At 67.4% G+C, this 114,652-nt stretch carries 106 protein-coding genes, 1 tRNA gene and 2 pseudogenes (2 of these 109 cut by a window edge); 68 read left to right on the top strand and 41 right to left on the bottom strand.

The features are described from left to right. Nucleotides 1–1,457 (bottom strand): annotated as a pseudogene (locus tag ACXDF8_RS05335) (DEDD exonuclease domain-containing protein); its annotated part reaches 340 nt to the left of the window's first position; the annotation flags it as partial. 129 nt (nt 1,458–1,586) lie between these two features. On the opposite strand from ACXDF8_RS05335, the gene ACXDF8_RS05340 reads away from it, so the two are divergent. From ACXDF8_RS05340 to ACXDF8_RS05355, 4 genes are all read left to right on the top strand, one after another. Further along, complete coding sequence (locus ACXDF8_RS05340) at nt 1,587–1,808, top strand: hypothetical protein (protein ID WP_457222209.1); 222 nt, start codon at nt 1,587–1,589, stop codon at nt 1,806–1,808. Nucleotides 1,809–1,977: 169 nt separating this feature from the next. After that, a complete protein-coding gene (gene ripC, locus ACXDF8_RS05345; protein WP_457222210.1) occupies nt 1,978–3,126 on the top strand; it encodes a peptidoglycan hydrolase RipC in 1,149 nt (382 codons plus the stop codon). Between the two features lie 64 nt (nt 3,127–3,190). Continuing rightward, on the top strand, nt 3,191–3,985 hold the full coding sequence (locus ACXDF8_RS05350; RefSeq protein WP_457222369.1) for a hypothetical protein: 795 nt from the start codon (nt 3,191–3,193) through the stop codon (nt 3,983–3,985). Nucleotides 3,986–3,996: 11 nt separating this feature from the next. Then, nucleotides 3,997–5,127, top strand: a complete 1,131-nt coding sequence (locus ACXDF8_RS05355) for a glycosyltransferase family 4 protein (RefSeq protein WP_457222211.1) — start codon at nt 3,997–3,999, stop codon at nt 5,125–5,127. Here the strand turns inward: ACXDF8_RS05355 and ACXDF8_RS05360 are convergent. Further along, the gene (locus tag ACXDF8_RS05360; RefSeq protein ID WP_457222212.1) at nt 5,112–6,914 is read right to left on the bottom strand and encodes an AMP-dependent synthetase/ligase; all 1,803 of its coding nucleotides are present in this window, start codon (nt 6,912–6,914) and stop codon (nt 5,112–5,114) included. The two genes, ACXDF8_RS05355 and ACXDF8_RS05360, sit on opposite strands and share 16 nt — an antisense overlap. A gap of 125 nt (nt 6,915–7,039) precedes the next feature. Here ACXDF8_RS05360 and ACXDF8_RS05365 point away from each other — a divergent pair, with 125 nt between their 5' ends. The 5 genes from ACXDF8_RS05365 (at nt 7,040) to ACXDF8_RS05385 (ending at nt 10,442) form a co-directional block, all read left to right on the top strand. Continuing rightward, complete coding sequence (locus ACXDF8_RS05365; protein WP_457222213.1) at nt 7,040–7,429, top strand: polyketide cyclase / dehydrase and lipid transport; 390 nt, start codon at nt 7,040–7,042, stop codon at nt 7,427–7,429. Between the two features lie 91 nt (nt 7,430–7,520). Beyond that, the gene (locus tag ACXDF8_RS05370) at nt 7,521–7,955 is read left to right on the top strand and encodes an SRPBCC family protein (RefSeq protein ID WP_457222214.1); all 435 of its coding nucleotides are present in this window, start codon (nt 7,521–7,523) and stop codon (nt 7,953–7,955) included. Continuing rightward, nucleotides 7,956–9,245: an ArsA family ATPase gene (locus tag ACXDF8_RS05375; protein ID WP_457222215.1), complete on the top strand. Its 1,290-nt coding sequence runs from the start codon at nt 7,956–7,958 to the stop codon at nt 9,243–9,245. Then, nucleotides 9,242–9,619 (top strand): hypothetical protein, encoded by a 378-nt coding sequence (locus tag ACXDF8_RS05380; RefSeq protein WP_457222216.1) that lies wholly within the window; start codon nt 9,242–9,244, stop codon nt 9,617–9,619. The genes ACXDF8_RS05375 and ACXDF8_RS05380 overlap by 4 nt, the downstream gene beginning before the upstream one ends. 79 nt (nt 9,620–9,698) lie before the next feature. Further along, complete coding sequence (locus ACXDF8_RS05385; protein ID WP_457222217.1) at nt 9,699–10,442, top strand: lysophospholipid acyltransferase family protein; 744 nt, start codon at nt 9,699–9,701, stop codon at nt 10,440–10,442. Here ACXDF8_RS05385 and ACXDF8_RS05390 read toward each other — a convergent pair. Continuing rightward, on the bottom strand, nt 10,384–11,727 hold the full coding sequence (locus tag ACXDF8_RS05390) for a glycosyltransferase 87 family protein (RefSeq protein ID WP_457222218.1): 1,344 nt from the start codon (nt 11,725–11,727) through the stop codon (nt 10,384–10,386). The two genes, ACXDF8_RS05385 and ACXDF8_RS05390, sit on opposite strands and share 59 nt — an antisense overlap. 146 nt (nt 11,728–11,873) lie before the next feature. Between ACXDF8_RS05390 and ACXDF8_RS05395 the strand changes: the two genes are divergently transcribed. From ACXDF8_RS05395 to ACXDF8_RS05405, 3 genes are read left to right on the top strand one after another with little or no spacing between them, the layout of a single operon-like run. Beyond that, on the top strand, nt 11,874–12,710 hold the full coding sequence (locus ACXDF8_RS05395) for a hypothetical protein (RefSeq protein WP_457222370.1): 837 nt from the start codon (nt 11,874–11,876) through the stop codon (nt 12,708–12,710). Nucleotides 12,711–12,720: 10 nt separating this feature from the next. After that, complete coding sequence (locus ACXDF8_RS05400; RefSeq protein ID WP_457222219.1) at nt 12,721–13,242, top strand: polyadenylate-specific 3'-exoribonuclease AS; 522 nt, start codon at nt 12,721–12,723, stop codon at nt 13,240–13,242. A gap of 52 nt (nt 13,243–13,294) precedes the next feature. Further along, entirely contained in the window at nt 13,295–14,692 is a 1,398-nt protein-coding gene (locus ACXDF8_RS05405) for a class II 3-deoxy-7-phosphoheptulonate synthase (RefSeq protein ID WP_457222220.1), read from the top strand. 7 nt (nt 14,693–14,699) lie between these two features. On the opposite strand, the gene ACXDF8_RS05410 is transcribed toward ACXDF8_RS05405, so the two are convergent. The 4 genes from ACXDF8_RS05410 to ACXDF8_RS05425 all read right to left on the bottom strand — a co-directional run bounded on the left by ACXDF8_RS05410 (nt 14,700) and on the right by ACXDF8_RS05425 (nt 20,861). Next, nucleotides 14,700–16,019, bottom strand: a complete 1,320-nt coding sequence (locus ACXDF8_RS05410) for an ABC transporter ATP-binding protein (RefSeq protein ID WP_457222221.1) — start codon at nt 16,017–16,019, stop codon at nt 14,700–14,702. Nucleotides 16,020–16,043: 24 nt separating this feature from the next. Next, nucleotides 16,044–17,783, bottom strand: a complete 1,740-nt coding sequence (locus ACXDF8_RS05415) for an ABC transporter permease (protein WP_457222222.1) — start codon at nt 17,781–17,783, stop codon at nt 16,044–16,046. Nucleotides 17,784–18,130: 347 nt separating this feature from the next. Further along, nucleotides 18,131–19,582: an LLM class flavin-dependent oxidoreductase gene (locus ACXDF8_RS05420; RefSeq protein WP_457222223.1), complete on the bottom strand. Its 1,452-nt coding sequence runs from the start codon at nt 19,580–19,582 to the stop codon at nt 18,131–18,133. Between the two features lie 67 nt (nt 19,583–19,649). Continuing rightward, nucleotides 19,650–20,861: a protein kinase domain-containing protein gene (locus tag ACXDF8_RS05425; RefSeq protein ID WP_457222224.1), complete on the bottom strand. Its 1,212-nt coding sequence runs from the start codon at nt 20,859–20,861 to the stop codon at nt 19,650–19,652. A 37-nt stretch (nt 20,862–20,898) separates the two neighbouring features. On the opposite strand from ACXDF8_RS05425, the gene ACXDF8_RS05430 reads away from it, so the two are divergent. Beyond that, complete coding sequence (locus ACXDF8_RS05430) at nt 20,899–21,303, top strand: Rv2175c family DNA-binding protein (protein WP_457222225.1); 405 nt, start codon at nt 20,899–20,901, stop codon at nt 21,301–21,303. Here ACXDF8_RS05430 and ACXDF8_RS05435 read toward each other — a convergent pair. From ACXDF8_RS05435 to ACXDF8_RS05450, 4 genes are all read right to left on the bottom strand, one after another. Continuing rightward, on the bottom strand, nt 21,300–22,799 hold the full coding sequence (locus ACXDF8_RS05435) for an alpha-(1->6)-mannopyranosyltransferase A (RefSeq protein WP_457222226.1): 1,500 nt from the start codon (nt 22,797–22,799) through the stop codon (nt 21,300–21,302). The two genes, ACXDF8_RS05430 and ACXDF8_RS05435, sit on opposite strands and share 4 nt — an antisense overlap. Nucleotides 22,800–22,803: 4 nt before the next feature. After that, on the bottom strand, nt 22,804–23,862 hold the full coding sequence (idsA2, locus tag ACXDF8_RS05440) for a bifunctional (2E,6E)-farnesyl/geranyl diphosphate synthase (RefSeq protein WP_457222371.1): 1,059 nt from the start codon (nt 23,860–23,862) through the stop codon (nt 22,804–22,806). A 128-nt stretch (nt 23,863–23,990) separates the two neighbouring features. Continuing rightward, nucleotides 23,991–24,677 (bottom strand): LppM family (lipo)protein, encoded by a 687-nt coding sequence (locus tag ACXDF8_RS05445; protein WP_457222227.1) that lies wholly within the window; start codon nt 24,675–24,677, stop codon nt 23,991–23,993. Between the two features lie 25 nt (nt 24,678–24,702). Continuing rightward, complete coding sequence (locus tag ACXDF8_RS05450; protein ID WP_457222372.1) at nt 24,703–25,302, bottom strand: GNAT family N-acetyltransferase; 600 nt, start codon at nt 25,300–25,302, stop codon at nt 24,703–24,705. Nucleotides 25,303–25,586: 284 nt separating this feature from the next. On the opposite strand from ACXDF8_RS05450, the gene ACXDF8_RS05455 reads away from it, so the two are divergent. From ACXDF8_RS05455 to ACXDF8_RS05555, 21 genes are all read left to right on the top strand, one after another. Continuing rightward, nucleotides 25,587–25,991 carry an SCO2097 family morphological protein gene (locus ACXDF8_RS05455; RefSeq protein WP_457222228.1) on the top strand — a complete coding sequence of 135 codons (405 nt, stop codon included), beginning with the start codon at nt 25,587–25,589 and terminating at the stop codon, nt 25,989–25,991. Nucleotides 25,992–26,256: 265 nt separating this feature from the next. Further along, complete coding sequence (gene mraZ / locus ACXDF8_RS05460; protein ID WP_078018931.1) at nt 26,257–26,688, top strand: division/cell wall cluster transcriptional repressor MraZ; 432 nt, start codon at nt 26,257–26,259, stop codon at nt 26,686–26,688. Further along, nucleotides 26,663–27,817: a 16S rRNA (cytosine(1402)-N(4))-methyltransferase RsmH gene (gene rsmH, locus ACXDF8_RS05465; protein WP_457222229.1), complete on the top strand. Its 1,155-nt coding sequence runs from the start codon at nt 26,663–26,665 to the stop codon at nt 27,815–27,817. The genes mraZ and rsmH overlap by 26 nt, the downstream gene beginning before the upstream one ends. Beyond that, complete coding sequence (locus tag ACXDF8_RS05470) at nt 27,817–28,884, top strand: cell division protein FtsL (RefSeq protein WP_457222230.1); 1,068 nt, start codon at nt 27,817–27,819, stop codon at nt 28,882–28,884. The genes rsmH and ACXDF8_RS05470 overlap by 1 nt, the downstream gene beginning before the upstream one ends. Beyond that, nucleotides 28,881–30,860 (top strand): peptidoglycan D,D-transpeptidase FtsI family protein, encoded by a 1,980-nt coding sequence (locus tag ACXDF8_RS05475; RefSeq protein ID WP_457222231.1) that lies wholly within the window; start codon nt 28,881–28,883, stop codon nt 30,858–30,860. Before ACXDF8_RS05470 ends, ACXDF8_RS05475 begins: the two co-directional genes overlap by 4 nt. Before the next feature lie 37 nt (nt 30,861–30,897). Further along, on the top strand, nt 30,898–32,442 hold the full coding sequence (locus ACXDF8_RS05480; RefSeq protein ID WP_457222232.1) for a UDP-N-acetylmuramoyl-L-alanyl-D-glutamate--2,6-diaminopimelate ligase: 1,545 nt from the start codon (nt 30,898–30,900) through the stop codon (nt 32,440–32,442). Further along, on the top strand, nt 32,439–33,941 hold the full coding sequence (locus tag ACXDF8_RS05485; RefSeq protein ID WP_457222233.1) for a UDP-N-acetylmuramoyl-tripeptide--D-alanyl-D-alanine ligase: 1,503 nt from the start codon (nt 32,439–32,441) through the stop codon (nt 33,939–33,941). Before ACXDF8_RS05480 ends, ACXDF8_RS05485 begins: the two co-directional genes overlap by 4 nt. Then, entirely contained in the window at nt 33,938–35,017 is a 1,080-nt protein-coding gene (mraY, locus tag ACXDF8_RS05490) for a phospho-N-acetylmuramoyl-pentapeptide-transferase (protein WP_457222234.1), read from the top strand. Before ACXDF8_RS05485 ends, mraY begins: the two co-directional genes overlap by 4 nt. Then, complete coding sequence (gene murD / locus ACXDF8_RS05495) at nt 35,001–36,464, top strand: UDP-N-acetylmuramoyl-L-alanine--D-glutamate ligase (protein ID WP_457222235.1); 1,464 nt, start codon at nt 35,001–35,003, stop codon at nt 36,462–36,464. Before mraY ends, murD begins: the two co-directional genes overlap by 17 nt. Nucleotides 36,465–36,582: 118 nt before the next feature. Beyond that, nucleotides 36,583–38,136, top strand: coding sequence for a putative lipid II flippase FtsW (gene ftsW / locus ACXDF8_RS05500; RefSeq protein ID WP_457222373.1), 1,554 nt, complete (start codon nt 36,583–36,585; stop codon nt 38,134–38,136). Between the two features lie 11 nt (nt 38,137–38,147). Continuing rightward, on the top strand, nt 38,148–39,320 hold the full coding sequence (gene murG, locus ACXDF8_RS05505) for an undecaprenyldiphospho-muramoylpentapeptide beta-N-acetylglucosaminyltransferase (RefSeq protein ID WP_457222374.1): 1,173 nt from the start codon (nt 38,148–38,150) through the stop codon (nt 39,318–39,320). A 50-nt stretch (nt 39,321–39,370) separates the two neighbouring features. Next, nucleotides 39,371–40,777 (top strand): UDP-N-acetylmuramate--L-alanine ligase, encoded by a 1,407-nt coding sequence (gene murC / locus ACXDF8_RS05510; protein WP_457222375.1) that lies wholly within the window; start codon nt 39,371–39,373, stop codon nt 40,775–40,777. Continuing rightward, nucleotides 40,774–41,700 carry a cell division protein FtsQ/DivIB gene (locus ACXDF8_RS05515; protein ID WP_457222236.1) on the top strand — a complete coding sequence of 309 codons (927 nt, stop codon included), beginning with the start codon at nt 40,774–40,776 and terminating at the stop codon, nt 41,698–41,700. Before murC ends, ACXDF8_RS05515 begins: the two co-directional genes overlap by 4 nt. Nucleotides 41,701–41,892: 192 nt before the next feature. After that, the gene (gene ftsZ / locus ACXDF8_RS05520; RefSeq protein ID WP_457222237.1) at nt 41,893–43,050 is read left to right on the top strand and encodes a cell division protein FtsZ; all 1,158 of its coding nucleotides are present in this window, start codon (nt 41,893–41,895) and stop codon (nt 43,048–43,050) included. Nucleotides 43,051–43,081: 31 nt separating this feature from the next. After that, entirely contained in the window at nt 43,082–43,789 is a 708-nt protein-coding gene (pgeF, locus tag ACXDF8_RS05525; protein ID WP_457222238.1) for a peptidoglycan editing factor PgeF, read from the top strand. Continuing rightward, on the top strand, nt 43,786–44,538 hold the full coding sequence (locus ACXDF8_RS05530) for a YggS family pyridoxal phosphate-dependent enzyme (RefSeq protein WP_457222239.1): 753 nt from the start codon (nt 43,786–43,788) through the stop codon (nt 44,536–44,538). The genes pgeF and ACXDF8_RS05530 overlap by 4 nt, the downstream gene beginning before the upstream one ends. 65 nt (nt 44,539–44,603) lie before the next feature. Next, on the top strand, nt 44,604–45,290 hold the full coding sequence (locus tag ACXDF8_RS05535; RefSeq protein ID WP_457222240.1) for a cell division protein SepF: 687 nt from the start codon (nt 44,604–44,606) through the stop codon (nt 45,288–45,290). 87 nt (nt 45,291–45,377) lie between these two features. Further along, a complete protein-coding gene (locus ACXDF8_RS05540; protein ID WP_457222241.1) occupies nt 45,378–45,677 on the top strand; it encodes a YggT family protein in 300 nt (99 codons plus the stop codon). A 233-nt stretch (nt 45,678–45,910) separates the two neighbouring features. Further along, nucleotides 45,911–46,723 (top strand): DivIVA-like cell division protein Wag31, encoded by an 813-nt coding sequence (gene wag31, locus ACXDF8_RS05545; protein WP_457222242.1) that lies wholly within the window; start codon nt 45,911–45,913, stop codon nt 46,721–46,723. A gap of 54 nt (nt 46,724–46,777) precedes the next feature. After that, nucleotides 46,778–47,152 carry a hypothetical protein gene (locus tag ACXDF8_RS05550; protein ID WP_457222243.1) on the top strand — a complete coding sequence of 125 codons (375 nt, stop codon included), beginning with the start codon at nt 46,778–46,780 and terminating at the stop codon, nt 47,150–47,152. A gap of 36 nt (nt 47,153–47,188) precedes the next feature. Beyond that, nucleotides 47,189–48,559 carry a TIGR01777 family oxidoreductase gene (locus ACXDF8_RS05555; protein ID WP_457222244.1) on the top strand — a complete coding sequence of 457 codons (1,371 nt, stop codon included), beginning with the start codon at nt 47,189–47,191 and terminating at the stop codon, nt 48,557–48,559. Here the strand turns inward: ACXDF8_RS05555 and ACXDF8_RS05560 are convergent. Then, nucleotides 48,556–49,353 carry an ABC transporter ATP-binding protein gene (locus ACXDF8_RS05560; RefSeq protein ID WP_457222245.1) on the bottom strand — a complete coding sequence of 266 codons (798 nt, stop codon included), beginning with the start codon at nt 49,351–49,353 and terminating at the stop codon, nt 48,556–48,558. The two genes, ACXDF8_RS05555 and ACXDF8_RS05560, sit on opposite strands and share 4 nt — an antisense overlap. Next, on the bottom strand, nt 49,350–50,030 hold the full coding sequence (locus tag ACXDF8_RS05565) for a FadR/GntR family transcriptional regulator (RefSeq protein ID WP_457222246.1): 681 nt from the start codon (nt 50,028–50,030) through the stop codon (nt 49,350–49,352). Before ACXDF8_RS05565 ends, ACXDF8_RS05560 begins: the two co-directional genes overlap by 4 nt. A gap of 248 nt (nt 50,031–50,278) precedes the next feature. Here ACXDF8_RS05565 and ACXDF8_RS05570 point away from each other — a divergent pair. Next, a pseudogene (locus ACXDF8_RS05570) lies at nt 50,279–51,926 on the top strand (2-isopropylmalate synthase). On the opposite strand, the gene ACXDF8_RS05575 reads toward ACXDF8_RS05570, so the two are convergent. Next, nucleotides 51,874–52,329, bottom strand: a complete 456-nt coding sequence (locus ACXDF8_RS05575) for a peroxiredoxin (protein ID WP_457222247.1) — start codon at nt 52,327–52,329, stop codon at nt 51,874–51,876. The pseudogene ACXDF8_RS05570 and the gene ACXDF8_RS05575 overlap by 53 nt on opposite strands. A 67-nt stretch (nt 52,330–52,396) precedes the next feature. Between ACXDF8_RS05575 and ACXDF8_RS05580 the strand changes: the two genes are divergently transcribed. The 14 genes from ACXDF8_RS05580 to ACXDF8_RS05645 all read left to right on the top strand — a co-directional run bounded on the left by ACXDF8_RS05580 (nt 52,397) and on the right by ACXDF8_RS05645 (nt 70,945). Then, the gene (locus ACXDF8_RS05580; RefSeq protein ID WP_457222248.1) at nt 52,397–53,917 is read left to right on the top strand and encodes an anthranilate synthase component I; all 1,521 of its coding nucleotides are present in this window, start codon (nt 52,397–52,399) and stop codon (nt 53,915–53,917) included. Further along, nucleotides 53,914–54,513, top strand: a complete 600-nt coding sequence (locus ACXDF8_RS05585) for a TIGR02234 family membrane protein (RefSeq protein WP_457222249.1) — start codon at nt 53,914–53,916, stop codon at nt 54,511–54,513. Before ACXDF8_RS05580 ends, ACXDF8_RS05585 begins: the two co-directional genes overlap by 4 nt. 78 nt (nt 54,514–54,591) lie before the next feature. Further along, nucleotides 54,592–55,410 carry an indole-3-glycerol phosphate synthase TrpC gene (gene trpC / locus ACXDF8_RS05590; protein WP_457222250.1) on the top strand — a complete coding sequence of 273 codons (819 nt, stop codon included), beginning with the start codon at nt 54,592–54,594 and terminating at the stop codon, nt 55,408–55,410. A gap of 3 nt (nt 55,411–55,413) precedes the next feature. Continuing rightward, nucleotides 55,414–56,685, top strand: coding sequence for a tryptophan synthase subunit beta (gene trpB / locus ACXDF8_RS05595; protein WP_457222251.1), 1,272 nt, complete (start codon nt 55,414–55,416; stop codon nt 56,683–56,685). After that, nucleotides 56,682–57,485, top strand: a complete 804-nt coding sequence (trpA, locus tag ACXDF8_RS05600; protein WP_457222252.1) for a tryptophan synthase subunit alpha — start codon at nt 56,682–56,684, stop codon at nt 57,483–57,485. Before trpB ends, trpA begins: the two co-directional genes overlap by 4 nt. Further along, on the top strand, nt 57,482–58,621 hold the full coding sequence (lgt, locus tag ACXDF8_RS05605) for a prolipoprotein diacylglyceryl transferase (protein WP_457222253.1): 1,140 nt from the start codon (nt 57,482–57,484) through the stop codon (nt 58,619–58,621). Before trpA ends, lgt begins: the two co-directional genes overlap by 4 nt. 59 nt (nt 58,622–58,680) lie before the next feature. Continuing rightward, nucleotides 58,681–60,135 carry an HNH endonuclease signature motif containing protein gene (locus tag ACXDF8_RS05610; RefSeq protein WP_457222254.1) on the top strand — a complete coding sequence of 485 codons (1,455 nt, stop codon included), beginning with the start codon at nt 58,681–58,683 and terminating at the stop codon, nt 60,133–60,135. Nucleotides 60,136–60,164: 29 nt separating this feature from the next. After that, a complete protein-coding gene (locus ACXDF8_RS05615) occupies nt 60,165–60,500 on the top strand; it encodes an NINE protein (RefSeq protein ID WP_457222255.1) in 336 nt (111 codons plus the stop codon). Further along, nucleotides 60,490–60,876, top strand: coding sequence for a DUF2752 domain-containing protein (locus ACXDF8_RS05620; RefSeq protein ID WP_457222256.1), 387 nt, complete (start codon nt 60,490–60,492; stop codon nt 60,874–60,876). The genes ACXDF8_RS05615 and ACXDF8_RS05620 overlap by 11 nt, the downstream gene beginning before the upstream one ends. Before the next feature lie 163 nt (nt 60,877–61,039). Further along, the gene (gene gltB / locus ACXDF8_RS05625; protein ID WP_457222257.1) at nt 61,040–65,602 is read left to right on the top strand and encodes a glutamate synthase large subunit; all 4,563 of its coding nucleotides are present in this window, start codon (nt 61,040–61,042) and stop codon (nt 65,600–65,602) included. After that, the gene (locus ACXDF8_RS05630) at nt 65,595–67,094 is read left to right on the top strand and encodes a glutamate synthase subunit beta (protein WP_457222258.1); all 1,500 of its coding nucleotides are present in this window, start codon (nt 65,595–65,597) and stop codon (nt 67,092–67,094) included. Before gltB ends, ACXDF8_RS05630 begins: the two co-directional genes overlap by 8 nt. A gap of 68 nt (nt 67,095–67,162) precedes the next feature. Continuing rightward, the gene (gene pyk / locus ACXDF8_RS05635) at nt 67,163–68,581 is read left to right on the top strand and encodes a pyruvate kinase (RefSeq protein WP_457222259.1); all 1,419 of its coding nucleotides are present in this window, start codon (nt 67,163–67,165) and stop codon (nt 68,579–68,581) included. 17 nt (nt 68,582–68,598) lie between these two features. After that, the gene (locus ACXDF8_RS05640) at nt 68,599–69,465 is read left to right on the top strand and encodes an acyl-CoA thioesterase II (protein ID WP_457222260.1); all 867 of its coding nucleotides are present in this window, start codon (nt 68,599–68,601) and stop codon (nt 69,463–69,465) included. A gap of 49 nt (nt 69,466–69,514) precedes the next feature. Next, nucleotides 69,515–70,945 (top strand): MprF family protein, encoded by a 1,431-nt coding sequence (locus tag ACXDF8_RS05645; RefSeq protein WP_457222261.1) that lies wholly within the window; start codon nt 69,515–69,517, stop codon nt 70,943–70,945. Here the strand turns inward: ACXDF8_RS05645 and ACXDF8_RS05650 are convergent. From ACXDF8_RS05650 to ACXDF8_RS05680, 7 genes are all read right to left on the bottom strand, one after another. After that, complete coding sequence (locus ACXDF8_RS05650; protein WP_457222262.1) at nt 70,917–71,450, bottom strand: DUF4190 domain-containing protein; 534 nt, start codon at nt 71,448–71,450, stop codon at nt 70,917–70,919. The two genes, ACXDF8_RS05645 and ACXDF8_RS05650, sit on opposite strands and share 29 nt — an antisense overlap. Nucleotides 71,451–71,460: 10 nt before the next feature. Further along, a complete protein-coding gene (gene cydC, locus ACXDF8_RS05655; RefSeq protein WP_457222263.1) occupies nt 71,461–73,110 on the bottom strand; it encodes a thiol reductant ABC exporter subunit CydC in 1,650 nt (549 codons plus the stop codon). After that, the gene (cydD, locus tag ACXDF8_RS05660; protein ID WP_457222376.1) at nt 73,097–74,701 is read right to left on the bottom strand and encodes a thiol reductant ABC exporter subunit CydD; all 1,605 of its coding nucleotides are present in this window, start codon (nt 74,699–74,701) and stop codon (nt 73,097–73,099) included. The genes cydC and cydD overlap by 14 nt, the downstream gene beginning before the upstream one ends. 62 nt (nt 74,702–74,763) lie before the next feature. Next, nucleotides 74,764–75,816: a cytochrome d ubiquinol oxidase subunit II gene (cydB, locus tag ACXDF8_RS05665; protein WP_457222264.1), complete on the bottom strand. Its 1,053-nt coding sequence runs from the start codon at nt 75,814–75,816 to the stop codon at nt 74,764–74,766. 13 nt (nt 75,817–75,829) lie between these two features. Then, complete coding sequence (locus ACXDF8_RS05670; protein WP_457222265.1) at nt 75,830–77,278, bottom strand: cytochrome ubiquinol oxidase subunit I; 1,449 nt, start codon at nt 77,276–77,278, stop codon at nt 75,830–75,832. A 116-nt stretch (nt 77,279–77,394) separates the two neighbouring features. Next, nucleotides 77,395–77,970, bottom strand: coding sequence for an HdeD family acid-resistance protein (locus ACXDF8_RS05675; protein WP_457222266.1), 576 nt, complete (start codon nt 77,968–77,970; stop codon nt 77,395–77,397). Between the two features lie 104 nt (nt 77,971–78,074). Beyond that, on the bottom strand, nt 78,075–78,398 hold the full coding sequence (locus tag ACXDF8_RS05680; protein WP_457222267.1) for a hypothetical protein: 324 nt from the start codon (nt 78,396–78,398) through the stop codon (nt 78,075–78,077). A 157-nt stretch (nt 78,399–78,555) separates the two neighbouring features. Here ACXDF8_RS05680 and ACXDF8_RS05685 point away from each other — a divergent pair, with 157 nt between their 5' ends. Genes ACXDF8_RS05685 through ACXDF8_RS05710 form a run of 6 tightly spaced genes read left to right on the top strand, consistent with a single transcriptional unit; the run spans nt 78,556 to nt 84,767 of the window. Continuing rightward, on the top strand, nt 78,556–79,482 hold the full coding sequence (locus ACXDF8_RS05685) for an ABC transporter substrate-binding protein (RefSeq protein WP_457222268.1): 927 nt from the start codon (nt 78,556–78,558) through the stop codon (nt 79,480–79,482). Between the two features lie 5 nt (nt 79,483–79,487). After that, entirely contained in the window at nt 79,488–80,420 is a 933-nt protein-coding gene (locus tag ACXDF8_RS05690) for an amino acid ABC transporter permease (protein WP_457222269.1), read from the top strand. Between the two features lie 11 nt (nt 80,421–80,431). Then, nucleotides 80,432–81,184 carry an amino acid ABC transporter ATP-binding protein gene (locus ACXDF8_RS05695; RefSeq protein ID WP_457222377.1) on the top strand — a complete coding sequence of 251 codons (753 nt, stop codon included), beginning with the start codon at nt 80,432–80,434 and terminating at the stop codon, nt 81,182–81,184. Nucleotides 81,185–81,190: 6 nt separating this feature from the next. Next, nucleotides 81,191–82,321, top strand: a complete 1,131-nt coding sequence (gene macS, locus ACXDF8_RS05700) for a MacS family sensor histidine kinase (RefSeq protein WP_457222270.1) — start codon at nt 81,191–81,193, stop codon at nt 82,319–82,321. Between the two features lie 13 nt (nt 82,322–82,334). Next, on the top strand, nt 82,335–82,961 hold the full coding sequence (locus tag ACXDF8_RS05705) for a response regulator (protein ID WP_457222378.1): 627 nt from the start codon (nt 82,335–82,337) through the stop codon (nt 82,959–82,961). 51 nt (nt 82,962–83,012) lie between these two features. Then, nucleotides 83,013–84,767, top strand: a complete 1,755-nt coding sequence (locus ACXDF8_RS05710; protein ID WP_457222271.1) for a DUF2339 domain-containing protein — start codon at nt 83,013–83,015, stop codon at nt 84,765–84,767. On the opposite strand, the gene ACXDF8_RS05715 is transcribed toward ACXDF8_RS05710, so the two are convergent. The 3 genes from ACXDF8_RS05715 to ACXDF8_RS05725 all read right to left on the bottom strand — a co-directional run bounded on the left by ACXDF8_RS05715 (nt 84,749) and on the right by ACXDF8_RS05725 (nt 88,497). Next, on the bottom strand, nt 84,749–86,014 hold the full coding sequence (locus tag ACXDF8_RS05715; protein ID WP_457222272.1) for an adenylate/guanylate cyclase domain-containing protein: 1,266 nt from the start codon (nt 86,012–86,014) through the stop codon (nt 84,749–84,751). The genes ACXDF8_RS05710 and ACXDF8_RS05715 overlap by 19 nt on opposite strands. Before the next feature lie 81 nt (nt 86,015–86,095). Next, nucleotides 86,096–87,049, bottom strand: a complete 954-nt coding sequence (gene speB / locus ACXDF8_RS05720; protein WP_457222273.1) for an agmatinase — start codon at nt 87,047–87,049, stop codon at nt 86,096–86,098. Next, on the bottom strand, nt 87,046–88,497 hold the full coding sequence (locus ACXDF8_RS05725; protein WP_457222274.1) for a purine-cytosine permease family protein: 1,452 nt from the start codon (nt 88,495–88,497) through the stop codon (nt 87,046–87,048). Before ACXDF8_RS05725 ends, speB begins: the two co-directional genes overlap by 4 nt. Nucleotides 88,498–88,532: 35 nt before the next feature. On the opposite strand from ACXDF8_RS05725, the gene ACXDF8_RS05730 reads away from it, so the two are divergent. The 6 genes from ACXDF8_RS05730 (at nt 88,533) to ACXDF8_RS05755 (ending at nt 93,105) form a co-directional block, all read left to right on the top strand. After that, on the top strand, nt 88,533–90,110 hold the full coding sequence (locus tag ACXDF8_RS05730) for a PucR family transcriptional regulator (protein ID WP_457222275.1): 1,578 nt from the start codon (nt 88,533–88,535) through the stop codon (nt 90,108–90,110). Between the two features lie 50 nt (nt 90,111–90,160). After that, entirely contained in the window at nt 90,161–90,958 is a 798-nt protein-coding gene (locus ACXDF8_RS05735; RefSeq protein ID WP_457222276.1) for a nitrilase-related carbon-nitrogen hydrolase, read from the top strand. A 7-nt stretch (nt 90,959–90,965) separates the two neighbouring features. Beyond that, the gene (locus tag ACXDF8_RS05740) at nt 90,966–91,217 is read left to right on the top strand and encodes a hypothetical protein (RefSeq protein WP_457222277.1); all 252 of its coding nucleotides are present in this window, start codon (nt 90,966–90,968) and stop codon (nt 91,215–91,217) included. Nucleotides 91,218–91,475: 258 nt separating this feature from the next. After that, nucleotides 91,476–91,745 (top strand): hypothetical protein, encoded by a 270-nt coding sequence (locus ACXDF8_RS05745; RefSeq protein WP_457222278.1) that lies wholly within the window; start codon nt 91,476–91,478, stop codon nt 91,743–91,745. A gap of 36 nt (nt 91,746–91,781) precedes the next feature. Then, entirely contained in the window at nt 91,782–92,348 is a 567-nt protein-coding gene (locus ACXDF8_RS05750; RefSeq protein WP_457222279.1) for a TetR/AcrR family transcriptional regulator, read from the top strand. A 97-nt stretch (nt 92,349–92,445) separates the two neighbouring features. Next, nucleotides 92,446–93,105 (top strand): biliverdin-producing heme oxygenase, encoded by a 660-nt coding sequence (locus ACXDF8_RS05755; protein ID WP_457222280.1) that lies wholly within the window; start codon nt 92,446–92,448, stop codon nt 93,103–93,105. A 6-nt stretch (nt 93,106–93,111) separates the two neighbouring features. On the opposite strand, the gene ACXDF8_RS05760 is transcribed toward ACXDF8_RS05755, so the two are convergent. From ACXDF8_RS05760 to ACXDF8_RS05820, 13 genes are all read right to left on the bottom strand, one after another. Then, on the bottom strand, nt 93,112–93,477 hold the full coding sequence (locus tag ACXDF8_RS05760; protein ID WP_457222281.1) for a heme-binding protein: 366 nt from the start codon (nt 93,475–93,477) through the stop codon (nt 93,112–93,114). Next, complete coding sequence (locus tag ACXDF8_RS05765; protein WP_457222282.1) at nt 93,474–94,214, bottom strand: phosphatase PAP2 family protein; 741 nt, start codon at nt 94,212–94,214, stop codon at nt 93,474–93,476. Before ACXDF8_RS05765 ends, ACXDF8_RS05760 begins: the two co-directional genes overlap by 4 nt. 264 nt (nt 94,215–94,478) lie before the next feature. Further along, the gene (locus tag ACXDF8_RS05770) at nt 94,479–94,826 is read right to left on the bottom strand and encodes a hypothetical protein (RefSeq protein ID WP_457222283.1); all 348 of its coding nucleotides are present in this window, start codon (nt 94,824–94,826) and stop codon (nt 94,479–94,481) included. Then, the gene (locus ACXDF8_RS05775; protein WP_457222284.1) at nt 94,823–95,137 is read right to left on the bottom strand and encodes a hypothetical protein; all 315 of its coding nucleotides are present in this window, start codon (nt 95,135–95,137) and stop codon (nt 94,823–94,825) included. Before ACXDF8_RS05775 ends, ACXDF8_RS05770 begins: the two co-directional genes overlap by 4 nt. 2 nt (nt 95,138–95,139) lie before the next feature. Then, nucleotides 95,140–96,015: a phage major capsid protein gene (locus ACXDF8_RS05780; protein WP_457222285.1), complete on the bottom strand. Its 876-nt coding sequence runs from the start codon at nt 96,013–96,015 to the stop codon at nt 95,140–95,142. Between the two features lie 113 nt (nt 96,016–96,128). Beyond that, on the bottom strand, nt 96,129–96,335 hold the full coding sequence (locus ACXDF8_RS05785) for a hypothetical protein (RefSeq protein ID WP_457222286.1): 207 nt from the start codon (nt 96,333–96,335) through the stop codon (nt 96,129–96,131). 78 nt (nt 96,336–96,413) lie between these two features. Next, the gene (locus ACXDF8_RS05790) at nt 96,414–96,875 is read right to left on the bottom strand and encodes a hypothetical protein (protein WP_457222287.1); all 462 of its coding nucleotides are present in this window, start codon (nt 96,873–96,875) and stop codon (nt 96,414–96,416) included. 207 nt (nt 96,876–97,082) lie between these two features. Further along, nucleotides 97,083–97,421 carry a hypothetical protein gene (locus ACXDF8_RS05795; protein WP_457222288.1) on the bottom strand — a complete coding sequence of 113 codons (339 nt, stop codon included), beginning with the start codon at nt 97,419–97,421 and terminating at the stop codon, nt 97,083–97,085. After that, on the bottom strand, nt 97,418–98,782 hold the full coding sequence (locus ACXDF8_RS05800; protein WP_457222289.1) for a phage portal protein: 1,365 nt from the start codon (nt 98,780–98,782) through the stop codon (nt 97,418–97,420). Before ACXDF8_RS05800 ends, ACXDF8_RS05795 begins: the two co-directional genes overlap by 4 nt. A gap of 34 nt (nt 98,783–98,816) precedes the next feature. Beyond that, complete coding sequence (locus tag ACXDF8_RS05805) at nt 98,817–100,271, bottom strand: terminase large subunit domain-containing protein (RefSeq protein WP_457222290.1); 1,455 nt, start codon at nt 100,269–100,271, stop codon at nt 98,817–98,819. A gap of 442 nt (nt 100,272–100,713) precedes the next feature. Beyond that, nucleotides 100,714–101,304: a hypothetical protein gene (locus ACXDF8_RS05810; RefSeq protein ID WP_457222291.1), complete on the bottom strand. Its 591-nt coding sequence runs from the start codon at nt 101,302–101,304 to the stop codon at nt 100,714–100,716. Between the two features lie 209 nt (nt 101,305–101,513). Continuing rightward, nucleotides 101,514–103,727, bottom strand: coding sequence for an AAA family ATPase (locus ACXDF8_RS05815; protein ID WP_457222292.1), 2,214 nt, complete (start codon nt 103,725–103,727; stop codon nt 101,514–101,516). A 3-nt stretch (nt 103,728–103,730) separates the two neighbouring features. Beyond that, complete coding sequence (locus tag ACXDF8_RS05820) at nt 103,731–104,006, bottom strand: helix-turn-helix domain-containing protein (protein WP_457222293.1); 276 nt, start codon at nt 104,004–104,006, stop codon at nt 103,731–103,733. 290 nt (nt 104,007–104,296) lie between these two features. On the opposite strand from ACXDF8_RS05820, the gene ACXDF8_RS05825 reads away from it, so the two are divergent. Further along, on the top strand, nt 104,297–105,493 hold the full coding sequence (locus ACXDF8_RS05825) for a site-specific integrase (protein WP_457222294.1): 1,197 nt from the start codon (nt 104,297–104,299) through the stop codon (nt 105,491–105,493). A gap of 13 nt (nt 105,494–105,506) precedes the next feature. Here the strand turns inward: ACXDF8_RS05825 and ACXDF8_RS05830 are convergent. Beyond that, a tRNA-Leu gene (locus tag ACXDF8_RS05830) sits at nt 105,507–105,583 on the bottom strand. A 115-nt stretch (nt 105,584–105,698) separates the two neighbouring features. On the opposite strand from ACXDF8_RS05830, the gene ACXDF8_RS05835 reads away from it, so the two are divergent. The 6 genes from ACXDF8_RS05835 to ACXDF8_RS05860 all read left to right on the top strand — a co-directional run bounded on the left by ACXDF8_RS05835 (nt 105,699) and on the right by ACXDF8_RS05860 (nt 111,611). Next, a complete protein-coding gene (locus ACXDF8_RS05835) occupies nt 105,699–106,328 on the top strand; it encodes a two-component system response regulator PdtaR (RefSeq protein WP_457222295.1) in 630 nt (209 codons plus the stop codon). 262 nt (nt 106,329–106,590) lie between these two features. Beyond that, nucleotides 106,591–107,742, top strand: coding sequence for a branched-chain amino acid ABC transporter substrate-binding protein (locus ACXDF8_RS05840; protein WP_457222379.1), 1,152 nt, complete (start codon nt 106,591–106,593; stop codon nt 107,740–107,742). Between the two features lie 81 nt (nt 107,743–107,823). Continuing rightward, nucleotides 107,824–108,861 carry a branched-chain amino acid ABC transporter permease gene (locus ACXDF8_RS05845; protein ID WP_457222296.1) on the top strand — a complete coding sequence of 346 codons (1,038 nt, stop codon included), beginning with the start codon at nt 107,824–107,826 and terminating at the stop codon, nt 108,859–108,861. Then, a complete protein-coding gene (locus ACXDF8_RS05850) occupies nt 108,858–110,057 on the top strand; it encodes a branched-chain amino acid ABC transporter permease (protein ID WP_457222297.1) in 1,200 nt (399 codons plus the stop codon). Before ACXDF8_RS05845 ends, ACXDF8_RS05850 begins: the two co-directional genes overlap by 4 nt. Next, nucleotides 110,054–110,884, top strand: a complete 831-nt coding sequence (locus ACXDF8_RS05855) for an ABC transporter ATP-binding protein (RefSeq protein WP_457222298.1) — start codon at nt 110,054–110,056, stop codon at nt 110,882–110,884. The genes ACXDF8_RS05850 and ACXDF8_RS05855 overlap by 4 nt, the downstream gene beginning before the upstream one ends. After that, a complete protein-coding gene (locus ACXDF8_RS05860) occupies nt 110,871–111,611 on the top strand; it encodes an ABC transporter ATP-binding protein (protein ID WP_457222299.1) in 741 nt (246 codons plus the stop codon). The genes ACXDF8_RS05855 and ACXDF8_RS05860 overlap by 14 nt, the downstream gene beginning before the upstream one ends. Here ACXDF8_RS05860 and ACXDF8_RS05865 read toward each other — a convergent pair. The 3 genes from ACXDF8_RS05865 to ACXDF8_RS05875 all read right to left on the bottom strand — a co-directional run. Next, nucleotides 111,564–113,090, bottom strand: coding sequence for an MFS transporter (locus ACXDF8_RS05865; RefSeq protein ID WP_457222300.1), 1,527 nt, complete (start codon nt 113,088–113,090; stop codon nt 111,564–111,566). The two genes, ACXDF8_RS05860 and ACXDF8_RS05865, sit on opposite strands and share 48 nt — an antisense overlap. A gap of 217 nt (nt 113,091–113,307) precedes the next feature. Then, the gene (locus ACXDF8_RS05870; RefSeq protein ID WP_457222301.1) at nt 113,308–113,538 is read right to left on the bottom strand and encodes a DUF167 domain-containing protein; all 231 of its coding nucleotides are present in this window, start codon (nt 113,536–113,538) and stop codon (nt 113,308–113,310) included. 9 nt (nt 113,539–113,547) lie between these two features. Then, nucleotides 113,548–114,652 carry the 3' portion of a lipid-transfer protein gene (locus ACXDF8_RS05875; RefSeq protein ID WP_457222302.1) on the bottom strand. It continues 98 nt past the right edge of the window, so only the last 1,105 of its 1,203 coding nucleotides appear in the window; the start codon falls outside the window, past its right edge — the gene reads right to left on this strand; it ends in the stop codon at nt 113,548–113,550.

Below are 114,652 nucleotides of genomic sequence, written 5' to 3' on the forward strand. Positions count from 1 at the left end.
GCCAGCTGACCGTGGCGTACCACCGCCAGTTGCCAGCCACCCGCGCCGTCGGGTGCGGCTGCCACGAGTTCCTCGACCGTGGCCAGGGCGTGCAACCGCTGCCCTCGCCAGACGACGTCGACGGCACCGGCGATATGGTCCCGCAGCCGCGCGGCGCTCTCGTAGCGGCCTCGCTCGGCGAGGTCGCCGACCTGTCCGATGGCGGCGGCGAACGCGGAGTTGTCGAGTCCGTCGATGAGCGCAGCGGCGTGTCGCGGTGCGGGCGAGTAGTCCTCGGCGCTCACTCCGCGCGGCGCGGGGCAGGGGCCGACCTCTCGCTCGGGGCAGGTGGGGCCGTGGGTGGCGGTGCGACCGATGCGGGCCGTGCAGGTCCGCACGCCGGTGAACCTGGCGATCAGAGCGGCGGTGTCGACGGCGTCGGCCCGCGACCGGAACGGCCCGATCGTTCGGTCCTGGCGCGGCTCGCGGACCACCGACAGCCGCGGAAAGGCCTCGTCGGTCAGCACCACCCACCACCAGCGATGCGGAAATCGCGAACGGCGGTTGTAGGGCGGGGCGTGCGCCGCGAGCAGCCGCAGCTCGCGCACTCCTGCCTCCAGCGCGTGGGCGCATTCGACGTGGTCGACGCTGTGCGCCAGGCCCACCATCTCTTTGATCCGCCCGCGCGGGTCGGCCCCGGTGAAGTATTGGCCGACGCGGCGGCGCAGATCGCCCGAGGTCCCGATGTAGAGCACCTCGCCGCCGACACCGCGGAACAGGTACACCCCGGGGCGATGCGGCAATTTCTGGGCCAGCACCCGCTTACCGCGCTGGGCGTTGGACACGTTCGGCAGGTAACCGCGCAGGTCGCTGTACGTGTGCACGCCCTGGTTGCCGACCCGCTCGATCAGCGCGTGCAACACGTCGACGGTGGCCCGGGCGTCGTCCAGGGCGCGGTGGGTGGGTTGGGTGGCCGATCCCACCAGCTTGGCCAGGCTCGCCAGCCGCACGCTCGGCGCCTCCTCGCGGCTGAGTACCCGGCGCGCCAGGCGCACCGTGCACAGCACCGGTGGTCGCGGCCACCCGATGCCGCACTGCTCGGCAGCGGATTTCAGGAAGCCGATGTCGAAGCCGGCGTTGTGCGCCACCAACACCGAGCCCCGGGCGAACTCCAGAAACATCGGCAACACCGCGTCGATGGTGGGCGCATTGCGCACCATGGCGGTGGTGATCCCGGTCAACTGAACGATCTGCGGTGGTATCGAGCGCTGCGGATCCACCAGCGTCGCGAACTCTCCGAGCACCTCGCCGCCGCGAACCTTGACCGCGCCGATCTCGGTGATCGCGTCACAGGCGCCGCCGGCCGACGCAGTGGCACGCCCGCCGGTGGTTTCGAGGTCGACGACCACAAAGGTGGTGTCCCGCAGGGACACGTCGGCAGCCGGGTCGACATCGGCGAAGCTCAGCTGCGCATCCATCGGTGAGCTCGCCACAGCCACAGACGGTAAGCAGCGGCACTGACAGGAGGCGGGCGCCACTCCGGGGCGGCCAACTTGTCGGGGGTCGGCGTTAGCGTGCGGCCAAGCCCGAGGAGAGGAGACCCCACAATGGGGACAGAGCCGTGTGAGCCGGTGGTCATCGACTGCGATGACTGTGCGGTGCGTGGGCCGGGATGTCGCGACTGCGTGGTGAGCGTATTGCTGGGCGTGCCGGAGACTTTGCTGGACGACGAACGAGCCGCGCTTGAGGTGCTGGCCGAGGCCGGGCTGGCACCCCGACTCAGGCTGGTTCCGATCCACCGGGACCGAGGTCCGGGCCTGGCGAGCTAGCCTCCTGGTAGGTTGGACGGGAGGTTGTGACTGGTGAGGCCCGAGTGGCTGAGAGTCTGTTAAATCTGGGTCTCGCGTTGGACAACGCCGATGCCATTTCGTAACCTGTTCGAGACCTAAGGCAGCTCGACGCGCTTGGCGTCGACGGCACTTATAAGGATGCTGAATCTTGAGGTTCAACCGCGAGTTCCTGACTAAACGCGTTCTTCGACGCCCTCTAGTCGGTGGGGTTGCGGGCCTCATGCTTCTCTTCGCCGTTATCTCGGGGGCTGTGCACGCCGACCCCGCCGAGGACGGGCTGGCAAAGCTCAACGAGCTTTCCCGGCAGGCCGAGCAGCTCACCGAGTCGATGCATTCAGCCCAGCTCGACCTAGACAAGAAGCTGCAGGTGCAAGCCGCCGCGGAACGCAAGCACACCGACGACCTGGCTGCCGTCGACGCCGCGAAGTCCCAGCTGGCAACCTACCAAGGTGCCGTCGACAAATTTGCTGCCGCGGTATACATGGGCGGCCGCACAGATGGTCTGAACGCCATCCTCACCGCGGAGTCCCCGCAGGGCCTGATCGACAAGATGGCGATCCAGCGGGTGATGGCCACCGAGATGGCCGTCCAGATGCAGAACTATCGCCGGCTCAACGACGAGGCGAAGCAGGCCGAGGCGGCCTCGGCCAAATCGGCCGACGATGCCAAGACCGCCGCCGAGCAGGCCGCGGCGGTGCGCGCCGACCTGCAGCGCAAGCAGTCGCAGCTGCAGGTCCAGATCTCCGTCGTCAAGTCGCGTTACCAAATGCTCACCCCGGATCAGCGGACCGCGCTGGCCGCTCCTGGCCCGGTCCCGCCGCCGGAGATCCTGGCCGCGCCCGCGCCCGCCGCGCTGCCACCGATCGAGGACGCCCCGCCGCCACCGCCGGATGCGCCGCCGGCTGCCGAAGTGGTCCCGATGGCCGCTGTTCCCACCCCGGGCCCAGGCGGTGAGCAGGCCGCCGTCGCCGTACAGGCCGCGCTGACCCGGATCGGTGATCCCTACGTGTGGGGCGGTTCTGGCCCGAACGCCTTCGACTGCTCCGGCCTGGTGATGTGGGCCTTCCAGCAGGCCGGCATCTTCCTGCCGCACTCCAGCCAGGCGCTGGCCGCCGGCGGCCAACCGGTCTCGCTGGATCAGATGCAGCCCGGCGACGTCGTCAACTACTACTCGGACGCCTCGCACTCCGCGATCTACATCGGCGACGGGATGATGGTGCACGCGTCGACCTTCGGCCAGCCGGTGCGGATCGCCCCGGTGAACAACGCCCCGATCTACAACGTCCGCCGATACTGACCGGCCCGGCCGGCGCGGTGGCCTTGCCACAGCCCTGCTTGTCGCGTTCGTCGCCGAGTTGATCATCGCGTCGAGCCTGCTGGCCAACGCCGCTCCCGCACCACCCGTGCCGGCGGCCGCACCGACGGTTCGGTCCGATTCGGCCCCACCGGTGGTCGGCGACGGCCGGACCGTGCGGTTGATCAGCCTGGGCGGAACCCGCACCGACGACCTGCTCACCCGGATCATGTCCGAGATGGGCGGCGCGGTCGAGGCCGTCGAACGGTTCTGGGGCACCGACTGGGACCACGAGATCGTCGTGATCGCCACCGACTCCGAGCCGCAGTTCGTCGCCCAGGCTGGACTGGATCCCAACGGCCGCTGGTCGGACATCGCAGCCGTGTCGGTGGCTGACGGCATCGATTTCGCTCGGCATCATGCCGACGGTCAGCGCATTGTGGTGGCGCCGGGTGCCTCCCGCATCAGCGACGCCTCGTTGCGGATTGTGGTGACCCACGAGCTGTTTCATCTCGCCGCACGAGCCGACACCGCACTGGATGCCCCCCGCTGGCTCGTCGAGGGGACAGCGGATTTCGTTGCCCGGCCGCCCACGCCGTTGCCCGCCGCGGCCGCCGCGCAAACAACATTGCCCAGCAGCGCCGAGCTCGATGAGTTCGGGCCGCAGCGGGCGATGGGTTACGACCGGGCGTGGTGGTTCGCGCGGTTCGTCGCCGACGATTACGGGGTCGACGGCCTGCGCCGACTGTACGTCGCGGCGTGTGGGCCCGGCCACGGCGACTTCGCCACCGCGGTGCAGCGGGCACTGAACACCGACCTCGCCGACCTACGCGCCCGCTGGGCGCGCTGGCTGACCCGATAACGTATCGGTCGATGACACGAATCTTGCTGGTCACCAACGATTTTCCACCGCGACGCGGCGGTATCCAGTCCTACCTGGAACAGTTCGTCGACCGGCTGGTGGCCACCGGCGAGCATCAGCTCATTGTCTACGCACCCCGCTGGAAGGGGGCCGAGGACTACGACCGGGCCGCCGGCTACCGGATCGTGCGCCATCCCGGCACCCTGATGCTGCCCGAACCCGGGGTCGACCGCCGGATGCGGGCGCTGATCGGCGAACACGACATCGAGACCGTCTGGTTCGGCGCTGCGGCGCCGCTGGCGCTGCTGGCCACGAGGGCCCGCGCCGCCGGCGCGCGCCGGGTGGTGGCGTGTACACACGGCCACGAGGTCGGCTGGTCCATGCTTCCAGTGGCCCGATCGGCGTTGCGGCGCATCGGCGACACCACCGACGTCGTCACCTTCGTCAGCCGCTACACCCGCGGCAGGTTCGCCTCGGCATTCGGCCCCAATGCCCGGCTCGAACCACTGCCGCCCGGGGTGGATACCGACCGCTTCCGCCCAGACCCCGCGGCCAGGACCGAACTGCGCCGGCGTTACGGCCTCGACGAGCGCCCGACCGTCGTGTGCGTGTCCCGGCTGGTTCCCCGCAAGGGCCAGGACATGTTGATCGAGGCGTTGCCCGACATCCGGCGACGGGTCGACGATGCGGTACTGGCGATCGTCGGAGGCGGACCCTACGCAGAGGACCTGCGCAAGCTCGCCCACCGCGCCGGCGTCGCAGAGCACGTGGTGTTCACCGGGGCGGTCCCCAGCGCGGAGTTGCCCGCCCACTACGCGATGGGCGACGTCTTCGCGATGCCGTGCCGCACCCGGGGTTCCGGCCTCGACGTGGAGGGACTGGGAATCGTGTTCCTGGAGGCTTCGGCGACCGGGCTGCCCGTCGTCGCCGGCCGCTCCGGTGGCGCACCGGAGTCCGTCCGCGACGGCGAGACGGGCCGAGTCGTCGACGGGCGAGTACGCGAGGAGATCGTCGACGCCGTCAGCGAGATCCTCTGCGATCCCGCGTTGGCCGCGCGGATGGGCGAGACAGGGCGGCGGTGGATCGACAGCGACTGGAACTGGGCGACCCACAGTGCCCGGCTCGCTCAGCTCTTGGCGTAGATGGCCTCGATCTCGTCGGCGAACTTCTGTGCCACCACGTTGCGTTTGACCTTCAGCGTGGGGGTGAGTTCACCGGTCAGCACGGTGAAGTCGCACGGCAGGATACGGAACTTGCGGATCGATTCCGCATGCGACACATGGGCGTTGGCGTCCTTGATTGCCACCTCGATCTCGGCGAGCAGGTCCGGGTCCTCGCGCAATTCCTGCACGGATGCTCCGGCCGCCTTGCCGTGATGCTGCTTCCACACCTCGAACGATTCCGGGTCGATCGCGATCAGCGCCCCGATGAAGGGCTGGTTGTCGCCGACCGCCATCGCCTGACTGATCAGCGGGTGTGCGCGAAGGGCATCCTCGAGGACCGCGGGGGCGACGTTCTTGCCGCCCGCGGTCACGATGATCTCCTTCTTGCGGCCGGTGATCGACAGGAAGCCCTCGGCGTCGATACTGGCCAGGTCTCCGGTGTGGAACCAGCCGTCGACGATCGCCTCGGCCGTTGCCTTCTCGTTGCGCCAGTAGCCGTTGAACACCACGCCGCCCTTGACCAACAGCTCTCCGTCCTTGGCGACGGTCATCGCGTTGCCCGGAATGAGCTTGCCTACGGTGCCGACCTTGAGCCCGTCGATGCGGTTCAGCGTAATCGCCGCGCTGGTCTCGGTCAGTCCGTAGCCCTCGTAGATGGATAACCCCACACCGCGGTAGAAATGCCCGAGCCGCTTGCCCAGCGGTGCGCCGCCGGAGATCGCGGCTCGGCAGTCACCGCCCAGCGCGGCGCGCAGCTTGCCGTAGACGAGCCGGTCGAACACCGCGTGGGCCGCCTTCAGTAGCAGGTTCGGGCTGCCAGTGGCCAGGGCCTCGCTGTAGGCGATCGCAGTCTTGGCCGCCAGGTCGAAGATCCGGCCGCGGCCGCTGTCGCGGGCGTTCAATTCCGCTGTGTTGTAGACCTTTTCGAATACTCGGGGCACCGAGACTAGGATCGTCGGTTTGAACACTCCGAGCATCGGCACCAGGTTCTTGATATCGCTGGTGTAGCCGATGGTCACCTTGTTGGCGAACGCCGACATCGACAGCGCGCGGGCCAGCACGTGCGCCAGCGGCAGGAACACCAGCAGCCGCTCGCCCTTACGCAGCAGGGTGGGGAAACACGTTGCCGCACCGCGTGTTTCGTAAAGCAGGTTGGAATGGGTCAACGCGACACCCTTGGGCCGGCCCGTGGTGCCGGAGGTGTAGATCAGTGTCGCCGCGTCGGCCGAGCGCACCGCGGCCAGCCGACGGGTCAGCTCGGCCGGATCGGCGGTGGCCGCCGCTTCGGCCAGTTCGTCGAGGGCGGTCGGGCCGGCGGATTCGATGCGAAGTGTCGTGCGCAGGCCCGGCAGTTCGTCGTGGAGTTCGGAGACCATCTGGGCGTGCGCCTCGGTCTCGGTGAATACCAGCACCGCGCCGGAGTCCTCGAGCACCCAGCGGACCTGCTCGGCGGAGGACGTCTCGTAGATCGGCACGGTCACCGCGCCGACCGACAGGATGGCGTAGTCCAGGATCACCCACTCGTAGCGCGTCGCCGACAGGATGGCCACCCGGTCACCGGCCTGCACACCTTGGGCGATCAGCCCCAGTGCAGCAGAGCGGATCTGTGCTGCCGCCTGGGCACACGTGATGTCGGCCCAGGCGCCGTCGACGAACCGCTGGAAGATCACATGGTCGGGGTCGGCACGCTCGTGGTCGTACACCGAACTGACGATGCTGTCGTGCTCGCCGATGGCGAACGACGCCGGAACGCTGTACTCACGCACTTGAACCCCTTGGAAACGGCGGCTTGGTGACGTCCAGCCTAGTCAACGGTGTCACGGCGGTGTGATTGCCTGCACCGGCCGGGCACCTGCCTCGCGCCGGGGCGCGATATGTGAAGCTTGTGCTTATGAACAGCATCCAGGTCGCCGACGAGACGTTCGTCGCCGCCGATCCCGCGGCGGTGGGCCGTGCGGTCGCCGACCGGGCGAGCTGGCGACGATGGTGGCCGGATCTGCGCCTGGAGGTCGTCGAGGACCGGGCCGACAAGGGTGTGCGGTGGACGGTCACCGGAGCGCTGACCGGCACCATGGAGATCTGGCTGGAACCGGTGCTCGACGGTGTGGTGCTGCACTATTTCCTGCACGCCGAGCCCAGCGGCGCGGCCGCCTGGGAGCTGGCCAAGATGAATCTGGCCAAGCTCACCCACAGCCGCCGGGTGGCGGGCAAGCGGATGGCGTTCGAGGTCAAGTCCACGCTCGAGGCCGCGCGGCCGGTGGGGCTGGCACCTGGCCGCTGATATCCGGTCACGCTCTGGGTCGGAAGGGTACCGTTTGTGGCCGAGGAGTCTCTGTCGGGTACGGAGCTTGAAGCGACGGGAATTGGCAACAGTGGCTGACAAGACGGCGCAGACCATCTATATCGACGCGGATCCGGTCACCGTGATGGACGTCATCGCCGACATCGGTTCCTACCCGCAGTGGGTGTCGGAGTACAAGGAGACCGAAGTCATCGAGGCCGACGACCAGGGTTATCCGCTGACCGCACGGCTGTTGCTCGACGCCGCGGTGCTCAAGGACACCATGGTGCTGTCCTACGACTGGCCCGCCGACCGCAAGTCGGTGCGCTGGTCGCTGGTTTCAAGCTCGCTGTTGCGGGCACTCGACGGTGCATACACGTTGAAACCCAATGGTTCTGGAACGGACGTCACCTATGAGCTGTCGGTGGATCTGATGATCCCGATGATCGGCCTGCTTAAGCGCAAGGCCGAGCGGAGGCTGACCGACACCGCGCTGAAGGACCTGAAGAAGCGGGTCGAGGGCTGAGTGGAGCCCGGTGACGCTCTCGCCGACGGTGCGGGCCTGACTGTTCCGGCCCGGATCGGATTCTTCGTCGGCAAAGGCGGCGTCGGCAAGTCCACACTCGCGGCGGCGACGGCCGTGCGGGCGGCGCTGGCCGGACAGCGGGTGCTCGCGGTGTCCACCGACCAGGCGCATTCCCTCGGGGAGGTGTTGGGTGCGCCGATCGCGCCGACCGGCGCACGCGAGCCGGTCCGGATCTTTTCCGAGGAGGACACCGACGACGCCGCTGGCGGTCACCTGGACGCCCTGGCGCTGGACACCCTGGCCCTGCTCGAGGCCCGATGGCGGATCGTCGCGCCGGTGCTGTCCGCCAGATTCGCCGAGTCCGATCTCAATGACATTGCCCCGGAGGAACTTTCCGCACTGCCCGGAGTCCAGGAGGTGCTTGGCCTGGCCGAGGTGGCCGCTCTGGCTGATTCCGGCGAGTGGGACTACGTCGTGGTCGACTGCGCGTCGACCGCCGACGCGATGCGGATGCTGACGTTGCCCGCCGCGTTCGCCTTGTACGCCGAGCGGGCCTGGCCCCGACACCGTCGACTGAGCGCCGCCGTCGAGAACGCCCACAGCGCAGCGTTGGTGGCGGGGGTCGAAGCCGTCAGTGCCGGGGTCGAAGGGCTGTCCGCATTGCTGACCGACGGTGACCGGGTGAGCGCCCACCTGGTCCTCACCCCGGAACGGGTGGTTGCCGCCGAGGCGGTGCGCACTCTGGGCTCGCTGGCCCTGATGGGCGTTCGGGTCGACGAGCTGCTCGTCAATCAGGTTCTTCTGCAAGACGATTCCTATGAGTACCGCAACCTGCCCGACCATCCCGCCTTCGACTGGTACGCCGAGCGGATCGGTGAGCAGCAGGCCGTCCTCGAGGAACTGACCGCCACGATCGGTGACGTCCAGCTGGTCCTGGTGCCGCATCTGGCCGGCGAACCGATCGGTGCCAAGGCGCTGGCACAGCTTCTCGACAGCGCACGCCGCCAGGACGGGTCGTCGCCGCCTGGGCCGCTGCGGCCGGTGGTCGACCGCGAATCCGGTTCTGGCCTCGATGCCGTCTACCGAATGCGACTAGAGTTGCCGCAAATCGACTCCGGTGCGCTGACGCTGGGCCGGGTCGCCGACGACCTGATCATCGGCGTCGCAGGGATGCGGCGCCGGGTGCGGCTGGCGTCGGTGCTGCGCAGGTGCATCGTGCTCGATGCGGCACTGCGCGGAACCGAACTCACCGTGCGTTTTCGACCCAACCCGGAGGTGTGGCCCGCGTGAGTGGATCCCACGCCGACATCGGGCCGGAGCTGCGAGCGCTGGCCCAGACACTGCTCGACCGGCTGGATCCGGCCATCCGCGCCGGTGCGGCGATGGCGGCCGGCGCCGGTGCCGGCGGCGAGCCGGGGAAGTGCCAGCAGGTGTGGTGTCCGGTCTGTGCGCTGGCGGCACTGGTCAACGGGGAGCAGCATCCGCTGCTGAACGTGGTCGCAGAGCACAGTGTGGCCCTGGTGACGATGATCCGCGCGATGCTCGACGAGCCGGGTCCGCCCGGTCCGGAGCCCGACGGCCCCCCGCCCGACGGCGCCGGTCCCGAGCCGCAGTCCGTGGCGCCGGGCCGCTACGAGCACATCCCGATCACCGTCGAGGAATAGTACGGCGCCGACGTGTGGTCGGCCGCTGGCGGGCTGGGTAGAGTTGGCGCAAAGCGCGCGCGCCCGATTGGGAGGCTCCATGTGGTTCTGGCTGTTCAAGTATGTCTTGATGGGGCCTCTTCTGCGGTTGTTGGGCCGGCCGAAAGTCGAAGGGCTGGAGTATGTTCCGCCTTCCGGCCCGGTAATCCTGGCCAGTAATCACCTGGCGGTGGCGGACAGTTTCTATCTGCCGCTGGTCCTGCGTCGGCGCATCACGTTCCTGGCCAAGGCGGAGTACTTCACCGGCACCGGGCTCAAGGGCGCGTTCAACCGCTGGTTCTACTCCTGCACCGGGCAGGTGCCGATCGACCGTACCGACGCCGACAGCGCGAAGGCCGCACTCGACACCGCCAAGCGGCTGCTGGAGCGGGGCAAGTTGCTCGGGATGTACCCGGAGGGCACCCGATCGCCCGACGGCCGCCTCTACAAGGGCAAGACGGGGCTGGCCCGGTTGGCGCTGGAGACCGGTGTCCCGGTCATTCCGGTCGCGATGATCGGAACCGACGTCGTCAACCCGCCCGGCTCCAAGATGTGGCGCTTCGGCCGGGTCACGGTGCGCTTCGGCAAACCGATGGACTTCTCCCGCTTCGACGGTCTTGCCGGCAACCGCTTCATCGAGCGGGCGGTCATCGACGAGGTCATCTACGAGTTGATGAAGCTGTCCGGCCAGGAGTACGTCGACATCTACGCCGCGGCGCTGAAGAACGCCGACACACCGGCGGACGCTACGCCGGGTGCACCAGGTCAGCCGCCGGCGCGGATCCCGGAGACCGCCGCGGGCTGACGCCCGGCCGCATGGTCAGTCCGGCGACGAGCAGCACGGCGACCGCCCACCATACGTAGGACATCCCGACCAGTTGGCGCCACCACGACGCTGTCTCCTCGTGGTGCTTGGGCAGCAGCTCCAGCGGTATCCAGACCATCAACCCCACGCCGACCGCGGTGACCACGCCCAGCGCGACATTGCGCCGCCGGTAGGCCACCACCGCGGCGGCGATGACCGTCGGCAGCGCCCACACCCAGTGGTGTGACCACGACACCGGCGAGACCACCAGGCCGAACAGCGCGACGCACATCAGCGCCAGCGTCGCCTCGTCCCCGCCGTCGCTGCCGGCGGGCACGGCTGCCAGAACCCGGCGTACCGCCCAGACCGTCAACGCGAGCACCACGAAGCAGGCCACCGTCCAGAACACGAAGTGGACGCTCTTGCTCAGGCCGAGGCGGGCCAACGCGCCGGCGATGTTCTGGTTGGTGTTCAGCGCCGCACTGCCGATCCGGTCGGTATGACGGACCGTGGTCATCCAGTACTCCACCGAATCGCGCCACGCCAGCGCGCACCCGAGCAGGCTGGCGACGACGAAGGAGCCCACTGCGGTCAAAGCTGCCCGGCCGTCGCGGCGGAGCACCAGGTACACCAAAAACACCGCGGGAGTGAGCTTCAGCGCGATCGCCACGCCCACCAGCACCCCTCGCGGCCACGGGGTGCGACGCGGCAGGCAGTCGGCGATCACCAGCGTCATCAGCACCACGTTGATCTGACCGAACGCGAAGTTGGCGTCGATCGGCTCCAGGTACAGCGTCGCCAGCGCGACGATGCCGGCCGCCAGCCAGCTGCGCCGCAGCCAGGCCGGCTCCCGCGTCAGCGCCGAGGTCTTCCAGACCTGCAGCCGGGTCAACACGATCCAGGTCGACACCAACAGCAGCGCCAGGGTGATCGCGGTGATCGTCACGCTGGCCGCCGCGAAGGGCACCCAGGCGAACGGGCTGAACACGATCGCGGCGAGCGGGGGATAGGTGAACGGCAAGTCCAGCCCGATGCGGGTGTGGAATGTCGCGTCCCCGGCATAGAGCGGCCGGCCATCCAGCCAGGCCTGCCCGCCCATCCGGTAAACCTCGATGTCGATGCGGTAGGGGAGGTGCCCGAAGAGCTGCCAGCCGGCGTACCCCAGGCCCGCGACGATCAGCAGCTGCGTCACACGCCAGCTCGCGACGAGCCACCGATTGCCCGCGGGCGAGGCCAGAGCCCGCCCGATCTCACTGCCCACCCCGGGCGACTGCCGCATCCTCATGTCGCGACCCAGACTATCGGTGCACGCCCGGCGCGCCCGTCGATATCCCCGCCGGGCGAGCGCGTTGGGCCACCGGCGGCGTATCTTCTGTCCCCGTGCCCTTCGGACTGCACTTCGATGTCGTCGCCCCCGGGCGCGTGCCGTTGATGTGGTGCCTGATCGCGTTCATCATGACGTTCTTCGTCACCCGCACGATCGTGCGCTACATCCGCAGCAATGCCGACAAGACCGGGCCCCGCAAGTGGTGGCAGCCGCGCAACATCTCCGGCAAGGGCGGACTGCACATCCACCACGTCGTCATCGGGATCGTGCTGGTGATGATCTCCGGGGTCACCATGGTCACACTGGCGGTCGACGGTGGTGTCGGCGAATTCACCGCGGCGGCAATAGTTTTCGGTATCGGAGCCGCCCTGGTTCTCGACGAGTTCGCCCTGATCCTGCACCTTGAGGACGTCTACTGGGCCGAAGACGGCCGCGCCTCGGTGGACGCAGTGTTCGCCGCGGTCGCGGTGGCCGGCCTGCTGATCATGGGGTTCAACCCGCTGTCGTTCTTCGACATCGGCATCTGGCGGGAGGACGATTCGCTGGTGGCGCGTGCGACGGTGGTCGTGATGGCCTCGCTGACCCTGGCCCTGGCGGTGGTCGTACTACTCAAGGGCAAGGTCTGGACCGGTCTGATCGGCATGTTCATCACGCCGCTGCTGTTCGTCGGGGCGATCCGACTGTCCCGGCCGCATGCTCCGTGGGCCCGCTGGCACTACCAGGACAAGCCCAAGAAGATGCGGCGGGCGCTTGAGCGGGAACGTTATGTGCGCCGACCGGTCGTGCAGGCCAAACTGTGGCTGCAGCACGTTATCGCCGGCGAGCCCAGCTTCCCGGCCGACGCCGAGGTGGACGCCGAACTCGATCGTGAGATCCACGCCGCACCGGCTCCGATCCGTTCGGGAGACACCACGCCGCCGGTCGCGGCCGGCTCGGGATAGGGTGCGGCCGGTGCGGTTCTTCTACGACACGGAATTCATCGACAACGGCCGGATCATCGACCTGATCTCGATCGGTGTGGTCGCCGAGGACGGCCGCGAGTTCTACGCGATCTCCACCGAGTTCGATCCCGAGTCCGCCGGCCGCTGGGTGCGCACCAACGTGCTGCCGAAGTTGCCGTCGCCGTCGTCGCAGCTGTGGCAATCCCGCCGTAGGATCCGCGAGGGCCTGGAGGAGTTCTTCGGCATCGACGACGACGAGCCGATCGAGTTGTGGGCCTGGGTGGCCGCCTACGACCATGTGGCTCTGTGCCAGCTGTGGGGCCCGATGACCAGCCTGCCCCCGCAGATCCCGCGCTTCACCCGCGAGCTGCGGCAATTCTGGGAGGACCGCGGCTGCCCACGGATGCCACCGCGCCCGCATGACACCCACGACGCGCTCGTCGACGCCCGCCACAACATGCGCCGGTACGTGTTGATGACCACCGGTGTGGACCGCGGCGCTACCCCCGCCGACGCCCCTTACCGCAGGTAGCCCGCCGCTCGGGTGGTGAAAACCCACTGGTGCGCCCGGTTACCATGGACGGGTGAACTGGACCGTTGACGTACCGATCGAACAGCTGCCGTCGCTGCCGCCGTTGCCGGCGGATCTGCGTGCGCGCCTGGACGCCGCGCTGGCCAAGCCGGCCGTTCAGCAGCCCAGCTGGGACGCCGGCCAGGCCGCCGCAATGCGCACGGTACTGGAGAGCGTGCCGCCGGTAACCGTGCCGTCCGAGATCGAGAAGCTGTCCGCCCAGCTGGCTGCGGTCGCCCGCGGCGAGGCATTCCTGCTGCAGGGCGGCGACTGCGCCGAGACGTTCGCCGACAACACCGAGCCGCACATCCGCGCCAACATTCGCACGCTGCTGCAGATGGCGGTCGTGCTGACCTATGGCGCCAGCATGCCGGTGGTCAAGGTGGCCCGCATCGCCGGGCAGTACGCCAAGCCGCGTTCTTCGGACATCGACGCACTGGGCCTGAAGTCCTACCGCGGCGACATGGTCAACGGCTTCGCCCCCGATGCCGCGGTCCGCGAGCACGATCCGTCGCGCCTGGTGCGCGCGTACGCCAACGCCAGCGCGGCGATGAACCTGGTCCGCGCCCTGACATCGTCGGGCCTGGCCTCCCTGCACCTGGTGCACGACTGGAACCGGGAATTCGTTCGCACATCGCCGGCCGGTGCCCGCTACGAGCAGCTGGCCGGTGAGATCGACCGCGGCCTGAAGTTCATGAGCGCGTGCGGGGTGAATGATCGCAACCTCGACACCGCCGACATCTACGCCAGCCACGAGGCGCTGGTCCTGGACTACGAGCGGGCGATGCTGCGGCTGAGCCAGGAGTACCCGCTGGACGCTCCCGAGTCCCGGCTCTACGACCTGTCGGCACACTTCGTCTGGATCGGGGAGCGCACCCGTCAGCTCGACGGCGCGCATGTCGCCTTCGCCGAGACGATCGCGAACCCGATCGGCCTGAAGATCGGCCCGACCACGTCGCCCGAACTGGCGGTGGAGTACGTCGAGCGGCTCGATCCGCACAACAAGGCCGGCCGGCTTACCCTGGTCAGCCGGATGGGCAATCACAAGGTGCGCGACGTGCTGCCCCCGATCATCGAGAAGGTACAGGCCTCGGGTCACCAGGTGATCTGGCAGTGCGATCCGATGCACGGCAACACCCACGAATCTTCCACCGGCTACAAGACCCGGCACTTCGACCGGATCGTCGACGAGGTGCAGGGCTTCTTCGAGGTGCACCGCGCGCTGGGTACCCATCCCGGCGGCATCCACGTCGAGATCACCGGCGAGAACGTCACCGAGTGCCTCGGCGGCGCCCAGGACATCTCCGACAGCGATCTGGCGGGCCGGTACGAGACGGCCTGCGATCCGCGGCTGAACACCCAGCAGAGCCTCGAGCTGGCGTTCCTGGTCGCGGAGATGCTGCGCGACTGACCTCGCGCTACGACGGTCTGACCGCGAAGATGCCCGCCGCCGGGTCGGCAGTGATCGTGTCGGTGTCGGTGTCGTAGTCGAACAGCTCGCCGTAGCGGCCCCAGTCGATGGCGGTGTCCAGTTGCTGGCGGGCATCGTCGGGCCCGAACCCGCGCCGCAAGAGATCCAGGAAGAATCCGGCGCGCAGGCTGCCGTCGGATGAGGTGCCCAGCGCACTGCAGATGGTCCGCACTAGCGGTGCCCGGCGGCGGGCTTGTTCGGCGAAGATCTGTTTGCTCGTCTGGATGTCGGCGGTGGTGAATTCCCTTCCCGCCGGGGACAATTCCAGGTCCCCGTCGCTGACGTGCAGCAGTCCCAGCAGCGCGGCGGCATCGACCAGCGGCAGCAGATCGTCGATGTCGAAGTTGAGTTCTGCGGCGATGTCGGGCAGGTCGGCCCGGCCGTGCCGGGCGTAGACGATCTCGACCAGCCCCGCCAGTCCGCCCACCGTCGCGTTGGGCAACGGTGTGTCGGTAGGGGTGGCCTTGGCGGGTTCGGTTATGCCGGAATCATGTTCGACGCCGGTGAGCAGACCGTAGAGCCTGTCGACGATGGCCTCGAATGCCCGGGATCGCCGGTCACGCGGCCGGTCCAGCTCGACGGTCAGCTCGGCGCGGATGTGTCCGGGATTGGCGCCGAGCACGATCACCCGGTCGGCCAGCAGTACTGCCTCCTCGATGTTGTGGGTCACCAGGCAGATCGCCTTGGTCGGGAACTCTTTGGCACCCCACAGTGCCATCAGCTCGGTGCGCAGGTTCTCCGCTGTGAGCACATCCAGCGCCGAGAACGGCTCGTCCATCAGCAGCAGGTCGGGTTCGAGGACCAGCGCCCGCGCGAACCCGACCCGCTGGCGCATACCACCCGAGAGTTCCTTGGGGTACGCGGATTCGAAGCCGTCCAGCCCGATGAGGTCGATGGCCTTCAGCGCCCGCCGGTGGCGCTCCTGCGGCTCGACACCCCTGGCGGCCAGTCCGAGTTCCACGTTGTCCTGCACGGTCAGCCAGGGCATCAGCGCGAAAGTCTGGAATACCATCGCGGTGCCAGGATTGGCGCCGTTGAGTTCGTGGCCGCGGTAACACACTGTCCCGGAACTGGGATTGATCAGTCCGGCGACGATACGCAGCAGGGTCGACTTGCCCGACCCCGACCGGCCCAGCAATGCCACGATCTCACCCGCGGCCAGCTCGAGGCTGACGCCGTCGAGCACCAGCAGGGCGTCACCGGCGGTGCCGGTGAAACTCTTGGTGACGTGATCCAGCGAAACGATCACGTCGTCGCGAGCGGTCATGAGAACACCTCCGTCGAGCAGGGGTTAGGTCGACGAGTAACGACGTTCGGCCAGCGTGTACAGCCGCCGCCAGAAAACCCGGTTGGTCAGTACGACAAAGAAACTCATCACGATCACGCCGATCAGGATGCGGCCCTGGTCCCCGGTCGCGGTGGCCTCGGTGATGTAGGAGCCCAGCCCGGTGGCGGTCAGGGTGGAGCCGTGATAGCTGACCACCTCGGCCACGATCGACGCGTTCCAGGCGCCGCCCGCTGCCGTGATGCCACCGGTGACGTAACTGGGGAAGATGGCCGGCAGGATGAGTTTTCGCCACTTCAGAGGCGTCGGCAGCAGCAGGTTGGCCGAGGCCTCCCGCAGGTCGTTGGGAATCGCACTGGCACCGGCGATCACGTTGAACAGGATGTACCACTGGGAGCCGAGCGCCATCAGCACGACGCCGCCGATGTTCAGCCCGATGCCGGTGGCGACGAGCGCGGCGGTCACCAGCGGGAACAGGAAGTTGGCCGGAAACGACGCCAGGACCTGAACGACGGGCTGCGCGAGCCGGGAAACCCGCGGGCTCATCCCGATCCACACCCCGACGGGCACCCACAGCAGCGTCGCGACGACCACCACCACGATCACCCGCGCAAAGGTCGCCAGGCCCAATTGCAGCGCGTTGCACACCTCGCCGAAGCCAACCCCGTCGGCGATGTAGGTGATCACCCGGTAGGTCCCGTAGCCGATGACCGCGGCCACCGCCAGCGCGAACAGGATGTCACCGGCCCGGCGTCGGGCAGCCACCGGACGCAGCGGCCGGTCGGCGATACCGAACACCGACATCACCCGGTCGAGTGGGTGGATCAGCCGGCTCAGGGGGCGTCCGGCGAGTTCCGGTATCCGGGAGCGGCGCAACACATTCAGGGTGAAGCTGCGCGGCACATCGGCAGCCTCGGAATCCTCGACGCGGAACCGTTCGGCCCATGCCGTCAGCGGCCGCCAGAACAGCACGTTGACCGCGATGACCATCAGCACCATCACCACGACGGCGAGCAACACTTTGCTCAGATCGCCTTCGTCGCCGGCCGCCGCCACGTACGCGCCGATACCCGGCAGCGCCACCTGATGTCCGTTGACGCTCAACGCTTCTGACGCCGTAAGGAAGAACCAGCCGCCGCCGAAGCTCATCATGCCGTTCCAGACCAGCGGAATCATGCCGCCGGGCAGGTCGACTCGCCAGAATCGTTGCCAGCGGGTCAGCCGCAACAGCCGCGATGCCTCGTCGAGGTCGCGGGGCTGGGACTTCAGCGAGTAGTAGAAGGCGAACGTCATGTTCCAGGCCTGGGAGGTGAAGATCGCGAAGATCGACGCGCATTCCAGGCCGAGTTCGGAACCCGGGAACAGGGCGATGAACCCGGTGACCGTGATCGACAGGAAGCCGAGAATGGGCACCGACTGCAGGATGTCCAGCAACGGGATCAGCACCTTTTCGGCGCGCCGCGAACGCGCCGCGGCCGTTGCGTACACGAACGTAAATAGCACTGAAAAGACAAGCGCGGCAAACATTCTCAGTAGCGATCGAGCCGCATAGTACGGCAGTTCCGCCGGATCGGTGCTCACCGCCGCCGGGGCGCTCTGGACCGTCCAGGGGACATCGGCGGTCGAGCCGACCCGGACGATCAGCCACAACAGCGCTGCGGAGCCGGCGAAGACAGCCAAATCGGCGGCCCGGCTGCCGGCCGGACGGGCCAGGGCCCCCCGGCTCGGGAACGTGGCAGAGGCCATGCGGGATCACCCCACCTTCGGTCAGTGTCGACGGGCACGCAACGGCCCAGGGTCTTGGGGTTTGAACCATGCCCGCCAACATCGACCGCACCGTCGATGCCGAATTGTCGGCGAAGAGCGACCTCAGCCGCGCGGACGCGGTAGCCGGGCATGGCGTCGAGTACTACTTCCCTCGTCCATGTCGGTCACCTCCGTCGTCATCCGCGGTCGGCGCGCCGTGTCAGATCGGCGCCGGCCAAGTAGATCGTACGGCGGCGGCCCCGTCAACTGGGAATTCGCTGGACGGCTGCTGAAAGGTGTTCGTCGCGACCCGTTTTCGGTGTCGTTACCCGAGGTGTTCCGGCCATTCACCGTCCCCGGGCCGGCTGGGCCGCAGCCGATGCGGCCGAAGAAGGCACCGTCGAGGGCCGTTCGATGATCGTCGAGGAAGGCCCACCCACCCGGTAACTCGCGCCGCGGTGTTCCTCCGGGAGCCGGTCACCGCGGCCGAGTAGTTTGTTGCGCAGTGTGCCGGGGGCGTAGCCGGATTGGTAGGCACCGCGCTCGGTGAGCACCGGCACGACGTGCTCGATGAAGTCGGCGAACGTGCCGGGGGTGATCGCGTAGGCCAGGTTGAATCCGTCGACATCGGTCTCGGCCACCCACTCCTGCAGTGTGTCGGCGACCCGGGCTCCCGAGCCGACGATCCGGGGACCCATTCCGCCGATCTCACCCCATTCGGCGATGTCGCGCACCGCCCATTCGTGCCCGTTGGGGTCGCCGGACTGGAAGGCGGCCACGGCGGACAGGATCGCGTTGGAGTCGACGTTGCCGATCGGCTCGTCGAGCCCGTAGCGGGCGAGGTCCACACCCATCCAGCCGGACATGAAGACCAGCGAGCCCTCGGGGTCGCCGTAGGACAGGTATTCGGCGTGCTTGGCGTGGGCCTCCTCGTCGGTCGCGGCGGTGACGACAGTCGTGAGGTTGAAGATCTTGGCGGCGTATGGATCTCGGCCGGCCAGTTCGAGTTCGCGGCGAATCGTCGTTACCGTCCTGGCCAGGATCTCCTTGGTAGGTGCCGCGGTGAAGATCGCTTCGGCGTTCTCCGCGGCGAAGCGCACCCCGCGCGGGGAGGAGCCGGCCTGGAAGATCACCGGTGTGCGCTGCGGCGACGGCTCCGACAGATGCACACCCGGCACGCTGAAGTGTGTGCCCTGGTGGCCGATGTGGTGCACCTTCGCCGGGTCGGTGAACACGCCGCGTTCCCGGTCGCGCACCACCGCGTCGTCCTCCCACGAGCCTTCCCACAGCTTGTAGAGCACCTCCAGGTACTCGTCGGCGTGCTCGTAGCGGGCGTCGTGCGCGGGCTGATCGGTCTGACCCATATTGCGCGCAGCGGCGGGCAGATAACCGGTTACCACGTTCCAGCCGATGCGGCCGTTGGTGAGGTGGTCCAGCGTGGACATCCGGCGGGCGAACGGATAGGGGTGCTCGAATCCGGTGCCGGTGGTCAGGCCGAATCCGAGGTCTCGGGTGACCAGCGCCATCGCCGACACCAGCAGGAGGGGATCGTTGACGGGGATCTGTGCGGCGTGCCGGATGGCGGCTTCGTCACTGGCGCCGTACACATCGTAGGTGCCCAGCACGTCGGCGATGAACAGTCCGTCGAACCGGCCGCGCTCGAGCAGCTTCGCCAGGTCGGTCCAGTACTGCAGATCCTTGTACCGCCACGACTGGTCGGCGGGGTGGCGCCACAATCCGGGGGACTGGTGGGCGACGCAGTTCATGTCGAAGGCATTGAAGCGGATAACGCGAGTCACCGGTTGAATGCTGGTGCAGGGTCCCGCCCGGGTCACCGGTTGGGCTCACAGCGATTGTATGTGGCCGCTAGTTGCCGATCAGGCCCTGCAGGTTGGTGCCCAGGGCCCAAGCGCCTGCGGCGACAAGTCCGGTCAGGATCAGCACGATCAGCATCCAGAACATCAGCGCCCGCCGAGCGCGTTGTTGCTCCCAGGCGAAGTCGGTGATGTCGATGCCCGCGAATTGTGTTGGTGCGGAACCATATTGATGGTCGTATTCGTCGATTTCGGGAGCGGGCTGCCATTCGGCAGGATCGCGCACCAGTGCGCGGGTGGGGTTCCTGACCGGCTGGCCCACCGTCGGCGCATCGGCGGGCCGGCTGTGGAAGGCGGTGGCCGCGGCGTGCTGCGCAGAGTTCTTCGGAGCGGGCACACGGAAGTTCGGCAGCGCGAGTTCCTGGGCGATCGCGTCGAGCTCCTCGCGCATCTCGCCGGCATCGGCGAACCGCTCGTCGGGGTTGCGGGCGGTGGCTCGCGCGACAAGCTCGTCGAACTGCGGCGGCACCCCGGCGATCGCCACGCTGGGCGGCGCGACGTCATGGTCCATCCGCTGGTAGGCGACGGTGAGGGGGTTATCACCGCCGAACGGCGTTGCGCCGGTGATCAATTCGTAGGCCAAGATGCCGACGGCGTAGACGTCGCTGCGCGCGTCGGCGGCGCCGTTGCTGACCTGTTCGGGGGACAGGTAGGCCGCGGTACCCAAAATGACGCTGGTGGAGGTGATCCCGGCCTCGGCTACCGCACGCACCAGGCCGAAGTCGACGAGTTTGACCTCACTGTCGTCGGAGATCAACACGTTCTCCGGCTTGACGTCGCGGTGCACCAGCCCGGCCCGATGCGCCACTGCCAGACCACCCAGCACTGGGCGCAGCACCGCGGCAGCGGCGTGCGGCGGCATCGGCCCGCGCTCACGCAGCAGTTCGCGCAGCGTGCCGCCCTCGACCAGTTCCATGGCCAGGAAAGGAGGCTGCCGGCTCGACCCACCGCCACCCTGGTCGTAGACCGCCACCAACCCCGGGTCCTTGAGGCGGGCCACCGCTCGGGCCTCCCGCTGGAACCGGGTGAGGAACTGAACGTCGTTGGCGTAGCGGGCGTCCATCACCTTCAGCGCCACCGGCCGGTCCAATCGGACGTCCAAACCCCGGTACACCGTCGACATGCCGCCGGTGGCGATCTTGGCCTCGACGCGGTACCGGTCCTCCAGCAGCACGCCCATGAGTGGGTCCGACGTCACCGACACATGGTATGCCGTGGGCAGTCGGCCCTAGACTGGCCTGGTGAGCAGTATTCCCGCCGGCGACGATGTGCTAGATCCCGCCGAACCCGTCTATGACCTCCCCGCGGTTGCCGAGATGCTGCGCATCCCGGTGACGAAGGTGCACCAGCAGTTGCGCGAGGGCCACCTCTTGGCGATCCGCCGAGGCGGTGTGCCGATGATCCCGAAGGCGTTCTTCACCGACGCAGGCCAGGTCGTCAAGAATCTGTCCGGTCTGCTGGCGGTGCTGCGCGACGGCGGCTACCGCGACAACGAGATCATGCGCTGGCTGTTCACCGCGGATCCGTCGTTGACGCTGACCAAGGATGGCGTGCGGGACCGGATCGACAACGCTCGGCCGGTCGACGCCCTGCACGCGCACCAGGCCCGCGAGGTGATCCGGCGCGCCCAAGCTATGGCCTATTAGCCGGCCTGTTGAGCCGGCTTATCGGCGCGGTGCAGTGAATACCACGCCACCAGCGCGCACGCGGTCGCCAGCAACACGTGGATCCAGGAGTACATCCCGTGTGACCCGTCCGGTTTGAAGATCACCATGATCCACGTCGAGAACCCGGCGATCGCCGCGATCGCCGTCCGTGACTGAGCTAGGGCGGACACCACCGCCAGCGGCCAGGTGTAGTACCAGGGCAGCGCCGCGGGGACGAACAACACGACCACCAGCATCGCCCAGGCGATGCCGGTCAGTGCCTCCCGGTCGTCGTGCCGAAACCGCCACCACAGCAGGGGAAGTGACACGGCGATGATGGCGATGCCGACGATGCGGGCGACATCGAGCACCGCATAGAAGTTCACGCCGAAGAACAGCCCGCCGACGGCGTTGGTGAGGTTGGCGACCGCGGTCGGAATGGTCAGCCAGTTGATGATCTTCACCGAGCCGGCCAGTGCCGTCAGCCAGCCCAGGCCGACTCCGGCCACCCACGACAGCACCGCGAACACCGCGACGAAGATCGCGACAGATGCCGTTGATGCGGTGGCGAACGCCTTTGTCGCAGAGAGGTTCCGGTCTTCGTGCAGGTGGCGCATCCAGACCCACACCATGAACGGCAGGGCCAGCACGGCGGTTGCCTTGACGGCGACGGCCACGACGATCAGGGCCGCGCCGGCGCTGTGATGGCGGGCGAAGGTCAGCGCGATCCCGGCCATCATCAGCCCGACCATCAGCATCTCGTTGTGAACACCACCCATCAGGTGGATCATCACCAGCGGGTTGAGTACGCAGATCCACAGTGCCACCGCGCCGTTGGCGCCGATGTGGCGGGCCACCCGGGGGGCCGCCCAGATCAGCAGGGCCAGGCCCGGCAGCATGCACAGCCGCAACAGCATCGTGCCGGCCACGACGTGGTCGCCGACCAGCGTGGTGACGAAGCGCGCCACCAGGATGAACGCCGGTCCGTATGGGGCGGTGGTGGTGGTCCAGATCGGACTGACGTTGTCCAGCAACGGGTTCTGGTTCTCGACGGGGCCCACGGCGTAGGGGTCTAGGCCGTCGCGCAGTAGCGCGCCCTGTGCGAGGTAGGAGTAGGTGTCGCGGCTGAACAGGGGAACGCTCAGCAGCAGCGGCGTCAACCAGAAGCCGGTGGTGGCGACCATCGTGTAGTCGCTGACCGGACCGCCCCGGCAGACCCGCCGGCCGACCCACAGCCAGGCCACCAGCATCATCACCACACCGCCCCACAGCAGCACCGAGGACACCACCAGACCGTGACCGAAGCGCAGCCAGGACAGGTGCGTCGACTCCAGCAGTGGGTCGTGCAGGCGGGTGCTCCCGGCGCCGAGCCCGCCGAGGGTGATCAGGACCGCACCGAGGAAACCGAGCAGCGCGGGCCGGCCCTCGTCGCTTGTGGTGAAGGCGGCCAGGCGCGCGAATCGGGCTGGCGAGGTGGTGTGTGTCGTGCTGGACATGCGCCTAAGCCGACCGGTTGGCGGCCAATCTGGCGAGTTCGGCCAGGCCCGTCTTCGCCGGCGCGTTGATCGGCGCATTCGCCAGGACGCTCAGCGCGCCGCTGGTCAGCGACTCGATGCGAGCCTCCACCGCGGCCAGTGCGCCCACCGATTCGATCACGTCGCACAGCTGGTGGACCTGGGTGTCGGACAATTCGGTGCCGATGCCCGTGCGGAGCAGTTCGGCACCGGCCGGATCGGATGCGGCGGCCCGCTCGACGGCCTCGGCCAGCAGAACGGTGCGCTTGCCGGCCCGCAGGTCGTCCCCGGACGGTTTGCCGGTCACCGCCGGATCACCGAACACGCCCAGGACGTCGTCGCGCAACTGGAACGCCACGCCGAGGTCGGTGCCCACCTCGTGAAAAAGCCGTTGAATGTCAGGACGGTCCGCCGCGGCGGCGGCGCCCAGCTGCAGCGGACGTGACACCGTGTAGGACGCGGTCTTGAATTTGTTGACGTTCATCGCCGACGCGATCGACTCGGCGCCACTGGCCTCGGCGACGATGTCCAGATACTGCCCGCCGAGCACCTCGGTGCGGATATCGGACCACACCCGCTGCACACGCAGCTGTCCGTCGCGGGGGAGATCGGCGGTGGCGACGACGTCGTCGGCCCATGCCAGCGCGAGGTCACCGAGCAGGATCGCCGTCGAGCGGCCGAACTGTGCCGAGGAACCCCGCCAGCTCTGGCTGCGGTGCAGTTCGCCGAAGTGGACGTGCGCTGTCGGCATGCCGCGGCGGGTGTCGGAGTCGTCGATGACGTCGTCGTGCACCAACGCGCAGGCCTGCAGCAGTTCCAGTGCCGAGATCAGCAGGAAGATCCCGTCGTCCACGGGGGCGTCGGGCTCGGCGGTCACGGCGCGATAGCCCCAGTAGGCGAACGCCGGGCGCAGCCGTTTGCCGCCGCGGAGCACGAAGTCCTCGAGGGCGGCGATGAGGCCGTCGTAGTCGGTGCCGATGTAGGCGGCCTGGGCTCGCCGGTCGGCGAGATAGCCCCGCAGGTGATCGGTGACGGCGCTGGCCAGCTGGACGGCTGACGGAGCTGTTGCCTCGACGCTCAGCGCGACGCCCCTTTCTGTGTGCGACCCTGCCCTGAAGTGGGTGCACCCAGAGTAGAGCGTCGGGGCTCGATTGCCCCCACCGAGTGCTGCCCTTATTCCTGCGGTGTGTCGGCTGCGGCGAACCGTGGTGAGCGATCCCGGCTGACCCAGGCCAGGGTGCCGATGACGCCGGCGACCACGAGCGCCGCCAGGCCCAGCCACAGCGCCGCGCCGGTGAACGAGCGGGTGCTCGGGTCGGTGTAGCGGGCCTGCGCGCTCATCGTCGAGACGACGCCGGGCTTGAGTTTCCACTCGACGACGTCGGTGTCCACCCGATCGCCGTTGGTGGAGGTGACCTCGCCGGGGAACGACACGGTGAACTGCACGTCGGCGTCGTTGTCGGTGACGCTGGTCAGGTCGACGCGGCCCTCCAAGATCACCAGGTCGCCGGCGCGCCGCAACGAGATGTCCACGCCGGCCGCGTCGCGGTTGAGGTCGGCAAGTTGGGGCAGTTCGGCGAAGGTCAGGTTGGAGAAGACCGCCTCGGAGCCGACGTACCCGTCGGAGTCGTACTTCGACACCGAGACCTTCTGGCTGAACGGAACGTTGAGGTCGAACTGCGGGCCGGTGTCGGCGTCGTCGCGGGCTTTGGTGGCGGCGATGATCTGGCCGGAGACCTGGTCGTCGGGGGACACCGTGATCGAGGCGTGCACACGGACGCATCCGGCTGCCAGCGGCACCACGAGGAGCAGCAGCAATGCCAGCGCGCGCAGGCGCAGGCGGCGGGGTCGGTTGCGCACGAGGGGTATCGTGCCAGACCCGCAGTCAGAGCGGCAGGCTGCGGCCGAGGATTGCGAACGCCCGCGGGTCGCCGGCGAAGTGGTAGCCGCGGATGACGTCGGTGAAGCCCAGCCGCCGGTAGAGCCGCCAGGCCCGATTCGCCTCGCCGCTGATCTCCGGGGTGGACAGCAGTACGTGGGCTTCGGTGCGGCCGGCCAGCAGCCGTCGGGCCAGCGCTTCGCCGAGCCCCCGGCCCTGCGCCTCGGGATGGATGTGCAATTCGGTCAGCTCGAAGTAGCTGCTCATCAGTCGGCCGATTTCGTCGGCGGGCATGCCGATGCGGTGCAGCCCGGACACCACCTGCTGTTGCCACCACTGGTCGGGTGCGCCGCAATAGCCGTAGGCGATGCCGAGCAGTTGACCCGACCGCAGCTGGTCGTCGGTGGCCTGCTCACCGGCATGGGTGAGGGTTTCCACCGCGGCGACGGCCTTCCAGCCGTGGCGGCGGGTGTGTTCGAGCCACATGGCGGCCCGCTGGCTCTCCGTGCCGCGGGGGTAGCGCATCGCGTCGACGTACACCGACAGGGCGTCGAGCAGGCGCTGCTGCATGTCGCTGGGCGACAGGTCGATGAGGAATGTCGACAACGCCTCGGTGTCCTTCTCCGTCGGTGGATCGGTCATGGGTCGCCTCACGCGTCCACCGCCATTATCGGTGCGGCCGGAGTAGGCCCACCGGCGCGCTGTGATGACGCGCACCTGACGTCGTGCCGGGGCGAACGGAACAACCCCTGGACACGGCTACAATCGGGTGGACCAACTAGGTGGTACGGCGCACCTTCAGCTCGTATCATTTGGTTAGTCGCCCTGTAATTGCTGGGCAGCCAACTTTTATCGGAATCGTGACCCGCCGTGTCGGCAAGGAGGGACGAATGCCACTCTCCGATCATGAGCAGCGCATGCTCGACCAGATCGAGAGCGCTCTCTACGCCGAGGATCCCAAGTTCGCGTCGAGTGTGCGCGGCGGGACCCTGCGGACTCCATCGACCCGCAGGCGACTGCAGGGCGCAGGCCTGTTCGTGATCGGCCTGGCCATGTTGGTCGCCGGTGTGGCGTTCAAGGCGACGATGATCGGGAGTTTCCCGATCCTGTCGGTGGTGGGCTTCGTGGTGATGTTCGGCGGCGTCGTGTTCGCGATCACCGGCCCACGGGTGGCCGGCGGCCGGGACCGGTCCGGGCCGCCGTCGGCCGGACCTCGGCAGCGCCGCGCCAAGGGTGGCGGCGGATCGTTCACCAGTCGCATGGAGGATCGCTTCCGGCGTCGTTTCGACGAGTGAGCGCACGTTCCTCCCACACGGGGTAGCCATTCGGCTGCCCCGTTTTTTGTTTGTCCCCCCTTCTCCCCACGTTGCCCCACTGCGTCTTGACCTGCGCCGTTGCGCCCTGCCGTGGTGTTTTTTGGCTGCCTGATCGCCCGCTGGTGGCGGAAAGTGGCGGAACATGCCCGAAATGCATCCGTTATGTGGAGCAAAGTGGGGGATTGTGGGGTACTGTGGCGGCTAACGGAGCGAAGGACAGCTCCGGGGCGTAGGAGGTGCAGCCGTGTTCCTCGGCACCTACACGCCCAAGCTCGACGACAAAGGGCGGCTCACGCTGCCCGCTAAGTTCCGCGACGCACTGGCAGGAGGGTTGATGGTCACCAAGAGCCAAGACCACAGCCTTGCCGTCTACCCGCGCGCGGAGTTCGAACAGCTGGCCCGGCGGGCGTCGCAGACCTCGCGCAGCAATCCGGAGGCGCGGGCATTCCTGCGCAACCTGGCAGCCGGCACCGACGAGCAGCACCCCGACTCCCAAGGTCGGATCACCTTGTCCGCGGACCACCGCCGCTACGCCAACCTTTCCAAGGAATGCGTGGTGATCGGAGCGGTCGACTTCCTCGAGATCTGGGATGCCCAGGCCTGGCAGGAATACCAGGAGACCCACGAAGAGAACTTCTCCGCGGCCAGCGATGAAGCACTCAGCGACATCATTTGACCTGGCCGCCCAGCCGGAGGTCGCCCGTGCATCGTGGTCTCTGCCCGAACCGACCCTGACGTACTTCCCCAACGCCAGGTTCGCGCTCTCGGACAGGGACCTCGATGCAGGGTCGCACCCTTATTTCCCGGGAGGCGCCGTCGTGGCTCAGGCATCAGAGCACGGACACGTTCCCGTCCTGCTGGACCGCTGCGTCGAGATCCTCGCCCCGGCCCTGGCTCGACCGGACGCCGTGCTTGTCGACGCCACCTTGGGCGCTGGCGGTCACGCCGAGCGCTTCCTGACCGATTTCCCCGCGCTCCACCTGATCGGACTGGATCGCGACCCCGGCGCACTGGCCATCGCCGGAGCCCGGCTGGCCCCGTTCGCCGATCGCATCACGTTGGTGCACACCCGTTACGACGGCATCGCCGACGCGCTCTCCGACGCTGGCCTATCGGTGACCGACTCCGTCGACGGTGTGCTCTTCGATCTGGGTGTCTCCTCGATGCAACTCGACCAACCCGAACGCGGCTTCTCCTACTCCAAGGACGCGCCGCTGGACATGCGGATGGACACTGACGCCCCGCTCACGGCGGCGGAGATTCTCAACACCTACAGCCGAGCCGAGATCACCGATATCCTGCGGCGCTTCGGTGAGGAGAAGTTCGCCCACCGGATCGCCGGCTTCGTGGTCGAGCAGCGGGACCGCGCCCCACTTTCCACCACCGGTGAGCTCGTCGAGATCATCTACCGGGCCGTGCCGGCGCCGGCCCGGCGCACCGGTGGCCATCCCGCCAAGCGGACATTCCAGGCGCTGCGGATCGCGGTCAACGCGGAGCTGGATTCGCTCAGCGCGGCGTTGCCCGGGGCGCTGGCCGCACTTCGGCAGGGTGGACGCATCGCGGTGATGGCCTACCAGTCGCTCGAGGACCGCATCGTCAAGACCACCTTCGCCGCGGCGACCGCCTCCCGCTCGCCGGCAGGTCTGCCCGTCGAACTGCCCGGCTACGAGCCGGAATTCACCGCGATCACCCGCGGCGCCGAACGAGCTGACGCCGACGAGATCGAACGCAATCCGCGCAGTGCACCCGTCCGGTTGCGAGCCCTGCAACGTACGGCACCTGGCAATCCGGGAGGGAAGAACTGATGAAGGTCGGGCGCAAGGCTGCCGGCGCGGGGGATCGCGAGGACGCCAAGAACACCACCAAGAACACCGCCAAGAACACTGCCCAGAAGGGTGAGGTGAAGCGCAAGGCCCGCACCGCGGCACCGCGCCGCGGCGGCGCCAAAGAGGCTCCCGCGCGCGGTGGACGTTCGCGTGCGGCGGGATCTGCCCGGCGCCCGCACGAGCCACGCGGGCTGCGGCAGGGGCCGCAGACCGCACCGGCGCCGCGGCCCGCGGAACGTCAGGCGCGCCCGACCAGCGCCAGTCAGGCAAAGGCCCGGGCAAAGGCGCGGAAGGCCAAGGCCCCCAAGGTTGTTCGTCCGCCGTTGCGGGAGCGGTTGATCGCGCGGCTGATCACGGTCGACCTGCGTCCCCAGACACTGATGGCGCGGGTCCCGTTCGTGGTCCTGGTCATCGGGGCGCTCGGTCTGGGGCTGGCCATGACCTTGTGGCTGTCCACCGACGCCGCGCAGCGGTCCTACCAGCTGGGTGCGGCGCGTTCGACGAACGAGGCGCTCTCCCAGCAGAAGGAAGCGCTCGAACGCGATGTGCTCGAAGCGGAATCGGCACCGGCGCTGGCCGAGGCCGCCCGCAACCTCGGCATGATCCCCTCCAAGGACACCGCCCACCTGGTTCAGGACGCGTCGGGCAACTGGGTCGTGGTGGGTAAGCCCAAGCCGGCCGAGGGTGCGCCGCCGCCTCCGCTGAACAACAAGCTGCCCGACGACAAGCCGCCGGTACCGGCCCCGCCGGCCGCACCGCCGGCTCCGGCCCCCAAGCCGGGCAGCTCACCGGAGATTCCGGTGCGGTTGGTCCCGCAGAGCACCGTGCCCCTGCCCGCAGCGGTGCCACTGAGCACCGATCAAGCTCTCACGCCGGCGCTGCCCGGCCCGGTCGCGCTACCCGGCCCGGTCGCGCTACCCGGCCCGGTCGACGCTGCGCCAGTGGTGCCGCCGCCGGCGGCAGATGTCCCACCGGCCCCCGCCGCTCCGGCGCCTGACGCACCCCCAGCCGCGCCGGTCGCGGCACCCGTCGGCGGGGCGCAGTGAGCCGCGGTGACAGGTCGGCATCGCGTCCCGACAAATCACGCCGTCAGCGCGCCGCCACGGCGAAGCCCGTCAAGGCTGGCAAGATCACCAAGGTGGCCAAGACCCAGCCCGACGCCGGCCCCGGTCGCTCCGCCAAGGCCCGCCGTATCCGCGAGATGGCCGAGACTGGCAGGCGCACAGCATCATTCGCTTTCCGACACCGTACAGGCAATGTCGTCATCTTCCTCGCGTTGATCGTGGCCGCGGCCCAGCTGTTCAACCTGCAGGTCCCGCGGGCTGCCGGCCTGCGGGCCGAGGCGGCCGGCCAGCTCAAGGTCACCGACGTCGAAAAGGCGGTGCGCGGCAGCATCGTCGACCGCAATTTCGACAAGCTGGCCTTCACCATCGAAGCTCGGGCACTGACCTTCCAGCCGACCAAGGTCCGCAAGCAGCTGGCCGAGGCCAAGGAGAAATCGCCGTCGGCCCCCGACCCCGATAAGCGCCTGACCCAGATCGCGACCGAGGTGGCAGCAAAGCTCAACAACAAGCCGGACGCCGCGACGCTGCTGAAGAAACTGCGTAGCAACGAGACCTTCGTCTACCTGGCCCGCGCCGTCGACCCGGCGATGGCCTCGGCGATCACCAAGAAGTTCCCCGAGGTCGGTGCCGAACGCCAGGACCTGCGCCAGTATCCGGGTGGTTCACTGGCGGCCAACATCGTCGGCGGCATCGACTGGGACGGCCACGGCCTGCTGGGCCTGGAGGATTCGATGGACTCCGTGCTGTCGGGCACCGACGGCTCCATCACATACGACCGCGGCTCCGATGGCGTGGTGATCCCCGGCAGCTACCGCAACAAGCACGACGCGGTCAACGGCTCCACCGTGCAGCTCACCCTCGACGACGACATCCAGTTCTACGTCCAGCAGCAGGTTCAGCTGGCCAAGGACGCCTCCGGCGCCAAGGATGTCTCCGCAGTGGTGCTGGACGCGAAAACCGGTGAGGTGCTGGCCATGTCGAACGACAACACGTTCGATCCGAGTCAGGACATCGGCCGTCAGTCCGACAAACAGATGGGCAACCTGTCGGTGACCTCGCCTTACGAACCGGGCTCGGTCAACAAGATCATCACCGCGTCCTCGGTGATCGAGTACGGACTGTCCAACCCCGACGAGGTTTTGCAGGTTCCCGGCTCGATCAACATGGGTGGCGTCACCGTCAACGACGCCTGGAACCACGGGGTGATGCCGTATACCACCACCGGCGTGTTCGGTAAGTCGTCCAACGTCGGCACGCTGATGCTGGCCCAGCGGATCGGGCCGGAGCGCTACTACGACATGCTCGGCAAGTTCGGCTTGGGTCAGCGCACGGGAGTCGGGCTGCCGGGGGAGAGCTCGGGTCTGGTCCCGCCGATCGACCAGTGGTCGGGCAGCACCTTCTCCAACCTGCCCATCGGACAGGGTCTTTCGATGACGCTGCTGCAGATGTCCGGCATCTACCAGACCATCGCCAACGACGGGGTGCGGATCCCGCCACGCATCGTCAAGGCCACCATCGCCCCTGACGGCACCCGGACCGAAGAGCCGCGTCCGGCCGGCATCCGGGTGGTCTCCGCGGACACCGCCCGCACCGTGCGGAACATGTTCCGCGCCATCGTCCAACGCGACCCGATGGGATACCAGCAGGGCACCGGGCCGGCCGCCGCTGTCGAGGGTTATCAGATCGCGGGCAAGACCGGAACCGCCCAGCAGATCAACCCCGCCTGCGGCTGTTACTACAGCGACGTCTACTGGATCACCTTCGCCGGCATGGCGCCGGCTGACGACCCCCGCTACGTCATCGGCATCATGATGGACGCCCCGCACCGTGCTGCCGATGGCTCGCCCGGCTCGTCGGCCGCTCCGCTGTTCCACAACATCGCCGCGTGGCTGCTGCAACGGGAGAATGTTCCGCTGTCGCCGGACCCCGGCGCCCCGCTGATCCTGCAGGCCACATAGGCGGCGCGCCGCGTCCGCTCGGTAGGGTGGCAACCCGATGACCAACCCCTTGCGCCCCCGCACGACACCGGGTCTGAGGTTGCCGACGCTGGCCGCCCGTGTCGGTGCGGTGCCCGCTGCCGGCGGCGCGGCCCCCGATGTCCGGATCACCGGGGTGACCCTGCGCGGGCAGGACGTGCAGCCGGGCGACCTGTTCGCCGCCCTGCCGGGTTCGTCTGCGCACGGTGCGGAATACGTCGCCACGGCTGTCGAGGGCGGCGCCGTCGCGGTGCTCACCGATGCCGACGGGGTAGCCGCGATCCGGCGCCTGCTCGGGGAACACCCGTCCATCCCGGTGCTGGTGCACCCGCAGCCCCGCGCGGTGCTGGGCATGCTGGCTTCGGCGGTCTACGGCCACCCCTCGGACCGGGTGGTGGTCCTCGGCGTCACCGGGACATCGGGAAAGACCACCACCACCCACCTGATCGAAGCCGGGCTGCACTCGGCCGGGCGGGTTCCGGGCCTGATCGGCACTGTGGGGGTCCGTATCGCCGGCGCGGACGTGCCGAGTGCGCTGACCACACCGGAGGCCCCTGCACTGCAGGCATTGCTGGCGGTGATGGCCGAGCGTGGCGTCGACACCGCGGTGATGGAGGTCTCCAGCCATGCCCTGGAACTCGGCCGGGTGGACGGAATCCGATTCGCCGCCGGCGGATTCACCAACCTCTCCCGCGATCATCTGGACTTCCACCCGACGATGGCGGCGTACTTCGAGGCAAAGGCCCGGTTGTTCGACCCGGTCTCACCGCAGCACGCCGACATCTCGGTCATCTGCGTCGACGACGATGCCGGCCGCGATATGGCGCGCCGCGCCGCCGACGCGGTGACGGTCAGCGTCGACGGCCACCCGGCGGACTGGCGCGCCGAGCACATCGCGGTTCTCGACAGCGGGGGACAGGACTTCACCGCCGTCGACCCGGTCGGTGTGCACCACCGCCTGCGTATCCGCCTACCGGGCCGGTACAACGTCGCCAACGCGTTGCTGGCGCTGGCCCTGCTGGACGCCGTGGGGGTGTCGCCCGAACAGGCCGCACCGGGACTGCGGGACGCGTCGGTCCCTGGCCGGCTGGAACCCGTCGAGCGGGGCCAGGATTTCCTCGCCGTCGTCGACTACGCCCACAAACCCGGTGCGCTACAGGCGGTCCTGGAAACTCTGCGGCGCCCCGACGCCCGGCTGGCGGTGGTGTTCGGGGCCGGCGGCAACCGCGATCCGGGCAAACGTGAACCGATGGGGCGCGTCGCGGCCGAACTCGCCGACCTGGTCGTGGTCACTGACGACAATCCGCGCGACGAGGAACCGGCCGCGATCCGGGCCGCCATCCTCGCCGGCGCCACGCAGGCCCGCGGCGCCGCCGAGGTAGTCGAGATCGGCGACCGACGGGCTGCCATCCGGCAGGCCGTGGCGTGGGCCCGCCGCGGCGACGTCGTCGTTATCGCCGGCAAGGGACACGAGAGCGGCCAGACCGCGGGTGGCCAGACCCGCCCGTTCGACGACCGCGCGGAGTTGGCGCTGGCCCTGGAGTCACTCGGGGCGGAATCATGATTGCGCTGACCATCGCCCGGATCGCCGAGATCGTCGGCGGCCGGATCGCCGACATCAGCCCGGACGAAGCCGCCCGGCGCACCGTCACCGGCACCGTCGAATTCGACTCACGCGCCGTCACCGCGGGCGGACTGTTCCTCGCGCTGCCCGGGGCACGGTCCGACGGTCACGATTTCGCGCAAGCCGCCGCCGAGGCCGGGGCCGCGGCGGTGCTCGCCGCGCGCCCGGTCGGCGTGCCGGCCATCGTGGTGCCGCCGGTGGCGGCCGCGGATGCCGGAGCAAGCGTGCTGGAGCACGACGTCGATGGATCCGGGGCCGCGGTGCTGGCTGCCCTGGCCAAACTCGCGGCCGCGGTGGCCGCCGAACTGGTCGACGGCGGGCTGCGGATCATCGGGATCACCGGCTCCTCGGGCAAGACGTCCACTAAGGATCTGATCGCCGCGGTGCTGCGCCCGCTCGGCGAGGTGGTGGCGCCGCCGGGTTCGTTCAACAACGAACTCGGCCACCCGTGGACGGTGTTGCGTGCCGGCGAGGACACCGACTACCTAGTGCTGGAGATGTCGGCCCGACACCGCGGCAACATCGCGGCGCTGGCGGCGATCGCCCCGCCGTCGATCGCGGCCGTCCTCAACGTGGGCACCGCCCACCTCGGCGAGTTCGGCTCACGGGATATCATTGCCGAGACCAAATCCGAACTGGTACAAGCAGTTCCGTCATCCGGAGTGGTCATCCTCAACGTCGACGACCCGTTGGTGGCCGCCATGGCGGACAAGACCGCCGCACGGGTGGTCCGGGTCGGGCAGTCCGAGACCGCCGACGTGCGCGCCGAGGACGTCGAACTCGATGAGCTGGCGCGCCCACGCTTCGCGCTGGTGACCGAGGCCGGTTCGGCCGCGGTCCAGCTCGCCGTGCACGGTGAACATCAGGTGAGCAATGCGCTGTCGGCGGCCGCGGTCGCCATCGAGTGCGGCGCAAGCCTGCAACAGATCGCCGACGCGCTGGCCGCTGCCGCCCCGGCGTCGCGGCACCGGATGGAGGTCCACAACCGCGCCGACGGAGTCACCGTCATCAACGACGCCTACAACGCCAATCCCGACTCGATGCGGGCCGGTCTGCGGGCGCTGGCGGTGATGGCGCGCGGGCAGGACGGGCAGCCGGCCCGGCGCCGCAGCTGGGCGGTCCTCGGCGAGATGGGCGAGTTGGGTGAGGAGTCGATAACCGAGCATGATCGTGTCGGCCGGCTGGCCGTGCGCTTAGATATCAGTCGTCTTGTCGTAGTCGGAACTGGGAGGCCCATGAGCGCCATGCACCACGGGGCGGTCATGGAGGGATCCTGGGGTTCGGAGTCCACCATGGTCGACGACGCCGACGCGGCGCTGGAACTGCTGCGCGCCGAGCTGGCGCCCGGTGACGTCGTCCTGGTCAAAGCGTCCAACTCGGCCGGCCTGGCCAAGTTGGCCGAAGCCCTGCTGGACAGCCCGGACGGCGCGCAGTCATGAGGTTGATCCTCATCGCCGTCGGGATCTCGCTGGCGGTGTCGATCCTGCTCACCCCGGTGCTGGTCCGGCTGTTCACCCGGCAGGGCCTGGGTCACGAGATCCGCGAGGACGGCCCGCCGAGCCACAAGACCAAGCGCGGCACCCCCTCGATGGGCGGGGTGGCGATCATCGCCGGCATCTGGGCCGGTTACTTCGGCACCCACCTGGTGGGCCTGGCGCTCGACGGGGACGGCCCGTCGGCTTCGGGGCTGCTGGTCCTGGGGCTGGCCACCGCGCTGGGGGCGGTCGGCTTCGTCGACGACCTGATCAAGATCCGCCGCTCGCGCAACCTCGGGTTGAACAAGACCGCCAAGACCGTCGGCCAGATCACCGCCGCCGTCCTGTTCGGCATCCTGGTGCTGCAGTTCCGCAACGCCGACGGGCTGACGCCGGGCAGTCCCGAGCTGTCCTACGTGCGCGAGATCGCCACCGTCACCCTCACTCCTGCGCTGTTCGTGCTGTTCGTCGTCGTCGTGGTGAGCGCCTGGTCGAACGCGGTGAATTTCACCGACGGCCTCGACGGTCTGGCCGGCGGCAGCATGGCCATGGTCAGTGCGGCCTACGTGCTTATCACGTTCTGGCAGTACCGCAATGCCTGCGCGACGGCACCGGGGCTCGGGTGCTACAACGTGCGCGACCCGCTGGACCTGGCCCTGGTCGCGGCCGCCGCGGCCGGTGCGTGCATCGGCTTCCTGTGGTGGAACGCCGCACCGGCCAAGATCTTCATGGGCGACACCGGATCACTGGCGCTGGGCGGAATCATTGCCGGGCTGTCGGTAACCAGTCGCACCGAGGTGCTCGCGGTGGTGCTCGGCGCCCTGTTCGTCGCCGAGGTCACCTCGGTGGTCGTCCAGATCCTGGCGTTTCGCACCACCGGGCGACGGGTGTTCCGGATGGCGCCGTTCCACCACCACTTCGAGCTGGTCGGATGGGCCGAGACGACAGTGATCATCCGGTTCTGGTTGCTCACCGCGATCGCCTGCGGGCTGGGGGTGGCGCTGTTCTACGGCGAGTGGCTCAGTGCCATCGGAGACTGACCCGCTGATCCCGGGCACGCTGGTGCTGGTGACCGGCGCGGGCATCACCGGGCGTGCCGTGGTCGCCGCGCTGGCGCGCCTGCACGTCCACATCGTCGTCTGCGACGACAACGCCGATGCGCTGAAAGCCTTCGCCGCCAACGGCATCGAGATCGTCGACCCGGCCGAAGCGGTCGCCCGTATCGCCGATTTCACCTTGGTGGTGACCAGCCCCGGCTTCCCGCCCAGCGCACCGGTGTTGGCGGCCGCGGCCGCCGCCGGCATCCCGATCTGGGGCGACGTCGAACTGGCCTGGCGACTCGATGCCGCCGGGCACTACGGCCCGCCGCGGCGCTGGGTGGTGGTCACCGGGACCAACGGCAAGACCACGACGACCTCGATGCTGCACGCCATGCTGGTCGCCGACGGCCGAAGTGCGCTGTTGTGCGGAAACATCGGCAAGCCGGTCCTGGACGTCCTGGCCCAGCCGGCCGATGTGCTGGCGGTCGAACTGTCGAGCTTCCAGCTGTTCTGGGCGCCGTCGCTGCGTCCCGAGGCCGGGGCGGTCCTCAACATCGCCGAAGACCACCTCGACTGGCACGGCAGCCTCGCTGCCTACACCGCGGCGAAAGCCGCCGCCCTGACCGGCCGGGTAGCCGTCGTCGGCCTCGACGATCCGCCGGCGGCCGCGTTGTTGGCCACCTGCGCCGCGCCGGTCAAGGTGGGCTTCCGGCTCGGCGAGCCCGCCGCCGGTGAGCTGGGTGTGCGCGACGGCATGCTGATCGACCGCGCCTTCGCCGACGACGAGGAACTGGTCGCGGCCGCCTCGATACCGGTGGCCGGCCCGGTCGGCATCCTGGACGCTCTGGGCGCGGCCGCCCTGGCGAGAGCGGTCGGCGTCGCCCCCGCGTCGATCGCAACCGCACTAGCCGGATTCCGGGTGGGGCGCCATCGCGCCGAACACGTCGGGACGATAGACGGGGTGGCCTACGTCGACGACTCCAAGGCGACCAATCCCCATGCGGCACAGGCGTCGGTGCTGGCCTACCCGCGGGTGGTGTGGCTGGCCGGCGGCCTGCTCAAAGGGGCGTCGGTCGACGAGATGATCGGCCGGGTGGCCGACCGCCTGGTCGGGGCGGTGCTCATCGGCCGCGACCGTGCGGTGGTTGCCAAGGCGTTATCGCGACACGCGCCCGATGTCCCGGTCATCGAGGTGGTGACGCGGGAGGATGCTGTGGTGCATGGGACCAATGAGACAGTTGTTACTCATGAGACTCGAGTAGTCGACGCGTCCGGTCCCGGCCTGGGTGCGCAGGTGATGACCGAGGTCGTCGCGGCTGCCGCCAGCCTTGCTCGGACCGGGGACACGGTGTTGCTGGCTCCGGCCGGGGCATCGTTCGACCAGTTCGCCGGGTACGCCGACCGCGGTGATTGCTTCGCCGCCGCCGTGCTCGCCGCGGCGCGGTAGCACGGTGGGCATCAGGCTGCGCCGTCGCGGCGCCGCACAGACTGTCGATCCAACCGATACCGAGGTCACCGACACCACCGAGGTCACCGACACCACCGAGGCGGCTGACACCGCCGAGGTGACTGACACCGCCGAGGAGGCGGCCACCGCCCCCATCAAGTACCGGTTCGAGGTCCGCAACAAGTTCGGCAGCTGGCTGGGCCGGCCGATGACGTCGTTCCACCTGATCGTCTCGGTGGCCGCGCTGTTGGTGAGCCTCGGACTGATCATGGTGCTCTCGGCATCGGGTGTGCACTCCTACGACGAGGACGGCTCACCGTGGGCGATCTTCGGCCGGCAGGTGATGTGGACCCTGGTGGGGTTGGTCGGGTGCTGGGTCGCCCTGCGACTCCCGGTGAGTTTTCTGCGGCGCACCGCTTTCTCCGCCTTCGCGATCACGATCGTGTTGCTGGTGCTGGTCCTCATCCCGGGCATCGGCCACGAATCCAACGGTTCGCGTGGGTGGTTCGTCGTCGCCGGGTTGTCGATGCAGCCCTCCGAGCTGACCAAGATCGCGTTCGCCATCTGGGGCGCGCACCTGCTGGCCACTCGGCGGCTGGAACGCGCGTCGTTGCGCGAAATGCTGGTTCCGCTGTTGCCCGCGGCGGTGATCGCGCTGGCGCTGATCGTGGCCCAGCCGGACCTCGGCCAGACCGTGTCGCTCGGCATCATCCTGCTCGCCCTGCTCTGGTACGCGGGCCTGCCGCTGAAGGTCTTCGCAAGTTCACTGTTGGCGGCAGTGGCCGCCGCGGCCGTCCTGGCCGTCTCGGAGGGGTACCGCTCCGACCGGGTGCGGTCCTGGCTCGACCCCAGTGCCGACGCCCAGGGATCGGGCTATCAGGCCCGGCAGGCCAAGTTCGCGCTGGCCAACGGCGGCGTGTTCGGTGACGGCCTGGGCCAGGGCACCGCGAAGTGGAACTACCTGCCCAACGCCCACAACGACTTCATCTTCGCGATCATCGGCGAGGAACTCGGATTCGTCGGTGCCTTCGGGTTGCTGGCTCTGTTCGGACTGTTCGCCTATACCGGCATGCGGATCGCCCGCCGCTCGGCCGATCCCTTCCTGCGCCTGCTGACCGCAACGGCGACCATGTGGGTCATCGGCCAGGTGTTCATCAACGTCGGCTACGTCATCGGGCTGTTGCCCGTCACCGGCATTCAGCTCCCGCTTATCTCGGCGGGTGGAACATCAACGGCGACAACACTGTTCATGATCGGGCTGATGGCCAACGCGGCCCGCCACGAGCCCGAGGCGGTGGCTGCGCTGCGCGCCGGGCGCGACGATCGGATGAACAGGCTGCTGCGGTTGCCACTTCCGGAGCCCTACGTGCCGTCGCGGGTCGAGGCGCTGCGCGACCGGTTGCGGTCCAAGCCGAACAACGACAAACCGGCCAAACCCGCCAAACCGGCCAAAGCCGCCAAACCCGCGCGGCCGGCGAAGAAGGCTGTGCGCGCCCCGCAGCCCACCCGCGAGCGTGCCGCCGCACCCCGCAAAACCAGGACGCCCGAGCGACCCACCCGGCGCTCAGGGCATCATGGTGACGCCGCGCTTCGCGGCGCGCAGCAGCAGGGGAATCAGGGAAGCGGCCGTCCGCGGCGGTCCCGCGCTTTGGAAGGTCAGCGTTACGGGTGAGTGTCTCGAAGATCGGCGACGGTGCGAATCGCGGCGACTCGGGCAGTAAAAGCAGTGATGGAGATGTAGCGGTGTCGGTTGTTCTCGCCGGTGGTGGGACCGCCGGGCATGTCGAACCGGCCATGGCGGTCGCCGACGCGCTCAGGGCGCTGGACCCGGCGATCAGGATCACCGCGCTGGGGACGGCCCGCGGGCTGGAGACGCGATTGGTGCCCGCCCGCGGCTACGACCTGAAACTCATCACCCCGGTGCCGCTGCCGCGCAAGCTCAACGGCGATCTGCTGCGGTTGCCGATGCGGGTGCGCCGCGCCGTCAAAGAGACCCGCGCTGTGCTCGACGAGGTGAATGCGGACGTCGTCATCGGCTTCGGCGGCTACGTGGCCGTGCCCGCCTACCTCGCCGCGCGCGGCGGACGCCTGCGCCGGCGCGGGGTACCGGTCGTGGTGCACGAGGCCAACGCCAGCGCGGGGCTGGCCAACCGGGTCGGCGCGCGTCGGGCCAAGCGCGTGCTGTCGGCGGTACCCGACTCGGGTCTGCGGCACGCCGAGGTGGTCGGTATGCCGGTGCGCGCCTCGATCACCGGCCTGGACCGCCGCGCACTGCGCGCACAGGCCCGCGCTCACTTCGGCTTCGCCGAGGAGGCCGTGGTGTTACTGGTGTTCGGCGGATCCCAGGGCGCGGCCTCGATCAACCGCGCGGTATCGGCGGCGGCGGGACCGCTTGCCGCCGCTGGCATTTCGGTGCTGCACGCACACGGACCCAAGAACACCCTGGACCTGCGCACCCCCGAGCCCGGCGAGCCGCCCTACGTCGCGGTGCCCTACCTGGACCGTATGGACCTGGCCTACGCCGCGGCCGACCTGGCGATCTGCAGGTCCGGGGCGATGACGGTCGCCGAGGTCTGCGCGGTCGGGCTGCCCGCGGTCTACGTACCGCTGCCGATCGGCAACGGCGAGCAGCGGCTCAACGCACTGCCGGTGGTCCGAGCCGGTGGCGGGCTGTTGACCGCCGACGCCGACCTCACACCCGAATTCGTCGCGAACGACGTGGCGAGCCTGCTCACCGACCCGGCGCGGCTGCAGGCGATGACCGCGGCCGCCGCCGGAGCGGGGCACCGCGACGCCGCCCAGCGGGTCGCCGAGGTGGCGCTCGCGGTGGCCAGGGCCGGTAAGGAATCCCGGTGAGCGCGACCGACGGCGCCAGGGCCCTGCCGCCCGAACTCGAACGGGTCCATATGGTCGGCATCGGCGGTGCGGGCATGTCCGGTATCGCGCGGATCCTGCTGGACCGAGGGGGACAGGTCTCGGGTTCGGACGCCAAGGAGTCGCGCGGAGTCGTGGCCCTACGGGCGCGGGGCGCGGTGATCAGCATCGGGCACGACGCGGCCAATCTCGATTTGTTGCCCGGCGGTCCGACCGCGGTGATCACCACCCACGCCGCCATCCCGAAGACCAACCCGGAACTGGTCGAGGCCCGGCGGCGGGCGGTACCGGTGATCCTGCGCCCGGTGGTGCTGGCCAAATTGATGGCCGGCGACACGACGCTGATGGTCACCGGAACGGCGGGCAAGACAACCACCACGTCGATGTTGATCGTGGCGCTGCAGCACAGCGGATTCGACCCGTCGTTCGCCGTCGGCGGCGATCTGGGCGAGGCGGGAACCAACGCGCACAACGGCAGCGGCCGGTATTTCGTCGCCGAGGGCGACGAGAGCGACGGCTCGCTGGTGGAATACGAGCCCGATATCGCGGTCGTGACCAACGTCGAAGCCGACCATCTGGACTTCTTCGGTACCGAAGAAGCCTACGTCCAGGTCTTCGATGCGTTCATGGAGCGGTTGCGTCCGGGCGGTGCCCTGGTGGCGTGCGTCGACGATCCGGGGGCGGCCGCGCTCGCCGAACGGACCGCCGCCCTGGGGATCAGGGTGCTGCGCTACGGCAGCGCCGGGCACCCCGACCTCGACGCCGCGCTGGTCGAATGGGAACAGCGGGGTACCAGCGCCATCGCGACGATCCAGCTGGCGGGGGAGACCCACCCGCGCACCATGCGCCTTGCGGTGCCCGGGCGGCACATGGCGCTCAACGCGTTGGCCGCCTTGTTGGCGGCCATGCAGGCCGGTGCCGATCCGGACGTCGTACTCGAGGCGCTGGCCGACTTCGAAGGGGTGCGCCGACGGTTCGAGCTGGTCGGGACCGCCGGCGAGGTCAAGGTGTTCGACGACTACGCCCACCACCCCACTAAGGTGGCGGCCGCGCTGACCACGCTGTGTGGGCTGTCCAAGGAGACCGGCGGCCGCGCCATCGTCGTCTTCCAGCCCCATTTGTATTCGCGGACAAAGGCTTTCGCGCGCGAGTTCGGTCACGCACTGGACACCGCCGACGAGGTGTTCGTGCTCGACGTCTACGCCGCCCGGGAGCAGCCGCTGGCCGGTATCAGCGGGGCCACCGTGGCTGAGCACGTCAGCGTGCCGGCGCATTACGTGGCCGATTTCTCCGCGGTCGCCGATCAGGTGGCGGCGGTGGCCCGACCCGGTGACGTGGTGGTCACCATGGGTGCCGGGGACGTGACCCTGCTCGGCCAGGAGATTCTCGACGCCCTGCAGATCAAACTGAACAGGTCGATGCCCGGACACGACCGATGACGCAGACCCCCGACGAGCCGCCGGGTGAGCCGGCGCCGATCCTGCCCAAACCGCCGGCCGAGGATGCCCCCGAGGAGCCGGACGCCGAGCAGCCCGCTGAGGTAGACCTGGAGGGCCCGCGCCGGCGGGAGCGCCGTGAACGTGCCGAACGCCGCGCCGCGCAGGCCCGCGCGACCGCCATCGAGCACGCTCGGCGCGAGGCCAAACGTAAGGTCAACGGCCCGGCGGTCGAGGTCCCGAAGCCCCTGGGAAAGCGGGCCGTTCGTGGTCTGAAGCTGCTCACCTGGCTGATCGTGCTGACGATCATCAGCGTGGGGCTGGGCCTGATCCTCTATTTCACACCGGTCATGTCGGCCCGCTCCCTGGTGATCACCGGCCTCGGGGCGGTGACCCGTGAGGAAGTGGTCGACGCCGCCAAGGTCCAGCTCGGCACACCGCTGCTGCAGGTCAACACCGACGAGGTGGCCGACCGGGTCGCCGGCATCCGGCGGGTGGCCAGCGCCCGGGTGCAGCGCGAGTATCCGTCGACGCTGCGGATCACCATCGTCGAACGCATCCCGGTCGTGGTGAAGGACTATCCGGACGGCCCGCACCTGTTTGACCGCGACGGCGTCGACTTTGCCACCGCACCGCCGCCCCCGGGGCTGGCCTATATCGATGTCGACCAGCCCGGTCCCAGTGATCCCGCGACCAGGGCTGCCCTCGAAGTGATGACGGCGCTGCGTCCGGAGGTGGTGGCACAAGTCAGTCGCATCGCCGCGCCGTCGCTGGCGTCGGTGACGTTGACGCTCACCGATGGCCGGACCGTGGTGTGGGGGACCACCGACCGCACCGACGAGAAGGCCGAGAAGCTTGCCGCGCTGCTGACTCAGCCCGGCAAGGTCTACGACGTGTCCAGCCCGGATCTGCCGACCGTCAAGTAGCGGCCCGTGACCGATATCGCGGAGAAAATCGCCGCGACACGTCGGCGCGCCTCCCCAATCCAACGCGGACCGGCCATACCGTTCTGTTTGCGCGGCACTACTTGACATAACTCTAAGCCTCTTGTTGAGGTTGAGGGTTTGACCCCAGGGGAGTCGCGGTAGCCCGAGCCCCATAAGGGAGGAAGACAGACGATGACCCCCCCGCATAACTACCTCGCCGTTATCAAGGTCGTTGGCATCGGCGGCGGCGGCGTCAACGCCGTCAACCGAATGATCGAGCAGGGACTCAAGGGCGTCGAGTTCATCGCGATCAACACCGACGCCCAGGCGCTGTTGATGAGCGACGCCGACGTCAAGCTCGACGTCGGCCGGGACTCCACCCGTGGTCTCGGTGCCGGCGCCGATCCGGAGGTCGGCCGCAAAGCCGCCGAGGATGCCAAGGACGAGATCGAGGAGCTGCTCCGCGGCGCCGACATGGTGTTCGTCACCGCCGGCGAAGGTGGCGGCACCGGCACCGGTGGCGCGCCCGTGGTGGCCTCGATCGCCCGCAAGCTCGGCGCGCTGACCGTCGGCGTGGTGACGCGCCCGTTCTCCTTCGAGGGCAAGCGACGCTCCAACCAGGCCGAATCCGGCATCCAGGCGCTGCGCGAGAGCTGCGACACCCTCATCGTCATCCCCAACGATCGTCTGCTGCAGATGGGCGACGCCCAGGTCTCGTTGATGGATGCCTTCCGCAGCGCCGACGAAGTGCTGCTCAACGGCGTGCAGGGCATCACCGACCTGATCACCACCCCAGGCCTGATCAACGTCGACTTCGCCGACGTCAAGGGCATCATGAGCGGAGCGGGCACCGCCCTGATGGGGATCGGTTCGGCTCGCGGCGACGGGCGTGCGCTCAAGGCCGCCGAGATGGCCATCAACTCTCCACTGCTGGAGGCGTCGATGGAAGGTGCGCAGGGCGTGCTGATGTCGATCGCTGGTGGCAGTGACCTGGGCCTGTTCGAGATCAACGAGGCCGCTTCGCTAGTTCAGGACGCCGCACACGTCGAGGCCAACATCATCTTCGGCACCGTGATCGACGACTCGCTCGGCGACGAGGTACGGGTGACCGTCATCGCCGCCGGCTTCGATGCCGCCGGACCCGGCCGCAAGCCGGTCGTGGGCGCGGCGGGCGCGGGCCAGGGCATCGCGCCGGGAGCCGCCGGCAAGCTCAGCTCGTCGCTCTTCGAGCCGATCGACGCGGCCAGCGTCCCGGTGCACACCAACGGCGCGACGGTCAGCATCGGCGGCGGTGACGACGGCGGAATCTCCGACGACGACGTCGACGTGCCGCCCTTCATGCGGCACTGACCCCGTCGGCTGCGCCCGGATACTGGGCAACGTGACAGTTCGCATTCGCCGGGTGACCACCACCCGGGCCGGTGGGGTCTCGGTGAAGCCCTACGACACCTTCAACCTCGGTGACCACGTCGGCGACGATCCCCAGGCGGTTGCCGCCAACCGCAAGCGGCTGGCCGCCGCGATCCGGCTGCCCGAGGACCATGTGGTGTGGATGAATCAGACCCACAGCGACCATGTCGCCGTCGTCGAGGCACCACGTACCGATCCGGTCGACGACACCGACGCACTGGTGACCACCACGCCGGGGCTCGCGCTGGCCGTCGTCACGGCCGACTGCGTGCCGGTGCTGCTGTCCGACGCCCGCGCCGGTGTGATCGCCGCGGCGCACGCCGGGCGGGTCGGCGCGGCCGACGGTGTGGTGTTGCGGACGCTGGAGGCCATGCTGGCCGCGGGCGCACACACCGAGGACATCTCGGTGCTGCTGGGCCCGGCGGTCAGTGGCGCGAACTACGAAGTTCCCGAACAGATGGCGGCCGAGGTCGAAGCGCGGCTGCCCGGCAGCCGCACCACCACCTCGCGCGGCACGCCCGGCCTGGATCTGCGAGCGGGCATCGTTCGGCAGCTGGTCGGCGCCGGTGTCACGGCCATCGACGCCGACCCGCGCTGCACGGTGGCTGACCGCAACCTGTTCAGCCACCGCCGCGGCGCACCCACGGGTCGGCTGGCTTGCCTGGTGTGGATGGAATGACCGCCGCTACCGCACGGGAGGACGAACTGCGCACCGCGCTGGGTGCCGTCCAGCGGCGTCTGGCACGTGCGGCCCACGCAGCCGGCCGCGACGCCGCCGACATCGAGCTGCTGCCCATCACCAAATTTTTCCCGGCCACCGACGTGGCGATCCTTTGGCGGCTGGGCGCCCGCAGCTTCGGTGAATCCCGCGAGCAGGAGGCATCGGCCAAGATTGTCGAGTTCGGCTCGCTGGTGGGGCTTGACGCCAGCCAGGCGCGCTGGCACATGGTCGGCCAGATTCAGCGCAACAAGGCCAAAGCCATTGCCGGGTGGGCGGATACCGTGCATTCGTTGAGCAGCGCGAAGGTAGCGGCCGCGCTGGACCGCGGTGCCGCCCAGGCGATCGAGGAGGGTCACCGGCACGCGCCGCTGCGGGTGTTCATCCAGATCAGCCTCGACGGGGACACCTCGCGGGGCGGAGTGGACATCGACGACCCGGGTGCGGTGGATGCGCTGTGTGACAACGTCGCCGACGCCGCGGCGCTGCGCCTGGTCGGGTTGATGGCAGTCCCGCCGCTGGGGGTCGACGCCGATACCGCATTCGCCGCACTGGCCGCCGAGCATCGGCGCGTCCAGCGCGCTCACCCCGGCGCGACAGAGCTGTCGGCGGGGATGTCCGGTGACCTGGAAGCCGCAGTGCGACACGGTTCGACGTGTGTGCGTGTCGGTACAGCTGTTATGGGACAACGTCCTCTAACGTCTCCCTGAGTAGTCACTCCAGTCACATCTTCATCACAGACACCGCAGTTCACGCTTTCAGAAGGGTCCAGGCGATGAGCACACTCCACAAGGTCAAGGCCTACTTCGGGATGGCCCCGATGGACGATTACGACGACGAGTACTACGACGACGACGACCGTGGTGCTGCCCGCGGGTACGCGCGCCGCAGTGAGCGATTCGCCGAGGACGAGTACGAGCGCGGACCGCGCTACGACGATCGCGAGGTGCGGGCCGCCCGCGACTACGAGGACCTCCGGGATCCCCGCGATGCCGACTACCACCCGCCGACCGGTGGTTTCCGCAGCGGCTACGCCGACGAACCCCGGTTCCGTCCGCGCGAGTTCGACCACCCGCACGACATGCCCCGCCCCTCGCGCTTCGGTTCTCTGCGCGGATCCACCCGCGGCGCTCTGGCGATGGACCCTCGCCGGATGGCCGAACTGTTCGAGGCGGGCAGCCCGATGTCGAAGATCACCACGCTGCGGCCCAAGGACTACAGCGAGGCCCGCACGATCGGCGAGCGTTTCCGTGACGGCCAGCCGGTGATCATGGATCTGGTGTCGATGGACAACGCCGACGCCAAGCGGCTGGTCGACTTCGCCGCCGGCCTGGCCTTCGCCCTGCGTGGCTCGTTCGACAAGGTGGCTACCAAGGTTTTCCTGCTGTCGCCGGCCGACGTGGACGTCAGCGCGGAGGAGCGCCGCCGTATCGCCGAGGCGGGTTTCTACAGCTACCAGTGAACCCGGGTAGGCTGACGGCGTCGCGCTGGCCCCAAACCAGCGATGTCGGCAATGTCACATCCGCTGTTGATTAAGGACCGGCTTTAGTTGTCGCTGTTCTTCGAGATTCTTGGCTTCGCGCTGTTCGTTTTCTGGCTGCTGCTGATAGCCCGCGTCGTCGTGGAGTTCATCCGCTCGTTCAGCCGGGACTGGCATCCGCGCGGATTCACCGTCGTGGTCCTCGAGGTCATCATGACCGTTACCGATCCGCCGGTGAAGCTGCTGCGCCGCCTGATCCCGCAGTTGACCATCGGTGCCGTGCGGTTCGACCTGTCGATCATGGTGCTGCTGCTGGTCGCTTTCATCGGCATGCAGCTGGCGTTCAACGCGGCGGCCGCGGCGGCCTGAGCCGGCACACGCGCGGGGTCGGGAAATCTACTCCACATCTGCGTGCAATGTGGTTAGCCACGCCGGTTAGGTGGTACGGAAAGCTGAAATTAGCTCTTAATTATCGGTCTCCGAGGCGACCTGCGGTTCTGGTGTGACAGGATGGACGCCAGTTACAGTACGGATCGACGAACGTGCGACGCGTTCTACACTTTGCAGACCGGTTTGACCGTCCAGACCCGAGGGGGCAGATGATGCCACTTACACCGGCCGACGTGCACAATGTGGCGTTCAGCAAGCCGCCTATCGGCAAGCGTGGCTACAACGAGGATGAGGTTGACGCCTTCCTCGACCTGGTGGAGAACGAGCTGACACGCCTCATCGAGGAGAACTCCGATCTGCGTCAGCGGGTCGCCGAGCTGGACCAGGAGCTCGCCGGTGCCCGCTCGGGCGGGGCCGTGTTGCAGCCCACCCAGGCGATTCCGCTCTACCAGCCTGAGCCGGAACCCCAGCCCGCGCCGGTGCCCGCGCCGACCCCGCAGCCGGTGGCCAGCCCCGCCGCCAGCGAGGAGCAGGCGATGAAGGCGGCCCGCGTGCTCGCCCTGGCTCAGGACACCGCGGACCGGCTGACCGGGACCGCCAAGGCTGAGGCCGACAAGCTGCTCGCCGACGCGCGTGCCAACGCCGACCAGATCCTGTCGGAGGCGCGCCACACCGCCGAGACCACGGTTGCCGACGCCAAGCAGCGCTCGGACGCCATGCTCAGCGACGCGCAGACTCGCTCGGAGACCCAGTTGCGCCAGGCACAGGAGAAGGCCGACGCGCTGCAGGCCGACGCCGAGCGCAAGCACACCGAGATCATGGGCACGATCAACCAGCAGCGCACCGTTCTCGAGGGCCGGCTGGAACAGCTGCGGACCTTCGAACGCGAGTACCGCACCCGTCTCAAGACCTACCTGGAGTCGCAGCTCGAAGAGCTCGGCCAGCGCGGCTCGGCCGCTCCAGTGGATTCCGGCGCCAACAGCGACGGCGGCGGGTTCAACCAGTTCAACCGCGGTAACAACTAACACTGCCGTCGGGCTGGCACAGCCTGTGTGCTCTGAGCGGCCGGAGGGTGATCGATGCTGATCGTTGCGCTGGTGTTGGCGGTGATCGGCCTCGCGGCGCTGGTCACCGCGGTCGTGACCAGCAATGAGTTGGTCGCCTGGGTGTGCATCGCGGCCAGCGTGATCGGTGTGATCCTGCTGATCGTCGACGCCATCCGGGAACGCCAGAACCGCCAGCTAGCCGAGGAACCGGAGTCGGTCGCCACCGCGGAGACGGTCGCGTACTCCGAGACCGACGAGACCGTGGACGCGACCTACTCCAGCTTCGACGCCGAGTATCCCGACGAAGATGTGCTTGCCGAGTCCGAATCCGAGTCCGAACCCGAACCCGAGCCCGAGCCCGAGTCCGAACCCGAGGACACGTCGGCCGGTCCGGCCGATGCACGCTGACCAATCCAGCGTCCCTGCGGCTCCGAATCCCTGACCATGGGCATCGAATACGCCAGCATCGTCGACCATCCGCTCGAGGAGGTCTTCGCCTGGCACACCCGCACCGGCGCCATGCGGCGACTCGTTCCGCCCTGGCAGCCGATGCGGGTGGTGGCCGAGACCGAGTCTCTGGCCGACGGACGTGCCGTACTCGGGTTGCCGGGCGGCTTACGCTGGATCGCCCAGCACGACCCGGCCGGGTATGACCCGCCGTACCAGTTCGTCGATGCGCTGTCCTCGGACGGCGTAATGACGCTGCCGCCGCGGATCATCGGCTGGTGGCGGCACACCCACCGGTTCAGCGACGCCGGGCAGGGGACGACCCGGGTGCACGACAAAGTCGATACGACGGTGCCGGGTGCGGCGCTGCGCTCCACGTTCGCCTACCGCCACCGTCAGTTGGCCGACGATTTGGCCGCCCACCGCGACGCCGCGCAGGCGGGAGCCGGCCAGCTGGCTGTCGCCGTCACCGGCGCGTCCGGTCTGGTCGGCTCGGCGTTGACCGCGATGCTAACCACTGGTGGGCATCGAGTGATCCGGCTGGTTCGTGGAGAGCCGACTCGTCGCGACGAAAGGCGTTGGGATCCCAGTGATCCCGCTGCCGATCTGCTCGACGGTGTCGACGCAGTGATCCATCTGGCCGGTGCCTCCATCGCCGGGCGCTTCACTGAGGCCCACCGCGCGGCGATCCGCGACTCCCGTATCGAGCCGACCCGGCGGCTGGCCGAGCTGGCCGCCGCGACAGGCCCCGGGCCACGTGCGTTCGTCAGTGCATCGGCGATCGGGTTCTACGGCTACGACCGCGGCGATGCGGTGCTCTGCGAGGACAGCGCCCGCGGCGACGGTTTCCTCGCCGACGTCGTCGCTGACTGGGAGGACGCCACGGCACCTGCCGCGAGTGCAGGCGTGCGAACGGTCATGGTGCGCACCGGCATAGTCCAGGCCGCCGCCGGCGGGACGCTGCGGTTGATGCGGCCGCTGTTCGCCGCGGGGCTCGGCGGCCGGCTGGGCAGCGGTCAGCAGTGGCTGTCCTGGATCGGTTTGGACGACCTGCTCGACATCTACTATCGCGCCGTCTACGACACCCGACTGGCAGGCCCGGTCAATGCCGTCGGCCCAAACCCGGTGCGCAACAACGAATACACCAAGGCCCTGGCTGCGACGATGCACCGCCCGGCATTGCTGCCCGTACCGTCGATCGGGCCCCGGGTGTTGCTCGGCGCGCAGGGCGCGCGGGAGCTGGCCGAAGCCGATCAGCGGGTGCTGCCGACAAAACTGCAAGCACTCGGTCACCGGTTCCGCCACTCCACGGTGTCCGACGCGCTGGCCCACCAGTTGGGGCACGACGCGGCGCCCGGCGTGATCTAGACGTCGATCGCGGTGGCCTTCGCCCGGGCCGTCCACCTGCCGTCGTCGTATCCCACCGCGATCGGATGCGAGAACGCCGCGGTGACGTTCTCGGTCGAGATCGTTTGGTGCGCAGGACCACTCGCCACAGTTCGCCCGTCTGCGATGAGCAAGGCGTGCGTGGTCGTGGTCGGCAGCTCTTCGAGATGGTGAGTCACCAGGATCGAGGCGACTTCGGGGTGGGTGCGGTCGAGACTGTCGATCGTTTCGAGCAGTTGTTCGCGTGCCGCGACGTCGAGACCGGTGGTCGGTTCGTCGAGCAATAACAGATCGGGCTCCGAAATCAGTGCTCGCGCAATGAGAGTCCGGCCGCGTTCGCCCTGGGATAGTGTCGGCCACACGTCGTCGGCCTTGCGGGTCAAGCCCACTGCGGCGATCATCTCCTCGGCCCGGTTGAGCTCGGCAGGGCTCGGCGTCCAGCGCATCGGCAGGTCAATGGTGGCGGTGATACCGGTCAGCACCACCTGGCGCACCGTCAACGAATACTGCAGTCGGTGGCGGGGATTGACGTGCCCGATGGAACGGCGCAACACCGCCAAGTCGGTGCGCCCGAGTCGGCCGCCTAGCACGGTCACGGTGCCGGTGGTCGGGAACGTGACGGCCGCGCAGAAGCCGAGCAGTGTGCTCTTGCCCGCACCGTTGGGGCCGAGCAGTGCCCAATGTTCGCCCGGTTGAACGGCCAGCGAGATGCCGTCGATGATCTGCTTGCCGTCACGACGGAACGTCACGTCGGCAAGTTCGAGAACCGGCGTCATGCGAAGGACTCCTTCAGGGAACTCAGGTGTGATCTGCTGGCGGCAGCGGCCGCGGCGGGATCGCGGGCGGCGATCGCGTCGGCCAATTCCCGGTGCGCCGCGTGGTCGGCTTCCTCGGATGGGACCGGGTGGATCTTGAGCATGTCGATCATCGCCAGCCGCAACCGCGGCAGGAAGGCGTCGAACAACTGCGTCAGGACGTCGTTGTGTGCCGCCGCCACAACTGCCCGGTGGAATGCGGCATCGGCGTCGACATGGTCGGGCACAGCCAGATCGAGTACTCCACGGGCAGCCAGTGTTCGCCGGATCGCCCGCAGGTCGGCGGGCGTGCGCCGGATCGCCGCCAGCGCCGCGGCCTCGGCCTCGATGGCGATCCGCGCTTCGATCACGGCGGTGATGGTCGTGCGCCGCAGGATGGTGTCCCAGTCCTCGGTGGGTTCCACCGCGGTGACGAATACCCCGGCGCCCTGGCGGCTCTCCAGTACGCCTCTGCCGGCCAATTCGCGGATCGCCTCGCGCAGCGTCGAACGACCGACGCCCAACTGCGCCGCTAGGGTGGTTTCGCCGGGAAGTCGTTGTCCCAGTGGCCATTCGCCGGCGCGGATCCGCGTGAGCAATAGCTGGGCCGCTTGTGCGGCAAGCGGGTGGCGCTGCACTTGGGGGACCGGCGAAACCATGGCGACCTCTCTACTTGTCTGAGGAGTAGTGTACTGTCTGGTCATCATGATGCGCGCATTCGTGCTTAGCCGCCGCGGCGGGGCCTGACCGACCGGTTCCCTGCCGTGGCGTGTTGTCGCGCCGGTCGGATTCACCTAACGCCGATCAGGAAGCGACCATGATGAACACGCCATTTCCCACCATCGACACTCCAGTCGGGGACGTCCCGTTCGGGGCACCCGCTTGGAATCGCCAGCGGCGGTCCCAGATGCCCTCACACCGTTACGTCGATGTCTACCGCCGCGTGGCAGTGCCGCCGTCACAACATCGCTGGGCCCAGGCGCGAATCGAGGCCGCACCGCTGTGGGTTCCGGTGGATCTGCGCGACGGCAACCAGGCCCTGGCCGAGCCGATGGACCCGGCACGTAAGCGGCGGTTCTTCGAGCTCCTGGTGGCCATGGGCTACAAAGAGATCGAGGTCGGCTACCCGTCGGCCTCCCAGGCCGACTTCGAGTTCGTCCGGCTGCTGGCCGAATCCGACTTGGCGCCAACGGATGTGACGATCGTGGTGTTCACACCGGCCCGCCGCGACCTCATCGAGCGGACCGTGGCATCGGTGGCGGGCATCCGCAACGAGGTCGTCGTCCACATGTACACCGCCACCGCGCCGACGTGGCGCGACGTGGTGCTGGACCGGGGCCGAGCCGAGCTGCGCGAACTCATCCTGGCAGGAGGCCGCGACGTGCTCGAGCTGGCCGGTGGACGGACCAACGTCCGGTTCGAATTCTCCCCGGAAGTGTTCAACCTGACCGAACCGGACTACGTCCTGGAGTTGTGCGACGACATGACGGCGTTGTGGGACGCCACCCCGCAACGGCCGGTGATCATCAATCTGCCGGCCACCGTCGAGGTCGCCACCCCCAATGTCTACGCGGACCAGATCGAGTACATGCACCTCAATCTGGCCCGGCGGGACAGCGTCATCCTGTCGGTACACCCGCACAACGACCGCGGCACCGGCATTGCCTGCGCCGAGATGGCGGTGCTGGCCGGTGCGCAGCGGGTGGAGGGCTGCGTGTTCGGCAACGGCGAGCGGACCGGCAATGTCGACATCGCGACGCTGGCCCTGAATCTGTACGCCCAGGGCGTCGATCCGATGGTCGATTTCTCCGACATCGATGAGATCGCGCGGACCGTATGTGGGCGCCCTGGTGCACACGGCATTCTCCGGAACCCACCAAGACGCGATCAAGAAGGGGCTGGCCGAACACCGCACGCGGGCGCTGAACGCGGATCGATTTGAGCGTGAAATCGATTGGCGGGTACCGTATCTGCCCATCGACCCAGCCGACATCGGGCGTACCTACGACGCGGTGATCCGGGTCAACTCGCAATCCGGCAAAGGCGGCTTCGCTTACCTGTTGCTCGCCGAATACGGAATGGACCTGCCCCGCGGCCTGCAGATCGATTTCGCGCGGCGAGCCCAGGCGCACGCCGATGCCAGCGGGACCGAAATCAGCCCCGCGGAATTGCTCGAACTCTTCGAATCGGCTTACCAGCGTCCGGGCGGTCCGGTCGAACTCAAGACGTGGCACGACAGAGGGCACGCCGGCATCGAGCTGACTTTGCTCATCGACGGCCGGCCGGACACCAGCATCCATCACGGGATCGGCCCGGTCGACGCACTGATTCGTGCGCTCGCCGACACCGGCCGCCACATCCAGCTGATCGGCGTGACCCAGCAGCAGGTCGGCGACACCACAATCTGCTACCTGCAGTACCACCGGGGCGGTGCCAGCCGCTGGGCTTTCGGTCGCGGTGACTCGGTGTCAGCGGCGTCGATGGCGGCGGTGCTCAGCGCCGTCAACGGGCCCGCAACACCTCTAACGCCTTGTCAGCGTGGGTGTCCATGTTGACCTCGCTGGAGATCACCTCCAGCACGGTGCGGTCGGTGTCGATGACGAATGTCGTGCGCTTGACGGGCAGGAACTTGCCCAGCAGCCCGCGTTTGACCCCGAACGCCGTCGCCACCGCGCCGTCGGCGTCGGACAGCAGCGGGTAGTCGAAGCTCTGCGAGTCGGCGAACCGGGCCTGCTTGTCCACGTCGTCGGTGCTGATGCCGACCCGGGTGGCACCCACCGCGGCGAACTCCGAGGCCAGGTCGCGGAAATGACAGGCTTCCTTGGTGCAGCCGGGCGTCATCGCGGCCGGGTAGAAGAACAAGGCGATCGGCCCGTCGGCGAGCAGGCTGGTCAGCGAGCGCACCGTGCCGGTTTGGTCCGGCAGTTCGAAGTCGGCTACCACGTCGCCACGTTTCATGGGTGATGAGGCTACGCCCGCGCGGACGCCCGTCAAGATCACCCATCGGGTCTGGGAGGATATAGCCGTGCAATCCAACCTCGCCGCCACCACCACGCGCGACGAGTTCCGGGCGCTGGCCGCCGAGCATCGCGTGGTGCCGGTGACCCGCAAGGTACTGGCCGACAGCGAGACCCCGCTCTCGGCGTACCGAAAGCTGGCCGCCAACCGTCCCGGAACCTTCCTGCTTGAGTCCGCCGAGAACGGCCGCTCATGGTCGCGCTGGTCGTTCATCGGGGCCGGGGCGCCCTCGGCGCTCACCGTGCGCGACGGCGAGGCGGTGTGGCTGGGCGCGACCCCGCGGGACGCCCCGACCGGCGGCGATCCACTGCGGGCCCTGCACGACACCATGGCGTTGCTGTCCACCGGCCCCCTCGCCGGCATGCCGCCGCTGTCGGGCGGCATGGTCGGGTTCTTCGCCTACGACTTCGTGCGCCGGCTGGAACGGCTACCGGAGCTGGCCGTCGACGACCTCGAGCTGCCGGACATGCTGCTGCTGCTCGCGACCGATCTGGCCGCCGTCGACCACCACGAGGGCACGATCACCCTGATCGCCAACGCGGTGAATTGGAACGGCACCGACGAACGCGTCGATGAGGCCTATGACGAGGCCGTCGCCCGGCTCGACGTGATGACCGAGGCGCTCGGCCAGCCGCTGCCGTCGACCGTGGCGACTTTCTCCCGGCCCACCCCGAGGCACCGCTCGCAGCGCACGCTCGAGGAGTACAGCGCGATGGTGGAGCGACTGGTCAAGGAGATCGAGGCCGGCGAGGCCTTCCAGGTGGTGCCGTCGCAGCGTTTCGAGATGGACACCACCGTCGATCCCATCGACGTCTACCGGATGCTGCGGGTGACGAATCCCAGCCCGTACATGTACCTGTTGCACGTCCCGGATGAGGCTGGGGGAACGGCCTTTTCGATCGTCGGGTCCAGCCCCGAGGCGTTGGTGACGGTCAAGGACGGCTGGGCGACCACCCACCCGATCGCCGGGACGCGCTGGCGCGGTGCGACCGAGGAGGAAGACCAGCTGCTGGAGAAGGATTTGCTGGCCGATGAGAAGGAGCGCTCCGAGCACCTGATGCTGGTCGATCTGGGCCGCAACGATCTCGGACGGGTGTGCGTGCCGGGCACCGTTCGGGTCGAGGACTACAGCCACATCGAGCGCTACAGCCACGTCATGCACCTGGTGTCGACGGTGACCGGGCAGCTGGCGGAGGGCCGCACCCCGCTGGACGCGGTCACCGCCTGTTTCCCGGCGGGCACCCTGTCCGGTGCCCCGAAGGTTCGTGCGATGGAACTGATCGAGGAGATCGAGAAGACGCGCCGGGGCCTGTACGGCGGTGTCGTCGGGTACCTGGACTTCGCCGGCAATGCCGACTTCGCGATCGCGATCCGCACGGCGTTGATGCGGGCCGGCACCGCCTACGTGCAGGCCGGCGGTGGCGTCGTCGCCGATTCCAATGGCCCGTATGAGTACACCGAGGCCGCCAACAAGGCCAAGGCCGTGCTCAGCGCCATCGCCGCGGCGGAAACGCTGGGTGCGCCGTGATCCGCGTCGGGCAGTTGCTTCTGGTGGTGTCGGCCGTCGCGCTGTGGGTGGCCTCCCGGCTGCCGTGGGTGGCGGTGACGTCGTTCGACGGGCTCGGGCAGCCGAAGACGGTGACGCTCAACGGCGCGAGCTGGTCCAATGCGCTGCTGCCGCTGGCGGTCCTGCTGCTGGCGGCCGCGGTGGCCGGGCTGGCGGTGCGGGGCTGGGGCCTGCGGGTGGTCGCGGTGCTGGTGGCGCTGGTAAGCCTGTTGCTGGGCTATCTCGGCGTCAGCCTGATCGTGATGCCCGACGTCGGGCCGCGGGCCGCGGAGCTTGCGCAGGTGCCGGTGGTGTCGCTGGTCGGCAGTGAACGCCATGCCACGGGGGCGGCGCTCGTCGTGGCCGCCGCGGCATGTGCGCTGGTCGCGGCTGTACTTCTGATGCGCTCGGCGTCCGCTGGGCGGCAGGCCACCGTCAAATACGCCGCACCCGCCGCACGGCGGGACGCGGTGGGTGCCGCCGCACCCGAATCGGCGGTCTCGGAACGTGGCATGTGGGATGCGCTTGACGAGGGACGCGATCCCACTGAACGACCCGTCGACACCGAGGGTCGGTGACGAGTGCGCGGCGTGATGCGGCTACCCTTCCTAAGACACAAGCGAGATCGTCATGGCGTGAGAAGGGATTCGGTTGGCATGAGTTCGGCAACCGTGCTCGACTCCATCATCGAAGGGGTCCGCGCTGACGTTGCCGCTCGCGAGGCGATCGTGAGTCTGGCCGAGGTCAAAGCCGCCGCCGAGGCGGCGCCCGCGCCGCTGAACGTGCTGGCTGCGCTGCGTGCGCCGGGTATCGCGGTGATCGCCGAGGTCAAGCGGGCCAGCCCGTCGCGCGGACAGTTGGCGAACATCCCGAATCCGGCTGAATTGGCCAAGGCTTACCAGAGCGGCGGCGCGCGAGTCATCAGCGTGCTGACCGAGGAGCGCCGCTTCCACGGTTCGCTGGCCGACCTGGACGCGGTACGCGCCGCCGTCCAGATTCCGGTTCTCCGTAAGGACTTCGTGGTCCGGCCCTACCAGATTCACGAGGCCCGGGCGCACGGCGCTGACATGCTGCTGCTGATCGTCGCGGCGCTCGAGCAGCCCGCTCTTGAGTCGATGCTGGAGCGCACCGAGTCGCTCGGCATGACCGCGCTGGTCGAGGTGCACACCGAGGAGGAAGCGGACCGGGCGCTGCAGGCCGGCGCCAAGGTGATCGGTGTGAACGCCCGCGACCTGAAGACCCTGGAGGTCGACCGCGACTGTTTCGCGCGGATCGCGCCGGGGCTGCCCTCCGACATCATCCGGATCGCCGAGTCGGGCGTGCGCGGTACCGCCGACCTGCTGGCGTACGCCGGTGCCGGAGCCGACGCCGTCCTGGTCGGCGAGGGACTGGTCACCAGCGGAGATCCCCGCAGCGCGGTGGCCGACCTGGTGACCGCGGGAGCCCATCCGTCGTGCCCCAAACCCGCCCGCTGAGTCGTGGCTGATACCTCAACTCCGAACGTGCCGCGCACCAGCGCGGCCGTCGCGGAACCGACGAGTCATGAACCCGACGCCCGGGGCCATTTCGGGGTGTACGGCGGACGCTATGTGCCCGAGGCTCTGATGGCGGTCATCGAAGAGGTGACGGCCGCCTACGAGAAGGCCCGCACCGACCAGACATTCCTCGACCAGCTCGACGACCTGCAGACCCACTACGCCGGGCGGCCCTCGCCGCTCTACGAAGCCAAGCGCCTCGGCGAGCACCTCGGCGGCGCGCGGGTGTTCCTCAAGCGCGAGGACCTCAACCACACCGGCTCGCACAAGATCAACAACGTGCTCGGCCAGGCATTGCTGGCCAGGCAGATGGGCAAGACCCGGGTCATCGCCGAGACCGGCGCCGGCCAACACGGCGTGGCGACGGCGACCGCGTGCGCCCTGCTCGGCCTGGAGTGCGTCATCTACATGGGTGCGGTCGACACCGCGCGGCAGGCGCTCAACGTGGCCCGGATGCGGCTGCTCGGCGCTGAAGTGGTGTCGGTGGAGTCCGGTTCCAAGACGCTCAAGGACGCGATCAACGACGCCTTCCGCGACTGGGTCACTAACGCCGACCGCACCTACTACTGCTTCGGCACGGCCGCCGGACCGCATCCGTTCCCGACGATGGTGCGCGACTTCCAGCGGATCATCGGCCTGGAGGCGCGCGCGCAGATGCTGGCACAGGCCGGCCGCCTGCCCGACGTGGTGGCTGCGTGCGTCGGTGGTGGCTCCAACGCGATCGGGATCTTCCATCCGTTCATCGACGACACCGGGGTGCGGTTGGTCGGTTTCGAGGCTGCCGGCGACGGCGTCGAAACCGGAAGGCACGCAGCAACTTTCGCTGGCGGTACACCTGGAGCGTTCCAGGGCTCGTACTCGTATCTGTTGCAGAACGAGGACGGCCAGACCATCGAGTCGCACTCCATCTCGGCCGGCCTGGATTACCCCGGCGTCGGTCCCGAGCACGCGTTCCTCAAAGACATCGGCCGCACCGAGTACCGGCCGATCACCGATGTCGAAGCCATGGACGCATTCCGGCTGCTGTGCCGCCTGGAAGGCATCATCCCCGCCATCGAGTCGGCTCACGCCGTCGCGGGCGCGGTGAAGGTGGCGGCCGAACTCGGTCCGGGCGGAGTCATCCTGATCAATCTGTCCGGTCGCGGCGACAAGGATGTGGAGACGGCGGCCACGTGGTTCGGGCTGATGGGCGATACGAGGCCGGGAGCCCCATGACCGTCGAGCACAGCCGGCTGGGTCCGGTTTTCGCGTCGTGCCGTGACGAGGGCCGGGCAGCGCTGATCGGGTACCTGCCGACGGGTTACCCGGATGTCCCGACGTCCATCGAGGCGATGGTGGCGTTGGTCGAATCGGGTTGCGACATCATCGAAGTCGGTGTGCCGTACTCCGATCCCGGTATGGACGGGCCCGTGATCGCTTCCGCGACCGAGGCCGCGCTGCAGGGCGGTGTGCGGGTGCGCGACACGCTGCGCGCGGTGGAGGCCATCAGCGCGGCGGGCGGCAGCCCGGTGGTCATGACCTACTGGAATCTGATGCTGCACTACGGGATCGACGCATGGGCCCGCGATCTGGCCGCCGCCGGGGGACTAGGGATGATCACCCCGGATCTCATCCCCGAGGAAGCCGAGCAGTGGATCGCGGCGTCTGATGCGCACAATCTGGATCGCATCTTCCTGGTAGCGCCGTCCTCGACACCCGAACGGCTGGCCAAGACCGTGGAGGCGTCGCGTGGATTCGTCTATGCCGCTTCGACCATGGGTGTGACCGGTGCCCGCGACGCTGTGTCGAGCATGGCACCGGAATTGGTGCGGCGGGTCAAGGAAGTCACCGACATACCGGTCGGCGTCGGTCTCGGCGTTCGCTCGCGGGAGCAGGCCGCCGAGATCGCGGCGTACGCCGACGGTGTGATCGTCGGATCGGCGCTCGTGTCGGCACTGACCGACGGTATTCCTGCGGTGCGGACGCTCACTGAAGAGCTGGCCGAGGGTGTGCGACAGAAGGTGTCTACTTCGTGACGACGACCGTCCTGGCTTATTTCCCGAGCCCGTCTCAGGGTGTCTGGCATCTGGGCCCCGTCCCCATTCGCGCGTATGCGCTGTGCATCATCGCAGGCATCATTGCCGCGCTGGTGATCGGCGACCGCCGCTGGGAGGCCCGTGGTGGTGAGCGGGGCGTCATCTACGACATCGCGCTGTGGGCGGTGCCGTTCGGCCTGATCGGTGGGCGGCTCTACCACCTGATGACCGACTGGAGAACGTACTTCGGCGAGGGCGGTGCCGGGCTGGGTGCGGCACTGAAGATTTGGGACGGCGGCCTGGGCATCTGGGGTGCCGTCGCGCTCGGCGGTGTCGGAGCGTGGATCGCGTGCCGGCGCAGGGGGATTCCGCTGCCGGCGTTCGGGGATGCGATCGCACCGGGCATCATCCTGGCGCAGGCGATCGGGCGCCTCGGCAACTACTTCAACCAGGAGCTGTACGGCCGCGAGACCACCATGCCGTGGGGCATGGAGATCTTCTACCGCCGCGACGCCTCCGGGATGGTCGACGTGCACTCCCTGGACGGGGTGTCCACGGGGCAGGTCGCCGCGGTGGTGCAGCCGACGTTCCTCTACGAGTTGGTCTGGAACGTCCTGGTTTTCGTGTTCCTGCTGTGGCTCGATCGCCGGTTCAAGATCGGGCACGGGCGGCTGTTCGCGGCATACGTGGCGGCTTACTGCGTCGGGCGGTTCTGGGTGGAGCTGCTCCGCGACGACACTGCGACCCATATCGCCGGTATCCGGGTCAACTCATTCACGTCGATGTTCGTGTTCATCGGCGCGATCGTGTACATCCTGCTGGCGCCCAAGGGTCGTGAGGATCCGGCGACGCTGGGCGGCAAGCCCGCGGATGCCGAGTCTCGCCCGGAGTCTCACCCGGAGCCTCCCGTGGAGTCTCCAGCCGAGGCCTTCGCCGAGGACCTGGTTGCCGTGGCCACCGGTGGCGGCATCGCAGCGGCCGCGAAGGTTGCCGGCGAGCACGAGAGCGACGACGCCGCCGCTGTCGGCGATGTCGAGCCGGCTCCCGAGCCCGAGCCGGCTCCCGCACCGCAACGTCGTGAATTCCGCACTGTCGTCCGCCGAGTTCTGTGGGGAGTGGACGTCCACCGCGACTGACATCGCTCGCCCGAAGGCGGCACCGGAATCTGTCGCACCTCGGTGGCATACTCGAACGTATGTTCGATCAGATGTTGTGCGACTACTTCGAGCCGTCCGACACGGCTCAGTCGCGCGACCTGATCGAGCAGCTCAATGCTTTCTCACGGCAGGAGAACCAGGCGGCAGCTCAGCGTCTGCGCGTCATCGCCGAGCTCTTCGAACTTCGCCGCGAGGAGCGAGGCGAGCTCGAGCACTGGGCGGTGGACACCTGGGCCGCCGTCGGAGCCGAGGTGGCCGCGGCCCTGCGGGTCAGCCTGGCCAAAGCCGGCAGCCTCATGAACTACGCACTGGCCATGCGCCGGCTGCCTCGAGTCTCCGCCGTCTTCACCGCCGGTGACATCGATTTTCAGCTCTTCCAGGCTGTCGTCTTCCGCACCCACCTGATCACCGACTCCGATGCCGCCGCAGCCGTCGATGCGGACCTGGCCGCTCGCGTCGCACGCTGGCCCTCGATGACTCGCGGCCGGCTCGCCACCTACATCGACCGTGTGGTCGGCCAGCACGATCCAGACGCCGTACGCCGCGTGCGCGATCGCGCACGCAGTCGTGAAGTGAACGTCTGGAGCTCGTCGGACGGGTGCTCCGACCTGTCGGGCAGGCTGTTCGCCACCGACGCCGCCGCCCTCGACAAACGACTGCACGCGATGGCGACATCGGTGTGCGAGGCGGACCCCCGCACGATCGACGAACGTCGCGCCGACGCCCTCGGCGCCCTAGCCACCGGCGCCGAACGACTGGCCTGCCGGTGCGGCCAATCGGACTGCCCGGTCGCCGACGCGCCGGGTATCTCGGTGATCGTCCACGTCGTCGCCGACCAGGCCACCCTCGACGGGACCGGCCGCAACCCGGCGTACCTGCTCGACACCGGTGAACTCATCTCACCGGAACTGCTCGCCGAGTTGACCGCTACCGCACGTCAACGGCCGCTCGTCATCCCCACCGACGCACCCGCAGAGACCCGCTACCGCCCGTCCCGAGCGCTGGCCGATTTCGTCCGCGCCCGCGACCTCACCTGCCGTGCGCCGGGGTGCGACAAGGCCGCCACCCGCTGCGACATCGACCACACCGTCCCGTGGCCCGCCGGCCCCACGCAGGCAACGAACCTCAAATGCCTGTGCCGTGAACATCACGTGCTCAAGACCTTCTGGGGTTGGCGCGACCGACAACTCCCGGACGGCACGGTGATTTGGGAACTTCCCGACGGCCACACCTACGTGACGACGCCAGGCAGCATCCTGCTGTTTCCCGCGCTGATGGCCCCGACCGGGCCCGCTCCCGCCGAGACGAACGACACCGGCCGCTGCGCCGACCGGTCGGCGATGATGCCCCGGCGGCCAACGACCCGAGCGCAGAACCGCGCCCATCACATCGCCAACGAACGCGCCCACAACCGCGCCGAGCGACGGCCGTGTCAACCGTCCTCCGGCGGGCCGTCGCCACCCGGTCCGGACGGTGACGAACCTCCCTTCTAGGTTCGAGCCTGCTCTGGCATGCTGTGCTCATGACCGAGCCGCCGCCCAACTACCCGCCCCCGCCGCCGTACCCGGGCGCCTACTTCGACCCCGCGGCGCCGTTCGGACGTCACCCGCTGACCGGTGAGCCACTCTCGGACAAGTCCAAGGTCATCGCCGGCCTGCTGCAGCTACTCGGCCTTGTCGGCCTCGTGGGCATCGGCCGCATCTACCTGGGCTACACCGGCCTGGGCATCGCGCAGCTGGTCGTCGGCCTGGTCACCTGCGGCATCGGCGCTGTCATCTGGGGCATCATCGACGCCGTACTGATCCTCACCGACAAGGTGCGCGATCCCGCCGGTCGACCACTGCGCGATGGAACGTAGTGCCACTGTCCTAGGCACCGGGGCGGCCGCACTCGGTGCGCTCGCCTACGTGGGTCTTGCCGACCCGCACCGGCCCGGCTCGTTATTCCCGCCATGCCCGTTCAAGCTGCTCACCGGCTGGAACTGCCCGGCCTGCGGCGGCCTGCGGATGACCCACGACCTGCTGCACGGTGACCTCGCCGCCGCGGTGGTCGACAACGTCTTCCTGCTAATCGGTCTGCCGGTGCTGGCCCTCTGGATCCTCTGGCGCGTCAAGACAGGGCAGCGCGCCTTCACTGTGCCGGCGGTCGTCGTCATCGCGGTCGCCGCCGTTGCCTGGACGGTGGTCCGCAACCTGCCGGGCTTCCCGCTTGTCCCGACGCTTCTCGGCCAGTAGCCGTCCGCCTGCGCTGATACACTCGGAACCTGGTGTGACCTCGCGTTCGCACCACATCCTCGGGCCGGTGCAGTCCCGGACATCAGACGTCAGACTGCGGTAAGGCCACCACTCTCGAGCGAACAGCTTTCCCGCCGCATGACCGACCGCGGAGGAGCGTGGAATGCTGTTCTCAGCACTTCCCCCAGCGCAGGGTCTTTATGACCCCCAGCACGAGTCCGACTCGTGCGGCGTCGCGATGGTGGCCGACATACAGGGTCGCCGGTCCCACCAGATCGTCGCCGACGGCCTCGTCGCGCTTGAGCACCTCGAACACCGCGGTGCCGCCGGCGCCGAGCCCAACAGTGGTGACGGTGCCGGGATTCTGCTGCAGCTGCCCGTCGAACTGCTCACCGGCGTCGTCGATTTCGCACTGCCGAATGCCGCCGCAGAAAAGGCAGGCGACGCCGACAACAACTTTGCCGCGGGCATCTGCTTCCTGCCGCAGGACCTCGCCGCACGCGAGAGAGCCGTCGAGCGCATCGAGGCGATCGCCGCCGAGGAAGGCCTGGAAGTGCTCGGCTGGCGTGAGGTGCCCATCGACCCAGATGGTGCTGAGGTCGGCGTGACGGCACTGGGCTGCATGCCGTACATGTCGATGCTCTTCGTCGCGGCCCCGGAACGAAACGGCAACCGGCCCAGCGGAATCCACCTCGACCGCCTCGTCTACCCATTGCGCAAGCGTGCCGAACAGATCGACGAGGGCGTCTACTTCCCGTCGCTGTCCAGCCGCACCATCGCCTACAAAGGCATGCTTACCACGATGCAGCTGCCGAAGTACTTCCCGGATCTGCGCGACGAACGCTGCATGAGCGCCATCGCCATCGTGCACAGCCGCTTCTCCACCAACACCTTCCCGTCCTGGCCGTTGGCGCACCCGTTCCGTTTCGTCGCCCACAACGGCGAGATCAATACAGTTCGGGGTAACCGCAACCGCATGCATGCCCGCGAGGCCATGCTGGCGAGCTCGACGATTCCCGGCGACCTGAGCCGGCTTTCGCCGATCTGCACCCCCGACGCGTCGGATTCGGCGTCGTTCGACCAGGTTCTCGAGCTGCTGCACCTCGGCGGCCGCAGCCTGCCGCACGCGGTGATGATGATGATCCCCGAGGCCTGGGAGAACAACACCACCATGGCCCCGGCTCGGCGCGCCTTCTGCCAGTACCACGCCTCGCTGATGGAGCCGTGGGACGGGCCGGCCTGCGTGACGTTCACCGACGGCACCGTGGTGGGAGCCGTGTTGGACCGCAACGGTTTACGGCCGGGTCGGTGGTGGCGCACAATCGATGACCGGGTGATCCTGGCCAGCGAGAGCGGAGTCCTGGACATCGCCCCGGGCGAAGTGGTGGCCAAGGGCCGGCTCGAGCCGGGCAAGATGTTCCTGATCGACACCGCGGCGGGCCGCCTCGTCTCCGACGACGAGATCAAGGACCAGCTCGCCGCCGAGCATCCCTACGACGAATGGTTACATGCAGGCCTGCTGGACCTCGCGACGCTGCCCGCTCGCGCCAGGGCCGTCCCCAACCACGAGTCAGTGGTACGGCGCCAGATCGCCTTCGGCTACACCGAGGAGGATCTGCGAATCCTGTTGACGCCCATGGCCGCATCTGGTCAGGAACCGCTCGGATCGATGGGCACCGACACCCCGGTGGCCGCCCTGTCTCAGCGCTCCAAGCTGCTCTACGACTACTTCGTGGAACTGTTCGCCCAGGTCACCAACCCGCCGCTGGACGCCATCCGGGAAGAGATCGTCACCTCGATGGCTCGCGTCATGGGGCCCGAACAGAACCTGCTCGACCCCACCGCCGCCTCCTGCCGCCAGATCCTGCTGCACTGGCCGGTTCTGGACAATGACGAACTGAACCGCATCGTCCACATCAACGACGACGGCGAGCAGCCCGGCCTCAAGTCGGCCGTGCTGCGCGCGCTCTACGACGTCGAGCGGGGCGGGGAAGGGCTGGCCGAGGCGATCGAGGAACTGCGTCAGCGCGCCACCGACGCGATTGCCAAAGGCGCTCGCACACTGGTGATCTCCGACCGCGACTCCGATCACACCCGGGCGCCGATCCCGTCGCTGCTGGCCGTGTCGGCGGTGCATCACCACCTGGTGCGGACCAAGGAACGCACCAAGGTGGCGCTGGTGGTGGAAAGCGGTGACGCCCGCGAGGTGCACCACATCGCGCTGCTCATCGGTTACGGCGCCGCCGCGGTCAACCCGTACCTGGCCTTCGAGTCGATCGAGGACCTCATCCGCGAAGGCGAACTCACCGGCATCGAGGCGGGCACAGCCGTGCGCAACTACCTCAAAGCGCTCGGCAAGGGCGTGATGAAGGTGATGAGCAAGATGGGCATCTCGACCGTCGGCTCCTATACAGCTGCACAGGCATTCGAAGCCATCGGCCTGAGCAAGGACGTCGTCGACGAATACCTCACCGGCACCGTCAGCCAGCTCGGTGGGGTCGGGCTCGACGTGCTGGCCGAGGAAGTCAAGCAGCGCCACCGCCGGGCCTACCCGGAGAATCCGACCGAGCGGGTGCATCGCCGGCTGGACGTCGGCGGCGAGTACCAGTTCCGCCGCGAGGGCGAACTGCACCTGTTCACCCCGGAAACGGTCTTCCTGCTGCAGCATTCGACCCGCACCGGACGCGAGGAGGTATTCGCCAAGTACTCCGAGGAGGTCAACCGGCTGTCCCGGGAGGGCGGCACGCTGCGCGGGCTGTTCACCTTCAAGAAGGGTCTGCGGCCCCCGGTACCGCTGCACGAGGTGGAGTCCGCCGAGTCGATCTGCGCCCGGTTCAATACCGGCGCGATGAGCTATGGCTCGATCTCCCAAGAGGCGCACGAGACCATGGCGATCGCCATGAACAACCTCGGCGGCCGCTCCAACAGCGGTGAGGGTGGCGAGGACGAAGACCGACTCTACGATCCGACTCGGCGCAGCGCGGTCAAGCAGGTGGCCTCCGGCCGGTTCGGGGTCACCAGCGACTACCTGGTCAACGCCACCGACGTCCAGATCAAGATGGCCCAGGGCGCCAAGCCAGGGGAGGGCGGTCAGCTACCCGGGTTCAAGGTGTATCCCAACATCGCCAAGACCCGGCACTCGACACCCGGAGTCGGTCTTATCTCACCGCCGCCGCACCACGACATCTACTCCATCGAGGACCTCGCCCAGCTGATCCACGACCTGAAGAACGCCAACTCGCAGGCCCGCATCCACGTCAAGCTGGTCAGCTCGGTCGGCGTTGGCACGGTCGCTGCTGGGGTGTCCAAGGCGCACGCCGACGTGGTGCTGATATCCGGGTTCGACGGAGGTACCGGTGCGGCCCCGTTGACCAGCCTCAAGCACGCCGGCGCGCCGTGGGAGATCGGCCTGGCCGACACCCAGCAGACGTTGGTGCTCAACGGTCTTCGCGACCGGATCACCGTGCAGTGCGACGGTGGCCTGCGCACCGCCCGCGACGTGGTGATCGCCGCGCTGCTCGGTGCTGAGGAGTTCGGCTTCTCCACCGCTCCGCTGGTAGTGGCGGGCTGCATCATGATGCGGGTCTGCCACCTCGACACCTGCCCGGTCGGGGTTGCCACCCAGAATCCGGAGCTGCGCGCCCGGTTCAACGGCAAACCGGAGTTCGTCGAGAACTTCTTCCGGTTCATCGCCGAAGACGTCCGAAAGATGCTGGCCGAACTCGGCTTCCGCAGCATCGACGAGGCCGTCGGGCACGCGGACGTGCTCGAGACCGACGAGGGATTGGCGCACTGGAAGAGCAAGGGGCTGGACTTCAGTCCGATCTTCGCGGTGCCGGAGACGACGCACAGCCAGCGTCGCCGCACCCGCGATCAGGACCACGGCCTCGACCACGCGCTGGACCAGACGCTGATCGCGTTGGCGGAGGGCGCGCTGGAGGACGCCCATCCGGTGCGCCTGGAACTGCCGGTGCGCAACGTCAACCGCACGGTCGGCACCCTGCTGGGTTCGGAGGTCACCCGCCGCTACGGCGCCCAGGGACTGCCCGACGAAACCATCCACATCACCCTGACCGGCTCGGCCGGCCAGTCGATCGGGGCCTTCCTGCCGCCGGGTATCACCCTGGAACTGATCGGTGACGCCAACGACTATGTAGGCAAAGGTCTTTCGGGTGGCAGGGTGATCGTTCGCCCGTCCGACGACGCTCTGTTCCTGCCCGAGGACAACGTGATCGCCGGCAATACCCTGCTCTACGGCGCCACCTCCGGCGAGTTGTACCTGCGCGGCCGGGTCGGTGAGCGGTTTGCCGCGCGCAACTCCGGGGCGCTGGCGGTGACCGAAGGTGTCGGCGACCACGCCTGCGAGTACATGACCGGCGGCCGGGTGGTCGTGCTCGGGCGAACCGGCCGCAACATGGCGGCGGGCATGTCCGGTGGCATCGCCTTCGTGCTGGGCCTCAACCGGGCCCACGTCAACACCGCGATGGTGCAGCTGCAGAAGTTGGAGCCCGACGACCTGGAGTGGCTGCACGAGGTGGTGGCGCGCCACGCCCGCCACACCGGCAGCACGCTGGCCCGGTCGGTGCTCTCCGACTGGCCAAGGCGCAGCGCCCAATTCACCAAGATCATGCCCACCGACTACCAGCGGGTGCTCGAGGCCACCCGGATGGCCAAGGCCGAAGGGCGTGACGTCGACACCGCGATCATGGAGGCAAGCCGTGGCTGACCCGACCGGATTCCTCAAGGTTCCCAAGATCGAGGCGGCCAAGCGGCCCGTCGACGAGCGGGTCGGGGACTGGCGCGAGGTGTACGAGCGCCAGGATTCCCAGCACCGCGCCGCCGAGGTGGCCCAACAGGCCCGCCGTTGCATGGACTGCGGAATCCCGTTCTGCCACTCCGGAACCGCGGGCTGCCCGCTGGGCAACCTGATCCCGGAGTGGAACGATCTGGTGCGCCGCGGACGGTGGGACGCCGCGAGCGAACGGCTGCACGCCACCAACAACTTCCCGGAGTTCACCGGGCGGTTGTGCCCGGCGCCGTGCGAGGCCGCCTGCGTGCTGTCCATCGCCGAGCAGCAGACCGGCGGCAGCGTCACGATCAAACGCATCGAGAACACCATCGCCGACCAGGCGTGGGCGATGGGCATCGTCGAGGCGCAACCCGCGGCGATCGGCACGGGCAAAAACGTCGCTGTCGTCGGCTCCGGGCCTGCCGGGCTGGCCGCCGCCCAGCAGCTGACCCGCGCCGGCCACCACGTCACCGTCTACGAACGCGACGACCGTCTCGGCGGCTTGCTGCGCTACGGCATCCCCGAATACAAGCTGGAGAAGGCCACCCTCAACCAGCGGCTGGCTCAGATGCGGGCGGAGGGAACGCGGTTCGTCACCGAATGTGAAGTGGGCGTCGATCTCTCGGTGGACGAGCTGCGTAGACGGTTCGACGCGGTGGTGCTCGCCGTGGGCGCGTTGCGGGGCCGCGACAACGACGTCGAGGGCCGCCGGCTCAAGGGCGTACACCTGGCGATGGAGCACCTGGTGCCGGCGAACCGGGAATGCGAGGGCGACGGGCCGTCGCTCATCTCGGCCAAGGGTAAGCACGTGGTGATCATCGGCGGCGGCGACACCGGCGCCGACTGCCTGGGCACCGCGCACCGTCAGGGCGCGGCGTCGGTGACCCAGCTGGACTACAACCCGCGGCCACCGGACGTCCGCGACGACGAGCTGTCTCCGTGGCCCACCTGGCCGCTGGTGCTGCGCACCTCGCCGGCGCACGCCGAGGGCGGCACCGTGCACCACCAGGTGGCCGTGCAGCGCTTCGTCGGTGACGAGCAGGGCAACGTGCGCGCCATGGTGATCGCGGAGGTGAAGGTGGAACGCGTCGACGGACGGCGCGTCATCACCCCGGTCGGGGAGGCCCTCGAGATCCCGTGCGACCTGGCGCTGCTGGCGATCGGGTTCGAAGGCGTCGAGCGCATGACGTTGCTCGACGACCTCGGCATCGCGTTGAGCCCGCGTGGGGCGATCTCCTGCGGCTCGGATTGGCAGACCGACGCGCCCGGAGTGTTCGTCTGTGGGGACGCCCACCGCGGCGCGTCGCTGGTGGTGTGGGCCATCGCCGAAGGCCGCGCCGCCGCGCATGCCGTCGACGCCTTCCTGATGGGGGAGTCGGATCTGCCCGAACCGGTACGGCCGAACCAATTGCCGTTGGCTGTCGTCTGAGTGAATACCGTCCCACCCCCATCTGGATCGGTCGAGATGCCCATGAACGGCGACTATGCTGAGGCGTCGTGACTAGACGCGGCAAAATCGTCTGTACCCTCGGGCCCGCCACCAGCACCGACGAAACCGTCAAGGCGCTGGTCGACGCGGGCATGGATGTGGCCCGGCTGAACTTCAGCCACGGCGACTACGTCGACCACGAGGGCGCATACAAGAGGGTTCGTAAGGCATCCGACTCGACCGGTCGTGCGGTGGGCATTCTCGCCGACCTGCAGGGACCCAAGATCCGGCTTGGACGCTTCAAGGACGGCCCGACCCATTGGGCCAACGGCGAGACGGTGCGGATCACCGTCGAGGACTGCGAGGGCACCCACGACCGGGTCTCGACCACCTACAAGAACCTCGCCCAGGACGCCCAGCCCGGCGACCGGCTGCTCATCGACGACGGCAAGGTCGCGCTGATCGTCGAGCACATCGACGGTGACGACGTGGTCTGCACCGTCACCGAGGGCGGACCGGTCAGCAACAACAAGGGCCTGTCGATGCCGGGCATGAACGTCTCGGTGCCCGCGCTGTCGGAGAAGGACATCGAGGACCTGGAGTTCGCGCTGCGCCTGGGTGTGGACCTGGTGGCGCTGTCGTTCGTCCGCTCACCGGCCGACGTCGAGCTGGTGCACGAGGTCATGGACCGGGTGGGCCGGCGCGTCCCGGTGATCGCCAAGCTGGAGAAGCCCGAGGCGATCGACAACCTCGAAGCCATCGTGTTGGCGTTCGACGCCGTCATGGTGGCCCGCGGCGACCTCGGCGTCGAGCTGCCGCTCGAAGAGGTTCCGCTGGTCCAGAAACGCGCCATCCAGATGGCCCGGGAGAACGCCAAGCCCGTCATCGTCGCCACCCAGATGCTGGAGTCGATGATCGAGAACTCCCGCCCCACCCGCGCCGAGGCGTCCGACGTCGCCAACGCCGTCCTCGACGGTGCCGACGCGGTGATGCTGTCCGGGGAAACCTCGGTGGGCAAGTTCCCGCTGGAAGCGGTCCGCACGATGGCGCGGATCATCCGCGCCGTCGAGGAAAACTCGACGGCTGCGCCGCCGCTGACCCACGTTCCGCGTACCAAGCGTGGCGTCATCTCCTACGCGGCGCGCGACATCGGCGAGCGGCTCGACGCCAAAGCCCTGGTGGCCTTCACCCAATCCGGTGACACCGTCAAGCGGCTCGCCCGGCTGCACACCCCGCTGCCGCTGCTGGCGTTCACCGCGCTGCCCGAAGTGCGCAGCCAGCTGGCGCTGACTTGGGGCACCGAGACGTTCATCGTTCCGCATATGAAGCAGACCGACGACATGATCCGCCAGGTGGACCATTCGCTGCTCGAGCTGGGTCGCTACAAGCGTGGCGACCTGGTGGTCATCGTCGCTGGTGCTCCGCCCGGCACAGTAGGCTCGACCAATCTGATCCATGTGCACCGGATCGGGGAGGACGACCACTAGACCCCGGGAGAGAACTGTTGGCCAGAGCGGACCTTGACGACCTGCTGGCCATTCTCGACCTCACAGTGCTGCGCGACGACGTGTTCGCCGGTGCCCATCCGCGGAAGAACCCGGTACGTACGTTCGGCGGCCAGCTGATGGCCCAGGCGTTCGTGGCGGCCAGTCGCACCCTGGTGCACGATCTGCCGCCGAGTGCGTTGTCGGTGCATTTCATCGCCGGTGGTGACCCGGCCGCCGATATCGAGTTCCACGTGGTGCGGCTGCGCGACGAGCGGCGCTTCGCCAACCGGCGGGTGGACGCTATCCAGAACGGCACCCTCCTGGCCACCGCGCTGGTGTCGTATCTGACCGCGGGCCCCGGCCTCGAGCACAACACCGAGATGCCGGTGCTGGCCGCGCCCGAGACCCTTCCCACGATTGACGAGGTGCTCGCCGGGTACGAGGACGTGGTACCCGGATTCGTTGACGCACTGCGACCGATCGAGTGGCGCTACGCCAACGACCCGGCATGGGTGATGCGGGAGAAGGGCGGCTGGCTGCCGCACAACCGGGTGTGGCTGAAAGCCGACGGGCCGATGCCGGACGATCCGGTGCTGCACACCGCGGCGATGGTCTATTCCTCGGACACCACCGTGCTCGACTCGATCATCACCACCCACGGCCTGTCGTGGGGCTGGGACCGGATCTTCGCGGTGACCGTCAACCATTCGGTGTGGTTTCACCGGCAGGTCGACTTCGCGGACTGGGTGCTGTATTCGACCGGCTCACCGGTGGCCGCCGAGTCGCGGGGCCTTGGCACCGGCCACTTCTTCGACCGGACCGGTCAGGTGGTGGCCACGGTCGTCCAGGAAGGCATCGTGAAGCACTTCCCCGGCAAGGGCTGAACCCGGGCGTACTGTTTATCTGTTCGACAGACCAGCCTGGGGAGGTGGCATGACCAAGCCTCCGGTCCGGACAGAACAACGTGTGCGGGCCCGAGAACGGGTCGTCGTGCATGTCGACACCCTGGCCGCCCGTTGGATCGGCGCACTTGCGCTGCTGATCGCCGCGAGCTGGCTGACCCTGCTGGTCGTGCGCTCCCATCACCAGGCGAACTGGCAAGCCGACGGCCGGCTCGCGTGGTCGCTGACGGTGCTGGCTGCCGTGGCGTTCATCGCGCGGGGCATCTTCCTGGGCCGGCCGGTGACCGCCGTGCACGCAATCGCCGCCGCCGGGACAGTACTGGCCGGCCTTGCCGCGCACATCCTGGCCTTCGACGTGCTGGGCAATCTCGCCATCGCCTCGTCGGGGCTGGTGTTGATGTGGCCGACGACGGCGCGACCCGAGCCCGGGCAGTTGCCCCGGGTGTGGGCGCTGGTGAAGGCGACGAGCGACGATCCGGTGGCCCCGTTCGCCATGCAGATCCTCAAGAGTTACCACTTCAGCGCCGACGGCACCGCGGCGATCGCCTACCGCACCCGGCTGGGCTACGCAGTGGTCAGCGGCGACCCGATCGGGGACGAACGCCGGTTCGCCGAACTGGTCGCCGATTTCACCGGCATGTGCCACACCCGGGGCTGGCGGGTGGTCGTCCTCGGCTGCAGCCAGCACCGACTCGGATTGTGGGCGGATCCCGCGGTGGTCGGCCAGACACTGCGCCCCGTCCCGATCGGGCGGGACGTGGTGATCGACGTGCCGGCGTTCGACATGGTCGGCCGCCGGTTCCGCAATCTGCGGCAAGCGGTTCAACGCACCCTCAACTTCGGCATCACCACCGAGGTGGTCGCCGAGCAGGATCTCGACGACGAGCTGCTCGCCGAGCTCAGCGACGTGCTGCTGTCGTCGTCGAAGGGTTCACGCACCGAGCGTGGCTTCTCGATGATCCTCGACGGGACGCTGACCGGTCACTACCCGGGCATCCTGCTGATAATCGCCCGCGACCGGGCCGGCACCGTGCAGGGCTTCCACCGCTATGCGGTGGCCGGCAACGGCAGCGACGTGACGCTCGACGTCCCGTGGCGGCGCCGCGGCGCCCCGAACGGAATCGACGAACGGCTGTCCGTGGACATGATCGCCGCGATGAGAGAGGCCGGCGCGCAACGGCTCTCGCTGGCGTTCGCGGCCTTCCCGGAGATCTTCAACGACTCCGAACGGGGCCCCTTGAGTAGCTTCTTCTACACCGCGATCCACCTCGGTGACTCGCTGATCGCGCTGGAGTCGCTCTACCGCTACCTGCGCAAGTTCCATGCGCTCGGCGACCGCCGCTACGTGCTGTTGTCGCTGACACAGGTGCCGCCGCTGCTGGCGGTCCTGCTGTCGCTGGAGTTCCTGCTGCGCCGGCGGCACCTGCCCACCACTACGGGACCGGCGTCACCGTCACGCTGAGCTTGTTCTCCACGGACTGCTTGAACTCGTCGGCGCACTTCTGGATCTCGGCCTTGTCCTGCCCGGCGTTCTGCAGGCAGTCGATGTAGTCGCCGGCGCCCACTTGCTTGAACACGCCCACCCAGACGGCGATGAAGGCAAGCCCGACGATGATCGCCAGGAAGCCCAGCACCACGCCGGCCAGCGCGACCCCGCCGTTGTTGGCCTCGCCGCGTTTGACCCGGCTGCGCCCGGCAAAGCCGATGACCACTGCGACGATGCCCAGCACGATGCCGCCGGCCACCGAGAACGACGACAGCAGCGCGACCACCGCAATGACAAGGGCAGCCACACCTAACCCGTTGCGCGGGCCGGTCGGCGCCGGTGGCGGATAGCCCGCGTACGGCTGCGGCGGGGGCGGCGGATAGCCCCCGGGGTAACCACCCGTGGGGTACGGATACGGATACTGCGGCGGGGGAGGGACCGGGTTGGGGTGCTGAGGTGCCTGCTCCGGGGGCTCAGTCATGGGGTGCACGTTACCCGGCATCGGCGATGGGCAGTCTGCGACAGGCGACGGAGTCCCGGAGTTGGTGGGTGGCGACGACCACGGTGCGGGTCGGCGGCAACAGCCCGTCGTGCTGGTCGAGCAGGGCATCGAGCAGACGCCGGCCGTCTTCGGCGTCGAGGTGTTCGGTCGGCTCGTCGAGCAGGACGATGGGGGCGGGGCACAGCAGCACCCGGGCCAGCAGCAGCCGTCTGCGCTGCCCCGCGGACACCGCGGTCGCGCCGCCGACCAGAACGGTGTCCAATCCGTCGGGCAGGCTGCCCAGCCAGGCGTTGAGGCCGACGGTGGCCAGTGCGTGGTTCAGTTCGGCATCGGCACAGTCGCCGCGGGCGACCAGCAGGTTGTCCCGCACGGTGGTGCTGAACAGGTGCGCGTCCTCGGCGAAATAGCAGACCGCGCTGCGCAATTCGGACTCGCTCAGTGCGCCGGTGGGGGTGCCGTCGAGTTCGACCGTGCCGGCGGCCGGCTCGAGCAGCCCGGCCAGGGTCATCAGTAGTGCGGTCTTGCCCGCGCCGCTGCGCCCGGTCACGGCCAGCCTGGCGCCGGGCTCCAGGGTCACGGTGACGGGGTTGCCGACGGTGCCGCCCGGGTAGCCGGCGCGTACGGTGTCGGCGCGCAGCTGCGGGGTGTTGGCCGGTGGGGAGATGGTGACGGGCGCGGCGCCGGCCGCGGCGGGCACCAACTCCAGCAGCCGGACCGCGGCGATTCGGCCCCGGGTCAGTGCGACCGCGGCGCCGGGCAGGGCCGTGACCGCCTCGAAAGCCGACAGCGGCAACAACATCAACACCGCCAGTGTGGTCGGCGCGGTGTGCGCGGCGATGCCGATGCCGACGATGACGGCGCCGAGAACGCTGGCGCCGATCGCCAGTGTCGGCACGGCCATGGCCGCCGCGGCCGGCGCTGCCGCGCGGTCGATGGCGCGTCCCCAATCCCGCTGGCGCTGTTCGGCCTCGGCAATCAGGGCGGGCAGCCGGCCGGCGACCCGCAGCTCGGCGGCGTGTTCCAGGGCGGTGATCGCCGCGACGTCGCGCTGTGATTGTTGTTGACGCGCAACATGTTCCTGCGCCCACGCGGCACGGGCGGCCAGCCAGGGCGCCAGCCCACCGGCGATCAGCAGGCACACGGCCAGGACCACGGCGGCGGCAGGGGAGATCAGCGCGATGACGGCGGTGGCGGCCAGCCCGAGGAGGACGGCGACACCGATTGGGACGAGGGCACGCACCAGGATGTCGGCCAAGGTATCGACGTCGGCGCCGAGACGGGTCAGCAGCTCACCGCTGTGCAGCCGGGTGGTCACACCGGCGGGCCCGTGGGCCAGTCGGCGGTAGATCTCGCCGCGGGCGTTGCCCGCCGAGCGCAGCGCGGTGTCGTGCGAGGCGAGCCGTTCGCAGTAACCGAGCACCCCTCGGGAGATGCCGAAGGTGCGGACGGCGACGACTGCCACCGACAGGTCGAGCACCGGGGGCATCTGCCAGGCTCGGGTGATCAGCCAGGCGGAGACTCCGGCCAGCGCCAGCGCGCTGCCGAGCGACAGCGCCCCGAGGATGATGGCCAGCAGCAGCCGGGGTAACCGTGGCCGCAACAAACCGAGTGCGGCGTGCAGGCCGTCAGGTGAGGGCATGACGGCCTGCCTCCACCCGGATGACATGGTCGGCGATGTCGACCAGGCTGGCGCGGTGGGCGACGACGACGACGGTGGCTCCGGCCGCGGCGCGTTCGGTGATGGCCCGCAGCACGGTGCGCTCGGTGTCCTCGTCGAGGTGTGAGGTGGGTTCGTCGAGCAGCAGCACCGGCGCCCGCGAGCCCAGCACGCGCGCCAGCCCGAGGCGCTGGCGCTGGCCGAGTGAGAGCCCGGTACCGCCGCGGCCGAGTATCGTGTTCTCGCCGTCCGGCAGGCTCGCGACGACATCGGCGAAACCAGATGTACGGCAAGCGCTTTCGGGGTCTTCCAGTCGACCGAACAGGGCCAGGTTCTCGGCGACGGTGCCGGGGACGATCACCGGACGTTGGGCAAGCCAGGCCAGCTGTGACCACCATGCCGTCGGGTCGAGGTCGGCGACGTCGACACCGCCCACGGTGATCCGGCCTCCGCTGGGGCGTTGCAGTCCGGCGATCGCCAGCAGTGTGGTGGTTTTGCCCGCCCCGTTGGCGCCGGCGAGCACGGTGACCAGGCCGGGTAACAGCTGTCCGGACAACCCGGCAGGGGAGCACCCGTCGCGCCCCGCGACGGAGACGTCGTCGAGTTCGATGACCGCGCCGCGCGCCGTAACGGTGCGGGTGCCGGCCGCCGGAGCCGGGTGTTCCTCGATCAGGGCGAACGCCTTGTCGGAGGCTGTTTTTCCGTTCTGGGCGGCGTGGAACTCCACGCCTACCCGGCGCAGCGGCCAGAACACGTCGGGAGCCAGGAGCAGCACGGTGAGCCCGGCCGCCAGGGTCATCTCGCCGAACACCAGGCGCAGCCCGATACCGACCGCCACCAGGGCAACGCCGAGGGTGGCGATGAGTTCGAGAACCAATGCCGACAGGAACGCGATCCGCAGGGTTGCCATCGCCGAGCGGCGATGTGCGGCAGCGAGTTCGGTGATGCGGGTGGCCGGCCCGTCGGCGCGGCCCAGCGCGCGCAGCGTGGGGATACCGGCGACGAGGTCCAGCACACGCGACTGCAGGGTGGTCATCGCCGCCAGGGCGGCCGCCGAGCGGTCCGCGGTGGCCAACCCGATCAGGATCATGAAGATTGGGATGAGCGGCAACGCGATCACGACGATCGCCGCCGATTCGAGGTCGTTGAATGCGATGACGATCACGGTGGCCGGGGTCAGGATGGCCGCCAGGAACAGGGCGGGCAGGTAGCTGGTGAAGTAGGGGCGCAGCCCGTCGAGTCCGGAGGTCACCACGGTCGCGGCGTCGTCCCTGCGGGCGTGGTGACTACCGGGTGGCAGTGCGGTGACGGTGCGCAGCAGCTGCCCACTGAGGTCGGCGATCACCGCGCTGGCCCCGCGCTGCCCCAACCGGCCCTGCCACCACAGGGTCAGTGCGCGAATGATCCACAGGGCGACCAGGATTGACAGCGACGTGCGCCAGTGCCCAATGCTGCGGGCGGTCGGATCGGTGATGACGCCGGCCACCAGATGGCCGAGCACCACCGCGGATGCGACGGCACAGCCGGCGATCAGCGTGCCGCATGTCACCGTGGCGACCAGATAGCGGCGCACCGCCGCCGACGCACGCCACAACCGCGGATCCAGCGGACCCGGTCGGCGTGCGCCGCGGCTGCTCAGGGAACGCGCCTGTGGGGCAGCCCGATGGACGGCGGAATCGACTCCGCGAAGATCCGCTTGCGGAACACCCAGTACGTCCAGGCCTGGTAGACCAGCACCAGTGGGGTGAATATTGCAGCCGCCCACGTCATCACCTTGAGCGTATACGGGCTGGAGGATCCGTTGAAGATGGTCAGGTCGTAGGCCGGGGCGATGGTGGACGGCACCAGGTTGGGGTACAGCGCGCCGAACAATAGGATCACCACTCCGGCGATCACCACCGACGTCGCCAGGAACGCCCAGCCTTCGCGCGCCGCCCCGGTCGCGGCCACCGCCGCCAGTTGGGCGAGGACCGCCACGGCCAGCACCGCCCACGTCCACGTCTTGCCGTGGGCCAGCTGGGTCCACAGGCCGAACGCGGCGACCAGGATGGTGGCGGGCAGGCTCAGGACGCGCGCCAACCGGACGGACTCGGTGCGAAGGTCGCCACCGGTCTTCAGGGCCAGAAACACCGCACCGTGAAACAGGAACAGCGCACAGGTCGCCAGTCCGCCCAGCAGGGTGTAGGGGTTGAGCACGTCGGTGACCGACAGTCCGACGACATTCTTGTCCGGCCCGACGGGCAGCCCGTGGACCAGGATGGCGAATGCGACGCCCCACAGGATCGCGGGTAGCCACGACCCGGCCGCGATGCCGATGTCGCACCAGCGCCGCCACTTCGGGTCGTCGATCTTGCCGCGCCATTCGATGGCGACGATGCGGGCGATCATCGACAGCAGGATCACCAGCAGCGGCAGGTACAGCGTCGAGAACACGGTGGCATACCAGTGTGGGAAGGCGGCGAACATCGCGCCGCCCGCGGTGATCAGCCACACCTCGTTGCCGTCCCAGACCGGACCGATGGTGTTGAGCACGGCGCGGCGGCGCGTCTCTTCGCTACCCGCGGCGGCGGTGCCGCGCCTGCCGAGCCATTGCATGAGCATGCCGACGCCGAAGTCGAAGCCCTCCAGGACGAAGAAGCCCAGGAAGAGCACCCCCACGAGGATGAACCAGATCTGTTGCAGTCCCATGATCACAAGCTCCTCAGTAGGCGAATGACAGGGGGGCGACCTCGTCGTCACCCGGGGGTGCGGGCGGGGCCGGCTCGGAGTCATGTTCCTGCGGCCCGGCTTCCACGTAGCGGCGGATCAGGTAGAACCAGATCACCGCGAGCAGCGCGTAGATAAGCGTGAAGGAGATCAGCGACACCCACACCAGGGCGGGACCGTGCAGCGAAACACCTTGGCGCACGGTGAGTCTGACCAACTGGTCGCCGTCGGGATTGGGCGCCACCACCCAGGGCTGGCGCCCCATCTCGGTGAACACCCAGCCCGAGATGGAGGCCAGGAATGGGGTCGGGATGGTCCACACCGCGAAGCGGGAGAACCAGCGGCTGCCGGGTGTGCGGCCCCCGCGGGTGAGCCACAACGTGGTCAGCGCGAACAGCAGCGGCACGGCCAACAGGCCGATCATGGCGCGGAACGACCAGTAGGTGACGAACAGGTTCGGGACGTACCACTCGGGGCCGAACTTCTGCTCGTATTGCTGCTGAAGGTCTTTGGTGCCCTGCAGAGTCACCCCGGTGAGCTTGCCCTCGGCGAGGAAGGGCAGCACATAGGGCACCTCGATGACGCGGGTGATGCTGTCACAGTTGTTGTGGGTGCCGACGGTCAGCACCGAGAAGCCGGGATCGGTCTCGGTGTGGCACAGGGACTCGGCGGCGGCCATCTTCATCGGTTGTTGGTGGAACATCAGCTTGCCCTGCACGTCACCGGTGAAGAACAGCCCGACGCAGGCGGCCAGCGCCACCAGTGAACCCAGGATCGCGCCGGGGCGGTAAAGGGCGGTGGCATCGGGAGTTGCCTTGGCGCGCACCATCCACCATGCGCACACCGCGGCCACGAACGTCGCGGCGGTCAGGAAGGATGCGGCGACGGCGTGCCAGAACGCGGCGACCCCGGTGTTGTTGGTGAACAGCTCGGTGATGCTCTGCAGTTCGGCACGCCCGGTGGCGGGGTTGAAGCGGGTGCCGACCGGGTGCTGCATGAACGAGTTGGCCGTGATGATGAAGAACGCGGACAGGTTCACCGCGAGCGCCACCAACCAGATCGAGGTCAGGTGCAGCCATTTCGGCAGCCGGGTCCAACCGAAGATCCACAGACCGATGAAGGTGGACTCCAGGAAGAACGCGACGAGCCCCTCCAGTGCGAGGGGGGCGCCGAAGACGTCGCCGACGAACCGGGAGTACTCGCTCCAGTTCATCCCGAACTGGAACTCCTGGACGATGCCGGTGGCGACGCCGATGGCGAAGTTGATCAGGAAGACCTTCCCGAAGAACTTCGTCATCCGGTACCAAGCCGAATTGCCGGTCGCCACCCAGATCGTCTGCATCACAGCGATCAGCGGCGCGAGACCGATGGTCAGCGGAACAAAGATGAAGTGATAGACCGTCGTGATTCCGAATTGCCATCGGGACACGTCAAGAGCACTCATACCCGCACACCCCAGAGATACGGAAGGCGTGGATCGCCTATCTACGACAGAGTGTAGTAGCGATCCACGCCTGATCCGCTAGGGGCTTTTGGCCCATGTGACCAGAGTCAACCGGACTAAACCGCTCCGATGCGGTCGCTGAGCTTCTTGGAGGCCTTGCGGATCCCAAAGGACGCGACGACCTCGAAGACGCCGATGACCACCAGCCAGATACCGACCACGATGGTCAGCGTCGCCAGCGACGGGAACGGTGACGCCAGCACGACGATGCCGGCGATCAGGCTGATGACGCCCACGAAGATCTCCCACCCACGGCCGGGAGTTTCGGGGTCACTGATCGCCGACACCGCGACCGCGACGCCGCGGAAGATGAACCCGATGCCGATCCAGATAGCCAGCAGCAGTATCGAGTTCTCGATGCTGCGGAAGCACAGCACCGCCAGGATGAGTGCCGCGGCGCCGCTGATGAACAGCAGCACCCGGCCGCCGGCCGAGACGTGCAGCGTGAACGCGTGGAACACCTGCGTAATGCCGGTGACCAGGAGGTAGGCGCCGAAGAAGATCGCCGCCACCAGGATCGAGATGCCGGGCCACAGGAGGACCAGGGCGCCGAGGACGAGGGACAGGATCCCCGACAGCAGGACCGATTTCCACAGGTGCGGTAACAACGGTGGGGCGGAGGTGGTTGTCATGCCGGAAGTGTTGCATAGCGGCGCCGCCAGCAGCGGAATTTGGGCACTGGAACGCGGCTATTGAGGTCTTAGGTCCCGGCGCAGGAATGGCGGCGGGCGACGGCCTAGTGTTCGTCGTCCTCCCGGGGGCGCTTCGACAGCGACAAGCGGTAGATGAGCGTGATGAGTCCGAAGATGAGCAGGGCGGCGAACAGGTCTGCCCATTGGAACGGATAGAACACACCGTCGATCGAGAGGACCAGGACGGTTTCGACGAGACCGAATGCCAGAAAGAACGCGCCGACGTAGCGGCGCCTGGCGGAACGGTGCAGCCGAGTACGTCGCACTTCGACCATCAGGCTCAGCAGGAGCACCGGCAGAACCTGGGCGAGGGTCGCCGCGGTCGGGCCGTCCATTACGACGAAGTGGATTCGACTCAGATCTGGCACGGCGGGCCAGATTAGCTGCCCCGTCTGTGGATCCGCTGCCAGATGGTTACGCCTCCACTACTGTTCCGTTACCGGTAGTACAAACGCCGAACCAGGGCATTAGTTTCGGGCGGGAAGCCCGGATGCAGTCGAGAGAAGTCAACAGAAAGAGGCAACCGTGGTTACTGGATGTCAAGATCGTCGCGGGGCGAAATTCTGGTGGCGCGCCGCCGGAGTGGTCGCTATCGCGGGTGCGCTGACGCTCTCGGGCTGCAGCAGCAAGAGCGAGACCAGCGCCGGCCCGTCGACGTCGACCACGGCTGCCAAGGCCCAGAAGGTCGAGGAGATCGCGGCCACCGTCCCCGACGACATCAAGAAGTCGGGCAAGCTCATCGTCGGCGTGAACATTCCCTACGCGCCCAACGAGTTCAAGGACTCCAGCGGCAAGATCGTCGGCTTCGACGTGGACCTGATGAACGCCATCGCCTCGACGCTCGGGCTGACCGCTGAGTACCGCGAATCCGACTTCGCCAAGATCATCCCGTCCATTCAGGGCGGCACCTACAACGTCGGCATGTCGTCGTTCACCGACACCAAGGAACGCCAGGCCTCGGTGGACTTCGTTGACTACTTCAACGCCGGCATCCTGTGGGCACAGCGCCCGGGTTCGCCGATCGATCCCAAGAATGCCTGCGGCAAGAAGGTCGCCGTGCAGGCGACCACCACCGAGGAGACCGATGAACTGCCGGCCAAGAGCAAGGCGTGCACCGACGCCGGCAAGCCGGCCATCGAAATCCTGAAGTTCGACGGACAGGACGCCGCCACCAATGCGGTGATCCTCGGTCAGGCAGACGCCATGTCAGCGGACTCGCCGGTGACCGCGTACGCGATCAAGCAGAGCAACGGCAAGCTCGAAGCCGCGGGCGAGATCAGCGACGCCGCCCCCTACGGCTGGCCGGTGGCCAAGGGCTCGCCGCTGGCGGTCTCGCTGCAGAAGGCGTTGCAGCACCTCATCGACACCGGTGACTACAAGACGATCGCCGCCAACTGGGGTGTCGAGGCCGGCATGATCGACAAGCCCGTCATCAACGGCGCGACCAGCTGACCGATATGACTGTTGACGAGTCGGCCCCATCCACCAGCCCAGCGGCGATCGACGCGGTTCCGCTGCGTCACCCCTGGCGGTGGGTGGGGGCGGCCGTCATCATCGTGTTGGTCGGGCTGTTCCTGTACGGGGCGGCCACCAATCCGGCCTACGGCTGGTCCACCTACGCCGACTATCTCTTCAACGACCGCATCATGCTCGGGGTGTTCAACACCCTGCAGCTGACCGTCTACGCGATGGCGCTGGGCATCGTGCTCGGCGTGGTGATGTCGGTGATGCGGCTCTCGCCTAACCCGGTGTTCCGGTCGGTGTCGTGGGTGTTCCTCTGGATCTTTCGCGGCACACCGGTCTACGTGCAGCTGGTGTTCTGGGGCCTGATCCCGACGATCTACCAAAACATCCAGCTCGGGGTGCCGTTCGGGCCGACTTTTTTTCACCTGAATCTGCAGAGCCTGTCCATCCCGTTCCTGCTCGCCGTGATCGGGCTGGGCCTCAACGAGGCGGCCTACATGGCCGAGATCATCCGCGCCGGAATCACTTCGGTGCCCGAGGGGCAGTCCGAAGCGTCGACCGCACTGGGTATGTCGTGGGGAATGACGATGCGCCGCACCGTACTTCCCCAAGCGATGCGGGTGATCATTCCGCCGACGGGCAACGAGGTCATCAGCATGCTGAAGACCACGTCGCTGGTCACCGCCGTGCCGTACTCCTACGACCTGTACAGCATCGCCTCGCGCGAGATCGCGGCCAGGACGTTCGAGCCGGTGCCGCTGCTGTTGGTCGCCGCCAGTTGGTACCTGGTGGTGACCAGTCTGCTGATGGTCGGGCAGTTCTACCTCGAGAGGTACTTCTCGCGTGGCATCTCTCGCAAGCTGACGTCCAAACAGCTGGAGGCACTGGCCAAGGCACAGACCGGCGCGGAGGCGGGACACGTATGACAGTCGAACCGATGGTGCGCGCCGAGATGGTGTGTAAGGACTTCGGTGCGCTGCAGGTGCTCAAGGGAGTCACCCTGTCGGTGGAGCGCGGTCAGGTGCTGGTGCTCGTCGGACCGTCCGGCTCCGGCAAATCGACGTTCCTGCGGTGCATCAACCATCTGGAGAATGTCAGTGCCGGCCGCCTGTACGTCGACGGATCCCTGATCGGCTACCGCGAAGGCAACGGCAAGCTCTACGAGATGCCGCCGCGCGAGGCGGCCAAACAACGCCGTGACATCGGGATGGTCTTCCAGCACTTCAACCTGTTCCCGCACCGCACCGCGCTGGACAACATCACCGAGGCCCCCGTTCATGTCAAGGGCGTGAAGAGGGCCGCTGCACTCGAGCGGGCCCGCGACTTGCTGAACCAGGTCGGGCTCGGCGACAAGGCCGATGCCTACCCGGCGCAGCTCTCCGGTGGCCAGCAGCAGCGCGTCGCAATCGCCCGCGCGCTTGCGATGGATCCGAAGCTGATGCTGTTCGACGAGCCGACGTCCGCGCTGGACCCCGAACTCGTCGGCGAAGTGCTCGCCGTGATGAAGAAGCTCGCCAGCGAGGGTATGACGATGGTGGTGGTGACCCACGAGATGGGCTTCGCCCGCGAGGTCGCCGACCAGCTGGTGTTCATGGACGGCGGGGTTATCGTCGAGAGTGGCGCGCCGCGTGAGGTTTTGAGCAACCCGCAGCACGACCGCACCAAGGCATTCCTGTCGAAAGTTATGTAGCGCAGCGTGCCGTCCACCGCGGACCCAACGACGCCGCTGTGGCGCGCGGCGCAGGTGTTCCGGCTGCTCAGTTACGGGTACGCGGTTTATTTCCAGCTCACCCGTAGCGGCGAACTCGAGCGGCCCGCCCTGGGCTGGGTGTTGTTCGGTCTGCTGAGCGGGTGGACGCTGGCGTGTGCGGTGGCCTATCTGCAGGGCTTCGGCCGGCGCGCGGGCTGGGTGCTGGCCGAGGTCGTGGTCGTGGTGGCGTTGATGCTGGGCACCGAGCTGGTGGCCAGCGACCAGTGGGTGGCCGACAATCAGTCGTTACCCACCACGCTGTGGGCCACCAACGCGACGATCTCGGCGGCGATCCTTCTGGGGCCGGTGGCCGGCATGGTGACCGGGGCAGTGGTGGTGGCCACCGCCGCGGCGATGAAGGGCCAGGTCAATCTGGATCTAGGCCGCAATGCCTCGATCGTGATCGAGCTGGCGGTCGGGTTGGCAGTCGGCATGGCCGCCCAGACCGCCCGGCGTGCGCATGCCGAACTCGAACGAGCCGTGCGGCTTTCGGCTGCGCTGGACGAACGGGAGCGGTTGTCGCGCCAGGTGCACGACGGTGTGCTCCAGGTGCTCGCTTTGGTGGCCAAGAAGGGTCGCGAACTGGGCGGGCCGGCCGCCGAACTGGGCGACCTGGCCGGCCAGCAGGAACGCGCATTGCGGCGGCTGATCTCCACTGCCGGTCCTGAGCCGGATGCCGGCGTCGTCGACCTGCGAACGCTGCTGGCGCGCCGCGAGTCCGACCGGGTTTCGCTGAGCCTGCCCGGCACCGCGGTGCCGCTGGATGCGACGGTAGCCGCCGAACTGGATGCCGCGGTGGGCAACGCGCTGGACAATGTGGCCGCCCACGCCGGAGCGGATGCGCGGGCCTATGTGTTCCTCGAGGACCTGGGCGAGTCTGTCACCGTGACCGTGCGCGACGACGGTGCCGGCATCCCGCCCGGCCGGCTCGAAGAGGCCGCCGGGCAGGGCCGGGTGGGAGTATCCAAATCGATTGTGGGAAGACTGGATTCACTGGGCGGTAGCGCCACATTGTCCAGTGACGACGGTGGGACCGAGTGGGAACTGAGCGTGCCGAAGGGAGCCGGCGGTGGCTGAGCCTACGACGGTGATGGTGGTCGACGACCACCCGATCTGGCGTGACGCGGTGGCTCGCGACCTCGCCGACGACGGGTTCGACGTGGTCGCCACCGCCGACGGAGTGGCCTCGGCGCGCCGACGGGCCGCCGTGGTGCGGCCAGCGGTAGTGCTGATGGACATGCGTCTGGGCGACGGCGACGGCGCGCAGGCCACCACCGCGGTGCTGGAGGTGTCGCCGACCTCGCGGGTGCTGGTGCTGTCGGCATCCGACGAGCGCGACGACGTCCTGGAAGCGGTCAAGGCCGGCGCCATCGGATACCTGGTCAAGAGTGCGTCCCGCGCCGAGCTGACCGAGGCCGTACACGCGACCGCGGCTGGCCGGGCGGTCTTCACCCCGGGGCTGGCGGGCCTGGTGCTGGGGGAGTATCGCCGCATCGCCAAGAATCCCGGCTCCACTCCCAGCCTGACCGAGCGAGAGACGGAGGTTTTGCGTTATGTGGCAAAGGGGTTGACGGCCAAACAGATCGCCGCCAAGCTCTCGCTGAGTCACCGGACGGTGGAGAACCACGTCCAGGCGACGTTCCGCAAGCTGCAGGTCGTCAATCGGGTGGAGTTGGCCCGCTACGCCATCGAACACGGGCTCGACGACCAGCCGTAGTCGGGTAGTACTACTCATCCGCATCGGGTCCCGGCTGGCGACGATGAGTGTATGACCGATTCGCAGCGTGCCGTGCTGGCACGGCTGGCCCAGGAATTCGCCGCCGTGTCCAGCCAGATGGCCCGGATCTCAGCGGCGTTCGCCGAACTCGATCGGGTCAGCGGACCCCCGCCAGTGCCTGCCCCCGTAGCTCAGCCTGTGGCTCGGCCGTACTGGCCGCCACCGCCGCCGCCGGTGGTTGCGCAGCAGCGACCGTCGGTGGTTGTGCGGGATCCGGATCGGAGCTGGATCGGGAAGGCCCTCGCGGTGGCCGGGGTGGCGGTCACGCTCGTCGGGGTGGTGCTGTTGCTGGTCCTTGCCGCGCAGGCGGGACTGTTGCGGCCGGAGCTGCGGGTGGCGGCAGGCGCCGCGTTGGCCGCGGCGCTGGTGGGGGTCGCGGTGCGGCTGCACGCCCGCGCGGGTGGGCGGGTCGGCGCCATTGCGCTGAGCGCCACAGGCATTGCCGCCGCCTATCTGGACCTCATGGCTGTCACGACGATCTACCACTGGGTGGCCGCACCGGTGGCCCTGGCGATCGGCGCGCTCGTCGGTGGCAGCGGGCTGAGCCTGGCGCGGCGGTGGGGGTCGCAGGAGCTGGCGGTGTTGGTGTTGGTGCCCTTGGTGGTGTTGGCGCCGTTCATCACCGACGGGCTCACGCTGCTACTCATCGGCTTCATGATGGCGTTGTCGGCCGCCGCGCTGCTCGTGCAGATCGGCCGGGACTGGTTGTGGATGCACGTCGCGCGCACCGCCGCGGTGACGGTGCCGCTGCTCTTCGCGCTGCTGGCGGCCCACTTCGGATCGAGCGAGGACGCCTGGCTGCTGGGCGCCGCGGCGGGGCTGGGCGCTCTGCTGGCCGTGATCGGAGCGCTGGTGTTGTTGCCGTCGACGGGTAACCGGGTGGCGATGGCATTGGTGTCGGTCACCGGGTTCAGTCCGGCACTGGTAGCGGGGATCGCGGTGGATCGCTGGCTCGCGGCGCTGCTCGCGGCCGCGCTGTCGGCGGCATTGCTGGCGATCGTCCTGATTTCGGAGCGGCTGCCCGGCGTGCCCGGTGTGGTCAAGCAGGTGTGGTCGGCGACGTCGGCGGTGGCCGCCCTGCTGGCGATCACGGTCGCGTTCCGCGGAGAGTTGGCCTCCCCGGTGCTGCTGGCGTTGGCCGCAGTCGTCGCGGTGACCGCCCGTCGTGATGTTGTCGGACGTTGGGCTGCAACGGGATTGGGGATTGTCGGCGCGGCGATGTTCGTGCACCAGGTGCCCCCGGAGCTGCTGACCAACGGCGTGAGCGTGCCGGTCGGGACTGCGGTGTCCACCCTGGCGGCCAGCGTGCTGCTGGCGGCGTGGGCCGGGTCTGTGGCGCGGTCGTGGTCCGGGCGGGAGTTCGGCGCGGCCTGGGTCGCAGCCGGATTGGCGACGGTGTACGCCGTGACCGCGTTCACCGTCACCGCCGGTGTGCTGATCGGCGGTCCGCAGAACGGCTTCCTGGCCGGCCACATGGCCGCGACGATCTGCTGGATCGCCTCGGCGGCCGGCCTGTTTGCCGCCGCGCTGCGGATGGTGCGGCCCGAACAGCGCACCGGTCCGATCGCCGCCGGTCTGGTGCTGACCGCCGCCGCGATGAGCAAGCTGTTCCTGTTCGATCTGGGCACCCTCGACGGAATCTTCCGGGTGGTTGCGTTCATCGTCGTCGGCCTGGTGCTGTTGGCGATGGGCACCGGCTACGCCCGCAGCCTGGCCGCCCGGGGTGATCAAATCCGAGAACCGTAAGGCGTGATCGCCTCCGCCGGTCGATCGCTGTCCGGGGCGGGCGCGGGTTTGCGGCCGACGAGATACCAGGTCCGCATCACGCCCTTGCCCTTGACTTCGACCTCGCCGCGTTCCTCCAGCCGGAAGTCGTCCCGTAGGCGTTCGTAGACGTCGTGCGGCACCTGGATGCGGCCCTCGGGATCGGTGGACTCCATCCGGGAGGCGACGTTGACCGCGTCGCCCCACACGTCGTAGAAGAAGCGGCGTGCACCGACCACTCCGGCGACCACCGGGCCCGAGGCCATGCCCATCCGTAGCGGCACCGGTTGGCCGTTGGGGTCGCGCAGGTCGCGTACCGCGCGGCTCATGTCCAACGCCAGCATCGCCAGCGCCTCGACGTGGTCGGGCCGCTGCTGCGGGACGCCGCTGACCACCATGTAGGAGTCGCCGGTGGTCTTGATTTTCTCCAGACCGTGTTTGTCGACCAGCCGATCGAAGGTGGTGTAGAGCCGGTCGAGGAAGCGCACCAGTTCCGCGGGGGCGATGTGGCTGGCTCGCTCGGTGAAGCCGGCGATATCGGCGAACAGAATCGAGGCGTCGTCGTAGCGGTCGGCGATCACCCCGCGCCCGGGGTCCTTGAGCCGGGCAGCGATACTGGCCGGCAGGATGTTGGCCAGCAGCGCCTCGGAGCGTTTGTATTCGACCTCCATCGCGGCCTCGGCGCGCGCCACCTCACGCATCGCGTACCAGACCGTGGCGAACACCAGCACGCACGACGACACCGTGGTGATCACGAACCCGGAGTCGACCAGCCAGCGCGGCTGGATGCCGGTGTCGCCGGGAACCAGGAATTGCAGCCCGATCGCCAGGGCGGCACCGGTCGCGACCACCGAGGACGCCAGCACGATGTGGTCGACGCCGAGCACCAGGACGGCCAGCGACGCGGAGACCAGGTAGTAGAACTGGAAGCCGGAGTCGGTACCCACCTGCCAGCCGACGATGGTCAGCGACAGGAAGGCGACGCAGACGAACGCCAACGACGCGATGATCTCGCCGAAGCGGTGCAGCAGGGGCACCGCCACGAAGAATGCCGCGGTGCCGAGGTTGATCAGCCCGACCGACAGCAGCCGGTGGTCGGCGAGCAACTGCATTACCCCGACGACCACGGTGACCACGGCGGCGATCGCCGCAGCGATGTTGAGCACCTGCTGCGGGCGGGTGACCGACTCTGCCCAATGCTGGTTGCGGGCCGGTGGGCGGCGCTGCATGCTCTCGCAGTCCGATCGCCGGAACGGCCCCTCAGGCGGTACCGGACCTGCGCATTTCGGCACGGTCCCCACCTCGGCAGCTTATCTGTTGGCGGCGAGCACCGACAGCATCTCGTAGCCCACGTGGGCGGCGGCAATTCCGGTGATCTCGGCATGGTCGTAGGCCGGGGCCACTTCGACAATGTCGGCGCCCACTACATTCAGCCCGACCAGTCCCCGCAGGGTGTTGAGCAGTTCACGGGAGGTCAGCCCGCCCGCCTCGGGGGTGCCGGTGCCGGGGGCGTGGGCCGGATCCAATACGTCGATGTCGATGGAGACGTACACCGGTCCGCCGTCGAGCCGCTTGCGCATCCGCTCGACAATGCTTGCCACACCGTCGAATTCGTAATCGTCAGAGCGGATCACCTGGAAGCCGAGCACCGCGTCGTCCTCCAGGTCGGTCTTGCTGTACAGCGGCCCCCGGATGCCCATGTGCAGCGAGCGTTCCATGTCGATCAGCCCCTCTTCGCTGGCCCGGCGGAACGGGGTGCCGTGGGTGTAGGGCGCGCCGAAATAGGTGTCCCAGGTGTCGAGGTGGGCGTCGAAATGCAGCACGGCCACCGGCCCGTGGTCGCGGGCCAGTGAGCGCAGGATGGGCAGCGCGATGGTGTGATCGCCGCCGATCGTGAGCACCGTCGACCCGTCCTTACGCAGGTCGGTCATCGCGGTGTCGATGGTCGCGATGGCCTCATCGAGGTTGAACGGGTTGACCGCGATGTCGCCGCAGTCGGCCACCTGCTGGGCAGCGAACGGCTCAACTCCCAGCGCAGGGTTGAACGGCCGCAACAGCTTGGACGCGGCCCGCACATGCGCCGGTCCGAACCGGGCGCCGGGCCGGTAGGACACCCCGCTGTCGAAGGGCACGCCGACGATGCGGACGTCGGCGCCGGGGACCTGGTCGATCCGGGGCAGCCGGGCGAAGGTGGATGGTTCGGCGTAGCGGGGATATCTGGTCGCGTCGACCGGTCCGACGGGCCCGGATGTCTGCGATGTCATTGTTCCTCCTGGGCGACGGTGCGGGCGATGGCCGACGTACTGGCCGGGTCGGCCAGCGTCGGATCGGCTGCGATCATGGCCAGCTCGCGGGTCACGTCCAGTGTGCGGGTCAGCGCCACGTAGACGATGCCGGAGACCAGCATGCCGACGACGAACGCGATGTCGACCTCGCCCATCGCGGCCGCGGCGGGGCCGACGAAGAACGGCAGGTCCACGAACGGGATCTCGGCGATCACCCCGGCCAGGAAGGCGGTCAGTCCGCGCCAGGCCCAGCTGCCGTAGATGCCGCGGGGGGTGAACAGGTCGGCGATGACGTAATGGCCGCTGCGGACGAAGAAGTAGTCGGTCAGGTTCACCGCCGTCCACGGGGCCAGCAGGTACAGCATGATCAGCAGCGTGGTGTTCAGCGCGCTGGTGGCGTTGGTCAGCATCAGGCTCATGCCGAGCCACACCACGGCCAGCCCGACGATGGTCACCACCCGCAGCCGGCGGGTCGGTGTGACCGACCGGATGGAATCGAGTGCGGTGACGACGGTCAGCATGCCGCTGTAGGCGTTGAGGCCCATCGTCGCGACCAACACCAGGGTGGAGACGACGGCCAGCACCGCGCCGAGCACCGGCACGACCTGGTTGCCGGTTTCGTTGATTCCGGACAGGGCGTCGGTGGCACCCAGATAGGTCGCCATCCAGGCGCCCACGGGGATCAGCCACGCCGGTGAGGCTGCGGCTCCGACGAACACCGAGGCGATGATCGACGACGGTTTGGTGTCGCGCGGCAGGTAGCGGCTGTAGTCCGAGACGTACGGGGCGTAGGTGATGTTGTAGGACGCCGCCACGGAAAATTGCACGAGGAACGCGACGAGGCTGAAACCGCCTGTGGTGGTGGCAGTTCCGGTGGCGCCGCCGAACATGACCCCGAACGTCAGCACCAGCCACAGCGGCAGGGATACCCAGAACAGCACCCGGAAGGTTCGGTGCAGCAGGTCGTGGCCGTAGATCGCGAGCAAGGCAGCGGCCACGGTGATGGCGACGGCCACCGCCACCGGGTTCCACCCGAAGATGGACTGCAGACCGGATTTGATGATGACGACGTCGACGACGTTGAATCCGACGAAGGTGAACAGGGTGCCGAGCAGAGGCAGCAGCACGCCGCGATACCCGAACTGGGCGCGGGACTGGATCATCTGGGGCAGCCCCAGCACCGGACCCTGGGTCGCGTGGAACGCCATGAAGATCGTCCCGAACGCGATGCCGGCCAGCCCGGCGACCACCGTCCACAGTAGGGACAGCCCGAGGCTGGGGCCGACGAAGCCGAGAGCGAGCGTGAACGGCTGGAAGTTTCCGACGAACCAGAACGGGCCCTGGTGGGAGACCTTTCCGTGGCGTTCGTCGTCGGGGACGTAGTCGATGGACCGGGCTTCAACCGCGGTCGCGGCGGTGGCGTTCACGGGGTCCTCCAAGGCGGTCTGTGGATGTGGGCTGGGTGTGGATTGCATCTCACGATCCACTGGCCGGCGTGGTCCGCACCATGGCGGAATTGTTCAATCCGTCCATTACGATTGGACAATGCGTACATTCCGCGGCGCTCGTGCTCACCGTCGCTGACGTCGCCGCCGAGCCCAGCCTGAACCTCACCGTGGTGGCCGGCGCAGAGCATCTGGCCAACGAGGTCACCTCGGCCCACGTCTCCGAACTGACCTCGCCGGGGGATTGGCTGCGAGGTGGTGAGCTGCTGATGACCGTGGGGCTGCTGCTGCCGATGCGCGCGGCGGATTGCCGCGCCTACGTCGCCGAATGCGCGACCGCCGGGGTCGCCGCCCTGGCCATCGGGCTGGGGCACGGGTTGCCCTACCGGCAGTGCCCAGAGCCGCTGGCCCGCGCCGCTCAGGACGGCGGCGTGGTGCTGCTGGCGGTCCCTGACGAGACACCGTTCATCGCGGTCACCAAGTGGGTTTTCGAGAGCATCGCCCGTCGGGAGAGCCGGGAGCTGCACGCGGCACTGGAGATCAACCGCACCCTGACCGCCGTCGCGACCAGCTCCGCACCGTTGACCGCACTGTTGTCGGCCTGGTCGACGGCCAGCGCCGCCGCCTGTGTGGTGTGCGATGCCGCCGGCCGGCTGGTCGAGGCCACGCCCGGCACCGAGCCGGGGGAGGTCAGCGCGGCGATCACCGCGGTGGACGCCGCCCGCACCTCCGGCCTGGCGTGGACGGTGGTCGACGGCTTCGAAGTTCACACCATCGGTTCGCGAATCCCGTTGGCGCATATCGCTTTGAGGGCCGACATGGATCTGCGTTCCCGCGCGGCCTCCAGTGTGCTGGTGTCACTGATCGCCGTCGACATCGAACGCCGCAACCTGTCCGGGCAGGCGCAGCGCCAGCGCCGCTCCCACATCTTCGCCCAACTGCTGCGCCCGGGCGTCAAACGGGAACGGGCACTGCAGATGCTGGCCGGAGTGGGGCTGGATCAGGCGCCGCTGCAGGTGGCCGCGATCACCGCCGACGATGCCGAAGCGCTGGCCGTCCGGCTGCAGGCCGTACTCGCCGACGCGCTGGTGCTGGTGCGCGGCGACACCGTGGAAATCGCCCATGCCGACGTGGCCCTGTTGGTCGCCGCGGTGCGCGCGCAGGCGGCGGGAGTGGCGTGCGGGATCGGGGCGGCGGTGCCGGTCGAAGAGTTGTCGGTCTCGGCCATGCAGGCCCGATCGCTGCTGCCGGTCAGCGCACGCCGGGGCCGCATCGTCACCGCCGGTGAGGGGGAGACGGTGTCGTGGCTGGTCTCGCTGGGCAGCCCGGAGGTGGTGCGCGGATTCGCCGACTCGGTGCTCGCACCACTGGACGCGCTGGAACCGCGCGAGCGTCTCGAGTTGTTGCGGACGCTGGACCAGTGGTTGCGGGTCAACGGGGCATGGGATCCGGCCGCGGCCCGGTTGTCGTTGCACCGCAACACCGTTCGCAACCGCATCGAGCGAATCGCCGCCCTCACCGGTCGGCGCCTCGACGACGGCGAGGACCGGATGGAACTGTGGCTGGCACTGAAGGCCCGCGCGGCGATGTCGTGAAGTGACGTCGTGAGGCGCCAAGGCGGGGGACGCGGGGTTAGCCTGCAGGGGTGACCCGCATCGCGTGCGCCCAGATCGATCCCACCCTCGGCGATGTCGCGGCGAACCTCGAGTTGTCGGCCGCCGCGGTGGCCGACGCCGTCGCCGCCGGCGCCCAGATCGTGGTGCTGCCCGAGCTGGCGACATCGGGCTACATGTTCGCCGACGCCGACGAGGCCAGGGCGGCGGCGCTGCGGCCCACCGACCCGGCCTTCGACACGTGGCGGGCGGCGGCGGGCGACGCGATCGTGGTCGGCGGGTTCTGCGAACTGGGCGACGACGGTCTGCTGTACAACAGCGCGCTCGCGGTGGACCGCGACGGGGTGCTGGCCGCCTATCGCAAGACCCATCTGTGGGACCGGGAGAAACTGATCTTCACCCCAGGGGACAAGCTGCCGCAGGTGCTGACCACCCGGTACGGCGCCATCGCGTTGATGGTCTGCTACGACCTGGAGTTCGGCGAGGTGACCAGGCGGGTGGCGCTCGACGGCGCGGAACTCATCGTCGCGCCGGTGAACTGGCCGCTGTTCCCGCGACCCGAGGGCGAGCGCCCCGGCGAGGTCATCACCGCGATGTCGACGGCACGGCTCAACCGGATCGCGGTCGCGGTGTGCGATCGGGCCGGGGTCGAACGCGGCCAACCGTGGACCGCGGGCACCGTCATCGTCGACCCCGACGGCTGGGTGGTCGCCAGTGCGGGCGCCGGTCCGGGCCTGGCGATCGCCGACGTCGATCTGACCGCCACCCACGACAAGACGCTCACCGAGCTGGTCGATCTGTTCACCGACCGCCGCGTGGATCTGTACTGAGCTCGCCATGGCGACCCGAGGCGTCCGGCTCTGGCACGTAGTCGCGCTGACCGCGCTGTTCTTCGGTGTTGTTCTCTTGGCTGGACTGGCGATATCTGCCACCGCATCGGGTGCCCCGTCCTGCACCAACGTCAGCCCCACCACCACGATCTGCCAGAGTCCGGGTAACGCGCAGATCACCACGACGCCCGGCACGATCGCGACGCCGAACTGGGGCTGGCCGTTCTGGGGTGGTGGGCTGATTCTCTCGATCGGCTGAGCGCCTTCGTGGGTTTGCCGCACTGTAGGCGGCGTTTGTCCGACGGTGGCCGCCCACGGTCGACGCCCGCCCGACCCGGCACCGTCGGGGGGCTTATCGGCGGCTAACGGCCGTTTGCGCGTTTTTTCGGACGATCTCTGCCAAAATGCGAGGGTACGCACTGACAGCGAACGTCCAGCCTTTCGGGGCAGCTGGTGGACACGCCGAGCCGGCAATCAGGACGGTCCGAACACTCGGCGCTCACGGATAGGAAACGACATGACATCAGGTCGCCTGACCCGGCAGATCGCACTCTTTGCTGGCGGTGCTGCGATCGTCGGGATGGGAGCATTGACCGCCTGCAGCCCGAACAACGAGAAGGAAGCGCCCTCGACGACGACCACCCCGTCCTCGTCGGCGACGCCCTCGGCGTCGCCCACCGAGAAGGCGGTCGGCCCGGGTGGCCCCAACTCGTTCTCTCCGACGGTCAATCCGGCGCCTCCCGGCGCGGTGTGCAAGGAAATCGTCGGCAACAACTGCGTCCGCTAGCCGGTCCCGGCACGCCCCGGCACTAGAGTTCGGGGCGTGCCCAGGATCAGCGCTCCCTCGGTAGAGCAGCACCGTGAACAGGTGCATCGCCGCGTCTTCGAGGCGTTCGGCGCGCTGCTGAGCGAGCACAGCGTCGATGCGGTCACCATGGCCCAGCTGGCCGCGGCGGCCGGCATCGGGCGAACGGCGATCTATCACCATTTCGCCGACAAGGAGGCGGTTGTCGTCGCCTTCGCGTCGTACGAAACCAGCCGCTACATCGAGGAACTCGAAGCTGCGTTGGCCGACGTCCGCGATCCCGCCGAGCGGCTGGCGCTCTACATCCGGCATCACCTCGATGCCGGTCAGCAGTTCCACATCGGGTCGGGCGGCCAGTTCTACGGCACGCTGTCTCCGGAGGCGATGGTCGCCATCCGTGAGCACGTGGTGGTTGTCGAGGACGTACTGCGCTCGATCCTGGCCGATGGTGTGCGGTCGGGCGCATTCGTCGTCGACGACGAAGCGGCGACCATCTCACTAATCCATGCCTGCCTCGCGCCGCGGCACCTCCCGTCGGCGCCGGTCGAGCGGTTCGTGCTGCGCGCGCTGTCCGCCTGGAGGTAGGCCCCCCAAACCTCCGGCTGCGTGTTAGTTTCCTGACATCTCGTCAGTATGATTCTGACGAGATGTCAGGAAAACTGCTACGCCAACGGAGCGGGACATGTCCATGAGCACCCAGTCGAAGTCCGGCGCCGCCACGTCGTTGTCCAGCGCGATGAAGGCGGGCTCGGCCGAGGACCACGACGCCGCCGAGCAGGCACCGTTCGTCGCCGACCTGTTGGGCGGGAAGATCAACGCCCGGGGATACGTCGACTACCTGCTGCGGTTGCGGATGGTCTACGCCGCTATCGAGGAGGCCGTCCGTGCCCGTTCCGGTGACCCACTGGTGTCTGCCGTCTATGACCCTGTGCTGGAACGGCTTTCGGCGATCGATGCCGATCTCGACCATTGGGCGCCGGGCCGGGCGCGCGGTGTGGATTCGCCGGCCGCAGCAACGTATTGCGACCGTGTTGCCGGGCTGTCATGGGGTGGCGAGCTGCTGGCGCACCACTACACCCGCTACCTCGGTGATCTGTCCGGCGGCCAGGCGATCGGGCGCATCCTCGACCGCAACTTCGGTCTGGGCGGTGCGGGGTTGGCCTTCTACGAATTCCCGGTGAAGGCCAAGCCATACAAGGACGAGTACCGTGCGCGACTCGACGGGTTGCGGCTCGACGCCGACGAGGTCGCCCGGGTGGTCGACGAGGTGCGCGTGGCCTTCCGGCTCAACCAGGCGCTGTTCGCCGAGCTCGGTGAGAACCTGACCGCCTACCGGGCGTGAGGCGGCTCAGGGCTGTCCCGGCCCGCCGTCGGGAACGGCGACGTCGCAGCGGGCGCGGAAGTCGGTGATGGGCTGGCGGATTGCCTTGATGTCGTCGTGCACCTGCGGGTTAGCGCTGAAGTAGTCCTGCACCTGTGCGCGCATCTGCTCCTTCGGCAGACCCCGCAGGCTGGTGAAGAAGTCGTTGACGTCGGGGTGGGTGAACAGATAGCCCGACAGGGAGAAGCCGACGCCGGACGTGATGCCGGCGAGGTCGGCCGAGGTGCAGTTCGGCGGCGGATCGGCGGCGGCCGGGCCGGCCGTCGCCAGCAGAGTGGCACCGGTGGCAAGGCTCACCGCGACTGCCCGGCGTGCGGAATGCGTGATGCTCATGGATCGCACTGTACGGGTTTAGGGGACCGGATAAGGGCGGCTGCGGCCAATGCGACGAGCGCTCCGCCCAAGACCATCCCGCCAACGACATCGGCGAAGATGTGTGCGCGTACATACAGCGCAAGCACCGCCACCGAGAGCACACCGGTCGCGGCGATTGCGGCGGCGGCCGCCTTGACGCGGGGGCGGCGCCCTACGGCCACACAGACCGCGATCGTTCCGAACAGGGTGGCGCTGCCGGTGACATGGCCGGAGGGGAACGAGTGGCTGTAGTAGTCGACCTGCGACCAGTCGACCACCGACCCGTCCCGCAGTTCGGCGAGGCTCGCCGGGGTGCGCCAGATCAGCGATTTGAGGGTCTGCTCGGCCGCCGCACCGGCTCCGACGGTGCCGGTGACGACCACCGCCGGCAGCACCGATCGAGCCCTGATCGCGAGCAGGATTCCACTGACGAAACCGGCGACCGCGACGTGCAGCGGCCGGCCGATATAGGCGAAGATCCCCATCGAATCACCCTGTCCCCGTTGCTCACGATGGGCGTTGAACCAGTTCCACACCGAGGTGTCCAGTGCCGTCATCCACTCGGCGTTGACCTGCAGGGCCAAGATGGCCAGGCCGCTGAACAGTCCCGCCGACAGCAGGATCAGTCCTACTCGTCCGCGGCGCACGACTGCTGCCGCTGCGAACGCTGCGGTGGAGATTGCCAGGATGGAGACGGTGGTGTCGATGGCGGTCATTGTGTCAACAACCAACAATTCTGGTGCCCTCGGTGAGATTCGAACTGTTTTCGTGTGCGCTGGTCAGAGGGTCGAAAACGGCTCTGAGCTGTGAAAAGACGTTCCGCAGCATAACGCCAGATTCCGCAGTTTTCCGAGAAAGTGTGCCCAAAATGTGCCCACGCCGGGGCGAGCTTGCCGGGGAGCAGGTCGGGCTACCGTCATTCGGCGCAGCGGTCATGGCACGCCTTGGCCTCATCTGGAGGCTTTGACTCCCCAGCAAACTCAGATTTTGACGATGGCCTCATAGTGGTGTAATCGGCCACGGAATAGGTGCCGCTCCACCTTGCCTTCTAGAAGCAATCTCGGATGGCCACCGTAGGTAAACAGAATTTGATTATCGCCACCTAGGCTCAGAGCCGTCGAGTTGGCGTTAAGTGGAATCACATATGAAAATGGCTTAATGATGAGCTGATATCGAGTATTGACGACGGAACCGCCAGCAGAGAGAGCGTCCACAGACGGAACAGGGACCACGATTGCGGGAACAGTGCCGTTGAATGTCTCGGTAATGGGGCCATTGCTGGTTTCCTTTGTCTTGCAAACAATGCCTACGCGGTCGTGGAAAATCACAGCGCTTGCTTTCGGTAGCGATTGAGTACCAACCGCTCTGTCAGCGTCCAACCGGAAAAGCCGCCACGAACCGAGACCGTGCCGATTGTGGTGGAAATCTGCTCAGGGTTAGCAACCAGCCGTGCGGCGGCAGTGGTGATTACGGCGGCAATATCGGCGTTGGGCACGCCTTCGGTAAAGCCTCCGTCGCGCGTGTACGCACGGGCGATTTGCGTCACGATGTCGGCGTGGCTCTCGGCCAGGGTGACAAGGCTCGAATCATCACCCTGGCCGAGAAAATCAGCGACCAATTGGCCGGTGACCGCAGCCACGATTACGCCTCGGTAAGTAGCGTGACGGCCTTCGCCTGCAACAGCGCGGTATCCCAGCGCGAAACAACGCGAATACCGATCGAGTCGTAGTCACCCCACGTTTGGTCAAGAATCTTGACCTCGGCGTCAACGTCGCGGGCCACAACTACCTTGGACATATCGACCAGCGCCACACGGGCCTTTGTCGAAACATTCGGAATGTTGTCGGTAATGATGACCGGCAGACCAAACAGTTGGAATGCGGTACTGCCCTGAATTCCGGTCGGGTCAAACAAATACTGACGAAAATCCTGATCCGACGTTGTACCCGGTTCAGCAATTTTGAGTTTGCGAAGCTTCGCAAACGATGCGCTGGTCATCACCATATGCGTCGGGTTGACCTTGTTGCCCTGAGCGGTCGCGATGCCGTCGATGAGGCTGTCAGCGTCGGTGAGGTCCAGGACGCCGGTCGCAATGCCGGTCTGGCGCAGGATGCCCTTGACCGTGTTGCTGGTCCCGGCACCATCCCACAGCGCGGCGTCGAGCGCGTTGGCCACGTCGGTGACCAGGCGCGTGCGCAGCACCGATTCCAGGCCGACAACGCTGGTACGGATCAGCTCGTTGGAGAGCTTCACCAGCACCTTGAGGCCCTTGAGGGTCGACGGCAACAGGGTGACCTCATCGAACGCCACGTCACCGTCGCTGATCTGTGCGCCTTCGGCGACGAACCCGGCAGTGACACCGTTGACGATGCGCGGCACCCGTACCGGGGAGCTGGAATCGAGCACGACCGGGCCAGCCGCCAGGAACGTAGACGCCTGCTCAAGCGGTTGCACGAGCAGCGAGGCGACTTGGGACTGAATCAGGGTGGAATTACCCGACGTTACTTCAATAGCCATTCTGAATATCCTTGCAGCGCAGAGGTTTTATGAGGACTCAAACCCGTGCCGCCAGGACAACGATGGGGTCGGTTCGCCAGGAACCGACCCCATCAGTGTACCCCATGGGGGTATCAATCCGTCGAGAACTCCGGGTTGATCCCCTGGTGTCGGATGGCCGAAAGCTCTTGCGCAATCGACAGCAGCGCAGCAACTTCGGCGACCTTGAGGCGCTGATCAATGCTCAGGTGGTCTACGTTGTCGAAGTAGCCCGAACTCTTACCCTCGGCGGCACCGATCGTTTTGCACAGTGAATCCCACGCGCTGTTGTAGTCGCTCATGCTGGTCTATATCCCCGTCGTCAGGTTGTTGGGTGCCGCGGGATCGCGGCCACGTAGAAAATACCGACCCAAGACGGCTCAGGTTCGGGCTTTGAGCGCGTCCAATAGCGAGAATCCCGCCGTGGCCGGTCCCCGGTTTCCCTGACCGATATCACCGGTCGGCCTGCGACTTGCCAAATGCGGTTTGGCGTCGAGCAGAGCATCTATCGCGGCGCTCAGCGCGTCGGCGTCGTCCAGGTGTTCGGCATCGAAAGCAAGGTCTGCCGGGTCGGCCAGGCGACCCGTGGCCCGCACTAGCTCGGCGTGCAACCGAGTGGCGAGCGCATCAGCACGGCTATTGGCCTGAGTGGCGTTCTGGCGGTGCTTGCCGTTCTCCGTGCGCAATTTCTCGACTACCGAGCGGGGGAAGGTCTCGGCATTCTCGTCGGTGGCCGCGTCGTCCAGGGCCACGGTTTCGGTGCCGGTTGGGGCGCCAACGGTCTGCTGGTCGTCATCGCTATCTGTCTCAATTTGCGTTGTTTCAGTGACAGTTTCACTCATCAGTGTCATCTTCCTGTTGTTGTGGTTGGTACTTGAATTTGGCCTCGGCATTTCTCAGGCCCTCTACCGCGTCGGCAAGCTGACTTGCGACGGTCAACGCCTCGTTGGGTTCCATGCGGTAGGTGGTTCCGCAAATGTGCATCGTGATCGGCCGAGTGGTGCTCGGAAAGAACTTGATACTCGGATTACCTTGTCGCGGTGAGACTCTCATCTCAACCTCTGCGTTGCGATGCGCTGGCGTTTGCGGTGTTTCTCGATCAGCTCCGCAACTTTGCGGTCGATCTCGGCGGCTTTTCGCTCGGCTTGGCGGGCACTCTGCTCGGCGTCGTATGTACTGCGGTAGCTGTCGACCTTCTTCCCGGTGTTTCGGTGGTAAATCTCTGCTGAGATTGCTGTCCCTGCTACCGCCGCACCTGCGAGCGAAATTGCTGTGATCTTGGCAGCTTTGACGGCCTTTTCGGCGGTCGATGCTCCGGTCTTGGCGAACCGACCTTTTGCGTCACGCCGGTAAACCCGGCCACTACGGGATGCGCTGATCCGACTCATTGTGTCCCGCCAGGTGTAGCCGGAATCAGTTGGCTAGCTGACGATTTCGCGTCAGCTTCCAGCATCGATAGCACGACGATTTCGGTTATATCGTCATCGCTGTAGCCCAGCTTTTTGAGGGCGAATTCCCTGGGCAGTAACCCGGCCTGAAAGAGCTTCACCACCGCGTCGGCCTCTTGGGCGATGCTGCGGGTAGATGCGTCGGCCCATTGCACTGAAATGTTGTCCACCAGCTCAGGGGCAATACCGTCACGAACGGCCACCATGAGCTTCGCGACTCGCTCCCACGACCTGCCGAACGTGCGTTGCCGGTCCTCGGCGCGGGCCGTCAGGGATGCTTCGGCGGCGCGCATCGCGTCGGCGCTGGCAGGGTTATCGGTAAAGATGCCGACATAGTGAGCGGGCAGCGCCGAGACGGCCATGATCTGACCCAAAAGCACGTTGACCGATGCCTCGTAACCGCCGAGCTCTGCGGCGGCTAATTGCCCAAATTTCGCCTCATGGTTTTCGGCGATCATTGCGCGGTTGCCCTCGGGTATCGGGTTGACCGTTTCGGTTACCGGTTGTCCTTCGTCGTCAAGTACGGGATTACCGTCCTCATCGATGACCGTGCGCTCTTCTAGCTCAATTCCAGTTGCCCAGCGTCGCGGCCTTCCAACAAACTCGCTCGTGGTCATCATATCGGCGAGCGATTTATTCAGCGCGTCGACCAACGGTTTAATATCTTCGATTTCACTAACGCCATAGTCGCTGATAATTCGGTCAGAATTTCGTAAATCAACGATGGGCACAACGCCTAGGGGATTGGGAACGTGAACTACCGGTGTGAATCCCGTCGTTGCGCCGAGATTGTTGGCCGTGTATCGCGTAATGCCCTCTGGCAGATACAAAACCGCTTCAGTGGTCGTCTCGGTCTCCCAGCGCTTTACGGCAGCGATAATCTCGCGTGTGCCGGGATCACGTAGCACGGCGATTTGCTTAGCGGATTCGACTGTGACACTTGGCCTTCCCGCCAGGTCTGCCCATACAATTACGTACGAATCTCCCAGCAACAGAGCCTCACGGTGGGCGACTCCCGAGAGCTGATCCATGTCGTTGCGCAGCCAGTCGGCCCACAGCTTTTCGTCGGAAAACCCTGTGATGCTAAGTCTTTCGCCAAGTGCGGTAACTGCTAGGCGCGGCAGATTGCTAGCCATTCGGCCGAAACGGTTACCGAGCGCTGTCTTGGATTCGGGACTCAAATACGCCAGCGGTTGAGTGCCCGTGTAATAGCGATCCAGCTCGGCATATCTGGCCAACGGTTCATTGAGTCGCTGAATAAGTTTCGTCAGCAGATCAGTTTGCGTAATTGGCGCGGTCATGGTTCTAATTCCTCGGGGGTCGAGACGTATTCAATTAGGCGAAGCTGATGGTACGTCGCTTTGTTGCTCTTGTTGAATGCCACGCCGCGCGATCAAATGCAACAATAGCAGCAACAGCGGCGTCAATCTTGCGCGGCGAGCCGCGTTTATCCTTATTCACCAAATCACCCATCGGCGTGCGTTTTGCAACACAATGCGCAATGTGGGCAGACAGTGCCTCATCGCCATCGTGCGTCATCTGCTGAGTCACCACGGCCTGATACAGCCGGTCAGTCGCCGGTGCCATCCGCTGCGCTGCGGCGGTATTCCACTCGATAACCCGAGTCTCACCGTGGCGCTTGGCCCACGCCTCAATTTCTGAGCGCCAGCCCCACGGGTCGCAGGCCATTTCGGCGACGTTATAGCGGTCGAACGCCAAATCGACTGCGGCTGTGACGGCCTCACGTGGCACGCGCCAACGCGGGTCACCGGGATTCTCCCAAATGCCCTCAAGCCATACGTAGCCGTCCATCGTGGCACCGACCAACGCGGTTGAGTCGCCCGATGCTGAGCCATCGAACGCGAAAACGACGCGCTCAGTCGAGCTGATTTTGCGTGGGGATTCACACGCCGACCACGCTCCCCACGGCAACCACGATTCGACGCCGGTAACCCACTGACCCAACCGGAGCTGACGAAACACCGGTTCACGAATCGTTTTCAGCACGGACTCAAGGCCATCTTCGCTCAAAAATGGGTCCTCGTCGGCCAGGGCCGGGTTAGCTTCCCGCCAGGCGTTGCGGTCATCGACGGCACAACCATCCGGTGCGCCGAATTCTTTGAGGTAAAACGATGGGTCTGTGCCAGCGCGCCCGTGCTCAATCAGTCGCCACATCACCGAATCGGCGGAATCGGCCGGCGTCGAAATTGCAAGCGTAAGGCTCTCAGGCCGCTTGCCGGCCACTGAGGTAACTGCTTCCCAAACGTCCTCGGTGACGACGTGCAATTCGTCCACAACCATCAGTGACGGGTCATGGCCGTGCAGCGCGCCAGGCTCAGCGGGCAGCGGCAACAGCGTGGCGTCGTTTTCTGGGAGGTAAATGCGGTCGGCGTAGACCTGCATTCGGTCGGCCAGAAGCGGGTTCAGCTCCACCATGCGTTTTGCGTAGCGCATGGTGATGTTGGCCTGGCGCTGGTCGGAGGCGACCACCAGAACCTCAGCGCTCGGCGGGCCGACGTGCATTTCAGCCAGACCTAATGCGGCGGCGAGCATCGTCTTGCCGTTGGCGCGGGGGATGCTGACCACGGCGGTGCGGATGCGTGGCGCAAATGCTCCCGTAATGATCTCGTTTTGGAACGCTCGCAGCTTGAACGGTTGCTTAGCACCGTGGCCGCGCGGCGTGATCAGGTAATCACCTATGAATTCCTGCCGTCTCGCGGCCCGGTCCTCGGGATAGTCGCCGAAATCCAATGGTGCAACGCTGATTTGGCGCTTCGGGCCTGCTTTCATTACCTAATTCCCATCGTCATATGCACATATCCGCATGTGTAACAAAAACTTTGCCTCCCCCCGGCGGCCTGATAGTCCCCCTAGTCAGGGGTAGCCCCCACCATTTGTGAGCGTGAAGCTGACGCACGTTCAGAGCCGGGACGGGCAGAGCCACGCGCGCGGTTGCACGGGCCGCACACAACGTCCACGTCCTTGATACGGATTGGCTTGCCCGCTGCTTGGCGTGCCCACGCCTGCGGAGTGTGGTCACACTGCAAGTCCTCGGTGGCACCGCAATCAGAACAGAATGGTTGCAGTCGTCGTGCGCGCTCAGAGAGCTTGCGCCACGCATTGTCATAGCCACGCTCGGCATCGGTAAGCAGATGCTTGCCACCTTTGAGCCTGTGCGCGGGGCAGCGCTCGGACTCGGTGATCTCTCCGCATTCGATGCACGGTCGCAGCGTCATTCGTCGGGCAATCTGCTTGGCCCAAGGTGCTCGCGAAACCAAAGCTGTCCAGTCTCATCGAACTCATCAGGGTGCAGGCCATCAGCCGGTGACAGCGCTGGCGCAGCGAGCAAGATTGCGTTGCGAAAATCCCGCTGGCGTAGCACGTCGCTGATCTTGGTCACCGTAACCAGACCACCAGGCTCGTAGGCGCAGCCATTGGGCATATCGGGTAGAGCTTGGCCGGTGCTGAGCATGACGGCCTGTAGCTCTGCCATCGTCGGCGGTCGCACACGCTCGGTCTCGTCGGGATTGGCAGCGAACCATTCCCGGTCATCGTCGGCAGCATCGGCATATCCCTTGCCAATTGGGCACGTCGGTGCGTGGTCCAGTGCTCCACCAGCGCCAGGCTTGCGCTGAGGCTCGGGTGCGGTCCAGTTCGCTCCACAATCAGGGCACTCGATGTCAGTCAGCCTCGGGTCAACTGGTAGGTAATGGCCCGGTGCCAGTTGTCGCGGCGTGCGTGCGTCTAACACTTTGGGCCGCTTGGTGTCAGCGGCTCGCTTGCGTTGTTTATTGGCTCGGTTTGCACGGTTGTTCTTACTCATCAATTTTTCTTTCTATTTCGTTATCTATTTGCGCATTCTGCTGATCTGTTCGCATTTAACTTGTGACCGACCTAGATTCCCTCTACCCTTACCCCCCTAAATAGGTTATCTAGGTATATATAGGTACTTCTAGGTGTTCTAGACCCCCTACCTAGATCACCTAGAAGCACCTAGAACCACTAGGTCTACCTACCGGGGCACGAGGGAATCTAGCTCGCATCGTCAGCCTCGGTCTCGGCCTCTACCTGGCCTGATTTCCGAAACGGAATGACAACCGGTGGCAGTTCCCACGTCCAGTGATCAACTTTTCCGTCTACGTAGACCTTTTCTTTAAGCACGCCGATCTTGTTTGCAGCGGCATTAACCGGTTTGACTGAGCATCCGATTTTGTCGCATATTTGCTCGATAACGTCGCTTGCATTCATTGGCCCGCTGGCAAGCAATAACCGTAATGCGTCCTCGGCTTGCTCACGCAACGGTGCCTTACTGCGGGAATTTGCGTCCTTGACGCTATCTGCCCCGGCAAGTTGGTTAGCGTTGATATCCAGCGAGCCGGTCCATTTCATCAGTGCAATGTCGGGGTTGCTCGGCGCGTTTATGAGTGCGTAACCCAACGTGTCGGGGTCGCGGCCTAGGTTGCCCTTTGTGCGAGCGATTGCGTGGGTGGCCCGGTTGCTGTCGGGGTCCTTGAGTTCGCCAGCCAGAATGACCGAGCGAGCCAGACCGGTAAATGCCATCGAACCACTACCACGGTGCTTGGCGTCCATACCCGCTGACTTGTTCAGATGCCTGACAAGCACTATGGCACAACGTGTTTCGCGTGCGATGTTCGCCAGCGGCATGAGGGCCTGACGGGTACTCGGGTCATCACCGGCCTTAACCTGTTTTGTGGACAGAAACGCTGTGATGGGGTCGATGATCACCAGGCGCGCATTCGATCTTTCAATGGCGCGGCGTAGCCGGTCGATGTCCTCGGGAATGACGAACGGCACCGGGTTGCCGTCGTCATCGAGTGGTTGCGTCATCGTGAAAACCCGAGTCCGGTCGGCATCGGCTGCGATGAGTCGCGGAACTATCGTGTCCTCGGCATCGTCCTCAATGCCGACCAAAACGACACCGGCAGGCTCGGCCCGGTCGACGCTTTGCGGTACGCCTTTGACCGTCGTCACCGGCCACGGGTTGCCTCGTGAAACGTTCGCGGCCCAATCCATCGTCATGGTTGATTTCGCCACGCCGGGGTCACCTTCGAGGATGGTCAGCTTTCCTACCGCAATCCACGGACGCCACAACCATTCGACCGCTGTCGGCTCTACGTCGGCTAAGCACTGAACAACGTCGTCCATCGAGTCCCCTTGATTGCCAATACCTTTTGGCTTCCCGCACGCGCACGGCGTCTTGCCGTAATGCTGAGAACCGTTCTCGCCTTTGACCTTGCGCAGTGCGTTAGTCAGCGACCGAAAAATCTCTGTGCGTAGCTCTCCATAGCCGCGCTTATCGCGAGCGATCACGTCCTGAATCCAGAACTCGGTTGCCTCGTTGATCGCTGTCAGCCAACCGGCGTGGCCCTCGACGGCCAGGCGTAGGAATTCCCAATGCGCGTCACGCACCTTGTCGTGACTGGTCGCGTCCTCGGCAATCAGGGCCTTACGCCGCTTGAGCTGGTGAGCCATTACGTCGCACAGCACGTCCGAATCCCGGAACTGAGCCAGTGCCCACGCCTCAAGTTCGTCCAGCGTCGAATCCATATCGATTGGCCGCGCGCTGTCACGCATCCTGCCCTGCGTCAGGTAGTCAACCCACCTGGCGGGAAGCTCAGGAATCGTTGCAACAGGCGGTATTTCGTCACCATTTGCCGGTTGGCCGTGATCTGACCACGATTGCGGTGAGAACAGCCGGTAGGTGGTTTCCGTCTTCGGGTTGAACGACGGCCACACCGCTGCGAACCGGTGCGCCTTTTGGATGACCTCAATGTCCTTGTCGACCTGCCCACGAAACGCCAGGCCGCTCGGGACCAGGTAGAACCGAATTCCTGAGACCCAATCGCCTCGGTCGCTACCGTCGTCGTTGAGAGCCCTGGCAGTACTCACCCACGTCGGCGGCAGCTTCCCTAGTTGGCTCTCCAATGCGGCGAGCTGGTCACCGCCGAGCTTCTGCTTTCCGTTGTCCAAGTAGTGGTCAACGTCGATCCCGATGACCTCATATTCGACGCCATTAAGGACAACGGTCCAGCCAAGGCGTAGGCCGATGTTTGGTCGCAGATATTGCGGCATCAGCGACCAGGCGCACACCTGCTCGTCGTCGGCATACGGTGCGTTGCGGCCAGTCCACCCAATAGGAGGAGGGTTTTTCGCCTTCTCCGGTAGCGGGATAGTGCCGACCCAACCAGCGGCCCGCCAGGGCGCGGCGACATCGGAAAAGCTCACGGCTTAAACCCGCCGTGCGGTATGGATGCGGGCAGGCGGTTTCGCTGGCGGCGTCGCCGGTTGTGCCTGAGGCTGTTCCTGTTCGTCCAGGTACGCGAGCAAGCTGCTGAGGCGGTATCGGACTCGGCTACCGATTTTGACGAACGGTATGCCATCACCACGAAAACGATCTTGGGCCAGAGCTTCTACAGAAATGCTCAGGTACTCGGCAACTTCTTTGGCCGTAAGCAGCATGTCGGGGATTTTGGACGAATCCGAAATTTCAGACGAGCGGGGCATGGGTTTCCTCGGAGTGTTTTGGCCACACAAATAAACTTGTGGAATCCGTCCACTTACGGGGTCCGCGTCAGCTTGGTGGGCCTGGCGCTCTCCGAGTCATATGCCCTTTGCACCATTCATAATGCCGCGTAATTGGGGGTCGGTCAAGACAGAAGTTACAAGCGTGTCGTGACAGTCCGTTACCTATGGTGTACTGTCACGGCTACGCAGGTCAGAGCCGGTTTCCCGCCAGGGGATCGACACACTTCAAACAGAATAAGATCGGTGTAGAAAGGGTTTGGAAGACGCAAATGGCGACGATTGAGAAATATGAAAAAAGCGGCAGGAGTTTCTATATGGTTCGGTACCGCACGCCTGAGGGTAAGCAGACCAAAAAGCGCGGTTTCTCTACGAAAAAAACGGCAGAGGCGTACGGGTCGACAGTTGAGGTTAAAAAGCTCACGGGGGAGTACGTCGCCCCGTCGCTGGGCAAGGTGACTATTGGCGAACTTGGTCCCGCGTGGCTTCAACGCCAAAAAGGCCGCATGAAACCGTCAGGGTTCCGTACCTATGACAGCGCATGGCGAAATCACGTTGAGCCGCGTTGGGCAGCAACCAAGATTTCTGACGTGAAATTCACCGATGTTGAGTCGTGGGTCAGTTCCCTGGCGGGAGACTTGTCCGCTTCACATGTCGCCAACATCTATTCGGTCCTGGCTCGGATTCTCAGCGACGCGGCAAAAGATCGCTTGATCCCGGCCAGCCCGATTCCGGCCAAAAGCATCAAATTGCCGAAACGGTCTAAGGGGAAGAACGTCTATTTGACTGCCGACCAACTTGACCAGTTGGCCGACGAATCAGGACGGTATCGCTCGCTTGTGTTGCTCTTGGGCACGGTGGGCCTCCGATGGGGCGAAGCAGCGGCGTTGCGCGTCGGTGATATCGATTTCCTGAAACGTCGGATCACCCTGCACGAGAATGCCGTCACGATTGGCAGCACGACACACGTCGGTTCGCTCAAGACGGGCCATAAGCGCACTGTGCCGCTGAGTACGTTTGTTGCCGAAGCGCTGGCGAAAGCGTGCGAAGGCAAGGACCACACCGAGCTGATTTGGCCATCACATAACGGTGGGTATCTCGGCCCGCCGTCGTCGGTGCGCTCGTGGCTATCCGGTGCCGTTGAGCGTTGCATTGCTGACGCCGATGAGAAGCGCACCGCTGAGCGCAAAGCTAAGCCGAAATCTGACCCAATTACACCCGTGTTCCCTCGCATTACTGCTCACGATTTGCGGCACACTGCGGCGTCGTTAGCTATCTCCGCAGGGGCCAACGTCTTGGTGGTGCAGCGGATGCTTGGGCACGCCAGCGCGGCCATGACGCTGGACACCTACGCCGACCTGTTTGACCACGATTTGAACGCCGTGGCCGACGTGGTGGGGAAGATGTGGGCCGACCGTGCCCAAAATGTGCCCACGGGCACCGCGGCACCGGCCCTAAAGTCGGTTTGACCTGCTTGTTTACTGGTGCCCTCGGTGAGATTCGAACTCACACTGCACGGGTTTTGAATCCGTTTCCTCTGCCAGTTGGGATACGAGGGCGTGGCCGCGTAGCGGCGGTGTCCCACCTTAGTAGATAGCCGGTGCGACCCTCGCGGGCGGGAGGCGACGGTGCCCCGCGCTCGCTGTTTCGCCCAGGCCACGCGACAATGACTGCATGACCGGGTCTACCACTGATGCGCAAGACCGCCCAGCTCGCCGGGTTCTGATCGCCGAGGACGAGGCGCTGATCAGGCTGGATCTGGCCGAGATGCTCCGCGAAGAAGGCTACGACGTGGTCGGCGAGGCCGGCGACGGGCAGGAGGCCGTCGAACTGGCCGAGCAGTTGCGGCCCGATCTGGTGATCATGGACGTCAAGATGCCGCGACGCGACGGCATCGACGCGGCCGCCGAAATCGCCAGCAAGCGGATCGCCCCGATCGTGGTGCTGACCGCCTTCAGCCAGCGCGACCTGGTCGAGAAGGCGCGCGACGCCGGCGCGATGGCCTACTTGGTCAAGCCGTTCTCCATCACCGATCTCATTCCGGCGATCGAGGTCGCCGTTAGCCGGTTCGCCGAGATCACCGAACTCGAGCGTGAGGTCGCCGGCCTGTCCGACCGGTTGGAGACCCGAAAGCTGGTGGAGCGTGCCAAGGGCCTCTTGCAGACCAAGCAGGGCATGACCGAGCCCGAGGCGTTCAAGTGGATCCAGCGGGCGGCGATGGACCGGCGCACCACCATGAAACGCGTTGCCGAGGTGGTTCTGGAGACCCTCGACACGCCCAACGACGCCGCACCGTCGAGCTGAATCTCCGGGTCCCAGGTGAACTGCGGGTTTCCGCTGACCGCGCCGTTTGCGCGAATCCCGAATATGCTCACGGCCAGGCGTTGGCCAAGATCACGCGCTGCGGCTACGGGTTAGCTATGTTCTACCGCAGTGTCGACGGTCGATCGGGTGCCGGTCTGCTGGGTTGACGCCGAATGAACAACCGACCCGGAGGTGAACTGTGCGCGGATCCGCAGCACGGAACGTAATCGTCGTCAGTTCGGTGGCGCTGGCGGTGCTCGGCATGGCCGGCTGCAGCAAGCAGTCCTCGTCGAACGACAACTCGGCCCAGAGCGATCTGAAGATCGTCGAGCAGGTCCAGATCGACCAAAACGGCGCCGAGGTCAAGCCCGACGCGGGTGCGACGCCGGCCGACCCGGCCGGTGACGGCAAGGCGGCCTGCCCGCCGGTGTCGATCGCCATGGCCGGCGCCCTCAACGGGCCCGACGCCGCACTCGGCATCAACATCAAGAATGGCGTGCAGCTGGCCATCGACAAGCACAACGCGGCCAACCCCGGCTGCCAGGTGCAGCTCAAGCCGTTCGACACCGAGGGCGACCCGCAGAAGGCGACCGCCATCGCGCCGCAGATCGTCGACGACGCGTTCACCATCGGGCTGGTGGGTCCGGCGTTCTCCGGCGAGACGAAAGCCACCGGCGCCGTCTTCGATCAGGCCGGCCTGGTCGCCGCCACCGCGTCGGCCACCAATGTCACGCTCTCCGAGCAGGGTTGGAAGACGTTCTTCCGCGGTCTGGCCAACGACGGTGTGCAGGGCCCGTCGGTCGCCAACTACCTGAAGAACACCCTCGGCGACAAGAAGATCTGCGTCGTCGACGACAGCACCGACTACGGAGTGGGCCTGGCGCAGGCGGTCCGCGAGACCCTTGGCTCGGTGGCCGACTCGGCGTGCAACATCTCGGTCAAGAAGGGCGACAAGGACTTCTCGGCCGCGGTGACCCAGGTCAAGGGTCAGTCGCCGGATTCGGTGTTCTACAGCGGCTACTACGCCGAGGCGGCGCCGTTCGTGCAGCAGCTTCGCGACGGCGGCTTCACCGGCAAGTTCGTCAGCGCCGACGGCACCAAGGATCCGGAGTTCGTCAAGCAGGCCGGTTCGTCGTCCAAGGACGCGATTCTGTCCTGCCCGTGCGGCCCGGCCACCGGCAGCTTCGCCGACGAGTACACCAAGAAGTTCGGCCAGGCTCCCGGCACGTACAGCACCGAGGGCTACGACCTCGGCACGGTTCTGCTCAAGGGTATCGACTCGGGTGCCATCACCCGGCCCGCGCTGCTGGACTTCGTCAAGAACTACAACGGCCAGGGCGTGGCCCGCAAGTACCAGTGGACCGACAAGGGCGAGCTCACCACCACCCTGATCTGGATTTACAAGGTTCAGTAGTCAGTGCACGAGACGCGTCCGGGACCGTAAGGCTCGGACGCGTTCTCGTTTACGACCGTTCGTGAGGAGTCCGCCCCCCAGATGATCCACGAGTGCATCGGCCAGTACGCCTGTCTAGCCGGCGACATCGGTTTCAACGTCGCAAACCTGCGAAACGGGTTCTGGCAGTTGACCATCGACGGATTGTCGTGGGGGGCGATCTACGCGCTGGTCGCCGTCGGCTACACCCTGGTGTTCGGGGTGCTGCGGTTGATCAACTTCGCCCACTCCGAGATCTTCATGCTGGGCATGTTCGGCGCCTACTTCTGCCTGGACATGATCCTGGGTTTCACCCCGAGTGGTAACGCCTACAACAAGGGCGTTCTGCTGACGGTGTTCTACCTGGCCATCGCGATGCTGTTCGCGATGGCCGTATCTGGTTCGGCAGCAATAGGTTTGGAGTTCGTGGCCTACCGGCCGCTGCGGCGGCGCAATGCGCGTCCGCTGACGTTTCTGATCACCGCGATCGGGATGTCTTTCGTGCTGCAGGAGTTCGTGCACTTCGTGCTGCCCAAGATCATCAAGGGCTACGGTGGCAGCAACGCGCAGCAGCCGATCACCCTGGTGCAGCCCAAGACTCAGTTCCACGTCTTCGGCGCGACGGTCTCCAACGTGACGATCGTGATCGTCGCCGCGGCGCTGCTGCTGGCGGTGCTCACCGACATCGCAATTAACCGAACGAAGTTCGGTCGCGGTATCCGCGCCGTCGCGCAGGATCCGACGACGGCAACGCTGATGGGGGTGTCGCGGGAGCGGATCATCATGGCGACGTTCCTCATCGGCGGCCTGCTCGCCGGGGCGGCCGCGCTGCTCTACACCCTGAAGGTGCCCCAGGGCATCATCTACTCGGGCGGCTTCCTGCTGGGCATCAAGGCGTTCTCGGCGGCGGTGCTCGGCGGCATCGGCAACCTGCGGGGGGCGCTGCTGGGCGGCCTCATCCTGGGCATCATGGAGAACTACGGCCAGGCGGTGTTCGGCACTCAGTGGCGTGACGTGGTCGCCTTCGTCCTGCTGGTGTTGGTGCTGTTGGTCAGGCCCACCGGCATACTCGGGGAAAGCCTGGGGAAGGCGCGCGCATGAGCCATCGCCGAGTTGCGTCCGCGGGTAAGTGGAGCCGTCGGCTGCTGGCCCCCGGCGACGGGCTGCGCGAATGGTGGTCGGGGCTGAGCCGGGTGCAGAAGTGGGGCATCGGGGTGCTGGCCTTCGGCGCCCTGGCTCTGTTGCCGCTGTTCCCGCCGCCCTTCTTCGACACCCCTGGAATCAGCTTTGGCGGCACCATGGCCCAGTTTGCGATGGTGGCGATCATCGCGATCGGTCTCAACGTGGTGGTCGGCCAGGCCGGCCTGCTGGACCTGGGCTATGTCGGTTTCTACGCCGTCGGCGCCTACACCGTCGCCCTGCTCACCAGCCCGGACTCGCCGTGGAACCGGCTGGGGTCGGGCTGGCTGTTCAGCGACAAGTGGGCCTGGCTGACGTGTGTTCCGATCGCGATGGCCGCCACGGCCCTGGCCGGACTGATCCTAGGGATCCCCACGCTGCGGTTGCGCGGCGACTATCTGGCCATCGTCACTCTCGGCTTCGGCGAGATCATCCGGCTGTTGGCCGACAACCTGGCTGGGGTGACCAACGGCTCGCGCGGGCTCAACCAGATCGCCTACCCGCACGTGGTGGAGACCGCGAAATACCCCGACGGCGTGTTCTCCAGCGGCAATTCGATGGGCACCGCCAATTACGGAACCTGGTGGTTCTGGCTCGGCCTGATCCTGATGGTGGCCATCCTGCTGCTGGTGGGCAACCTCGAACGCAGCCGCGTCGGGCGCGCCTGGGTAGCCATCCGTGAAGACGAGGACGCTGCGGAAGTGATGGGTGTCAACACCTTCCGCTTCAAACTGTGGGCGTTCGTCATCGGGGCCGCGATCGGCGGGCTGTCCGGGGCGCTGTACGCCGGGCAGGTGCAGTACGTGGCGCCACCGACGTTCAACATCATCAACTCGATGCTGTTCCTGTGCGCGGTCGTGCTGGGCGGGCAGGGCAACAAGCTCGGCGTCATCTTCGGCGCGTTCATTATCGTCTATCTACCCAACCGGTTGCTCGGGGTGCAGTTCCTGGGCATCAACCTCGGCGATTTGAAGTACTTATTCTTCGGGTTGGCCCTAGTGGTGTTGATGATTTTCCGCCCACAGGGCCTCTTCCCGGTGCGTCAGCAGTTGCTGACCTACGGTAAGTCGGCGCGAAAACTGTTGAGTCGCGCCGATGACAGCAAGGCGGCCGCATGACCGAGATCGACGAGGAACTGGCCGCCCTGCAGCGCGACGTCACCGTCGCGGAGGGCGAAACCCTGCTCGAGACCACGGATCTCACCGTCAAATTCGGTGGGCTGACCGCGCTGGATTCGGTGAGCTTTTCGATCAAGCGCGGGGAGATCCTCGGGCTGATCGGCCCCAACGGGGCCGGCAAGACCACCTGCTTCAACGCGATCACCGGGGTGTACCGGCCCAGCTCGGGATCGGTCACCTTCGACGGAGCGCCGCTGGGGCGGATCAAGCGCCATCAGATCACCCGCCGTGGTATCGCCCGGACCTTCCAGAACATCCGCCTGTGGGGCGAGATGACCGCCCTGGAGAACGTCGTGGTCGGCACCGACGCGCGGCACAAGACCTCGGTGCCCGGCGCGCTGCTGCGCACCCCGCGGCACCGGCACGAGGAACGCGCCGCCATCGAGAAAGCCGCCGCGCTGCTGCAGTTCGTCGGCATCGCCCACCGCGGCGAGGAGAAGGCCAAGAACCTGCCCTACGGTGACCAGCGCCGGCTCGAGATCGCCCGCGCGTTGGCCACCGAGCCCAAGCTGCTGTGCCTCGATGAACCGGCGGCGGGGTTCAACCCCAGCGAGAAGGCCGCATTGATCGACCTGATCCGCGCCATCCGCGACGACGGCTACACCGTACTGCTGATCGAACACGACATGCGGTTGGTCATGGGCGTCACCGACCGGATCGTGGTCCTCGAATTCGGCCGCAAGATCGCCGACGGTCTGCCCGCCGAGATCCGCGAGGATCCAGCCGTCATCGCCGCCTACCTGGGAGTCCCCGATGACCAGCTCTGAGGACCGGCCCGTGCTGCTCGAGGTGCGTGACATCGTCGTGCACTACGGCAGAATCGAAGCGCTGCATGGGGTGTCGTTGACCGTTCGGGAGGGGGAGCTGGTCACCCTGCTCGGGTCCAACGGCGCGGGCAAGACGACGATGATGCGCGCCATCTCCGGGCTGCGGCCGCTGTCGTCGGGATCGGTGTGGTTCGAGGGCCGCGACATCAGCCGGGTCAAGGCCCACCAACGTGCCATTGACGGTCTGGTGCAGGCCCCCGAGGGCCGCGGCGTCTTCCCCGGGATGACCGTCACCGAGAACCTCGAAATGGGTTGCTACGGGCGCAAGTTCGCTTCCAAGACCGAACACCGGGAACGGCTGGACTGGGTGTTCGAGACGTTCCCGCGGCTGGCCGAACGGCGCAGCCAGGTCGGCGGCACGCTGTCCGGCGGGGAGCAGCAGATGCTGGCGATCGGGCGGGCGCTGATGGCCCGGCCGCGGGTGCTGCTGCTCGACGAACCGTCGATGGGTTTGGCGCCGATGATCATCTCGCAGATCTTCAAGATCATCTCCGAGATCAACGCCCAAGGCACCACCGTTCTACTGGTGGAGCAGAATGCCCAGCAGGCGCTGAGCCGCTCCGACCGTGCCTACATTCTCGAGACCGGTACGGTCACCCGCAGCGGCCTGGCTCGGGAGCTACTGGCAGACGACAGCATTCGGGCGGCCTACCTCGGGGTGGCCTGAACGTTCCACTGTGCCAGCGTCGGCCTCGTCGTCGGCGGTCTTGCCGATGCGGTCCAGGCTGACCCCGGTGGTGTCGATCCGGAAGACGACGGTGACGACGGCACCTAGCACGAAAGCGCCAACCAGCAGATACAGCAAGGCCGACGTCCCGATCTCCTTGAGCAGGATCGGGAAGAGGAAGGCGGTGGCCACCGCGCCGACCTTGGCGAACGATGCGGCGAAGCCAGCGCCGCGGCCCCGAACCTCGGTGGGAAACACCTCACCGGCGATCAGGTAAGTCATCGAGTTCGGGCCCAGATTTGTCATGAAATAGAACAGCATGAACCCGGCGAACAGCAGCACCATGATGTGATCACCGTTGCCGCGAATCGACATGGCGGCCAACAGCAGCCCAACCGCGCAACCGAGGAAACCGATTGTCTGTAGTTTGATGCGCCCGACCTTGTCGACGAGAACGATGGCGACGAGGATGCCGACGACGAACAAGACATCCATCAATGCCGAGCCCTTGATGCCGAGCAGGTCGTTGTGGATGGTGTCGGCCAGCCCCGTGCCGTCCGACGTCTTGCCGATCAGCGCCGCCAAGATGGTCGGTGTGAAAATTCCGATTCCATAGGTGCCCAGGTCCTGGAGAAACCAGGGTACCGAGGCGAGGATTGTCGCCCGACGGTTCTTCTTGCCGAACAGCGCCGCGTAACTGCTCGCCGATGTTGTCGCGTGGTTGATCAAGTGGCTGAACGAGACGTCCTTGGGATAGGCGGGCGAGCGCTTGAGGAGCCGGAGGGTGGCCTGCTCCGCCTCCGCGGTGCGCCCTTTGAACAGCAGCCAGTGTGGGCTTTCGGTGATGTACAGCCGCCCGAGGATGACGAGGATGGCCGGCACGATCGCCGAGGCGTACATCCACCGCCAGGCGGTGACGTCGGGGTTCTCGAACAGGATCGCGAACCCGATGACAGTTCCGGTCAACGCGCCGATCGCTTGAAACGCGAAGGCGCTCAACACCAACCGCCCACGGATCGAGGTGGGGATGCTCTCCGAGATCACCATGTGCGCAGTCGGGTAATCGCAGCCCAGGGCGACGCCCGCCCCGAACAGGCAGACCACCAGCATCGGGAAGTTCGGCGACACCGTGAGCGCGATCAGAAATCCCGTGAAAATGATCATCTCCACGATGAACATCCGCTTGCGGCCGAAGATGTCGGCCAGTCCACCAAGGGCGCTGGCCCCGACCAGGATGCCGGCCAGCGATGCGGCGGTGACCAAGCCCTTGTCAGCGGCCACGAGTCCGAATTCGACGGAGATCAACGGCAGCGCAACACCCGTCATGAACACGACCATGCCCTCGAAGAACTTGCCTGCCGAGGCGAGACCGAAGATGCGCCACTGCATTCCGGTCATCGGTGTCGATGTGATGGCGGTGCCGTCTGACCAGGTGGGCCGTTCGTCGATGTAGTCCTGAACGGTCCGGGGCGCCGTCATGTGTCCTCCTGCTGAATCTGAGGCCATGATCGTCCCACTGTGCCGCTGGGTGAGCCCCGGCTGCGATGGGGAGTTTACTGGGTACGCCTTGATTGTTCGGCGTCCGTTCCCTGCTCGTACAACCTCTCGAAAGCGGCGGCAAGGTTGCTCCAGCACTCAAAGCGGCAAGTTGGTCGGGTTCACTATCAAGCTCGTCGCACTGCCTCAGGCCCATCTTTCAGAAGTCGATGCTGAAGCGTTTGGTCCGCGAGGTGGCTCCCGACAGCAGCTGCACGCTGCTGCGTCGCACGCCGAAATGTTCGGCCAGCAGTCGTGCCGCCGCCTCGGTGGCTTTGCCCTCGACGGCGCGCTCGCGCACGTAGATCGTCAGCGCACCATCGGCATTCGCCTCGACCAGTGGGCCCTTTCGGCTGCCGGGCTTTACCGTGACGACGACGGTTTCGGCCACCCGCCGAGCCTACTTGGCGACGATGACCGAGGAGCCGTGGCCGAACAGGCCCTGGTTGGCGGTGACGCCCACCGTGGCGCCTTCGACCTGGCGGCCGGTCGCTTGGCCCTTGAGCTGCCAGGTGAGTTCGCAGACCTGGGCGATGGCCTGGGCGGGGATGGCTTCGCCGAAGCTGGCCAGGCCACCGGACGCGTTGACCGGGATCCGGCCGCCGATGGTGGTGGCACCACTGCGTAACAGCTGTTCGGCCTCGCCCTTGGCGCACAGCCCGAGGTGTTCGTACCAGTCGAGTTCCAGGGCGGTGGACAGGTCGTAGACCTCGGCCAGTGACAAATCCTGCGGGCCGATCCCGGCCTCGGCGTAGGCGGCGTCGAGGATCTGATCCTTGAACACCCGCTCCGGTCCCGGTACGACAGCGGTGGAATCGGTTGCGATGTCCGGCAATTCGGGCAGGTGCTGCGGGTACTGCGGGCTCTGCAGGCTCACCGCCCGCACCGAGGGGACCCCCTTGACCGAACCGAGGTGCTTCTCGGTGAACTCCTTGCTGGCGACGATCACCGCGGCCGCACCGTCGGAGGTGGCGCAGATGTCGAGCAGCCGCAGCGGGTCGGAGACCACCGGGCTGGCCAGCACATCGGCAACGCTGGCTTCCTTGCGGTAGCGGGCGTAGGGGTTGTTCAGGCCGTGCTGGGCGTTCTTGACCTTCACCCGGGCGAAGTCCTCCAGGGTGGCGCCGTACAGGTCCATCCGGCGCCGGGCCAGCAGCGCAAAGTAGACCGTGTTGGTGGCGCCGATGAGGTGGAAGCGCTGCCAGTCGGGATCATTGCGGCGTTCCCCGCCGACCGGGGCGAAGAACCCCTTGGGGGTGGTGTCGGCGCCGATGACCAGCGCGACGTCGCACAGGCCGGCGAGGATCTGAGCGCGGGCGCTCTGCAGCGCCTGCGAACCGCTGGCGCAGGCGGCATAGCTGGAGGTGACCGGGATGCCGTTCCAGCCGAGTTTTTGGGCGAAGGTGGCGCCGGCGACGAACCCGGGGTAGCCGTTGCGGATGGTGTCCGCGCCGGCAACCAGCTGGATTTGGCGCCAGTCCAGGCCGGCGTCGGCGAGCGCGGCG

The sequence above is a fragment of the Mycolicibacterium sp. CBM1 genome, assembly GCF_054073305.1.

Coding starts and splice junctions, on each gene's coding strand:
- ACXDF8_RS05340 (WP_457222209.1), top strand. CDS start 1,587: ATGGGGACAGAGCCGTGTGAGCCGGTGGTCATCGACTGCGATGACTGT.
- ACXDF8_RS05355 (WP_457222211.1), top strand. CDS start 3,997: ATGACACGAATCTTGCTGGTCACCAACGATTTTCCACCGCGACGCGGC.
- ACXDF8_RS05365 (WP_457222213.1), top strand. CDS start 7,040: ATGAACAGCATCCAGGTCGCCGACGAGACGTTCGTCGCCGCCGATCCC.
- ACXDF8_RS05385 (WP_457222217.1), top strand. CDS start 9,699: ATGTGGTTCTGGCTGTTCAAGTATGTCTTGATGGGGCCTCTTCTGCGG.
- ACXDF8_RS05390 (WP_457222218.1), bottom strand. CDS start 11,727: ATGAGGATGCGGCAGTCGCCCGGGGTGGGCAGTGAGATCGGGCGGGCT.
- ACXDF8_RS05395 (WP_457222370.1), top strand. CDS start 11,874: ATGTGGTGCCTGATCGCGTTCATCATGACGTTCTTCGTCACCCGCACG.
- ACXDF8_RS05410 (WP_457222221.1), bottom strand. CDS start 16,019: ATGACCGCTCGCGACGACGTGATCGTTTCGCTGGATCACGTCACCAAG.
- ACXDF8_RS05415 (WP_457222222.1), bottom strand. CDS start 17,783: ATGGCCTCTGCCACGTTCCCGAGCCGGGGGGCCCTGGCCCGTCCGGCC.
- ACXDF8_RS05435 (WP_457222226.1), bottom strand. CDS start 22,799: ATGTCCAGCACGACACACACCACCTCGCCAGCCCGATTCGCGCGCCTG.
- ACXDF8_RS05455 (WP_457222228.1), top strand. CDS start 25,587: ATGCCACTCTCCGATCATGAGCAGCGCATGCTCGACCAGATCGAGAGC.
- rsmH (WP_457222229.1), top strand. CDS start 26,663: ATGAAGCACTCAGCGACATCATTTGACCTGGCCGCCCAGCCGGAGGTC.
- ACXDF8_RS05470 (WP_457222230.1), top strand. CDS start 27,817: ATGAAGGTCGGGCGCAAGGCTGCCGGCGCGGGGGATCGCGAGGACGCC.
- ACXDF8_RS05480 (WP_457222232.1), top strand. CDS start 30,898: ATGACCAACCCCTTGCGCCCCCGCACGACACCGGGTCTGAGGTTGCCG.
- ACXDF8_RS05485 (WP_457222233.1), top strand. CDS start 32,439: ATGATTGCGCTGACCATCGCCCGGATCGCCGAGATCGTCGGCGGCCGG.
- mraY (WP_457222234.1), top strand. CDS start 33,938: ATGAGGTTGATCCTCATCGCCGTCGGGATCTCGCTGGCGGTGTCGATC.
- murC (WP_457222375.1), top strand. CDS start 39,371: ATGGTCGGCATCGGCGGTGCGGGCATGTCCGGTATCGCGCGGATCCTG.
- ACXDF8_RS05515 (WP_457222236.1), top strand. CDS start 40,774: ATGACGCAGACCCCCGACGAGCCGCCGGGTGAGCCGGCGCCGATCCTG.
- ftsZ (WP_457222237.1), top strand. CDS start 41,893: ATGACCCCCCCGCATAACTACCTCGCCGTTATCAAGGTCGTTGGCATC.
- ACXDF8_RS05530 (WP_457222239.1), top strand. CDS start 43,786: ATGACCGCCGCTACCGCACGGGAGGACGAACTGCGCACCGCGCTGGGT.
- ACXDF8_RS05535 (WP_457222240.1), top strand. CDS start 44,604: ATGAGCACACTCCACAAGGTCAAGGCCTACTTCGGGATGGCCCCGATG.
- wag31 (WP_457222242.1), top strand. CDS start 45,911: ATGCCACTTACACCGGCCGACGTGCACAATGTGGCGTTCAGCAAGCCG.
- ACXDF8_RS05550 (WP_457222243.1), top strand. CDS start 46,778: ATGCTGATCGTTGCGCTGGTGTTGGCGGTGATCGGCCTCGCGGCGCTG.
- ACXDF8_RS05555 (WP_457222244.1), top strand. CDS start 47,189: ATGGGCATCGAATACGCCAGCATCGTCGACCATCCGCTCGAGGAGGTC.
- ACXDF8_RS05560 (WP_457222245.1), bottom strand. CDS start 49,353: ATGACGCCGGTTCTCGAACTTGCCGACGTGACGTTCCGTCGTGACGGC.
- ACXDF8_RS05565 (WP_457222246.1), bottom strand. CDS start 50,030: ATGGTTTCGCCGGTCCCCCAAGTGCAGCGCCACCCGCTTGCCGCACAA.
- ACXDF8_RS05575 (WP_457222247.1), bottom strand. CDS start 52,329: ATGAAACGTGGCGACGTGGTAGCCGACTTCGAACTGCCGGACCAAACC.
- trpC (WP_457222250.1), top strand. CDS start 54,592: ATGAGTTCGGCAACCGTGCTCGACTCCATCATCGAAGGGGTCCGCGCT.
- trpA (WP_457222252.1), top strand. CDS start 56,682: ATGACCGTCGAGCACAGCCGGCTGGGTCCGGTTTTCGCGTCGTGCCGT.
- ACXDF8_RS05610 (WP_457222254.1), top strand. CDS start 58,681: ATGTTCGATCAGATGTTGTGCGACTACTTCGAGCCGTCCGACACGGCT.
- ACXDF8_RS05615 (WP_457222255.1), top strand. CDS start 60,165: ATGACCGAGCCGCCGCCCAACTACCCGCCCCCGCCGCCGTACCCGGGC.
- ACXDF8_RS05620 (WP_457222256.1), top strand. CDS start 60,490: ATGGAACGTAGTGCCACTGTCCTAGGCACCGGGGCGGCCGCACTCGGT.
- gltB (WP_457222257.1), top strand. CDS start 61,040: ATGCTGTTCTCAGCACTTCCCCCAGCGCAGGGTCTTTATGACCCCCAG.
- ACXDF8_RS05645 (WP_457222261.1), top strand. CDS start 69,515: ATGACCAAGCCTCCGGTCCGGACAGAACAACGTGTGCGGGCCCGAGAA.
- ACXDF8_RS05650 (WP_457222262.1), bottom strand. CDS start 71,450: ATGACTGAGCCCCCGGAGCAGGCACCTCAGCACCCCAACCCGGTCCCT.
- cydC (WP_457222263.1), bottom strand. CDS start 73,110: ATGCCCTCACCTGACGGCCTGCACGCCGCACTCGGTTTGTTGCGGCCA.
- cydB (WP_457222264.1), bottom strand. CDS start 75,816: ATGGGACTGCAACAGATCTGGTTCATCCTCGTGGGGGTGCTCTTCCTG.
- ACXDF8_RS05670 (WP_457222265.1), bottom strand. CDS start 77,278: ATGAGTGCTCTTGACGTGTCCCGATGGCAATTCGGAATCACGACGGTC.
- ACXDF8_RS05675 (WP_457222266.1), bottom strand. CDS start 77,970: ATGACAACCACCTCCGCCCCACCGTTGTTACCGCACCTGTGGAAATCG.
- ACXDF8_RS05690 (WP_457222269.1), top strand. CDS start 79,488: ATGACTGTTGACGAGTCGGCCCCATCCACCAGCCCAGCGGCGATCGAC.
- ACXDF8_RS05695 (WP_457222377.1), top strand. CDS start 80,432: ATGGTGCGCGCCGAGATGGTGTGTAAGGACTTCGGTGCGCTGCAGGTG.
- ACXDF8_RS05705 (WP_457222378.1), top strand. CDS start 82,335: ATGGTGGTCGACGACCACCCGATCTGGCGTGACGCGGTGGCTCGCGAC.
- ACXDF8_RS05710 (WP_457222271.1), top strand. CDS start 83,013: ATGACCGATTCGCAGCGTGCCGTGCTGGCACGGCTGGCCCAGGAATTC.
- ACXDF8_RS05715 (WP_457222272.1), bottom strand. CDS start 86,014: ATGCAGCGCCGCCCACCGGCCCGCAACCAGCATTGGGCAGAGTCGGTC.
- speB (WP_457222273.1), bottom strand. CDS start 87,049: ATGACATCGCAGACATCCGGGCCCGTCGGACCGGTCGACGCGACCAGA.
- ACXDF8_RS05740 (WP_457222277.1), top strand. CDS start 90,966: ATGGCGACCCGAGGCGTCCGGCTCTGGCACGTAGTCGCGCTGACCGCG.
- ACXDF8_RS05745 (WP_457222278.1), top strand. CDS start 91,476: ATGACATCAGGTCGCCTGACCCGGCAGATCGCACTCTTTGCTGGCGGT.
- ACXDF8_RS05755 (WP_457222280.1), top strand. CDS start 92,446: ATGTCCATGAGCACCCAGTCGAAGTCCGGCGCCGCCACGTCGTTGTCC.
- ACXDF8_RS05760 (WP_457222281.1), bottom strand. CDS start 93,477: ATGAGCATCACGCATTCCGCACGCCGGGCAGTCGCGGTGAGCCTTGCC.
- ACXDF8_RS05765 (WP_457222282.1), bottom strand. CDS start 94,214: ATGACCGCCATCGACACCACCGTCTCCATCCTGGCAATCTCCACCGCA.
- ACXDF8_RS05780 (WP_457222285.1), bottom strand. CDS start 96,015: ATGGCTATTGAAGTAACGTCGGGTAATTCCACCCTGATTCAGTCCCAA.
- ACXDF8_RS05785 (WP_457222286.1), bottom strand. CDS start 96,335: ATGAGCGACTACAACAGCGCGTGGGATTCACTGTGCAAAACGATCGGT.
- ACXDF8_RS05790 (WP_457222287.1), bottom strand. CDS start 96,875: ATGAGTGAAACTGTCACTGAAACAACGCAAATTGAGACAGATAGCGAT.
- ACXDF8_RS05795 (WP_457222288.1), bottom strand. CDS start 97,421: ATGAGTCGGATCAGCGCATCCCGTAGTGGCCGGGTTTACCGGCGTGAC.
- ACXDF8_RS05800 (WP_457222289.1), bottom strand. CDS start 98,782: ATGACCGCGCCAATTACGCAAACTGATCTGCTGACGAAACTTATTCAG.
- ACXDF8_RS05805 (WP_457222290.1), bottom strand. CDS start 100,271: ATGAAAGCAGGCCCGAAGCGCCAAATCAGCGTTGCACCATTGGATTTC.
- ACXDF8_RS05810 (WP_457222291.1), bottom strand. CDS start 101,304: ATGAGTAAGAACAACCGTGCAAACCGAGCCAATAAACAACGCAAGCGA.
- ACXDF8_RS05820 (WP_457222293.1), bottom strand. CDS start 104,006: ATGCCCCGCTCGTCTGAAATTTCGGATTCGTCCAAAATCCCCGACATG.
- ACXDF8_RS05825 (WP_457222294.1), top strand. CDS start 104,297: ATGGCGACGATTGAGAAATATGAAAAAAGCGGCAGGAGTTTCTATATG.
- ACXDF8_RS05835 (WP_457222295.1), top strand. CDS start 105,699: ATGACCGGGTCTACCACTGATGCGCAAGACCGCCCAGCTCGCCGGGTT.
- ACXDF8_RS05840 (WP_457222379.1), top strand. CDS start 106,591: ATGGCCGGCTGCAGCAAGCAGTCCTCGTCGAACGACAACTCGGCCCAG.
- ACXDF8_RS05845 (WP_457222296.1), top strand. CDS start 107,824: ATGATCCACGAGTGCATCGGCCAGTACGCCTGTCTAGCCGGCGACATC.
- ACXDF8_RS05850 (WP_457222297.1), top strand. CDS start 108,858: ATGAGCCATCGCCGAGTTGCGTCCGCGGGTAAGTGGAGCCGTCGGCTG.
- ACXDF8_RS05855 (WP_457222298.1), top strand. CDS start 110,054: ATGACCGAGATCGACGAGGAACTGGCCGCCCTGCAGCGCGACGTCACC.
- ACXDF8_RS05860 (WP_457222299.1), top strand. CDS start 110,871: ATGACCAGCTCTGAGGACCGGCCCGTGCTGCTCGAGGTGCGTGACATC.
- ACXDF8_RS05865 (WP_457222300.1), bottom strand. CDS start 113,090: ATGACGGCGCCCCGGACCGTTCAGGACTACATCGACGAACGGCCCACC.